96 protein-coding genes and 5 pseudogenes (2 of these 101 cut by a window edge) are annotated in these 115343 nt (G+C 62.7%); 47 read left to right on the top strand and 54 right to left on the bottom strand.

The genetic code is table 11. The annotated features are described in order from the left end of the window. Positions 1-91: the 5' portion of a glycoside hydrolase family protein gene (locus ACVMIM_RS27665; RefSeq protein WP_476115768.1), read on the bottom strand. It extends 827 nt beyond the left edge of the window; only the first 91 of its 918 coding nucleotides appear in the window; its start codon is at positions 89-91; its stop codon lies off the left edge, out of view. 306 nt (positions 92-397) lie between these two features. Here ACVMIM_RS27665 and ACVMIM_RS27670 point away from each other — a divergent pair, with 306 nt between their 5' ends. Together ACVMIM_RS27670 and glf are read left to right on the top strand one after the other, a co-directional pair. Further along, positions 398-1570: a glycosyltransferase gene (locus tag ACVMIM_RS27670; protein WP_476115770.1), complete on the top strand. Its 1173-nt coding sequence runs from the start codon at positions 398-400 to the stop codon at positions 1568-1570. Between the two features lie 2 nt (positions 1571-1572). After that, positions 1573-2709, top strand: a complete 1137-nt coding sequence (glf, locus tag ACVMIM_RS27675) for a UDP-galactopyranose mutase (protein WP_476115772.1) — start codon at positions 1573-1575, stop codon at positions 2707-2709. On the opposite strand, the gene ACVMIM_RS27680 is transcribed toward glf, so the two are convergent. Continuing rightward, positions 2706-3872, bottom strand: coding sequence for a glycoside hydrolase family 1 protein (locus ACVMIM_RS27680; RefSeq protein ID WP_476115773.1), 1167 nt, complete (start codon positions 3870-3872; stop codon positions 2706-2708). The two genes, glf and ACVMIM_RS27680, sit on opposite strands and share 4 nt — an antisense overlap. Positions 3873-4580: 708 nt before the next feature. Between ACVMIM_RS27680 and ACVMIM_RS27685 the strand changes: the two genes are divergently transcribed. After that, positions 4581-4976: a DUF982 domain-containing protein gene (locus ACVMIM_RS27685; protein WP_476115775.1), complete on the top strand. Its 396-nt coding sequence runs from the start codon at positions 4581-4583 to the stop codon at positions 4974-4976. Here the strand turns inward: ACVMIM_RS27685 and ACVMIM_RS27690 are convergent. After that, positions 4950-8113: pseudogene (locus ACVMIM_RS27690) on the bottom strand (GAF domain-containing protein). The gene ACVMIM_RS27685 and the pseudogene ACVMIM_RS27690 overlap by 27 nt on opposite strands. 617 nt (positions 8114-8730) lie before the next feature. Between ACVMIM_RS27690 and ACVMIM_RS27695 the strand changes: the two are divergent. Continuing rightward, positions 8731-9561, top strand: coding sequence for a class I SAM-dependent methyltransferase (locus ACVMIM_RS27695; protein ID WP_476115776.1), 831 nt, complete (start codon positions 8731-8733; stop codon positions 9559-9561). Between the two features lie 40 nt (positions 9562-9601). On the opposite strand, the gene ACVMIM_RS27700 is transcribed toward ACVMIM_RS27695, so the two are convergent. Next, positions 9602-10939 (bottom strand): aspartate aminotransferase family protein, encoded by a 1338-nt coding sequence (locus ACVMIM_RS27700; protein ID WP_476115778.1) that lies wholly within the window; start codon positions 10937-10939, stop codon positions 9602-9604. A gap of 137 nt (positions 10940-11076) precedes the next feature. Beyond that, complete coding sequence (locus ACVMIM_RS27705; protein ID WP_052458773.1) at positions 11077-12054, bottom strand: LysR family transcriptional regulator; 978 nt, start codon at positions 12052-12054, stop codon at positions 11077-11079. A 70-nt stretch (positions 12055-12124) separates the two neighbouring features. Here ACVMIM_RS27705 and ACVMIM_RS27710 point away from each other — a divergent pair, with 70 nt between their 5' ends. From ACVMIM_RS27710 to ACVMIM_RS27720, 3 genes are read left to right on the top strand one after another with little or no spacing between them, the layout of a single operon-like run. After that, positions 12125-14623, top strand: coding sequence for a GcvT family protein (locus ACVMIM_RS27710; protein WP_476115779.1), 2499 nt, complete (start codon positions 12125-12127; stop codon positions 14621-14623). Further along, positions 14620-17070 (top strand): GcvT family protein, encoded by a 2451-nt coding sequence (locus ACVMIM_RS27715; RefSeq protein WP_476115781.1) that lies wholly within the window; start codon positions 14620-14622, stop codon positions 17068-17070. The genes ACVMIM_RS27710 and ACVMIM_RS27715 overlap by 4 nt, the downstream gene beginning before the upstream one ends. 16 nt (positions 17071-17086) lie before the next feature. Beyond that, positions 17087-18646 (top strand): trimethylamine methyltransferase family protein, encoded by a 1560-nt coding sequence (locus ACVMIM_RS27720; RefSeq protein WP_476115783.1) that lies wholly within the window; start codon positions 17087-17089, stop codon positions 18644-18646. A 101-nt stretch (positions 18647-18747) separates the two neighbouring features. Here ACVMIM_RS27720 and ACVMIM_RS27725 read toward each other — a convergent pair whose 3' ends face one another. The 5 genes from ACVMIM_RS27725 to ACVMIM_RS27745 all read right to left on the bottom strand — a co-directional run bounded on the left by ACVMIM_RS27725 (position 18748) and on the right by ACVMIM_RS27745 (position 24067). After that, complete coding sequence (locus ACVMIM_RS27725; protein ID WP_476115784.1) at positions 18748-20274, bottom strand: ABC transporter permease; 1527 nt, start codon at positions 20272-20274, stop codon at positions 18748-18750. Beyond that, on the bottom strand, positions 20261-21307 hold the full coding sequence (locus tag ACVMIM_RS27730) for a quaternary amine ABC transporter ATP-binding protein (RefSeq protein ID WP_476117391.1): 1047 nt from the start codon (positions 21305-21307) through the stop codon (positions 20261-20263). The genes ACVMIM_RS27725 and ACVMIM_RS27730 overlap by 14 nt, the downstream gene beginning before the upstream one ends. A 169-nt stretch (positions 21308-21476) precedes the next feature. Then, the gene (locus ACVMIM_RS27735) at positions 21477-22511 is read right to left on the bottom strand and encodes an ABC transporter substrate-binding protein (RefSeq protein ID WP_476115786.1); all 1035 of its coding nucleotides are present in this window, start codon (positions 22509-22511) and stop codon (positions 21477-21479) included. Positions 22512-22619: 108 nt separating this feature from the next. Next, positions 22620-22973 (bottom strand): Rieske (2Fe-2S) protein, encoded by a 354-nt coding sequence (locus tag ACVMIM_RS27740; RefSeq protein WP_278050299.1) that lies wholly within the window; start codon positions 22971-22973, stop codon positions 22620-22622. Between the two features lie 11 nt (positions 22974-22984). Then, positions 22985-24067, bottom strand: a complete 1083-nt coding sequence (locus ACVMIM_RS27745; protein WP_476115787.1) for an amidohydrolase family protein — start codon at positions 24065-24067, stop codon at positions 22985-22987. Positions 24068-24196: 129 nt separating this feature from the next. On the opposite strand from ACVMIM_RS27745, the gene ACVMIM_RS27750 reads away from it, so the two are divergent. Beyond that, positions 24197-25054 carry a LysR family transcriptional regulator gene (locus ACVMIM_RS27750; protein WP_476115789.1) on the top strand — a complete coding sequence of 286 codons (858 nt, stop codon included), beginning with the start codon at positions 24197-24199 and terminating at the stop codon, positions 25052-25054. Between the two features lie 1059 nt (positions 25055-26113). Here ACVMIM_RS27750 and ACVMIM_RS27755 read toward each other — a convergent pair. Both ACVMIM_RS27755 and ACVMIM_RS27760 read right to left on the bottom strand, forming a co-directional pair. Then, positions 26114-27100, bottom strand: a complete 987-nt coding sequence (locus tag ACVMIM_RS27755) for a GTP pyrophosphokinase (RefSeq protein WP_040988223.1) — start codon at positions 27098-27100, stop codon at positions 26114-26116. Next, complete coding sequence (locus ACVMIM_RS27760) at positions 27097-28143, bottom strand: nucleoid-associated protein (protein WP_476115790.1); 1047 nt, start codon at positions 28141-28143, stop codon at positions 27097-27099. Before ACVMIM_RS27760 ends, ACVMIM_RS27755 begins: the two co-directional genes overlap by 4 nt. 307 nt (positions 28144-28450) lie before the next feature. Between ACVMIM_RS27760 and ACVMIM_RS27765 the strand changes: the two are divergent. After that, positions 28451-28896, top strand: a pseudogene (locus ACVMIM_RS27765) (Ros/MucR family transcriptional regulator). 252 nt (positions 28897-29148) lie between these two features. Next, positions 29149-29670 carry a thermonuclease family protein gene (locus tag ACVMIM_RS27770; RefSeq protein WP_476115792.1) on the top strand — a complete coding sequence of 174 codons (522 nt, stop codon included), beginning with the start codon at positions 29149-29151 and terminating at the stop codon, positions 29668-29670. Between the two features lie 108 nt (positions 29671-29778). On the opposite strand, the gene ACVMIM_RS27775 is transcribed toward ACVMIM_RS27770, so the two are convergent. From ACVMIM_RS27775 to ACVMIM_RS27795, 5 genes are all read right to left on the bottom strand, one after another. Beyond that, positions 29779-30933, bottom strand: a complete 1155-nt coding sequence (locus ACVMIM_RS27775) for a DUF4236 domain-containing protein (RefSeq protein ID WP_476115794.1) — start codon at positions 30931-30933, stop codon at positions 29779-29781. A gap of 53 nt (positions 30934-30986) precedes the next feature. Next, the gene (locus ACVMIM_RS27780) at positions 30987-32033 is read right to left on the bottom strand and encodes a hypothetical protein (RefSeq protein ID WP_157895957.1); all 1047 of its coding nucleotides are present in this window, start codon (positions 32031-32033) and stop codon (positions 30987-30989) included. Continuing rightward, positions 32030-33337 (bottom strand): hypothetical protein, encoded by a 1308-nt coding sequence (locus ACVMIM_RS27785; protein ID WP_052458288.1) that lies wholly within the window; start codon positions 33335-33337, stop codon positions 32030-32032. The genes ACVMIM_RS27780 and ACVMIM_RS27785 overlap by 4 nt, the downstream gene beginning before the upstream one ends. After that, positions 33337-33999, bottom strand: a complete 663-nt coding sequence (locus tag ACVMIM_RS27790) for a hypothetical protein (protein WP_476115795.1) — start codon at positions 33997-33999, stop codon at positions 33337-33339. The genes ACVMIM_RS27785 and ACVMIM_RS27790 overlap by 1 nt, the downstream gene beginning before the upstream one ends. A gap of 149 nt (positions 34000-34148) precedes the next feature. After that, the gene (locus ACVMIM_RS27795; protein WP_040990730.1) at positions 34149-35588 is read right to left on the bottom strand and encodes a coiled-coil domain-containing protein; all 1440 of its coding nucleotides are present in this window, start codon (positions 35586-35588) and stop codon (positions 34149-34151) included. Positions 35589-35857: 269 nt separating this feature from the next. Between ACVMIM_RS27795 and ACVMIM_RS27800 the strand changes: the two genes are divergently transcribed. After that, complete coding sequence (locus ACVMIM_RS27800) at positions 35858-36238, top strand: hypothetical protein (protein ID WP_071097798.1); 381 nt, start codon at positions 35858-35860, stop codon at positions 36236-36238. Positions 36239-36373: 135 nt separating this feature from the next. Here the strand turns inward: ACVMIM_RS27800 and ACVMIM_RS27805 are convergent, their stop codons facing one another. The 5 genes from ACVMIM_RS27805 to ACVMIM_RS27825 all read right to left on the bottom strand — a co-directional run bounded on the left by ACVMIM_RS27805 (position 36374) and on the right by ACVMIM_RS27825 (position 39051). Further along, positions 36374-37207: a thermonuclease family protein gene (locus ACVMIM_RS27805; RefSeq protein ID WP_082037402.1), complete on the bottom strand. Its 834-nt coding sequence runs from the start codon at positions 37205-37207 to the stop codon at positions 36374-36376. A 3-nt stretch (positions 37208-37210) separates the two neighbouring features. Beyond that, the gene (locus ACVMIM_RS27810; RefSeq protein ID WP_040990726.1) at positions 37211-37681 is read right to left on the bottom strand and encodes a hypothetical protein; all 471 of its coding nucleotides are present in this window, start codon (positions 37679-37681) and stop codon (positions 37211-37213) included. 481 nt (positions 37682-38162) lie between these two features. Beyond that, positions 38163-38468 carry a hypothetical protein gene (locus tag ACVMIM_RS27815; protein ID WP_476115798.1) on the bottom strand — a complete coding sequence of 102 codons (306 nt, stop codon included), beginning with the start codon at positions 38466-38468 and terminating at the stop codon, positions 38163-38165. 41 nt (positions 38469-38509) lie between these two features. After that, positions 38510-38755, bottom strand: a complete 246-nt coding sequence (locus ACVMIM_RS27820) for a hypothetical protein (protein WP_040990722.1) — start codon at positions 38753-38755, stop codon at positions 38510-38512. Continuing rightward, positions 38752-39051 carry a hypothetical protein gene (locus tag ACVMIM_RS27825; RefSeq protein WP_040990720.1) on the bottom strand — a complete coding sequence of 100 codons (300 nt, stop codon included), beginning with the start codon at positions 39049-39051 and terminating at the stop codon, positions 38752-38754. The genes ACVMIM_RS27820 and ACVMIM_RS27825 overlap by 4 nt, the downstream gene beginning before the upstream one ends. 502 nt (positions 39052-39553) lie before the next feature. On the opposite strand from ACVMIM_RS27825, the gene ACVMIM_RS27830 reads away from it, so the two are divergent. Further along, a complete protein-coding gene (locus tag ACVMIM_RS27830) occupies positions 39554-41278 on the top strand; it encodes a DNA methyltransferase (RefSeq protein WP_052458295.1) in 1725 nt (574 codons plus the stop codon). 304 nt (positions 41279-41582) lie between these two features. On the opposite strand, the gene ACVMIM_RS27835 is transcribed toward ACVMIM_RS27830, so the two are convergent. Then, on the bottom strand, positions 41583-41786 hold the full coding sequence (locus ACVMIM_RS27835) for a hypothetical protein (RefSeq protein WP_040990716.1): 204 nt from the start codon (positions 41784-41786) through the stop codon (positions 41583-41585). Between the two features lie 224 nt (positions 41787-42010). Between ACVMIM_RS27835 and ACVMIM_RS27840 the strand changes: the two genes are divergently transcribed. Both ACVMIM_RS27840 and ACVMIM_RS27845 read left to right on the top strand, forming a co-directional pair. After that, positions 42011-42223 carry a hypothetical protein gene (locus ACVMIM_RS27840; RefSeq protein WP_476117483.1) on the top strand — a complete coding sequence of 71 codons (213 nt, stop codon included), beginning with the start codon at positions 42011-42013 and terminating at the stop codon, positions 42221-42223. Beyond that, complete coding sequence (locus tag ACVMIM_RS27845; RefSeq protein WP_476115800.1) at positions 42181-42537, top strand: helix-turn-helix transcriptional regulator; 357 nt, start codon at positions 42181-42183, stop codon at positions 42535-42537. Before ACVMIM_RS27840 ends, ACVMIM_RS27845 begins: the two co-directional genes overlap by 43 nt. Here the strand turns inward: ACVMIM_RS27845 and ACVMIM_RS27850 are convergent. From ACVMIM_RS27850 to ACVMIM_RS27870, 5 genes and pseudogenes are all read right to left on the bottom strand, one after another. After that, positions 42518-43771 (bottom strand): tyrosine-type recombinase/integrase, encoded by a 1254-nt coding sequence (locus ACVMIM_RS27850; RefSeq protein WP_040990714.1) that lies wholly within the window; start codon positions 43769-43771, stop codon positions 42518-42520. The genes ACVMIM_RS27845 and ACVMIM_RS27850 overlap by 20 nt on opposite strands. Positions 43772-44086: 315 nt before the next feature. Next, positions 44087-45653: pseudogene (guaA, locus tag ACVMIM_RS27855) on the bottom strand (glutamine-hydrolyzing GMP synthase). 70 nt (positions 45654-45723) lie between these two features. Continuing rightward, a complete protein-coding gene (locus ACVMIM_RS27860) occupies positions 45724-46365 on the bottom strand; it encodes a 5'-methylthioadenosine/S-adenosylhomocysteine nucleosidase (protein WP_476115802.1) in 642 nt (213 codons plus the stop codon). 141 nt (positions 46366-46506) lie between these two features. Continuing rightward, complete coding sequence (locus ACVMIM_RS27865) at positions 46507-46965, bottom strand: PaaI family thioesterase (RefSeq protein ID WP_476115804.1); 459 nt, start codon at positions 46963-46965, stop codon at positions 46507-46509. 95 nt (positions 46966-47060) lie between these two features. Then, positions 47061-48350: an RsmB/NOP family class I SAM-dependent RNA methyltransferase gene (locus ACVMIM_RS27870; protein WP_476115805.1), complete on the bottom strand. Its 1290-nt coding sequence runs from the start codon at positions 48348-48350 to the stop codon at positions 47061-47063. Positions 48351-48681: 331 nt separating this feature from the next. Here ACVMIM_RS27870 and ACVMIM_RS27875 point away from each other — a divergent pair, with 331 nt between their 5' ends. Further along, on the top strand, positions 48682-49359 hold the full coding sequence (locus tag ACVMIM_RS27875; RefSeq protein WP_040997556.1) for an MIP family channel protein: 678 nt from the start codon (positions 48682-48684) through the stop codon (positions 49357-49359). Between the two features lie 126 nt (positions 49360-49485). Here the strand turns inward: ACVMIM_RS27875 and katG are convergent, their stop codons facing one another. Further along, complete coding sequence (katG, locus tag ACVMIM_RS27880; RefSeq protein WP_476115807.1) at positions 49486-51693, bottom strand: catalase/peroxidase HPI; 2208 nt, start codon at positions 51691-51693, stop codon at positions 49486-49488. Positions 51694-51851: 158 nt separating this feature from the next. Between katG and ACVMIM_RS27885 the strand changes: the two genes are divergently transcribed. Beyond that, positions 51852-52760 (top strand): hydrogen peroxide-inducible genes activator, encoded by a 909-nt coding sequence (locus ACVMIM_RS27885; RefSeq protein WP_476115809.1) that lies wholly within the window; start codon positions 51852-51854, stop codon positions 52758-52760. Between the two features lie 14 nt (positions 52761-52774). Here the strand turns inward: ACVMIM_RS27885 and ACVMIM_RS27890 are convergent, their stop codons facing one another. The 4 genes from ACVMIM_RS27890 to ACVMIM_RS27905 all read right to left on the bottom strand — a co-directional run bounded on the left by ACVMIM_RS27890 (position 52775) and on the right by ACVMIM_RS27905 (position 56637). After that, entirely contained in the window at positions 52775-53581 is an 807-nt protein-coding gene (locus ACVMIM_RS27890) for an amino acid ABC transporter ATP-binding protein (RefSeq protein ID WP_476115810.1), read from the bottom strand. Continuing rightward, a complete protein-coding gene (locus ACVMIM_RS27895) occupies positions 53578-54519 on the bottom strand; it encodes an amino acid ABC transporter permease (RefSeq protein WP_476115812.1) in 942 nt (313 codons plus the stop codon). Before ACVMIM_RS27895 ends, ACVMIM_RS27890 begins: the two co-directional genes overlap by 4 nt. A 155-nt stretch (positions 54520-54674) precedes the next feature. Then, positions 54675-55532: an ABC transporter substrate-binding protein gene (locus ACVMIM_RS27900; RefSeq protein WP_476115814.1), complete on the bottom strand. Its 858-nt coding sequence runs from the start codon at positions 55530-55532 to the stop codon at positions 54675-54677. Between the two features lie 94 nt (positions 55533-55626). Continuing rightward, positions 55627-56637, bottom strand: coding sequence for an isopenicillin N synthase family dioxygenase (locus ACVMIM_RS27905; RefSeq protein ID WP_476115815.1), 1011 nt, complete (start codon positions 56635-56637; stop codon positions 55627-55629). Positions 56638-56730: 93 nt separating this feature from the next. Between ACVMIM_RS27905 and ACVMIM_RS27910 the strand changes: the two genes are divergently transcribed. Both ACVMIM_RS27910 and ACVMIM_RS27915 read left to right on the top strand, forming a co-directional pair. Then, entirely contained in the window at positions 56731-57675 is a 945-nt protein-coding gene (locus ACVMIM_RS27910) for a nucleoside hydrolase (protein WP_476115817.1), read from the top strand. Positions 57676-57790: 115 nt separating this feature from the next. Beyond that, positions 57791-58465 (top strand): TetR/AcrR family transcriptional regulator, encoded by a 675-nt coding sequence (locus ACVMIM_RS27915; RefSeq protein ID WP_476117393.1) that lies wholly within the window; start codon positions 57791-57793, stop codon positions 58463-58465. Between the two features lie 104 nt (positions 58466-58569). Here the strand turns inward: ACVMIM_RS27915 and ACVMIM_RS27920 are convergent, their stop codons facing one another. From ACVMIM_RS27920 to ACVMIM_RS27950, 7 genes and pseudogenes are all read right to left on the bottom strand, one after another. Next, positions 58570-59673, bottom strand: a complete 1104-nt coding sequence (locus ACVMIM_RS27920) for a calcium:cation antiporter (protein WP_476115819.1) — start codon at positions 59671-59673, stop codon at positions 58570-58572. Between the two features lie 85 nt (positions 59674-59758). Further along, positions 59759-60382, bottom strand: a complete 624-nt coding sequence (locus ACVMIM_RS27925) for a poly-gamma-glutamate hydrolase family protein (protein WP_476115821.1) — start codon at positions 60380-60382, stop codon at positions 59759-59761. Positions 60383-60392: 10 nt separating this feature from the next. Beyond that, positions 60393-62159 carry an AMP-binding protein gene (locus ACVMIM_RS27930; protein ID WP_476115823.1) on the bottom strand — a complete coding sequence of 589 codons (1767 nt, stop codon included), beginning with the start codon at positions 62157-62159 and terminating at the stop codon, positions 60393-60395. A gap of 175 nt (positions 62160-62334) precedes the next feature. Next, complete coding sequence (hisG, locus tag ACVMIM_RS27935; RefSeq protein WP_476115825.1) at positions 62335-63033, bottom strand: ATP phosphoribosyltransferase; 699 nt, start codon at positions 63031-63033, stop codon at positions 62335-62337. Further along, entirely contained in the window at positions 63030-64148 is a 1119-nt protein-coding gene (locus tag ACVMIM_RS27940; protein WP_476115827.1) for an ATP phosphoribosyltransferase regulatory subunit, read from the bottom strand. The genes hisG and ACVMIM_RS27940 overlap by 4 nt, the downstream gene beginning before the upstream one ends. A 174-nt stretch (positions 64149-64322) precedes the next feature. Then, positions 64323-65825: a histidine--tRNA ligase gene (gene hisS, locus ACVMIM_RS27945; protein ID WP_476115829.1), complete on the bottom strand. Its 1503-nt coding sequence runs from the start codon at positions 65823-65825 to the stop codon at positions 64323-64325. A gap of 111 nt (positions 65826-65936) precedes the next feature. Continuing rightward, positions 65937-66874 (bottom strand): annotated as a pseudogene (locus tag ACVMIM_RS27950) (IS110 family RNA-guided transposase). 391 nt (positions 66875-67265) lie between these two features. Here ACVMIM_RS27950 and ACVMIM_RS27955 point away from each other — a divergent pair. Then, positions 67266-67502, top strand: coding sequence for a hypothetical protein (locus tag ACVMIM_RS27955; protein WP_476115830.1), 237 nt, complete (start codon positions 67266-67268; stop codon positions 67500-67502). Between the two features lie 28 nt (positions 67503-67530). Next, complete coding sequence (locus ACVMIM_RS27960) at positions 67531-67914, top strand: hypothetical protein (RefSeq protein WP_476115832.1); 384 nt, start codon at positions 67531-67533, stop codon at positions 67912-67914. A 5-nt stretch (positions 67915-67919) separates the two neighbouring features. Here ACVMIM_RS27960 and ACVMIM_RS27965 read toward each other — a convergent pair whose 3' ends face one another. Continuing rightward, positions 67920-68558, bottom strand: a complete 639-nt coding sequence (locus ACVMIM_RS27965) for a DNA-3-methyladenine glycosylase I (RefSeq protein WP_040997766.1) — start codon at positions 68556-68558, stop codon at positions 67920-67922. Between the two features lie 214 nt (positions 68559-68772). Here ACVMIM_RS27965 and ACVMIM_RS27970 point away from each other — a divergent pair, with 214 nt between their 5' ends. Together ACVMIM_RS27970 and ACVMIM_RS27975 are read left to right on the top strand one after the other, a co-directional pair. Next, positions 68773-69513 carry a L,D-transpeptidase gene (locus tag ACVMIM_RS27970; RefSeq protein ID WP_476115834.1) on the top strand — a complete coding sequence of 247 codons (741 nt, stop codon included), beginning with the start codon at positions 68773-68775 and terminating at the stop codon, positions 69511-69513. A 367-nt stretch (positions 69514-69880) separates the two neighbouring features. After that, positions 69881-70801 carry a bifunctional 5,10-methylenetetrahydrofolate dehydrogenase/5,10-methenyltetrahydrofolate cyclohydrolase gene (locus ACVMIM_RS27975; protein WP_476115836.1) on the top strand — a complete coding sequence of 307 codons (921 nt, stop codon included), beginning with the start codon at positions 69881-69883 and terminating at the stop codon, positions 70799-70801. On the opposite strand, the gene glcF is transcribed toward ACVMIM_RS27975, so the two are convergent. From glcF to ACVMIM_RS28000, 5 genes are all read right to left on the bottom strand, one after another. Beyond that, positions 70768-72129 (bottom strand): glycolate oxidase subunit GlcF, encoded by a 1362-nt coding sequence (gene glcF, locus ACVMIM_RS27980; protein WP_476115837.1) that lies wholly within the window; start codon positions 72127-72129, stop codon positions 70768-70770. The two genes, ACVMIM_RS27975 and glcF, sit on opposite strands and share 34 nt — an antisense overlap. A 10-nt stretch (positions 72130-72139) precedes the next feature. Further along, positions 72140-73357: an FAD-binding protein gene (locus ACVMIM_RS27985; RefSeq protein WP_476115839.1), complete on the bottom strand. Its 1218-nt coding sequence runs from the start codon at positions 73355-73357 to the stop codon at positions 72140-72142. A 76-nt stretch (positions 73358-73433) separates the two neighbouring features. Then, positions 73434-73898 carry an endonuclease domain-containing protein gene (locus ACVMIM_RS27990; protein WP_476115841.1) on the bottom strand — a complete coding sequence of 155 codons (465 nt, stop codon included), beginning with the start codon at positions 73896-73898 and terminating at the stop codon, positions 73434-73436. 47 nt (positions 73899-73945) lie between these two features. Then, entirely contained in the window at positions 73946-75442 is a 1497-nt protein-coding gene (locus ACVMIM_RS27995; protein ID WP_476115843.1) for an FAD-linked oxidase C-terminal domain-containing protein, read from the bottom strand. Between the two features lie 267 nt (positions 75443-75709). After that, positions 75710-77032: a DUF3422 family protein gene (locus ACVMIM_RS28000; protein ID WP_476115845.1), complete on the bottom strand. Its 1323-nt coding sequence runs from the start codon at positions 77030-77032 to the stop codon at positions 75710-75712. A gap of 207 nt (positions 77033-77239) precedes the next feature. Between ACVMIM_RS28000 and ACVMIM_RS28005 the strand changes: the two genes are divergently transcribed. The 3 genes from ACVMIM_RS28005 to ACVMIM_RS28015 are packed head-to-tail and all read left to right on the top strand — an operon-like array spanning position 77240 to position 80028. Continuing rightward, positions 77240-78043: an FCD domain-containing protein gene (locus ACVMIM_RS28005; RefSeq protein ID WP_476115847.1), complete on the top strand. Its 804-nt coding sequence runs from the start codon at positions 77240-77242 to the stop codon at positions 78041-78043. 21 nt (positions 78044-78064) lie between these two features. Continuing rightward, positions 78065-79201 carry an alpha-hydroxy acid oxidase gene (locus tag ACVMIM_RS28010; protein WP_041003469.1) on the top strand — a complete coding sequence of 379 codons (1137 nt, stop codon included), beginning with the start codon at positions 78065-78067 and terminating at the stop codon, positions 79199-79201. Positions 79202-79260: 59 nt separating this feature from the next. Next, the gene (locus ACVMIM_RS28015) at positions 79261-80028 is read left to right on the top strand and encodes a metallophosphoesterase (protein ID WP_476115849.1); all 768 of its coding nucleotides are present in this window, start codon (positions 79261-79263) and stop codon (positions 80026-80028) included. A gap of 44 nt (positions 80029-80072) precedes the next feature. Here the strand turns inward: ACVMIM_RS28015 and ACVMIM_RS28020 are convergent, their stop codons facing one another. Continuing rightward, on the bottom strand, positions 80073-80204 hold the full coding sequence (locus ACVMIM_RS28020) for a hypothetical protein (protein ID WP_263481599.1): 132 nt from the start codon (positions 80202-80204) through the stop codon (positions 80073-80075). A 354-nt stretch (positions 80205-80558) separates the two neighbouring features. After that, complete coding sequence (locus tag ACVMIM_RS28025) at positions 80559-81257, bottom strand: type 1 glutamine amidotransferase (RefSeq protein ID WP_476117395.1); 699 nt, start codon at positions 81255-81257, stop codon at positions 80559-80561. A gap of 86 nt (positions 81258-81343) precedes the next feature. Here ACVMIM_RS28025 and ACVMIM_RS28030 point away from each other — a divergent pair, with 86 nt between their 5' ends. The 4 genes from ACVMIM_RS28030 to ACVMIM_RS28045 all read left to right on the top strand — a co-directional run bounded on the left by ACVMIM_RS28030 (position 81344) and on the right by ACVMIM_RS28045 (position 85439). Next, on the top strand, positions 81344-81991 hold the full coding sequence (locus ACVMIM_RS28030; protein ID WP_476115851.1) for a hypothetical protein: 648 nt from the start codon (positions 81344-81346) through the stop codon (positions 81989-81991). Positions 81992-82022: 31 nt separating this feature from the next. After that, positions 82023-82757, top strand: coding sequence for a 16S rRNA (uracil(1498)-N(3))-methyltransferase (locus tag ACVMIM_RS28035; RefSeq protein WP_476115853.1), 735 nt, complete (start codon positions 82023-82025; stop codon positions 82755-82757). Positions 82758-82965: 208 nt separating this feature from the next. Beyond that, a complete protein-coding gene (locus ACVMIM_RS28040; RefSeq protein WP_041003537.1) occupies positions 82966-84339 on the top strand; it encodes a glutamate--cysteine ligase in 1374 nt (457 codons plus the stop codon). Positions 84340-84440: 101 nt separating this feature from the next. Continuing rightward, positions 84441-85439, top strand: a complete 999-nt coding sequence (locus ACVMIM_RS28045; protein WP_476115855.1) for a DUF937 domain-containing protein — start codon at positions 84441-84443, stop codon at positions 85437-85439. 306 nt (positions 85440-85745) lie between these two features. On the opposite strand, the gene ACVMIM_RS28050 is transcribed toward ACVMIM_RS28045, so the two are convergent. Next, entirely contained in the window at positions 85746-86036 is a 291-nt protein-coding gene (locus ACVMIM_RS28050; protein ID WP_041003456.1) for a DUF1127 domain-containing protein, read from the bottom strand. Positions 86037-86216: 180 nt separating this feature from the next. On the opposite strand from ACVMIM_RS28050, the gene ACVMIM_RS28055 reads away from it, so the two are divergent. Beyond that, complete coding sequence (locus tag ACVMIM_RS28055) at positions 86217-87173, top strand: LysR substrate-binding domain-containing protein (protein ID WP_476115858.1); 957 nt, start codon at positions 86217-86219, stop codon at positions 87171-87173. Position 87174: 1 nt separating this feature from the next. On the opposite strand, the gene ACVMIM_RS28060 is transcribed toward ACVMIM_RS28055, so the two are convergent. Together ACVMIM_RS28060 and ACVMIM_RS28065 are read right to left on the bottom strand one after the other, a co-directional pair. Next, positions 87175-87825, bottom strand: coding sequence for an EAL domain-containing protein (locus ACVMIM_RS28060; protein WP_476115860.1), 651 nt, complete (start codon positions 87823-87825; stop codon positions 87175-87177). Position 87826: 1 nt separating this feature from the next. Further along, positions 87827-89386 carry a diguanylate cyclase domain-containing protein gene (locus tag ACVMIM_RS28065; protein ID WP_476115862.1) on the bottom strand — a complete coding sequence of 520 codons (1560 nt, stop codon included), beginning with the start codon at positions 89384-89386 and terminating at the stop codon, positions 87827-87829. 120 nt (positions 89387-89506) lie between these two features. Here ACVMIM_RS28065 and xseA point away from each other — a divergent pair. Then, a pseudogene (xseA, locus tag ACVMIM_RS28070) lies at positions 89507-91065 on the top strand (exodeoxyribonuclease VII large subunit). A gap of 7 nt (positions 91066-91072) precedes the next feature. Beyond that, on the top strand, positions 91073-92191 hold the full coding sequence (locus ACVMIM_RS28075) for a DmpA family aminopeptidase (RefSeq protein WP_476115864.1): 1119 nt from the start codon (positions 91073-91075) through the stop codon (positions 92189-92191). A 33-nt stretch (positions 92192-92224) separates the two neighbouring features. On the opposite strand, the gene ACVMIM_RS28080 is transcribed toward ACVMIM_RS28075, so the two are convergent. Both ACVMIM_RS28080 and ACVMIM_RS28085 read right to left on the bottom strand, forming a co-directional pair. After that, entirely contained in the window at positions 92225-92479 is a 255-nt protein-coding gene (locus ACVMIM_RS28080) for a hypothetical protein (protein WP_476115866.1), read from the bottom strand. Between the two features lie 408 nt (positions 92480-92887). After that, positions 92888-93559: a FadR/GntR family transcriptional regulator gene (locus ACVMIM_RS28085; protein WP_476115868.1), complete on the bottom strand. Its 672-nt coding sequence runs from the start codon at positions 93557-93559 to the stop codon at positions 92888-92890. 225 nt (positions 93560-93784) lie between these two features. Between ACVMIM_RS28085 and ACVMIM_RS28090 the strand changes: the two genes are divergently transcribed. The 11 genes from ACVMIM_RS28090 to ACVMIM_RS28140 all read left to right on the top strand — a co-directional run bounded on the left by ACVMIM_RS28090 (position 93785) and on the right by ACVMIM_RS28140 (position 107745). Further along, positions 93785-94663, top strand: coding sequence for a fumarylacetoacetate hydrolase family protein (locus tag ACVMIM_RS28090; protein ID WP_476115870.1), 879 nt, complete (start codon positions 93785-93787; stop codon positions 94661-94663). After that, a complete protein-coding gene (locus tag ACVMIM_RS28095; protein ID WP_476115872.1) occupies positions 94660-95439 on the top strand; it encodes an alpha/beta fold hydrolase in 780 nt (259 codons plus the stop codon). The genes ACVMIM_RS28090 and ACVMIM_RS28095 overlap by 4 nt, the downstream gene beginning before the upstream one ends. Positions 95440-95489: 50 nt before the next feature. Beyond that, positions 95490-96830, top strand: a complete 1341-nt coding sequence (locus ACVMIM_RS28100) for a metal-dependent hydrolase family protein (RefSeq protein ID WP_476115874.1) — start codon at positions 95490-95492, stop codon at positions 96828-96830. Further along, positions 96827-97876 carry a branched-chain amino acid ABC transporter permease gene (locus ACVMIM_RS28105; protein WP_476115876.1) on the top strand — a complete coding sequence of 350 codons (1050 nt, stop codon included), beginning with the start codon at positions 96827-96829 and terminating at the stop codon, positions 97874-97876. The genes ACVMIM_RS28100 and ACVMIM_RS28105 overlap by 4 nt, the downstream gene beginning before the upstream one ends. Next, the gene (locus ACVMIM_RS28110; protein WP_476115878.1) at positions 97873-98901 is read left to right on the top strand and encodes a branched-chain amino acid ABC transporter permease; all 1029 of its coding nucleotides are present in this window, start codon (positions 97873-97875) and stop codon (positions 98899-98901) included. Before ACVMIM_RS28105 ends, ACVMIM_RS28110 begins: the two co-directional genes overlap by 4 nt. Before the next feature lie 56 nt (positions 98902-98957). Continuing rightward, on the top strand, positions 98958-100199 hold the full coding sequence (locus ACVMIM_RS28115) for an ABC transporter substrate-binding protein (protein ID WP_476115880.1): 1242 nt from the start codon (positions 98958-98960) through the stop codon (positions 100197-100199). Between the two features lie 24 nt (positions 100200-100223). Then, on the top strand, positions 100224-101009 hold the full coding sequence (locus ACVMIM_RS28120; RefSeq protein ID WP_476115882.1) for an ABC transporter ATP-binding protein: 786 nt from the start codon (positions 100224-100226) through the stop codon (positions 101007-101009). Then, on the top strand, positions 101002-103221 hold the full coding sequence (locus tag ACVMIM_RS28125; protein WP_476115884.1) for a Tm-1-like ATP-binding domain-containing protein: 2220 nt from the start codon (positions 101002-101004) through the stop codon (positions 103219-103221). Before ACVMIM_RS28120 ends, ACVMIM_RS28125 begins: the two co-directional genes overlap by 8 nt. Before the next feature lie 81 nt (positions 103222-103302). Continuing rightward, positions 103303-105507, top strand: a complete 2205-nt coding sequence (locus ACVMIM_RS28130; protein WP_476115886.1) for a flotillin domain-containing protein — start codon at positions 103303-103305, stop codon at positions 105505-105507. A 255-nt stretch (positions 105508-105762) separates the two neighbouring features. Next, positions 105763-106200 carry an SRPBCC family protein gene (locus ACVMIM_RS28135; protein WP_476115888.1) on the top strand — a complete coding sequence of 146 codons (438 nt, stop codon included), beginning with the start codon at positions 105763-105765 and terminating at the stop codon, positions 106198-106200. Positions 106201-106209: 9 nt separating this feature from the next. Further along, positions 106210-107745, top strand: coding sequence for an SRPBCC family protein (locus ACVMIM_RS28140; RefSeq protein WP_476115890.1), 1536 nt, complete (start codon positions 106210-106212; stop codon positions 107743-107745). A 207-nt stretch (positions 107746-107952) separates the two neighbouring features. On the opposite strand, the gene ACVMIM_RS28145 is transcribed toward ACVMIM_RS28140, so the two are convergent. Then, on the bottom strand, positions 107953-108972 hold the full coding sequence (locus ACVMIM_RS28145) for an NAD-dependent epimerase (RefSeq protein WP_476115892.1): 1020 nt from the start codon (positions 108970-108972) through the stop codon (positions 107953-107955). A gap of 234 nt (positions 108973-109206) precedes the next feature. On the opposite strand from ACVMIM_RS28145, the gene ACVMIM_RS28150 reads away from it, so the two are divergent. The 4 genes in view from ACVMIM_RS28150 to ACVMIM_RS28165 are tightly spaced (at most 5 nt apart) and all read left to right on the top strand, a layout consistent with a single transcriptional unit that may run on beyond the window. Next, the gene (locus ACVMIM_RS28150) at positions 109207-111855 is read left to right on the top strand and encodes an AMP-binding protein (protein ID WP_476115894.1); all 2649 of its coding nucleotides are present in this window, start codon (positions 109207-109209) and stop codon (positions 111853-111855) included. After that, positions 111852-112835 carry an NAD(+) synthase gene (gene nadE / locus ACVMIM_RS28155; RefSeq protein WP_476115895.1) on the top strand — a complete coding sequence of 328 codons (984 nt, stop codon included), beginning with the start codon at positions 111852-111854 and terminating at the stop codon, positions 112833-112835. The genes ACVMIM_RS28150 and nadE overlap by 4 nt, the downstream gene beginning before the upstream one ends. A 5-nt stretch (positions 112836-112840) precedes the next feature. After that, entirely contained in the window at positions 112841-114862 is a 2022-nt protein-coding gene (asnB, locus tag ACVMIM_RS28160; RefSeq protein ID WP_476115897.1) for an asparagine synthase (glutamine-hydrolyzing), read from the top strand. Next, positions 114859-115343, top strand: partial view of a class I adenylate-forming enzyme family protein gene (locus tag ACVMIM_RS28165; RefSeq protein ID WP_476115899.1) — the 5' portion only. Its footprint extends 1069 nt past the window's final position; only the first 485 of its 1554 coding nucleotides appear in the window; the start codon lies at positions 114859-114861; its stop codon lies beyond the right edge, outside the window. The genes asnB and ACVMIM_RS28165 overlap by 4 nt, the downstream gene beginning before the upstream one ends.

The following is a 115343-nucleotide window of genomic DNA, read 5'->3' on the forward strand; positions in this document are numbered from 1 at the left end:
GGCCGTCGTAGACCGGGCATGGGTCCTTCAGATCATCCACCGTCTGAGGGTGAAACAATGGGAACACATTCGTCTCAAAAGCGATCTTCATCTTTCTGCCCTAGCGATTGCCGGTCGTTAAAACGCCGCTCGCGCTTCGGTCCGACGAATCAATTCAGCCATCGAATATTTTAGCTGCTCATTCAACGGAAATGCGGCATCCGAGCGGCCGTCCCCAGAAAGCTGCTGGCAGACATGCCGGACACTCTGGCCCAGCACGCCAGCCTGCATATCGCTCGCGGGCTGGAACAAGTTAATCAGCGGACAGTTAGACATGTGGCAGGAATAGGTTCCTGCATCTCGCGCTTAACAAATGTTAATCGCAGTCTAGCGGCAATGTCTCCAGGGAAAAGCTTATATGGACGCGGCAATAAGAATACCTGTCACCCTCAAGGTCAGAAAAGAACAAGCTTTACTGATATGCTTTTCCCATCTGCGATGGAATTTCGTTTATCAACGCCCGCAGCACATTCTCACGCTTGCCTCGCAAGAGCATCAGATCGTCTACTTCGAGGAACCGATCTTCGAAGAATGCTCGCACTCGTCCATTCGGTTTTGCGATGCGGCGGCGGGCGTTCGGGTCGCGACCCCCTTGCTGCCGATCGGCACCAGCCCCGCCAGGGCCGACGCGATCCAGCGCAGATATCTTGACCGGATCATCGCGTCGACGCCGCACGCTCAGTTGACCGCCTGGTATTATACCCCAATGGCCTTGCGGTTCAGCGCGCATGTCGACTTCGACGTATGCGTCTATGACTGCATGGACGAGCTTTCGGCATTCAAGAATGCGCCGGCCCAACTTGCGCTGATGGAACGGGCGCTCTTCGAGCGCGCCGATCTAGTCTTCACCGGCGGCCTAAGCCTGTTCGAAGCGAAGCGCTGCCAGCATCGGGCAATCTATCCCTTCCCCAGCAGCATCGACGTCAGCCACTTTCACAAGGCGAGGACGCCCGGCGAGGAGCCGGCGGATCAACAGGGCATCCCGCACCCTCGGGTAGGTTTCTTCGGCGTCATCGACGAGCGCCTCGATATCGATCTCGTTGCGCAGGCTTCCAGGACGATGCCGGACGTGCACTTCGTGATGCTTGGTCCGGTCGTCAAGATCGATCCTGATAGCCTGCCCAGAGCGGACAACCTGCATTGGCTCGGCAGCAAAGCCTACAAGGATCTGCCGGACTACCTTCGGCATTGGGACGCCGGTTGGATGCCGTTCGCGCTCAACGAAGCGACACGCTTCATCAGCCCGACAAAAACTCCCGAGTTCCTCGCCGCGGGCCTGCCCGTGGTCTCGACGGCAATCGTCGATGTCGTGCGAAGCTACGGCGCTGCGGGCCTCGTCGATATCGCGGATGCCGAAGATATCGAACCGAAGCTGCGCTCGGTGCTGGCGCAACCGCGTAACATGCGGCTGGCAGCGGTCGATGCCTATCTGGCCAACATGTCCTGGCAGCGAACATGGGAAGCCATGGCCGCCCACATCAAGAAAGCCAGTGCAGGCAAGAAGGTCGTGCCCTTCCGCAGGAGCGCATGATCATGTTCGACTGGCTGATCGTCGGGGCAGGCTTTGCCGGCAGTGTTCTCGCGGAACGGATCGCCTCGCAAAGAGGGGAAAGCGTTCTCCTCATCGACCGCCGTAGCCACATCGGCGGCAACGCCTATGACTGCTACAACGAAGCTGGCATCCTCATTCATCGTTACGGACCGCATATATTCCACACCAACGCCCAGTCGATCGCCGACTATCTGTCGCAGTTCACGACCTGGCGCCCTTACGAACACCGCGTGCTCGCTGCGGTGGACGACAAGCTTCTGCCGATTCCGATAAACCTCGACACGATCAACCGTCTTTATGGTCTCGAGCTAAGCTCGGCAGAGCTGGAAGATTTCTTCGCATCGCGTCGTGAAACCGTTGACGAAATCAATACTGCCGAGGATGTGGTTGTCAGCACCGTGGGCAGAGAACTCTATGAGAAATTCTTCCGCGGCTACACCAGAAAGCAGTGGGGAGTCGATCCCAGCCAGTTGAGCAAGTCCGTGACGGCCCGCGTTCCGACCAGAACGAACCGCGACGATCGCTATTTCGGCGATAGTTTCCAGCAGATGCCGGCGGACGGTTACACGCGCATGTTCGAACGGATGTTGGATAATCCCAACATCAAGATCATGCTGCAGACCGACTATCGCGAGGTCCGAGATCGAATTCCCTTCCGGCGGCTGATCTATACCGGACCGATCGATGAATTCTTTGACTGGAAGCTTGGCCGTTTGCCCTATCGTTCATTGCGCTTCGAGCATGTCACCCTCGACTGCGAGCAGTTTCAGCCGGTGGCCGTGGTCAATTATCCCCAAACGGAAGCCTATACGCGCATCACCGAGTACAAGCATTTGACTGGCCAGAAGAATGTCCGGACGAGCCTCACCTACGAGTACCCGACAGACATTGGCGACCCGTATTACCCGGTGCCGCGTTCGGAAAACGAAGCACTCTACAAACAATATGAAGCGCTTTCTGCAAATTGCCCCGACGTGTGGTTCGTCGGCCGTCTGGCAACGTATCGCTACTACAATATGGATCAGGTCGTAGGGCAGGCCTTGGCCACTTTCGCGCGCATTCAGAAGACGGTACCAATTGCGGATGATGTGCAGACGGCCATCGCGACGCCCGCTTAGCCGTCCCTCCGCTTGTCCGGCACCGCCAGGTCGCGCGGCTCAAGTATGTCAGCGAATAGCTTCTGCTGCCTTGCGAGTTCATCGGCCATCGGTTGACGAACGCGGCGCAAACCATCCGCATGGATGACGGAAAAAAGGCCAACCTCGGCGTGGCGGGAATTGTCCCATCCAGGATAAGCCGTGATCGGATAGAGGCAAATTCCTTGGACCGGGGCTCCTTGACTGATCGCAGTCCGAACTTCATCGCATACGTAGTGAAGCCATGCGGGGCCGGCGGATCCCTCGGAGCCGGTCTCTGCAATATACAAAGGCTTGGTGTAGCGTCGGGCGACCTCGACAAGCATCTCTGATAGAGCCCGGTATTCATGATGGCCCATCGGGATTGTCGGCCCATGCAGGTACCATTGATTGTGCGGATAGAAGTTTAGGCCAATCACATCGATCAGATCCTCGGCTCCTCCGAGCTCTGGCTCGATACGGCCCATCAGCATGTCATATGCTTCGAACTGCCCTTGGCGGGCCTGCTCCGCACGACGGACCTCCTGACGAGTGCGGTCGCGCGGCGCGATGTGAATGAGCGGTTCAGCCCACACGAAACGGCATTCGGGGTCAGCTTCACGCATTGCGCGGATACCCTGTACGGCCGCCTTGACCAGATGCCGCTTGAACCACCCCTTCTTTTTAGGTCCGGCGGGAGGAAAATATCCGACTTCGACCGCCCATGCGAAGAACGATATTTCGTTAATGGGACAGACCACTGCGGCTTTCCCGGTCACCGCTCGGTGCAGTCGGATCGCTTCGGCTGCGAAGGAAGCATAGCTCTGGATCATCTGTTCGCTACCCTGGTCGAGGTGATCGGGGGAGCCGTAGTGAAAGATATCCCAAATGACCTGAACGCCGGCGGCACTCGCGGCATCCAGCATGGACTTCCAATTCGACCAGTTGTAGACGCCCGGCGCCGTTTCGATCAGATGCCACCGCAGTCCATCACGAATGGTTCTCAATCCCAAGTCCGAGCATCGACGGTAGTCGTTCTCCGCGTGGATGTCGTGGCTAGTGGCCCGGACAAGGTCCAGACGTAGGCCATCTTTGCGATGATGCGAAGAACACTCGAACCCCGCCATGAAGAAGCTGTCGAAACTGAGTGGAAGAAGATCGGGCATCAAACTTGTCTTGCTCCGCCGTGCGCCGCCGCATGTTGCGGACCGAAATTGATATTGAAATTCCTTACGGCGCTCTCGGCGATGAAACATTTGCTCCCACGCGACAGGCGCCGAACCCAGAACAGCGCAGGATGTTCCAGGCTTCGACCGCGGCGAAACTCCACGATGCCCTGAGTGACACGGGCTTGCGAGCTGGCCAGACCGGTCTTCGCTCTCGTTCAACGCTGCCCATCGAGCAGCACCGCGGTTTGCGATGCACACGCCATGGCAACTGCTCCGCTATCGGGGTTACCTTTGTCGCTCCTTTCAACAAATGAGATTTCCGCTCTCTTCCCGTCCCGCTAACTTCCGGTCTGACAACAACGTCAGACTGAGTTGAAATGAAGCCGATCGAAAATTGGGCCGATGCCTACGAACCGTCTGAATTCGCAGCCAAGCACGGCCTCACGCTCGATCAGGCAAAGGCGGTCATAAGCTCCAATGGGCCCCCCAGGCACAGCTGCGACATGGGCGCCAGGGCGTTTCTGAGAGCACTCGAAATCAAGCGCTATCGGCAGTCCGCCGCAGGGAAATAGAAGCGGCGGAGTATCCCTCGGCCATCCTTGACGCCGAAACAGCCCCTTCCAATATTTTAGACAAGCCGCGCCCCAGAGCCCTCACGATATTGTGGCCTGTGGCGCCGCACCGGATCACGACGGGAGTAAGCACATGGGAACCGAAGTCTCCCCCAGCCCTGACTTTGCTTCCGAAGAGTATGCGTACGCCTGCGGAGCAGCGGACGAGCGTCCGGAGGCCTTCGCACGTCCCGTTCTCGTCGCTGACGAGTTCCTCGGCTCCCGAAGCATATGCTGCGTCATGGACGCTATTGAATGTCTTGAGGAATGGCCGATTGAGCAGCGTGGGCGCCTGCACTCACGCGCCAGCGATTTCTGCTGTGCCGCCTATGATGGACGCAGCCCAGCCGATCTCGCCCGACAAATGTTCGTCGCTTGGGCTCGGGATGTCGGGATCGCTGTCGGCCTATCAATCGACGCGGAGGCCGTCACCAACACCGGCCACACTGGTTGCGATCTGGGATCAGCCTCCTGTTCCTCGACCGAGTGACTGCCGGATTTTCTCGCCCAGTTCGTCAAGCGTGTAGGGTTTGGTAAGAAGCGCGGTCCCGTGGTCGAGCGTGCCGTTGTGGACGATGGCATTGCGGGTGTAGCCGGTCGTGTAAAGCACTTTCACCGACGGGTGTATCTTCTTGATGCGGTCGACGAGCTCGCGTCCGGACATTTCGGGCATAACGACATCCGTAAACAGGAGGGTCGGCAATTGGCCCGCCTGGACGGCCTCCAGCGCCTCTCGGGGGCTCCTCATCTCAAGGACCGAATACCCCAGTTCCCGAAGGGTTTCGACAGCCATCAGCCGCACGCGGTCCTCGTCCTCGACCACCATAATGACGTCTTCAGCGCGCCCTCGGGGCTGAGCCGGGACGGACACGATCTCGGTATCGGCGGGTGCACCATGCGCCCGGGGCAGGTAGATTCTCACGGTAGTGCCTACCCCTTGCTCCGAATAGATTTTCACGCTGCCGCCGGACTGGCGCACGAATCCATACACTTGGCTGAGACCCAGGCCGGTTCCCTTGCCGACACTCTTGGTGGTGAAGAAAGGATCGAAAGCCTTCGCCAGCACATCGGCTGTCATTCCGGTTCCCGTGTCGGTGACGGCTATCATGACGTACTGCCCGGATACGATGCCGTTTTCCCGGCCGTAACGATCGTCCAAGTGGGCATTTGCCGTTTCGATCGTCAGTTTGCCTCCGCCCGGCATGGCGTCGCGCGCGTTGACGCATAGGTTGAGCAGCGCGCTTTCGAGTTGTCCGGCATCGACCTCGACCTGCCAAAGCCCGGCAGCGAGCACGGTTTCGATCAGGATCGTTTCTCCCAGCGTTCGGTTGAGCAGTTCGCTCATGCCGCGGCGACAAGGCGGTTGGCCTTCAGCCGTTTCGGCGCCAGCGGCTGTTGGCGGGAGAAGGCCAGCAGGCGTTTGGTCAGCTCGGCCGCACGCTGCGCGCCTTCGATTGCACCGTCTACGAAGCTGTGCACATTCGTGTCGCCGTTTCGGAGCTTGCGCTGGACAAGGTTCAATCCTCCGATGATCACGGCGAGCATATTGTTGAAATCATGGGCGATGCCTCCGGTCAATTGACCGATCGCCTCCATCTTCTGCGCCTGCCGAAGATGCTGCTCGGCTTTGGCGCGTTCGGCGACCTCCTCCACGACGCGTTGTTCGAGGGTGGCGTTCAGTGCCTGCAGTTCCTTGAACAGCCGGGAATTGTCGATGGCGGTCGCGGCGTGGCCGGCGAGGCCCAGCAGTGCCGTCTCATGCTCCTTACCGAACACACCGGTTTCAGCATGGCCGAAAAAGAGTCCGCCGAGGACTTCACCGGACCGGGATACAACCGGTACAGCGAGATAAGAGCGCACCGGCAGATGGCCTTCAGGCATTCCTCTCCGCGGCGCATTTTTGCCGTATCGCGGGTCCTGCAGGATGTCGTCGGAGCGAACCACACCCGTTCCGCGAAAGGTGGGCTCGAACACGGCCGTGTTGCGCGGCATCGGGAAGTTCTCGAACGCCGAACGCGGTGCGCCGGACAAGGTGTAGAGCATGTATCTGTCGCCCTTGTCGTCGACGACATTGTAAAAGAACGCGCCAAACTGGGCGCCCGCCAATTCAACGCCGGCGTCGGTGACGGTCTGAACGATGCGACCGACATCGAGCTCAGCGGCGACCAGGGCGGCGGTCGCGTTCATCATCTGAAGATGATGCTCGACGCGCTTGCGTTGGCTGATATCGATCACGGTGCCGATGAAGCGGATCGCGCGTCCATTTTCGAAATAGGCCTGGCCGGTGGCCGAAATCCAGCGCTCCTTCCCATCGCGCAGCCCCACGGTCCGGTATTCGATGTCGTAGCGGGCGCGTTTGTCGGGCGCGATCGCCTCGCGTACAGCCTGATCGGCGCGGTCCCTGTCCTGCGGATGCAGCCCCGCTAGAAAGGCGTCTTCATAGGTCACGTCAGCGTCGGGCGGCAGACCGAACAGGGCCTTGCAGCGATGGTCCCAGCGCAGCATCCCATTGATTAGATCGTAGTCCCATATGCCGATCTCGGCCGCATCCGTCGCCAGTCGTAACCGCTCTTCACTGGCGCGTGCCGCCTGCTCGGCACGGACACGCTCGATATGCGCCCAGGAGCGCTCGGCCACTTCGGTCAGCAGGTTCAATTCGCGCTCGGACCAGACGCGGGGTTGTCTGTCGTGGATCGCCATGAGCGCGGTCAATCGCCCCTGCTTGACGAGAGGCATGCAAATGGTCGCGGTTATGCCGATCTGCTGAAAGGTCCTCGCCTCCTCGGGCGCGATCTCGACCTGATTGTTGTTGATGACCAGAGGAAGATTGGCGCGGAGGTTCTTCACCGCCAAGCGGCCAAAGTCCGCCAGGCTGTAATAGCCTTTGATGCTCGCTGAGCCGGGAGCGCTCCAGTCGCCGCGGATAGTGAAATGGTCCTGGTCCGGCTCCATGTCGGCGTAGGCGCAAATGGACACGCCGAGATGCTCGCCCAGAAGCTGCGTGGTAATCGCCATGATCGCGTCGGCGTCCGTGGCGATCGCCGTTTCTCGTCCGAGCCGATCAAGGAATGCCAGGCGTTCCGCGCTGTCGCGCAACGCGCGCTCGGCCCGCAGGCGCTCGGTGGCCGTGCGGGTTCGCTCGGCTACCTCGGAGATGAGTGACACCTCCTCCACCGCCCAACGTCGCGGCGCCTGATGATTGAGGTATAGTAGCGCCACCAGGCCGCCATGCTCGGTCACCGGCATATTGATCAGCGATTGCGCATTGATGGCTTTGAGGGCGTCGGCATGCCGCCGCGTGCGAGGGTCGGTTTCCGCATTCTCGATGACCACGGTCTCGCCACGCTTGAGGTCCTCGACGTAGGAGCCGTAGTCTCTGAATTGCAACAGACCGGCCAGGCTGTTGACGCCAGGGGCATTCCAGTCGCGTTCGATGGTGATGGTCTCTCGCTTGAGATCCACGGTCCCGTAACCCGCGCGGCTCACGCCGAAATGCGTGCCGAGCAGTTCTGCGGCCGCATAGGCCAGCACCGCAGGGTCTTCGATTTCACGAATCCGGTCGCCCAGCGCAGCCAACAGTTCGAAGCGCTTCTGTTCTGCTCCGCGATCGCGTGAGATATCCCCCATGCCGTCCCCAAATGACCGAAGCCGATAAATGCGCAGGAGCGTAAAGAGTTCCCTTAGGGATGCCATGTTGCCTGGGCTATGCCTCTTGTCAGCCGCTCCGTCGGCGCGGAGCTTGTCGTCACCTGTCGCTTTGCCGACCTTGTCCTTGACCTTGCCCCGGAGTTTCTTGGCAGATCCTTATACTTGGTCCTTGTGCATCATCGTGCTCCTCTGTCCTGGACGACCGAACGTTGGTTTGAGCTGGAATGTTTCTGGTGCAACGGGACGGTGTCTCCGGACGGGAGCGCAGATCCGGCGCCCCGCCTTTTGTTCGGCGCGAAGGCATGGCAGCCGAAGGCTGCCATGCCTTCGCGCTTGCCAAACTGCCGTCTATGGGGTCTGCGCTCCCCAGATTGTGAAACGCTTCAGAATGGCCGGGGAAGTTGCGTGCCAGATGTCGCGCTTACCCTGGCGGACTGAGCAGCAAGGCGGTGGATTTTTTGCCGAATAACCTCGCGATGAGCTGCCCAAATTATGGCTCGAAATTGGATAGAATGCTTGTCAGGTCGGCCGACCTCGGGGAATGTCCTGATGGGCGGAGATGATCCGCGAGACTTGCACCAAAAAAGGCGATGATCATGGAAGCGGCGCCGGGGTCACAGGTTGCTAAACACTACGCGCGAGACAGCCTGATCGCAGATATCCGTGATGGTCTTGCCGCCATGGGCAAGACCGAGAGCACGGTAACCGCCGAGGACCTCTCGCCGGTAGACGAGTTTCACATTGGCGGCCGCGCCGCCACGGGAGAGTTGGCAGAGCAACTTGCGCTGACCGCCGAGGATCGAGTGCTCGACATCGGCTGCGGCCTGGGTGGCCCGGCCAGACAGATCGCTGCGCATTACGGCTGCCAGGTGACCGGCATCGATCTCACTCGCGACTACGTCGAAGCCGGCAACGTCCTCTCCGGCTGGCTGCATCTCGAGGACCGCGTCTCGTTGCAGCAGGGCGATGCTTTAGCGCTGCCCTTCGCAGATGGATCGTTCACTGCCGCATATATGTTGCACGTCGGAATGAACATTGCCGACAAGAGCGCACTGTTTTCGGAGATTGCGCGGGTGCTTCGCGTGGGTTCGCGTTTCGGCGTCTTCGACGTCATGCGCACCGGAGCCGGCGAGCTGTCTTATCCGCTGCCATGGGCGAGTACGGCAGATACGAACGCGATCGCCCAGCCAGAGCAGTACCGCGACGCGCTTTCGGCAGCCGGGTTCGAGATTGTTTCGGAACGCCAGCGGCGCGATGCAGCGCTTGACTATTTCGCGCGGCAGCGCGCGCAGGCGGCTAAAGGGCGGGCAGTACTGGGCGTCCAGACACTCATGGGAGCACGCCGCCCCCAGATGGTCCAAAACATGACCGAAAGCATTTCAGCCAGCCTGATTGCGCCGGTGGAGATTATTGCCCGAAGGCGGTGATGCCTAAGCCGATCTTCAGCTTGCCCCGTAAGCGGATTTGTCAGACGTTCCGGCCGCTTACCGCTGCGAAACTTCTTTCAAATCGATCCGCGACATCATCGACGTCGGACATCGCGAGGCAAAGCGGCGGGCACATCCTGATGACGTTCCGGTAGGGTCCGGAGCGGCTGGCGACGAGCCCGTTGCGGCGGGTTTCTTCGAAGACCGCTAGCGTTTCCTCGGGGGCCGGCTCTTTCGTCGTTCTGTCCCTGACGAGCTCGATCGCCAGCATCAAGCCGCGTCCTCTGACGTCGCCGATGATCGGAAAACGTTGCTTCATGTCCTCAAGACGAACCTTGAGCGCCGCGCCCACATCGCGGGCGTTCTCTTGAAGCCGTTCTTCTTGGATGACTTTGAGGACAGCGCGGCCGGCGGCGCATGCAACCGGGTTGGCGCCATAGGTGTGGAACAGGAACTTGTCGGCCATCGACTCGGCGACCTGCCGTTTAGCGATCACCGCCCCCAGCGGGATTCCGTTGCCCACGCCCTTCGCCACCACCACGATGTCGGGCACCACGCCGTGCGATTCAAATGACCAGAAAGCGTCGCCCGTGCGTCCGACGCCGGCCTGCACCTCGTCAATGATGCAGACACCGCCCGCGTCGCGCACGCGTTCGTATGCACCGGCAATATAGCCTTCGGGGATGGGGACGATACCGCCATAGCCCTGCACGGGTTCGATGATCATACCCGCAAGCTTGCCGCTCGTCGACGTCGCGATCGCCCGGTCAATCTCCTTCAGGTATGGCTCAACGCCTGCGCCGTGAACGCCACGATACTGGTTCGGCTCGGGCACGAAGGTCACGCCGCCAAGCTGTGGGACGCAGTGGCGGAAGCCGGCTATCCCTGTCACCGACTGCGCGCCGAATGTGGCGCCGTGATAGCTGGAGGCAAGCGCCAGCATGTCGATGTTGCCGGTATGCGAGCGCGCCATCAGAAGCGCGAGGTCGATCGCTTCCGCACCGGAGTTGGTGAAATGGACGACCCAGTCATGGCCGGCCGGCATTGTGCCCGCCAGTTCTTCGGCATATTGGGCCGGCACCGGATGGTAGAACATGGTGGTGCAGTGGGTGAGTTCCGCGACCTGTTCGCTCGCCGCCTTGACCACCTGCGGGTGGGCGTGTCCCACCGAAATGCAAAGGTTCATTCCAAGCAGGTCGATGTATTTCCTGTCCTGCTCATCCCATACATATTGTCCCCGGCCACGCTTGATGATCAGCGGATCTTTGTAGGGGACGAATTTGCGTTGGGAGGCGGAGTAGAAGCGGTTCCTGCGGTCTACGATAGCTTGCGTCGACCAGTCGGTCGCGAGCGATGAGTGGGTATGAGGAGCGTTCATATCGTGGCCTCCCGGATTGGATGGCAACAGGATAGAACATGGACGCGCGCCGAAGGCATCCGGCAAAATCCTCCATCAGGATAACTGATGCCGCCGATTAGCAGCTTGCAAATCTGACGAGCACAATGCGCTCTGCCTCATGTTGAAGCGACGGATGGGTCCAAAGCGTAATGGTCCGGAGGCAGATCGGGCAGGCGCTCGTTTATCGTCTCTTTCAGCACCTCCGCCGTGCGCGCGGCAAAGGCCTCGGGCAGATCTCCCAGCTCGCGTTCACGCGCAACCAGGAGGATGTTGCGTGACAGGCTCGTAAACGGCAGCGGATGGATGTCGATTTCCATCCCCTCCGCAAGGCCGTCGATGAGCAGGGTCGGCGTCAGGATGGCAAAGCCCATACCCGCCGCCACGGGCGCCATCACGACGCTGGAACGGTCGCCCTCCATTGCCCGCGGCAATTCTATGCGCAGCCGGCTGAGATGCTGGTCGACGCGCAAGCCGACCGGCGTCTCCCTCGAGAAGCGGACGAATGCGAGTTTTTTAGAAAGCTTGGCGATGTCGCCGACATCGCCGGAAAAGCCCTTCGGCGTCACAAGCAGGAATTTTTCGGTCATGACCGGGTAGCGCGTCAGTCCCTCGATCTCGAACAACTCGCCCGAGGTTACCGCAAGATCGGCGCGGCGGGCGCGAAGCAGCGCCACGTGGTCGGTGGCGAGTCCGGCAAAAAGGCTGAGTTCGGGAATGCCGAAATTCTTGCGCGCCAGCACGGAAAGCGCCGGTGCCAGCGTGGTGGCGATGGACGCCAGCAACGCCACCCTGAGCAGCGGCAGTGGCGCGGCGTTGATGCGGCGGGCGTCGGTGCGCAGCCCCTCGACTTCGGCCAGGATCGCGGTGGCCCGGCGGTGCAGCGCAATCCCCGCCTTGGTGAGTTCGATGGGCCTCAGATTGCGGTCGATCAGGCTAACACCGAGGGCTGTTTCCAGGTTCTTGAGATGCTGCGAGGCGGCGGATTGGGTCATGCCGAGCATCTGCGCCGCCTGCGTCACATGCCGCGTTTCAACGACGGCAGCAAAAACCTCGATCGATCGGAAAAGGTTGAAGTCAAAGCTTCCGCTCTTCACCAGAGTTCCTTCTTGGGACCGTACATAAGTTTTCCTAATGTTGCAGAAATCCCATTGAGCGCAAGCCTGCTTGGCGGGAAAGATCGCCCGTCTCGACCGCAAGGATGTCGTATCGGTGCAGGAAAACGCTCGGATCGTAATCATAGGCGGCGGCGTGATCGGCTTGAGCGTCGCCTATCATCTGGCCGAGCTCGGCGCCACCGATGTCGTTCTCATCGAGCGCAACCAGTTGACGAGCGGCACCTCCTGGCACGCGGCCGGGATCGTGGGGCCGCTCAGGGCAACGCTCAACCTGACGCGCCTGGCGCAATACGCGACCGAACTGTTCCCGAAGCTCGAAGCGTTGACTGGCCAGACCTCAGGTTACCGGCAAACCGGAGGCGTCTGGCTGGCGCGCCGGGAAGAGCGGATGAGCGAGCTCAGACGGATCGCGCATATGGGGGACGTCTGCGGCCTTCGGGTGGAGATCGTCGGAGCGGATGTCGTCGGGGCACGGGTTCCAGGAATCGCGCTGGACGGGCTCGCGGAGGCGCTCTGGGTCGAGGAAGACGGGCAGGCCAATCCCGTCGATATCTGCGCGGCCTACGCCAAGCGGGCACGCGCCGCCGGCATCCGGATCCTGGAAGGAACGGCCTGCCGCGGCTTCGTGATCGAGAAAGGCCGCGTCGCCGGCGTCAAGCTCGCCTCGGGCTTGGCGATCCGCTGCGAGGTCGCGGTGAACTGCGCCGGCGCCTGGGCAAGGCAGATCGGCGCCATGGCTGGCGTGCCGGTGCCGCTGCAGGCGGCCGAGCACATGTATGTGGTGACAGAACCGGTCGCCGGGCTGCCCAATCCTTTCCCGATCGTGCGCGACCTGGACGAGGGCATCTACGTCAAGGGCGATTCCGGCAAGCTGGTGCTCGGCGGCTTCGAGCCGAATGCCAAGGCCCTCGACGTCACCGGCCCGGTCGGCGACAGGCCTTTTCTCGAATTGCCGGAAGACTGGGACCAGTTCGAACCCTTCATGTCGGCCGGGCTGCGGCTCTTTCCGGCGCTTGCCGAAACAGGCATCCGCCACTTCATGAACGGACCGGAGAGTTTCACCCCGGACACCCAGCCGCTGATGGGCGAATCGCCTTACCTCCGCGGCTTCTTCGTCGCCGCCGGTTTCAACTCGACGGGCATGATGTCGTCGGCCGGCGCCGGCAAGGCGATGGCCGAATGGATCGTCGACGGTGAGCCGGGTCTCGATCTGTGGCCGCTCGATATCGCGCGTTTCGACCGCAGCGCCGCGTCGCGCGGCTTCGTGCAGGCGCGCATGGAGGAATCGGTAGCCGACCTCTTCCGCATGCATTGGCCGTATAAACAGTCCGAAGCCGGCCGTGGCCTGCGCCGTTCAGTGTGGCACGACATGCTCGGCGAAGCAGGGGCGGTGTTCGGTGCTCCGACCGGCTGGGAGCGGCCGCTCTGGTATGCCCGCAATGAAGCCGAGCGTGAGCCGCGATATACGTTCGGCAGGCAGCATTGGTGGCCGGCGGCTGAACGCGAGGCGGTCGCCATGGCAAACGGCATCGGACTGTTCGAGCTTTCCCCGTTCACCAAGCTCGATGTCAGCGGACGCGACGCGGTGAAATTGCTGCAACAGCTCGCGGCCAACGATGTCGACGTCGCGGAGGGCAGAGCGGTCTACACGCAAATGCTCAACCGGCATGGCGGGATCGAGGCCGATGTCACGATCACGCGCTGCGGAGAGGCGGCTTTCCGGATCGTCTCCGGCGCGGCGACCCGCCAGAAGGATTTCGCGTGGGTCGCCAGGCATGCCAGCGATCTCGGGCTCGACGCCTCGGTGTTCGACGCCACCTCGGCCGAAGCGGTCCTCGGCGTCATGGGGCCGCGTTCCCGCGAATTGCTGCAGCAACTGACGGACGCGGACTTGTCGGAAGCGGCCTTTCCCTTCTCGACCTCACGACGCATCGACGTCGGCATGGTCGATGTGCGGGCCACACGGGTCAGCTTCGTCGGCGAGCTTGGCTACGAGCTTTATGTTCCCGCCGAATGCGCTGAAAACCTGCTGTCGACCATCCGGGAAGCCGGCAAGGCGCATGACGCGGTCTTTTGCGGCCACTACGCGCTGGATGGTTGCCGGTTGGAAAAAGGCTATCGGCATTGGGGCCATGATGTCGGGCCGAAGGAGACGCCGATCGAGGCGGGATTGGGTTTTGCTGTCTCGTGGACGAAGGGCGGGTTCATCGGCCGTGAAGCCCTCGAAACGCGCAGGGCGAGGGGCTTTGGACGCCGCCTGCTGCATTTCGCCGTCGATGCCGCCAATCCGCTTCTGCTGCATGACGAGCCCATCTATCGGGACGGCAAGTTTGCCGGGCTCACCACTTCGGGCGGCTTCGGTTTTCGCACCGGATTGAGCCTCTGCCTCGGCTACGTCGCCTGCGATCCGGGCGAAACGAAACAGCAGCTCGCCGCTTCTGCTTATGAGATCGCGGTCGCCGGACAGCGCTTCGGCCTCAGGCTTCTCGAAAAACCACCCTACGATCCAACCGGCGGCAGAATGCGCGGCCAACAGGAGACATTATGAGACAGCATGCCCGCGTCGTCGTGATCGGCGGCGGCGCCATGGGGGTTTCCCTTCTCTATCATCTCGCCAAGCGCGGCTGGAACGACGCGATGCTTGTCGAGCGGCAGGAACTCACCGCGGGCTCGACCTGGCACGCCGCCGGGCTTTGCACACACTTCGCCCACAACGCTACGATCATGGAGATGCGCGCTCATTCCGTGCGGCTCTACCGCGAGGTCCTGACGGCCGAAACCGGCCTGCCGACCGGCTTCCATGCAAGCGGCGCGCTGCGCGTGACACGCTCCCCGGAGCGGATGGCCGAGTTTCGTCATGTGCAGGGCCTTGGCCGGTTCGTCGGCCACGACTTCAACATCCTGACGCCGGGCGAGCTGAAGAACATATACCCGCTCTGCGAAACCGACGGCATACTGGGGGCCTTACATGAGCCGCATGACGGCCATGTCGATCCGACGTTGGCCACCAACGCGATGGCTGCGGGCGCGCGTTCGCGCGGCGCCGAGATCGTCCGGCACAATCCTGTGCTGTCGATGGAGCGCACCGGTTCGGGCGAATGGCTGGTCCGCACCGCGCAAGGCGATATCCGGGCGGAGCATCTGGTGAACGCCGCCGGCACCTGGTGCCGCGAGGTCGGCACGATGATGGGCATCGACCTGCCGGTGGTGCCGATGCTGCATCAATATGTCGTCACCGATACCGTGCCCGAAATTGCCGCGCGCGTCGCGGCCGGCGAGAAGGAACTGCCCATCATCCGCGATCCGGAGGAAAGCTGGTACCTGCGGCAGGAGCGGGATGGCTATATCGTCGGGCCCTACGAAAAGGCGGCGCATCCCTGGGCGATCGACGGCGTGCCGCCTGAATTCGGCATGGAACTGCTGCCGCCGGATCTCGATCGCGTCGAGCATATCATCGCGTTAGCGATGGAGCGTGTGCCGGCACTCGCCAGTGCCGGCATCAAGACCGTGGTCAATGGCCCGATCACCTTCACGCCGGACGCCAATCCGCTCGTAGGCCCCGCGTTCGGCCTCAAGAACGGCTGGCTTCTCACAGGATCCAGCATGGGCGTTATGGAAGGCGGCGGCACCGGTGCCTTCCTCGCCGATTGGATCGTCGACGGCGAGCCGCCGCGCGATGCCCTGGCCATCGATCCCCGGCGCTTCGGCAACTATGCCGATCGTGATTACCGTGTCGACAAGGCGGTGGAATGTTTCGGCCTGCAATTCGGCGTCCATTACCCTTACGAGGAACGTGAGGCGGGGCGCCCGCGCCGCACCACGCCGGCGCTCGATATCCAGTTGTCGCAAGGTGCGGTGCTCGGCGCCGCCTACGGCTGGGAGCGGCCCAACTGGTTCGCGACAGCGGGCATTGATCGCGATCCGCCGCTGACCTTCAAACGCCCGGGCTGGCTGGGTGCCGTAAAGGGGGAATGCCTTGCCGTCCGTGACAGCGCGGGCGTCATCGATCTTTCGGCCCTCTCGAAATTCGAGGTCAGCGGGCCGGGCGCCGAAGCCTTCATGGCCTCATTGGGCGCCAACACGCCGCCATCGCGCCTCGGCCGCATCGGTCTCATCCACGTTCTGACGGAGAAAGGCGGTGTCGCGTCCGAGTTCACGGTCACGCGGCTCGAGCAACACCGTTTCTATCTGACCAGCGCGGCTCTGGCCGAACGGCATGACGAAGACCTGCTTCGCGCCCGGTCGGCGTCTTTTCCCGGTGTCGTTGTCGAGAACATCACCGAGAGGCGCGGTGTGCTGGGCATCATGGGCCCGAAAGCGGCCGAGATTCTGCAGGCGATCAGCGAGATCGATCTCTCGAACGCGGCTTTCCCTTGGCTATCGGGGCAGACGATCAGGATCGCGGGCATCAAGGTGACGGCGCTTCGGGTGTCCTACGCAGGCGAGCCGGGATGGGAAGTGCATGTCCAGCTCGCGCAGTTCCGGCGGCTCTACGAGATGATCGTCAAGGCGGGCGCGAAGCATGGCCTGCGTCCCTTCGGCGTGTATGCCTTGAATTTCATGCGGCTGGAGAAGGGCTATCGCGGCTGGGGCGCGGACCTCACGACCGAGCGCACGCCGCTCGAGTCCGGACTGAGCGCCCTGGTCAAGGCGGACGGTCGTTTCTTCATCGGCCGCGAGGCGATGCTCGAACGCCAGAAGGCACGCCCCTGGCGCATGGCGCTGCTGCAGATCGAGGACGATGGCGAACGGCTCCCGTTCTACAGTCACGCCGTCCTGCATGAGGGGCGGCCGGTCGGCGTCGTCACCAGCGGCGGTTACGGCTTCCGTACCAACAAGGTGCTGGCGCTCGCCTATCTCAGGCCGGGGATCTCTGAACGCGAGTTCGGCATCTCTATCCTGGGCAAGGAGCTCGCGGCGCGCGAACTGCAGGAAGCCCCATACGATCCGCGAAATCTGCGGTTGCGCGGGCTGCAGCCCGCCGCATCCGCCTGAACGTCTGGAGGCACACATGCAAGATGTCGTCACACCTGCCGAAGCCGCATCCCCAGCGCGCTCCCGTGGCCGCGCCGCGCGCCTCGTGCAACGCGGCGCGCAGGAACCGCGCCGCCCGTATCTCTGCCGCAGGATCGGCACGTTCAACATCCTCGATGAGGAGGGGCTCAGCCTGATCGAGGCCAATGCCGACCGCCTGCTCAAGGAGGTCGGCATGGAGTTCCATGACGACCCGGAAATCCTCGATCTCTTCCGCGTCGCCGGAGCCGATGTGAAGGGAACGCGCGTGCGCTTTGAGCCCGGCATGTGCCGCAAGCTTATCCAGGCGACGGCGCCCAAGCAATTCAAGCAGCATGCCCGCAACCCGGCCAACACCGTCGTGATCGGCGCCGACAACACGGTGCTTTGCCCATCGTGGGGCCCGCCTTTCGTGCATGATCTCGACCGCGGCCGTCGCTATGCGACGCTGAACGACTTCCGCGACCTGGTGCGGATCCATCAAATGATCCCCTACCTGCATCATTCCGGCGGCGTGGTCTGTGAACCGGTCGATCTTCCGGCGAACAAGCGCCATCTCGACATGCTCTACACGCATGTGCGCTATTCCGACCGGCCTTTCATGGGAGCGTTCATCGGCTCCATGCGGGCGCAGGACGCGGTCGACATCGCCAAGATCGTTTTCGGCGAGGCGTTCGTTGCAAACAATGCCGTGCTCTACAACGTCAGCAACACCAACGCGCCGCTGGTGTTAGATGCCAACATGTCGGGGTCGCTCAAGGTCTATGCGCGCAACAACCAGCCGGTCGCCTGCACGCCATGGACGCTGGCCGGCGCTATGAGCCCCTGCACCGTCGCCGGCACGCTGGCGCAAGTGCTGGCCGAGGCGCTTGCGTGTCTTGCTCTTGTCCAGCTCATCAATCCGGGAGCGCCCTGCCTGATGGGGAGCTTCGCCAGCACCATCTCCATGCAGAGCGGCGCACCGACCTTCGGCACGCCGGAGGCGGCAAAGATGGTTCTGGCGGCCGGCCAGCTGGCGCGGAGGGTTGGTGTTCCGTTCCATACCGTCGGCACGCTCTCGGCATCCAAGCTGCCCGACGCGCAGGCGGAGCAGGAAGGGACCTGGGGCCTGCTGATGTCGCTTCTCGCCGGCGCCAACGTCATCAACCACGCGACGGGATGGCTGGAGGGAGGGCTCGTCACCGGCTTCGAAAAGACCATCATCGACGCCGACCTGTGCGGCAAGGTGATGAGCCTGTTCGAGGGCATCGACCTGTCGGTGAATGCGCAGGCGATGGATGCCATCGAGGAAGTCGGGCCGGGGTCGCATTTCCTCGGCAGCGCCCACACGCAGTCGAATTTCCTGTCGGCCTTCTACCGCTCGACGATCAGCGACAACAATTCGTTCGAGCAGTGGAGTTCCGAAGGCGGACTGGACGCCGCTCAGCGCGCCAATCGCCAGTGGAAGAAGCTTTTGAGCGATTATGCGGACCCCGGCCTCGATCCCGCGATCGACGAAGAATTGCGGGCCTTCATTGCCAGGCGCAAGGAGAGCATGCCCGACCAGGATTATTTCTGAGCGGCAGGCAATCGCTATTTAACATTCGGGCCGGCCGGCGGCGCCTGGTTCCGGGTTTGGTCGGCGCAAACTCCCTGAGAGCATCGGCCCAAACCGGGCATCTACTTAGTTCTTCCCTGCACGATACGGTCGATTATCATGGCGCAGAGAAGAATAGCGAAGCCCGCGAGCAGTCCCTGCCCGACGGCGGCATATTGAAGGGCGTTGAGGACATCTTCTCCTAGTCCCTTGGCGCCGATCAGGGAAGCGATGACCACCATCGAAAGGCACATGAGAATCGTCTGGTTTATGCCGGCCATGATAGAAGGCATTGCAAGCGGGAGGTCGACCCGCGTCAAGAGGAACCATCTCGTAGCGCCGTAGGCTTGCGCGGCCTCTCTTATGGCCGGCGAGACGCCCTGCAGGCCGAGCGCGGTCAAGCGCACGACCGGCGGCGTGCCGAAAATCAGCGTCGCGATGACGCCCGGCGGCTTGCCGATGCCGAACAGCGCGATCACCGGGATCAGATAGACGAATGCCGGCATGGTTTGCATGAAGTCGAGCACCGGCCGCACGGCGGCGTAGACGCGCGGCCGGCGTCCGCACCATATCCCAAGCGGGATTCCGATCGCGAGGCAGAGAATGGCCGATGTTCCCAGCAGGGCGACCGTTTCCAGGCTCTTTTCCCAAAACCCGAGCACGGCAAGATAGGCGAGCGCAGCGGCGGTGAAGATGGCGACGCGTGGCCCGGCCAGTTGCCAGGCAAGGGCGAGAATGATCGCCATAGTCACTGGCCAGGGCATACCCGTCAGCCCATAGGCCAAGCCGTCGAGCACCAACGATATTGCGCCCGTGGTGCCGCCAAAGAAGCCGTCACCGAGATGCGATATCGCCCCCATCAGGCTGTCCAGCCACGATGACAAGGCGGCCTGCCACTCGCGGTTCGAGGGCGCAGCGGTCAGCCAGACGGCTGGTGTCGGTGCGGCGAAGCGATAAGCCGAAAGCCCGTAAGCCGCGACACAGAAGGCAAGAGCGCATAGCGCCAGCGGGTAGTTGAGCCCGCGCTGAAGCGTCGGCTTCGAACGCCAGCGCGCGAAGCGTCGCTCGAGCATCCGATTGGCCAGGAAACCAGCGATCAGCCTGGCGAGGAGCAAAGTGACGACGCCGGACACAATCACACGCGGCGCCTTTGCCTTTGCCGCCTCAGCCTGCAGCCTGGCGTTGTTGGCAGCTTTCTCCAGAGCGGCCGCTGATGATTTCAGTCCTGTCGCATTGTCCGCCCCCGCCGCCTCGGCGGCCCTCGCCTGTTCGGCGCGCGCCTGTGCCTGCTTGGTGACGCGCTCGGCTCGTGCTTGCTCGGCCGCGCCGAGGTTACCCGCCGCACCGACGCCGATCTGAACCACCGCAAGCGTCTCCAGGAAGAAGGTGAGCCAGAACAGCAACGTGAGGCCTCGGGCCGCGGCCCACACCGGCCCAAGCAGCGCGGCCGCCAGGTTGAACGGCCAGACGGGACCGGAAGCCCGCCGAATGCGGGCGAACACCTGGGCGTAATAAGCAGGGTTGCGGACGACGAATTCCCGGACGAGCCCGTCCTCTACCGGTTGAGCGTATTCTATCGACCGCATGGCGACCGAATCATGGGCGTTCACGGGCCTCGCCCTTTCGCAAACCGTCGAGCAGGATCTGCCTGTCAATGACACCGACGACAGACCCACCGGTATCCGTCACAGCGAGCGGTGCGGCATCCTGTGCCGCGAGTTCGACGAGTTCGGCGAGCGGTTCTCGGGAACCGACCCTGCGCAACCGCTCGACATCCAGCTCTGGACGATGACGGCTTCTGAAATTCTCGACCGGCTCCATGATGCGCCCGGCGGTGATCACCTTCAGGCGCGAAATGTCGGCGACGAATTTCGCAACATAGTCATGCTTCGGCGATGTGACGATCTCCTCCGGCGTGTCTGTCTGGACGATGACGCCGTCTTTCATGATCGCGATGCGATCGCCGATCCGGATCGCCTCGTCCAGATCATGGGTTATGAAGATCACCGTCTTGCCCATCGAGCGCGAAAGGGCCAGGAACTCGTCCTGCAGCTGCCGCCTGATCAGCGGATCGAGCGCGCTGAACGGCTCATCCATCAGCAGGATCGCCGGATCGGCAGCCAAGGCGCGGGCGAGTCCGACGCGCTGCTGCATGCCGCCCGATAGTTCGTGACAGTAGCGGTCCCCCCAGCCCGACAGGTTCACCTTGGAAAGCGCCGCCTCGGCGGCATCGAATCTCCGCTGTTTGTTTGCAGCTTGGATCTCCAGCGGAAGCGCGACGTTGTCGCGCACGGTCCGATGCGGAAGCAGACCGAAGCTCTGGAACACCATGGCTATCTTGCGGGACCGCAATGCCCTCAACTCATCGGGCGACTTGGCCATGACGTTTTCGCCATCGACGAAAATCTCGCCGGCGGACGGCTCGAGCAGGCGGTTTATATGGCGGATCAATGTCGATTTGCCACTGCCCGACAGGCCCATGACGCAGAAGATTTCGCCCGGCCGAACCGCGATGTTGACATCGGCCACGCCCACGACACAGCCGAAGCGCCTGGCGGCTTCGTCCTTGTCGAGGCCGTCGCGCAGAATCGCCGCCATCGCCTCCGGCGCGCTGGCGCCAAAGATTTTCCAGACGCCCTTCATGATGATGGCGGCAGCGTCGGTTGCCGCGTCTGCGCGGGCCGGCAAGCCGGCTCCGCCCGATGCGCTGACCGAGGCCGCGTCCACCGCTACAGCTCCCGCCCGATCACGGACTTGAGCGGCCGGACGACGATGCAGGCCCGTTCAGAGCCTGCAATCACAGTTCTGAACCTCAATGACCGAACCACTTCGCCACCTCATCGGGGTGGGCTTTGATCCAATCCTTCGCCACATCGTCCGCCGGCTTCTTATCGACGATGATTGCGTAGGCCCATTTGCTGATGTCGTCCGGATTGAATGTAATCCGATCCAGAGCGGCGGTCAGCTCCGGTTGCCGCTGCGCCAGCGAAGCAGCATAGGCAATGTGCACGGTGGTGTCAGCATAAGCGGACGACACTTTCGATTTCTCGAACCATTGAGGATCCTCGCTCGGCTGCAGCATCACGAACTTGGCTGGGTCGTGTTTCGGTTCGGAAAGAAAGGCAAGTTTGTATCGGGCGAAATTCTGGTGCGGACCGTAGCAGTATCCGACCCATGGCTTGTCGGCCTTCGCGGCGCGGTCAAGCGAGGCGGCAGCCACCGCTTCGTCGGTCACCTGCAGATCGAAGAAATCGGCGAAGCCATAGTCGCGGGCCCGCACCTTTTCGATGTTGGTCGACTGCCAGCCTGACGCGCCGATCCATATCTCGCCTTTGCCGTCGCCATTGGTATCGAAGATCTTGGCGTTGTCCGGGTTGGCGAGATCCGCGACGTCCTTGATCCCGTATTTGTCGACCGTGACCTGCGTTACGCAGTAGCCTTGCTTGGCTTCGTAGCCATTCTGCGCGAGTTTTACCGTGCCCGCGCCCTTGACGTATTTGTCGACGAGGCCCTGCTGGTTCGGGAGCCAGACGTCCGGCCAGATATCGACCTCCCCCTTGTTACGGTCCATCGCTTCCCAAATGACCGGGACGGCGGTGGTAGTGACGGTGGAAACATCGAGCCCGAGCTCCTGCTCGGCGGCGTTCTTGATCACGTTCATGACCGCCGTCGCAGTGGCGTAATTCGGGTCCGGCATGGTGACGTCCGCAGCCGACGCCGATGCGATCGGCGCAAGCAGCAGCATGCCAAGAGCCGGTGCAAGAAGATGATGTTTCATGGTGTTCCCCAGTCGAGTTGCGCTGATTTTTTTCAGTCTATTCGTCACGTTAGCGGAACGTGCAGGCAATCCATCCCAAATTGTGCCGCATTAGCAAAAACGATGAAGCACATAAGGCGGCTGTTTTGAGCAACGGCGCCTAACCGGTTGCCAAGGCGCGCCGTCGGCTCTGGATGTTCAGGCGGTGACATAGATGTCTCCGGCCTCGACAGTGACTGGAAATGTGCGCGCTCGAACGGACGGGTTAACCAGAGCCGCACCCGACTTGATGTCGAATTCCCACCCATGCCAGGCACAGCGGACGATTTCATTCTCGCGGTGGTAGATGAATTCGGGTCCCTCGACGGGAGCGGTCGTTCCGCATTGCGGCCCTTCGCAAAGCGGAGCGCCGCGGTGGGGGCAAACATTCAGCAGCGCATGGAAACTATCGCCGATCCGGAACACGCCGATCGACAGGCTGCGCACCTTGGCGATGAATGGCGTCCCGACCTGGATCTCGTCGGCGCGGCAAATATACGTCTTCTGAGCCATTTTGGTTCTCGTCACGCTGCCGCCGCGGCTTGCGGGCGGGGGATGCGCTTATAGACATCCAACGCATTCTGGCCGAGCACCTTGCCGCGCCATTCCGGCGGGATGTGCAATGTGTTGACGTCATCGTAATCCCAATGCGGGTAGTCGGACGCAAACAGCAGCGTGTTCTCTCCGTCCATCGCCTCCAGAATTGCCCAGAGATGATTGACGTTCGACGGTTGCTCCAGCGGTTGGGTCGAGAAGCGTATGTTGCGCCGGCAATATTCCGACGGCAGCATCTTCAGCCATGGCGTCTCCTTGCGGAGCGCTTTGTAGTCGGCGTCAAGTCGCCAGAGCACCGACGGCACCCAAGCGATGCCGCACTCGATGATGACAAAGTAGAGATCCGGCCATTTCTCGAACACACCATGCGCGATCATGCTCGCGACATGCGACATGGCCGACATGTGCAGGATCGCATGGGTCTCCCAGAAGAAAGTGGTGGGCGCCGGCGCGACGGCATTCCAGTTGATGCCGCCATGCCCGCCAAGATGTATGGCGAACGGCAAGCCGACCTCGGCGCAGGCTTCGAAGATCGGGTGATAGAACGGATCGCCATAAGGCCGCACCGAGCCTTGGGAGGCCAGAACTTGCGCCATCCGGGGATGCGCGCCGAGGCGCCGGATCTCCGCCGCCGCGAGGCGTGGATCCTGCGGCGCGATGACGATGGACCCCATGAAGCGGCTGTCTTTCGGCAGCCATTCATTGATCTGATAGTCATTATAGGCGCTTACCAGCGCGCTGGCGTAATAGGGATTTGCCAGGGTCGAAGCTTCAATGGGCTCGTCGCCCGTCAGGATTGCCACTCCGATATTGTATTTGTCGAGGTGCTTCTCCTTCATGATCAGATAATTGTCCGCCTCGACCTTCGGCCGCACATCCTTGCGGGAGAAATCCTGCGGATGAAACCAGGGGCGATGCCCGTGCGGGAAGGCGCCGACAGGCCCGGTCTTCTCGCCTTCGATGAACATGTCTTTCCAGACGCCGGACAGGTAGGGCTCCAGCACCGTCGCGCTGGACCAGTAGTTGTGGCAATCGCAATCGACTATGAACACTTGTTCCTCTTTTGATGATGCGGGCGCTGCTGGACGCCACTGGGTCCTGAATCGAACTTCCGCCTTGTCAGTGTTTGGATCAAGCGTATGATCGGGCGGATACGATCGTAAAAATCGATTGGCTGCCTCATGCAACTGGAACAGGTAGAAACCTTTCTGGACATCATCGAATCGCGGAACTTCAACCGCTCCGCGGAGCGCCTCGGACTGACGCAGTCGACAGTCAGCACCCGTATCAAGAATCTGGAAACCGCCGTTGGATCGGAGCTTTTCCACCGCGGCCGCGCCGGTGCTGAGCCGACCGCGGCAGGACGGCGGTTCGAGGCTTACGCGCGCTCGATGCTGTCGACCTGGTCCCAGGCGCGTCACGACGTGCGCGCCTTCAACAGGTTCGAGGGCAGCCTACGGGTCGCTGCCCAGGTCGGGATGACCCGCTCGATCCTGCCAGGGTGGCTCGAAATGCTGCTGCAAGTCTTGCCCCGATCCTCGATCCACGTCGAATCCGATTATTCGCCGCAGATGATATCGGATCTGAGTCTGGGAAACCTCGATATTGCCGTGGTTTATGCTCCGCGCTACCTGCCCGAGATCACGTATGACCAGCTGATGGTCGAGGAATATGTGATGGTCTCGACCATTGCGCGCCGACTTTGCGACGTAAGCCCCGACAGTTACATCCGTCCGGGTTATACCGTGGCGCTCGAGAAGGCTCATGCGGAGGCGCTGCCAAACCTGACCGCGTGCCGGCTTTCGATGGGTTCGGAAACGCTGGCGGACAATATGCTCAGGCGGGCCGGCGGTACATGCTATATGCGCGCCGACGATGCGCGTCGCTTCGCCGCCGAACGGCCCTCCTACATCGTCGAAGAAGCTCCAACTCTGCATCAGCCCGTCTACACGGCGGTCCTCGCGCAACGTCGACATGAACCGATCATAAAGAAAGGCGTTCGCGCGCTTCACCTCGCCGTCATGTCGCTGGAAGGTTGATCGATATCATCGATCGTAAAGGCCTGTGGTACCTTCTGTATCGAACGCAGCCCTGCTAGCGATCTCGGCTCGTTAAACGCGGGCCAGTTGATGAACGCCTTCAATTTCTTCTCCTCTTCCTGCCTACCCGACCCATCATGGGGGCGCCTGACGCTGATCTGCCGCCGCATCGCACGACGTAAAGACAGTCGTCTTCTCCCCAAAGAGCGCGCAGGTAGGCCCGTTCAAAGGCTGGCCAATTCATCATGCTGCATCTGGTGATCGACGACGCTCCGGTCGTGCGGAATTACTCGATCTCCTCACCGCCGACGCGACCGGATGACCTGTCGGTGCTATTTTGAAACGGCCGAGAAAGCCTCGAACTAGAAGCGGCGCGATGACGTCCGCATCAAACTCGAACAGCCATCGGAAAGCGAAAACTAAGTCGCGGAAATGTCGAAGCTAATTCGGCCTTTTAGGAAAGCCTCGGACAGAGGCGTTTTGGGCGAAAACGGAGTAACGATTCCTGCTGCATCAAGTTGCATCACCGCGATCGTTAGGCGATCCAAACTGCAATTAATCTCCGCTAAGGACCTGATATTAGAGGTTTAATGGTGGGCCCGGAGGATGTGTGCAAGCTATTGATTTTATTGATTTTTTCGCGGGCACAAATCGAGAATCTTCCCGTATTGTCCCGTATGGTTCCGCCGCTTATGTAGCCTGAAGCCCGAACCGCCAGGGGATTTCACAACGTCCATCCCATTGTTAGCTCTGTCGACCACCTACGTCTCGCCGGTGCCAACCGCAAAATGGGGCCGTTGCCGGCCTGGCGGTTTCGGCTGACATTTGCGATAAGCTGCGGTTCGCAGGCGATCTCACAGCCCTCATTCGCAGTCAAATTCGAGAACCAAGATAGCGGCCACTCGTCAGCGTCACGCTCGGCGAACTTGTGTTAGAAAACTCCTTAGGGCGGAGCGCCTCTCAGGGGGAAATGCACGACTTATCAGCCGCTTCTCCAGCGCAAATTCCCCTGCTGAGCGACGAGTTTTCACAAGTCAACCTCTTTTCGTGCTTTGTTGTCTACTGCGGGAGGGCCAAGCCAAGATCGGAGTATATCGGCCCGAGTTCCTCATCGGTCAGTAAACCGGGCGAGGCGGCGATGCTCGGAAAATTGCCCACCACGAAGTAGAGCAACAAGATCGTAGGCAACGCGAATAGCGTCTGGTCCTCTAGCCGATCCTTGATGCGCCCCATGATGAAATCCTTGGTGTTCAGCCAAAGAAGGATGTCTTCGATTGAACTCTCGCCGGCCAGTGGGAGGTACGCGTCGATCAGCTCGCCGTCGAAAGTGGTGACAGTCGCGTCTACGCCGATCTTGTGTCGGTAGTACATGGATAAGGCGTCGATCAATGCTTTGACGCTCTTGACCGATGCGTCGATGAGGTTGCCAACTTGACGGAAGTAGTCGTCAGTCGCTTCGATCAACGCCATCGCCTTAGCCGCAGCCCGCATCATCTCAGGCGTCGATTTGACGCTCGGCTTATAGATCGTATCGTGGGTGACTTCGCTGAAGGCGTGTTGCAGCAGCGTGCGGACCTGGATCTCGCACGGAATGTCCAGCGGTATAGGAACGCCCTCGAAGACTACCCCCGCTTTGGCCCGAACCACGTAGTGGACCGACTGATAGCCGAACTCCCAAGGCTTGCGGGCCCGCTCCTCGGCGAAGTCCCGGGCCTTTTGCCAAAACCAGTATCTGTCGCCGAATTCGGTGATCGCCTTCTCGACGATGGGTATTTCGTCTGAGGTGAGCACGACGAACCGGATTCCCACCTTGTCCTCGATATCATCATACGGGCTTGCATAGCCCTTGCCGCGATAGAGTGCCTTCTGGATAAGCGACTTGTTCTCCTTCAGCCTGTGCTTAACCGGAAGGCGCAAGAACAGATCCGGCGCCTCCACCTGGGTCGAGAGCCCGTCGATGACCGCGTGGACGATGAACCTGCCCCAGGCGTCGTAGTACTGCTGCTCCGCCTCCCAGCGCCGCAGGATCTCGAGCTCGGTCGTCATAGCTGTTCGGTGACTGGCCTGCGGACCGTGATCCTGGTCCAACTTGCAGCCTCGCTATCGGAAACATCGCCAGGCGGGACATCCTCGATTGTCACGGTGCCATTGCGTATCGCGTCCGGGGACGCCGAGAACTCGATGTCTGGACCAAACTTGTACTTCCGGCGCCGCAGCCTACCACCCATCTCGCTAATATCCCGAACCACGGCTCTATCGGTCGGGAATTTCTTGGCCTCGAGGAACCTGTTGAATGGGTCGCGCAATTCGGGTGGCAGATACGCTTCGCCGAACTGTTGCGAGGTGAACGTTGGTGCTTGATCTACCTTAACGAAGGCGAACAGCGCGTCGCCCAGATCCCTTCGGAGATCTCGGTCATTTATCGATGTGCGAACGAATTCCTTGGTGAGGTCGAAGAACTTCGCGGTTTCATATTTTCCGTTCTCAGGAAAGGCGCAGCCAAGAAAGCCGTCGTAGAAATATACGGCCGCGTTCTCTCGGCGGGCGGCAGTGATATTGCTGTCAAATACGAAGCATCGCCAACTTGTGCTTGCCGTGACGGCGACATCTTCAGAAATGAACAGGGCAAGCTTGTAAAGTCTCGTGGCTGGCGTCAGGAAGATGTTCTCGAGAAATTCGGTCACAATTTTTGCGGCATCTAATCGGCGTTGAAAGCCGGACTGCATCTCCGCTTTGATCACCCCTACGAAGGGCTTTCCATCGGCACCGACTTTCCCATCGAAGACTAGAAGCATTCCCCCGGGAATCCCTCGTGATTTCTGTGCGTCAGCGAGAGCATCTGCCATGTGCTTGGAGATATCGGGAAAATCGGTGTCGGCTGCGAGAACAAGACGTCGAGCCGTTCCAACAACGCTTGCGTCGTCGGTCTTCACTATCCGCATCTCTATGCTCTTGGACTGTGCAGAGAGCGCTTCGGTGATACGCATCCCAAAATGACTAAGAGCCTTGGAGTCTAGAACTTCAAGTTCCTTCCCGTAGGATGGTGGCACTACATTAGGCCCGTCTTTCCTCTGGAATACCTCATGCATGACAACTCGGCCGATTGAAAGATTCTCAACAAGCAAAACTCGATCCCCTCCGAAAATACCGAGGAACATTATTCGGAACGGGTTAAGAAAGGATATCAGAACAGATCAAGAACGCAAGGGCCACGCGTGCAGGAAAAATGGCGGCCGTTCCTAAACGCAACCAGCCAGTATCGCTGACCTTCTCGACCCCAACCACGGTGTCTGAATTTTTCACCCAGACGAAAAAGTGCATGCGTTCAAAGCTGCAAGGCCTGGAATTGTCTGTTGGAACGGCTATCAACAGAGCCATTGCAGTCAGTAGAAGGATATACCATGTCCCGAGAATGAGGTGGCCCATCTGATCGACTTTACCGCCGATATCGTCTCCGACTACGTCAGTAAGAACGCTGTGCCAGTTACCTGCCTGCCCGAGCTTATTGAGAGCGTAAACTTGTCGCTTTCCAGAGTTAAGTAACCTGTCGAACCAAAAGCCCCAGCCCAAAACGATGTGGTCAATCCGAAGCGGTCGGTGTTTCCCGACTACATCATCTGCCTTGAGGACGGAAGAAATTCAAATCGCTCAAGCGGCATTTGGCTACGCATTTCGGTCTAACGCCCGATGAATATCGGGAAAAATGGGGACTGCCTCCGGACTACCCGATGGTCGCTCCCACCTATTCAGAAAGCCGCTCCAGTCTTGCCAAAGCGCTCGGTCTTGGCCGCAAGACAGCTACGAAGAAGAAAGCGCCGGTCAAGAGAGGACGAGGACGCTAGTCCGTCGTTTCAAGTGGGGAGAGCCAGCAATTGAGGAACGATCGGCAATCCCGCCGGCACCGGTCGCGCTTACGGCCTGGACGCCGAAGCTCTGTTGCCCGCGCTTCCCGCGGCCGGACGTTTGCAGTCGCATCACTAGCAGTCGCTGGCCTGGCGGCTTCAGCATATGCCGTTTTTCCCCTCGCTGCGGACAGCCATGGCGATCTTGGAGCGACAGTAGCCAACTGGACTGCCGCCAACCCACAGACCATTATGGGGACGGCATCGGTTGTGGACGGTGACACGATCGAAGTCCACGGTCAGCGCATCCGCTTTAACGGAATCGACGCGCCTGAGAGCCGCCAGCTCTGCAAAGATGCAAATAGACTGGATTATCCATGTGGAAGTCGATCCACCGAGGCCCTCGACACCTTTTTTGCCGCATCTCGCCCGGTACAATGCAACTTCGTCGCATGGGATAGGTACCACCGTTTCGTGCGCGACTGTCGTCGCGCGGACGGCGCTAGCGTGGCGTCTTGGATGGTTGAGCACGGTCAGGCTCTTGATTGGCCCCGATACAGCCACGGCGCGTATGCGGAGCAGCAATTACAAGCGAAGACTGCCAGAAATTGGTTGTGGACTGGCGAATTCGAGGCGCCGTGGGATTGGCGCGCCGGTCACTCCGATGATCCAAAGCCTCCAACAAATCGTAAGTTGGACCTAATTACGCACCGGCAGGTCGCGCAGAGCTACTCCTGCCAGCCTCGACGCTTGCTCGCAAATCTCCTCATGTGAGGAAGCGCGTTGGTGCTCATGGGGCGGCAAACTCGACCGAGACGGCGATGGAAACCTTGCGAGGGCCTCCGCTAGTTCGCTGCAGTGGACCTTCCTACGTGCGCAGGTTCACGATCTGGACGTTAGGCTGCGCTGCACATGCGGTGTCGATCGGTGCGAGCCGTGCACTTGGGCCAGCGCTGAGATTGCCTGACAGAACGGCTGACTGATATTCGTTTTCGAGAACTCGAGGAGTTCATTCAGTCCGCTACCGCTCGACAGTCGCAACGCCTCATATCGACAGATGGGAATCTGCCGATTGTTTTTGAACCGCCGGTCGGGTCCGCCGCTCTTGTTGGGGTGTGTCCAGGTGTAACCAATGACTTGGGCGTCGGATGGAACTCGGCCAGTCTCAATGAAATTGCTGGGAGCAAATTGGGTCCGAAGATCAGCATAGCCGACGGCACCGTACCGATTGCCATCTTTCACCAGGACAAGGTCCGGCATGAAATAGAGAACCTGCCGGCCGACGTGGATCGACGGCGGAGTAACGTTGCTGCGAACAACCTGGGGTAACGTGCTTGCTAGTGTCGTCGGCTTCTTGTCGACCAGCATGCTGGCGCCAGCGTTCCGCTTCCAAGTCGTCAGATCCTCAATCTTGCCCCCTGCCGCAACATGCCACCTTCCCGCGCAACCAGTGAGCGTCTCGAATGCAGCCACCAGCCTGCCGTAGGCAGCCTCGGCGTCCTGTTCCAGATCATAGTAAAGCACGCTCACCCGGCGATAGCCGTCGAACCAACCCCCAATCAACATGCCAGATAAGAAGGCGGCTACCCCAACCACCGGCCCTACCCCGCCGATTGCTTTTCCGACAAAGAAACCCACGATGCCGAACAGAACAGCCAGGATCACCGAGAGCCGCGTTTGCGACTGTTTGGCGTTGATTTCGTCCAGCACCTCAGCCGAGGTTTCATCGCGCATATCAATCACGTCGCCGGACTCGATCTCCCTCATCACGACCCCATCGGCGATATATTCTGGGGCTGATGGTTGCGGCGTCATTTGCAGCCCTTGAGGTGCTGGCTGCCGGGCGGTGTTTTTCGCACCAGCCTTCCCGAGCGTCCCTCGGTAGTAGAGACCGCCAAAGCCTGCATGGATGTAATGGCCCCGTGGACCCGTTCCGATCCGAAGCCCCTTCACGCCCACAGAGACACCGACGCCGCCCGATGAAAAATTGAACCGGAACGGTCCCGCGCTGATCGATTTGCGAACGTAAAACCCCATCCCTTCCCCCCGACACAATGCAGTGAACGCTAAGTCACGGCATTGTCCCTCAGTCATGACTTCGATCCCTGTGAAGGCGCGAGGTCCTTTTCACGGGAGCGCTGCCTTACCCTGATTTCAATTCGCCTTCTGGCCTTCACGTCGCCAGCCTGTGCTCCATCGGTCAGACGATCGCCAGGAAGGATCAGCTGCCCGCCGGACATCGGCAAGATGGTGAACCCTCCCAGGTCAGGCATCTCTCGGAGGATGCTCGTGACGGAGATCGCTCGAGCCAAACCGAGGCCAGCGTTGTCGGCAGGATGAAGCGCACCTACCTCAACCTTGCCTGCTAGGACCGGTTGGAGGCCCTTGTCCATGTTCGACGACACGCCCGACATCGCCTGCTCGTCCGTGTGGCCAATCACTTCGATGACGTCGACGCCGTATGAGGTTGCAATACCCGCAATCGTCTTCGACAGGTCGCGTAGCTTGGTCTTGAAGCCATCGGAAAGCTCGGCGCTACCAGATTCGAAATTGTAGCCGTCAAGTTCGCTGAGACTAATGATCGGTGGCCAATCGTGAGGTTTGGCTGCGACTGTGAATTCGTTGGCCTTCTTCAGGACATCGGAGAGGTCCTTCGGAGTCTTGCCTCCGCCGACATAGCCATTCTGCTTCAGAACTTTCATATGCTCGATCATGACCTTGCCTTGGTCGACGTCGACGTCGTTCTCAGCAAGCACTTTGGTGACCGGCGCCCTTTTCACCACCTCTTCGACCGTCAGCCCCGCCTTCTTAAGTGTTTCGACGGCCTCTTTCGCCAGGACGAGTTCGCGCCATTCTTGATCGGAGACATTGCGTCCCGTCGCGGGCTTAAACGCATTTAGTTGAGCAAGCAGGCGCTTGTTTTCTTCGCCGAGTTTGCGAGCGGTCTCCTCGGCAGATTGCGCAATCCTCTGCGCCTCCGCCGCCTCCTTTTCCTTCTTGGCGATGATGGCACCTGCTGCCAAGAGGAGGCAGAAAACGAGAAGTAGCATTGTCTCAGCCATCGTTAGGCCAAGGATCAGGCCGCGGCCATAGCCTTTGCGCTCGAAAGCGACCGACGTTCCGCTGACGTCGCTCACCTGCCCCACCAACTAGATCTTCTCGGCGCTTCAACCTTCTCTGCCTGCGGTGTTCCACTCAAAGTTTGGAAGGAATCGCCTTGCGAGCTCTCGGATATCTTTATTGCTGCGCCCTCGCCGACACCCGGAGTTCCAAAAGGTGCCGGATCGATTGCGATGGGGCCGTTGGCGGAGGGTGTCGGGCGCGAGACCTGAAGGCTCTTTTCAGCAAGAGTCGCGATGAGTTCGCTCGTGTCCTTGCTTTGCTTTTGCACCACGGCTGCGAGCGCCTCGGTCAATCGCTGCTGAGCTTGCACGCTCTCAGCGGTCTTCTCTGCAGCCGCGGCCGCTCGCTCCACACCACTAGCGACCTTTGATACCACCTCTGAAATGCCGGTCATCCGAGCTTGCTGCTCCTGCGAGGCGGTTTCGGTCTTAACGGCATACTGGGCGACAGCGCTGCCAAGCAGCTTCACCATCGGCGCCAAATCGTTCTTCAGCACCTCGTCAGGAACAACAACCTTCTCCAGCTTCGTGGCGACGGTGTCAGCTTGCGTACCGAGCTTGCTTACCGACGAGGACATCGAACCATTAGCTTTATCGAGCAAATCGGCAGCGGCCTCGACTCGCTGCGCAATCGAAGAGAACTGACTTTCGACCTGACCGAAATTATCTTTCAATGCGTCGCTTAGTTTGCCCGACGCCTCCTGGACCGGCTTGATCGCTTCCATAGCGATCTTGTCCAGAGCGGATCTAATATGCTCACCGTTCCGTTCTGCCTGGGCTGCAATCTCGCCAAAGCCCTCCTCAAGCATTTGATGGCTGACGCGACGGAAATCGGCGAACTCTCTGGTCACGCTCTCCATCTCTGCTCTCACTCGCCGAGTCATGTCTGCGAGCTCGTGTCTCGCTGTCCGCTCGATGTCGGCAGGGTCGCGGCGCATCTGATTGTAGAAAATCCTGAGCGCGATACCGGTGATCGTGGAGGTAACGGCGATACCGAAATTCCTCACGATCGTCTCAGTCGAACCCTCCGATCCGAACTGAAATAGCGAGACGCCGAGGCTCGTTAGGGTGAAAAGGAAGCCCATGTAGTAGAGGTTGTCACCAGTTTGCTCGTCGTGCAGCCGAAGCTTCCCCGTGAAGATCGATACACCCAGATAGAAAAACATCAGGCAAACCGGTATGCCCGCCGCTACAATGGGATTCACACCGGACAACTTGGCGACAGCGATAAAGGCGCAGCCGCCTAGAGTTAGGACCGCAAAGACAACCAGCGGAAAACCTGGGTGACCCAACAGGGCCCGGTCGTCTTTCCTAGCCATCAGTTTAACCCTTCCAAGCCAACAAGCTTGTCGAACTCGCCATGATGGCTCTGAACCCACTCCGCCCAGAACTCTGCGTGGTCGAGCGACTGAAAGGGCTTCTTTGCCCTATCGATGTAGAGAATTGTGACGTTCACCCCATCGAGCGAGGTGCCATAGGTTCGGTCGGCAGCACTGGTTAGGTACTTCTGGTAATCGAGTCCCGATCTGTACTGCGAATACAGAGCAGTGTGCTCAATCATATCCGATGCGACAACCAACCGCTTTGCGCTACCTTGTTTCGCCAAGCTGCTATCGAACAGCGACAGTTTGATTTTCTGGATACCAGCCATGATCGGGGACTGGCTTACCGAGTCACCATTTGGAATTTCATCCGGAAGCTTGCTCAGAGGATCGCCAAAAGCGTCTTCCCATTTCTTTTGACGGCGTGCTGGGTTGTTCGTCCAACTATCCACCGTCGACCCATCGCCCGGATTACAGGCATCGAACATCACGGTTAGGTCGCCAGGATCGGAATTCAGCATATAGATTCTCACATAACCGCCTGGCTCGACTCGCGCGATCGCTTTACGGAACTCGTTCTTCAGGTCGGACATCGTCGCCCCCGAAATAGGATCCGTAGCGTCGATCAGCACGGCCGTCAGACTTGTCGGGCCGTCCAAGGGGCAATTCGTGTTCGCGTCGATCTGTCCCTTCCCAGATCGCGACCACATCCAAGCAAAGCCGGTCAACATCGCGACCGACAGGACCCCCGAGAGCGGCGGCCGCTACGATCGTGCCCGCCTGACGCTTCTTGCGCCTACGAGTCCGCTTAGACATTCACGCCGTCCGGATGGAGCTTGTCGAGATCCCGGTACTGCTCAATTCCCCGCTCGCATTCTTGGCCAATCAAGCGAACCTGACCATTGAGCTCGTCCTGCGCTTCGCGGATCGACGCACCGATATCGCTCTCGCTCCATTCCCCGTCGCCCGAAACATAAGGCTTTATTCGATCGAGCTTGTAAGGCGCGCCGAAATGTTTGGGCGCTGGTTCCGTTCTGGCCTGGATGTTGGCTTCCCTGTACTTCGAAAGCAGTTGGTTGCAGGCTCGCTCTAATTGATCCTGGTGCTGTCCAAAAAGCGCCAGGAGCCGCGAGCGGTGATCGATGATAGCGCGATGCTCCCTGCGGCGGCTTCCCAGCTCCTTGACGATTTCCTCGACCTTCTCGCTGTGGTCGTCACGAACGTCTCGCAGTTCTTCAATCAGTTCCTTCTTGCGATCGATGTAGTCCTCACGCTTAGCGACCAGGCGATTTTCCACGCCGGCGTAACCTGGATAAGGGTCGAACACGAACCAGCCGTCAATAAACGCAAATATCGAGAACATGAGTCCGATTGCGAACAGCAGCCACGACTTCACGTCCATGGGGCCCGCCGGATTTGCTAGCATGTTGTGGATGACTTCCGTGCCGGCGCCGTCGGCGAGTGATCCACTCACCTCGCGATAATGCGCCAGTGCCAGATTTATGGTTACGGCTAGGGCCACGTAGAAAAGGATCGATATGGCCCCAACTAGCTTCACGAAAAGCGACCGGTGGGTGACCAGCCGAGCGCAAAAGACGGCGAGAAGCAGCGCTGCGCCAATGTTGATGAACGAGAACGCCGCTGCCTCGAGGATGCCGCCAAAAAAGCCCTGCTCGTTTCCCTTGGCGAGGAAATTACCGTTCATCGCGGTCTCGATGAGAAACAGGAACAGGAGAAGCGACAGCCGAAAAATGTGTGCCGCGCCATGCTGAACGCGTGCAGCCCGGATCAAGCCGTGCTTTTCCTTGAACCAGACGTGCTCTTTCTCCGCATCATTAAGAGCCCTTCTCAAGCCGTGGAGTTCGTCTAAACCGACGGCAACCGAAGCCTTGAAATCCGATACGCTCGCTGCGTTCGCCTGGCGGATTAGGCCGAATTGTTCTTCGAAATCCAGACCAGCGAGACGCCCTCCGAGAAGCTGCAAGCTGTCCTCAAGCGTGTGATACGAGGCCTTCTTCTCGTCCTCGACGCGTTCGATGATGGCGTGTTCGACATCGTCGAGGTTCTTGGCGCTTTTGGGGGGCTGGTTCGCCTCCCCACGTTCCCTCCCGCGGCCAGCGAGATCCATATCGCGATCAATCTTAGCGACGTCCAAGCTGCTAAACAGCTGAGTGCTGGCGCGGAAATCATGATTAGTCTCGCGCAGAGACTCGCGCAGCTTAGTTAGCTTTTCGAATTTGGAACCCACGCCCTGCTACCCAACCCTATAGACCCAGCATAGTGCTTCTATGCACAGTAGAGCCAAAGGGCAACTGAACATTCACAACTGTCCACTTGGAAGTGTCCTGAAGCCTAACTCGGATCAGGATTTGGCAATGTCCGATCAGTCACGCCGGCTCCCGTCGGCCATTTAATTGTTACGATCGAGGCTCAGGCGCGAAAGCGGACGCAGATTGGCTCCGGAATCGACGCCAAATCCTCTGGCGTGGCGCCCCAAACAGGACAGGGTGCGCTGACATGACGACAAGAGTGAAGAAGCATATTCCGATTGTTTCGCTGGGGTGGTGGTCTGAAACCGACAGTCCGAGATGGGTCTCGGCCGGCAGTGCGGTGCTGACGATTTTGGGGAGCGGGTGGATCAGCTACCAGGCTGGTGAGCATTCAGGTCACAACGCTGAGCGTAGTGCGCAGATTCAGGCACTGTTGGATTCGACCCGCGAATTTCAAGTTTATGCGGCTGCGTTTTCCACGGAGATGTTTGCCGACAGAACAGTGAGCACGCCCACCCGTAGCAAGCTGATCAAGAATCTCAACGACCAGTTCTCCAGCATTCGTGCGACCGAACCACTTATCCCCGCCGATGCAAAGAAGGACGTGGAAGCCTTCAGAAAATTTTGACTATGACCGATGCTGTAAACAATGCGGTTGATCTCATGTCGATGAAGAATTTTTGGACGGCAGCGGGTGACCTGACGGACGCCCGGAAAAGCTGAACACCAAGCTAAACTCTGCCATCTAACGAAAGACGTGGACCTAGCACAGCGTCTCGCATGCCACGCCGTCGCTGTCCCGGTCCAGCTTGCCGCCCCATGAGCAGTTCTGCAGATACCATTGGGCCTCGTCGCAGGAACTGATCTGTTTGCATGTCCGTCTCGGTTCGCAGGAAAGGCCGCCGCTCTGCGCGACAAGCTTGCGGCTGACGATGCCGAGCGGCTGGCTCGCCGGCGCCGCGCTGTCGGCATGCGATGCGCGCCAGTCCCAAGGCGCGTCGAATTTGCCGACCCATAGGCCTAGCTTCGCCGCTTTTGCTTTCGCCTGCTCCGCCGCATAGGCGCCGTTGCTGTAGCGCGGCCAATCGAGCGCCTGGCCGTGCTCGACCATCCATGCCGCCGCGCTGGCGCCGTCGGCGCGGCGGCAATCGCCAACGAAGCGGTGATAGCGATCCCAGGTCACGAACGTGCATTGCACCGGCCTCGAGGCGGCCAGGAAGCTATCCAGCGCTTCGGCCGATCGCCGGCCGCAGGGATATTCGAAGCCCTCGGCGTCTTCGCAGTATTGCTTGCTCTCCGGCGCATCAATGCCGTTGAAGCGGATCCGCTGCCCGTGAACTTCGATCGTGTCGCCGTCGATGACAAAGGCGACGCCGGTTATCTGGTCCGGCTTGGCGCCGGCGAAGTTTTGCAAATTGATCTCGTGCAGGAGGTCCGCGTGCTGCATGGTAGTCAGCGCGGCAAGAACGCCGGCCGCGACGACGGTAGCGAAGATCAGCCGTCGCGGCACGCTCGCCCATCGCAACGCGCGTGAGCGCTTGGCGCCGGTACGCTTGCGCCTTTGATTAGATCGATTGTCGTGCCGTAATTTGTCCATCGCCTAAGCCGACCAACCCGGCCACGTGGTGTCGATCATGGGCATGCCAGCGCAATAGTAGTCGTAGACAAACCGGCCGGTCGCCATATCTCGGCACCGCCAAATCACGCTGTAGTTGGCGCCGTAGAACTGGTCCCAGGCGACGCCGTAAGCCTGCGGCCGCGGAACATAGTAGCCGCCACCGCCATTATTGGCAGCCGCCGCGGCCGCTGCGCCACCTACTGCCGCCAGAGCGATTCCAGTCGCGACAGCATTGTCCGTCTGTATCAGCCTCGTGCACTTCTCGGCCGTTGCACCGCGCCGAACTAGAAGCGTTGCCACTCGATTTCGATATTGCTCATCGGTGCTGGTGGCGAGCGAGCGGCAAAGCGTTATGGTGTTTTGAGCCGTAAGCTGGCTGTCGGAAACATTTGTGTTTGTTGAGCACCCGCCGATGAACACGGCCGTGCCCGCAAGAAATGCCTTCGCCTTCATTGATTGATCCCCCACCCCGGCCAATATTGCGGGCAATTCAGGGGGCGTGTCTACAACTTTGTTTTGAGATGACCCGCGTTCCACCGCTTCCGGTGGGGCTGGGCGCAGTGCTGGTGTGGTGCATTTCACATGCGTATCCCAGTTCTGGGCTATGCTCTGGCGGTCGGAATTGCCCGACGCTCAGCTTTGGAGACGACGACATGTCTGGTGGTACGCCCGAAAATGAAGAGATGAAGGACGCCTATGGGAAGGACTCGGAGCCCTTCAGCCAACACAGCATGGCGCATGCTTGGAAGGGCGGCGGACCTGTTTTAGATAGCACTGACGCTGCAGCAGGAGCTATCTACGTTGCGTGGTGCCAAGATTGCCCGTTTGAGGGAGGCTGGAAGGGAACACCCCGACCAACGCGAGAACAGGCTCAGACTGACGCGGATGCTCACGTTGCGAGTTATCCCGATCATAGGGTGACAGTGATCTGACGTCATGTCGCCTTGTCGACGAGCGGCGTCTTTCTCGTCGGCGGCTTATAAGCTGTCACCAGCTTGAGCGTGTCCACGTTCACTGTCACCTGCACGCCAAGATTCACCGTCACCCACTCGCCATCGATATGGGCGACGTCGCCTACCAGTTCTATCGGCCGGCCCTTCTTCACCTTCGACGTTCGGTCGACGATCGAATGCGGAAACCCGTAGGCGGGGATCGAGACGCTGATCCTTTCGTCTGTCACTCGCCGGCGCACGGTCGCGGTGATCGCGACCTCGTCGCCAATGTTGATGCCCCTGGCCATGCCATGACTCTGGCGCGGCCACCGGCCTCGTCAAGGGGTTGCTAATATGCCTTGCCAGCGCGAAGCATCGCCCTCGCTATCGCCAGTTGAGCTTCGACCCTGGCGTTTTCCTTCTGGGTCATGTTGTCGGCGGCGATCAGGCGCCGCACTGCGCGCATCACCTCGCCGCGCTGCCAGCCGGCCTCGATCATGCAATCCACGATCGCCTGAAAGCCTGGCTCCATAGCTTCCTGACAGTCGATCTCCCGATCGGCGTTATCGCCTTCGCGCCTTGATCTGCTGATCATCCGTTGCCGTCCACCGTGCTCTCTTCGTCAACCGCATGAGGCACCGGCAGATACGAGTTGGCGACGAGCCATTCGCCGACGATCGTTTCCACCAGATCTGGCCTAGCCGTGCCAATCTCAGCCGCCAAGCTGGTCAGCGCGTCGTCGGTGCGCGGATCGAGGCTGATCCCGCCGACATTTCGAAGCAGCAAAGCGGCCCGCCGCAACAGCACCTGCAAATCCGCCCGTGAAGCGTCAGCGATGTGGTCGGCCGTGCTTTCCAGTTCATGCACGAATTGATGACGACATCCGGTCATGCTCCTACAGGAATTGCTCGCGTTCGGCCCTGTGCTCGTAGCAGAAACAGTGCGGCGGCTCCATTGGGCGCCAGACTCTCGACCGTCACCTTCTGGTTGGGCAGCGCGCCATCGGCGCGACGTATGTCGGCGAGCGCGTCGATCGTGTCGCCAATGCTGTCAGCGATGTTTGCCAGGTCATTGTCCAGAGCGGCGCCGCTCTCGGCCCAATCCTGACGAGCCTTGTAGCTGTATTGGATGACGGGCCTCTCGGGATTCGGCAGCTTGCATCACTTGCAACTGCACTTTCCCAATCGCGCCGCCGTGGCGCCTGCTCTTAAGATGAGATCGACAGAGGCAAAGTGGTTGACCTTTGCCCCGGAGGCCGGGGCGGTGATGCAGCTGCCCGAGACTGCGGCTGTTCCGGCGCAAAAAATATAGCGCGTTTGACCGGTCAACTCCATAGCAGTATTCGTTAATAATCCTCGTCGATACTCCGCCTATGGCGGACGGGGCTACATCGATGAACAAGCTTTTCTATGGCGACAATCTCGACATATTGCGTAACAAGATTCGGGACGAGAGTGCCGACCTGATCTATCTGGATCCTCCCTTCAAATCAGACGCAAACTACAACGTTTTCTTCCAATCGAATTCGACAAACAGCGAAGCCGACGCGCAGGTTGAAGCATTCAAGGACACCTGGAAATGGGGCGATGCTGCTGAGACCGCATACGACGACGTTCGCAACCACGGCAAACTGGGGCTGGCGCTCTCCGGCATCCGTCGGTGGCTGGGAGATCAAAACGCAATGATGGCGTATCTCGCCATGATGGCTGTGCGCTTCGTTGAACTCCAACGCGTCTTGAAGCCCACCGGCTCGATCTACCTCCACTGCGACCCCACCGCTTCGCACTATCTCAAGATCCTGCTGGACGCGACGTTCGGCCACGACTGGTTCCGCAACGAGATTATCTGGAAGCGAACAAACTCGCGCAGCACGGTTGGCCAGTGGCCTCGCCTGCACGACACGCTGTTGATGTATTCCAGCCCGGAGTCGGCGACTTTTAGCGCGCAGCGGATTCTTGGTGAGGCCGCCAAACTTCCTCATACCCTGATAACCGGTTCGGATGGCATGAAATATCAGACCTATGAGTTGACCGGCGCCGGGATCACCAAGCAGGGCGAGAGCGGGCAACCCTGGCGCGGGTTCAACCCGACGAAGATGGGGCGTCATTGGGGATACAGTTCCATCCAAATGGAGGCGTGGGACTTAGCGGGCTTGATACACTGGCCGAAGAATGGCGGCTGGCCGCGACGTCGCGCCGAAAAGCCGTTCGATGCCTCGCAACGACAAGTCGTCGTCGGCGATGTTTGGACCGATATCGATCGGTTGAACCAAACGGCAAAGGAACGGCTAGGCTATCCTACGCAAAAGCCCTTAGCGCTGCTCGAGCGAGTGCTCGTTGCGTCATCGCGCGAAGGAGATGTCGTGTTGGATCCGTTCTGTGGCTGCGGAACCGCGGTTGATGCAGCCGAAAAGCTTCATCGGCAATGGATTGGAATCGACGTCGCGCACTATGCCGTCACGCTGATCGAGGAGCGCTTAGCGCGTTGGCGAGCGGGCGCCGTGTACGAGGTTTATGGAAGGCCAACCACTCTGGATGGCGCCAGGGAATTGGCGCATCGCGACAAGCATCAATTCCAATGGTGGGCTGCTTGGCTTCTTGGAGCACAGAGCTATCAACGCGACGAGAAGAAGGGGGCAGACCAGGGCATCGACGGTCGAGTAGCCTACAAAAACGGGCCATACGGCGATGGCCAAATCATCATTTCGGTGAAAGGTGGCGAACATATCGGCGTGCAGATGGTTCGGGATCTTCGGGGCGTTGTTGAGCGCGAAGAAGCCGAAATGGGTATCCTGGTTTGCTTAGCGACTCCAACAGGGCCGATGTTGACGGAGGCCGCCCGAGCGGGTTTCGTACCGAGGTCAGCTCACGGACGACTGCCCCGCCTCCAAGTCATCACGATCGAAGACATCCTGGATGGACGACCTCCCAGGATGCCCCCTATTCCCCAACCGGAGCGACATACCCCAGTTCGCCGAAAAACCTCGCGCGATCAACTCGAATTGCTTCTGCCGCACACGGGTGACGCCCAAGTTCAAATACGGGGAGAATTTATCGATCCTCGCTTCATGAAGTTCGGACGCGACAAAAAGCAGAGTTTAGTATCCTCCGATCGCTAGGTTGTTTAGCATCGCATCTACACGCTCATGTTCTGGACGATCGTCGCCACGCTAATTGTCGTGTCCATCGTAGGCCACATTTTACAAGCTAGGGCCGACATGCGGAGCGAAATGCGTTTCGGCCCACGTAGCGAGAATCGATGGATCATCGAGAACGAGCGCATTAACGTTGCCCGGCACGCTCGTAAAGAGTCCCGCCGCTCTCCAACGCCGTGCGAGCCGTCGCGTCCGAAGTGATCGCGCCGCCGGCGCGCATGGCCCCTGCGCCGCAGTATGCGCCGTGGACTTCCTGGCGGGTTCCATCTTATCGGCAATAGAGCGTACTGCCTGCTTCGGCCGCCGAGCGTCCCAATGCATCAGCGATGCCGATCCTGGCGCCGCGGTTGTTCGCGTTGCGAATGAGCTCGACCGACTGCGGATGGATGAACATGTCGGCCAGCGCGCGGAGGTTGCTGCGCAGGGCAGCGCGCTTGACCGCATCGCCCGCCCCGTTGACCGACGTGCTCAAAGACCGCACGAGGTATCACCAAGCCGGTGGGCGAGGCAGCGCCGCCCAGGTCGGCGTTCAGCGACCGGTTGAACTCCGTCGCACTGCCGATCTCGACGCGGTACACGTAATGTTATGACCGAGCCAATTTGAACCTATAGTGAGACCAATACAAGAATCCGCGCTTGACGGTGTCAGGGGCAGGGTATGTGATGCGCAGTTTCCACCTATATGATGTTCACTGCTTGAAACTGTTCAAAATCGCCTACTGGCGTGCCGTTGCCGCCAGTCAGCTCACGCATCAAATGAGTCTTCTCATTCGCGAGTGGGGATATGTCATCGCAATTGAAGGCGGTAGAATACTTCCAAAAGTTGCGCGACGGTTTGAGCGAGAAGGCAACCTGTCGGGTACGAAATGGCCAAACAGCAGCAGTGTTCAGGGCTGGAACGATTCGTGAGTGCTGAAATTGGGCGGTCGGCCCCACTTCCGCTTCCCCATATTGGGTCACGTCGAGTGCTGCGAACTATTCGCCGTTCGCAGCTGCGAGCAATCGTCCCGCTGTCGGACACTACGATCTATGAGATGGAGCAGCGTGGCGAATTCCCAAGACGCTTCAATCTCACACCCCGCTGTGTTGTCTGGGACTTGGCAGAGGTCGAAGCTTGGATCGAGGAGCGGCGGACTGCATCATCTGCTGGAAGAATCGAGCGCGGGCCAGCTCCCAACGTGAGGCTACGAAAGACTCGACCCGTCAAATCGGATCGAGAGTAATCACTCCTCCTGTAGGCGGCTGAAGTGCAGGCGTATGCTTCTTGCCTGCTGTCCAGGAGTCGACCATGTCAGCCCACTCCTGCAGCATATGACGACGCTGCAACTCATATTCAGCCCTGTTGTAGACACCGCGCGATGAGCGGCCGTCTTCGTGGGCAAGACATTTTTCAATCCAGTCGCGATTGAACCCGATTTCGTTCAAAAGTGTAGACCCGGTGCGCCGGAGATCGTGCACCGTGAAAGGCGCAAGTGGAAGATCTTGCTTCCTTGCGCGCTCGACAATCGCTGCAGTTACGCGATTGAAGGTCGCGCGTGATATGGTTTCATCGGCATCGTAGCGAGACGGCAGCACATACCGCGAATTAGCCGCGCAAGTCTTAAGCGCTATCATGATATCGAGCGATTGCCGTGAAAGGTACACATTATGCGGCTTCTTCCGCTTCATGCGTTCCTTTGGGATATTCCAGACGGCGTTCTCGAAATCGACCTCAGCCCACGTTGCGTCGAGCAGTTCACCCTTGCGGACCATCGTGAGCAAGATAAGCTTTAGGCCAAGCCGAATGGTCGGCAACGTCGGCACATTCTCCAACTCTTTCAGCATGATCCGGATCTCTGCGGGCGACAGTGCTCGATCTTTCGCCTCGAAGGTGGCTATCGACGCCGGCCCCACTTCGTCCGCAGGATTGCTAATCTTTTTGCCATGCAGAATGGCGTGAGCATAGATCTGCTTAACAATATCCCTGATATGAATGGCTGTTGCAGGCGCGCCGCGGTCCTTCACTCTCACGCAAAGTGCCCGCAAGTCGTCAGGTGAGATCTCGGTTAGGAGCCTTTTCTGCCAAATCGGCGAAATGTCTCGATCGAAAATCGCCTTCCGCATCGAACGGGTGCTCTCCGCCATCTTTGCGTCCTTGAACCAGCGTCTACTTGCATCGCCGAAGGTCGCCGCGGCTGACAGCCGATGCTTTTCGCGCTGCTTTTCCTGCGCGGGAGACTTTCCGGCTGCCACCATCTTCCGCGCTGCGATGCAGCGGTCGCGCGCCTCCGCCAGCGTGATACCTCCCTCACCGTAGCGGCCCAGCGTCAGAGTCTCCCGCCGGCCGTTCATCCGGTAGTCATACCGAAATGCAATCTGCCCCGTTGGAGAAACCGTCGCGTACATACCGTCACGATCGGAAACCTTGTACATTTTCTCCTTTGGTTTCAACTTCTTAAGCGCAATGTCGGTTAACATGGCTCCATAACCATCGGGAAAAAAAGGACGAGTCAGAAATCGATTTTACCGTCAATGATTTTACCGTCAACCTTTAAGGATAACGATTGCATTTCAAATGGTTAATGGGAAAAGCAGGGTGATCTATAGACCGGCGTCATGTCGGTATTGGGCGGCAAGACAGGGGGCGGGGAAACCTTTACCGTCAGATTTACCGTCAAATGCCATCGCTTAGGGGCGATAGTTAGCGATAGCCTGAGAAAGGAAAAACATTTTTCTTCAGACATTTACGGATTCAGTTTTGACAATTACCAAAAGTCAGCGAGCGAAGCTGCCTCATTCCCACTCGATCGTGCCGGGCGGCTTCGACGTCACGTCGTAGACGACACGGTTGATGCCTTTGACCTCATTGATGATGCGCGTGGCGGCGGCGCCGAGGAAGGCCATGTCGTAGTGGTAGAAGTCGGCCGTCATGCCGTCGACGGAAGTCACGGCGCGCAGCGCGCAGACGAATTCATAGGTGCGGCCATCGCCCATCACGCCCACCGTCTGCACCGGAAGCAGCACCGCGAAGGCCTGCCAGATTGGCGTCGTAGAGGCCGGCCTTGCGGATTTCGTCGAGATAAATGGCATCGGCCTCGCGCAGGATCTCCAGCTTTTCGCGCGTGATGCCGCCCGGGCAGCGAATGGCAAGGCCGGGACCAGGGAAGGGATGGCGGCCGATGAAGCTTTCGGGCAGGCCGAGCTCTCGACCCAGCGCCCTCACCTCGTCCTTGAACAATTCGCGCAGCGGCTCGACCAGCTTCATGTTCATGCGCTCGGGCAGACCGCCGACATTGTGGTGCGACTTGATCGTCACCGACGGACCGCCGGAGAAGGAGACGCTTTCGATGACGTCGGGATAGAGTGTGCCCTGGGCCAGGAAATCGGCGCCGCCGAGTTTCTTCGCCTCTTCCTCGAAAACCTCGATGAACAGCCGGCCGATGGTCTTGCGCTTCTTTTCAGGATCAGCCTCGCCTTCCAGCGCCGAGATGAAGCGGTCGGAGGCGTCGACCAAGATCAGCGGCAGGTTGTAGTGCTGGCGGAACATCTCCACCACGCTCTTGGCCTCGTCCTTACGCATCAGACCATGGTCGACGAGGATACAGGTCAGCTGGTCGCCGACCGCCTCATGGATGAGAAGCGCCGCGACGGAGGAGTCGACGCCGCCCGAGAGCGCGCAGATGACCTTGCCCTTGCCGACCTGCTTGCGGATCGTCTCCACCGCGTGCTCGCGATAGGCCCGCATCGTCCAGTCGCCCTCGATGCCGGCGATGTTGTGGACGAAGTTCCGGAGCAGCCTGGCACCGTCCGGCGTATGCACCACTTCCGGATGGAACATGATGCCGTACATCTTGCGCTCGATATCGCCGAAGATGGCGAAGGGAGAGCTTTCCGACTTGCCAAGCACCTTGAAGCCTGGCGGCAATTCGATGACGCGGTCGCCATGGCTCATCCATACCTGGTGGCGCTGGCCGGGCGCCCACAGGCCTTCGAACAGCGGGCTCTCCTTTTCGATCTCGACGAAGGCGCGGCCGAACTCGCGATGGTTGGAGCTTTCGGCGAGGCCGCCCATCTGCACGCAGAGCGCCATCTGGCCATAGCAGATGCCAAGCACGGGCACGCCAGCGTCGAAGACGACCTGCGGCGCGCGCGGGCTGCCGATGTCGGTGGTCGAGGCCGGGCCGCCCGACAGGATCACCGCTTTCGGCTTGATGCGCTTGAAGGCAGCTTCCGCCGATTGGAACGGCACGATCTCGGAAAAGACGCCGGCCTCGCGGATGCGGCGGGCGATGAGCTGCGTGAACTGGCTGCCGAAATCGACAATCAGGACGGTGTCGGGATGATTGGCTGTCGTCGTCATGGCGAGCCTTTAGAGAAAGAAACGAGTCGACGCAATGGGCTCCGCGCTGCGGCTTTCGGTCCCTTCGGGCCTAATCCAGGCGGATCGCGCCGGATTCGATCGCCTGCTCCAGCAAGCCGACGGCCGCAGCCAGCTTCTCATCGATCACATGCAAATATTCCGTCCAGTCGCTGACGTGCCTGAGATCGGCCGCGCCGTCGGAAATGCCGCGCAGCCCGATCAGCGGCACGCCGAACAGTTGGCAGGCGCGCAGGCAGGCGAAGGTCTCCATGTCGACCATGTCGGCGTCGACGGCATCATAGGCGGCACCGGAGATGATCGCGCCGCCGGTCGAGAGCGAGGCTGTCTTGATGCCCGGGATGAGGAGAGGCAGCGGCACCGCCACCGGCAGGTCGAGGAAAGGCGTCGCCCCCTTCTCGAAGCCGAGCGGCGAAGCGTCCATGTCGCGATAGCTCACCGACACGGCCTGATAGATTTCGGCCTGTTCCAGTTTGCGGCTGCCGGCCGAGCCCAACGAGACGATCAGGTCCGGCAGCGCTCCCTCGGCCTTCAACGCGGCCAGCTCGGCGCCCAGCCTGACACCGGCCTCGACCGGACCGACGCCGGTCATCAACGGCGTGAACAGGTTTTTGAGGTGCGGGCCATATTCGGCCTCCACCGCCATGACGAAGAGAACGGATTTGTCCGACAGGTGTGACACTTCCACAGTCATGAAGCTTTACCCCTATTTGCTACGACGAAGGGAAAGGGACAACGTGCCGCTTGCCGCCTGCCGGCCCTTCCCCATGGCTCCGGGCGTTCGTCGCTCGAAAAGCCCGTTCGGGGGCTTTTCGCCTGTTGTGCTGACCGCTCCTCATCCCTCAATACCGTCGCGGCCAACCACCGTCATCATGGTGCCGGTCATGGTGGCAATCAGCTTGGCCTCGCCGTCGGCTGCGAAGGCATAGGCCTGGCCGTCGGCGACGATGATGGTGCGGCCGGGCTTCGTCACGGAGCCGCGGAACAGGAAGCGCTCGCCCCTGCCCGGCGCGAGCAGGTTCACCTTGAACTCGATGGTCAGAACGCCGGAATTCTCCGGCATCAGCGAGAAAGCCGCGTAGCCGCAGGCGGAGTCCAGCGCTGTGGAGATAACGCCGGCATGCAGGAAGCCGTGCTGCTGGGTAAGCGAGGTGGAATAAGGCATCTCGATCTCGATGATGCCTGGCGTCACCAAGGTCAGCTCGGCACCGATCGTCGCCATTGCTTTCTGCCGGGCAAAGGAGGTCCTGACGCGTTCCTCGAAGTCGGGAGCGGGTACGATCTTAGCTGCCATGGAGCTTCGCCTCCTATTTGCTGGCGAAGCTTATTGCAGAGGCAGGCAAGACAGGCAATCTCCTATGTTGCAGCGCAGCAAAAGGACGGCCGTCCTCAAGCAGCCCTGCGCAAGGCGTGGAAATAGAATCCGTCGGTGCCGCTCAGCGCCGGCGACAGCGAGATGCCGCCGCCTGCGCCGATACGCGCGGCCGCCTGGTGGCCGGGGAAGCGGCTGTCCCAGAGCTGGCGATGGTCGACCGGCGCAAAACCTTCATGGCGTTCGCAGAAGGCCGCGACCTGCTCGCCGTTCTCTGCATCGAACACCGAACAGGTGATGTAGACCAGCAGGCCGCCCGGCTTGACGAAGGCCTGCGCGGTATCGAGGATTGCCTGCTGCTCTCCTTTTCGGGCATCGAGCTGTCGCTCGGTCAGCCGCCATTTGGCGTCGGGCCGTCGCCGCCAGGTGCCGCTGCCGGTGCAGGGCGCGTCGATCAGCACGAGGTCCATATGCCCGGTGAGCGGCGCAAGCTCCGCCGGCTTGCTGACGACCTGGACGTTGCGGTTGTGCGAGCGGCGGATGCGCTCGAAGATCGGCGCCAGCCGCACCTTTTCCGCGTCATGGGCGAAGAGCTGGCCCCGATTGTCCATCTCGGCCGACAGCGCCAGCGTCTTGCCGCCGGCGCCCGCACAATAGTCTAGCACCTGCATGCCGGGCGCAGCACCGGCGAGCGCCGCGGCAAGCTGCGAGCCCTCGTCCTGCACCTCGAACCAGCCTTTCTGGAAGGCGGGCTCGGCCTGCACGTTCGGATGCCTGCCGTCGCCGTCGATCGGCGGGATGCGGATGCCGTTCGGCGCGATTCTCGCGGGCGCGGCACCCGTGCCCTGGAGCTCGGCCAGCACCTTGGCGCGATCGGCCTGGAGCGTGTTGACCCTGAGATCCAGCGGCGGGCGCTGGGCGAGCGCCGCGCCTTCCTCGACCCAGGCGTCGCCATAGGTTTGCTCGAGCAGCGGTGCGCACCAGTCCGGAACATCCGCCCGCACGGCATCGGGGGCCTTACCAAGCCTGCGCTCGGCCGCCGCCTTCAACTCGGATGCGCTGAGCAGCGGCGGCGCGAATCTGTCGCCGTCCAGCGCGTCGTTGAGCGACTGCGCCGTCTGCCCCCACTCCAAGAGAAGCGCGCCGAAGCCGATGGCGCGCGGCGTGTCCTCGCCGAACAGCCAGCCGGCCGAGCGTTTGCGGCGCAGCGCGTCATAGACGATGTTGCCGATCGCCGCGCGATCGCCGCCGCCGGCGAAGCGATGCGACAGGCCCCAGTCGCGCAAAGCGTCGGCCACCGGCCGGTGGCGCCGGCCGATGTCTTCAAGAACCTCTATCGCCGCCGCCAGCCTTCCGCCCAGTCGCATCCCGTTTTCCGTAGCTGTTACAAATCGGTTTCAGCCCGCTCATAAAGCCTTTCAGGCCAGGATTGAAACAGTTCCGTTCGGTTTGCCGATGAAACGACGTTTCAAGACCGGAGGATTTGGTCGAACGCTTTTTCCATGGTGAGCGGCTGAGCCGGGAAACAAGAACAATCGATCAGAACATGAAAGACTTCTAATGTTTTTGATCGACCCCTGCAAGAAAGCTCACCGGCTTAACCTCTCAGCTTTCCAAGTGTTTCCTGCAGGAATACTCTTCCGGAAGTGATTCGCGACGTGGGAAATGCAGTTCGACGGATCCTATGAGGAGAGGGCAATGAAGACTTATCTGGCAGAAGTTCTCGGCACGTTTTTGTTGGTGTTCATCGGTACGGCCTCCGTGGTCACGGGCGGTTTCGGCGGCGCGCTGCCGCTCGGACAGGAAGGCATTGGCCTGGCGTTCGGCATCGGCCTGATCGCCGCGGCCTATGCGATCGGCCCGATCTCGGGCGCGCATCTCAACCCGGCGGTAACGCTCGGCGTGTTCCTGGCAGGGCGGATGCCGGCCAAGGACGTCGTCCCCTACTGGATCGCGCAGATCATCGGCGCCATCATCGCCTCGCTGGCGCTGTGGATCATCGTTTCCGGCCAGGCCGGCGGCCACACCGGCGGCTTCGGCGCCAATGGCTGGGACGAAACGAAATGGGGCATGAGCTCGGCCTTCCTGTGGGAGCTGATCGGCACCTTCACCTTCGTCACGGTGATCCTCGGCGTCACCAACGCCAAGCACACGACCGCCTTCGCCGGCCTGGTCATCGGCCTGACGCTGGCAGGCATCCACTTCGCCATGATCCCGGTGACCGGCACCTCGGTCAATCCGGCCCGCTCGATCGGCCCGGCGCTGTTTTCGGGAGGTGCTGCGCTTAGCCAGCTCTGGCTGTTCATCGTCGCGCCGCTGATCGGCGGGGCGATTGCCGGTGTCGTCGCCAAGGCCGGCATCTTCGAAAAAGACTGATCCGTCTTTTTCGTTGAAGCAATTCCGGACGGAAAACCGCAGAACACTTTTCCTGGAATTGCTTCGGCCGAACAAGCAAAAAGGCGCGGGCATGACCCGCGCCTTTTTTTCTTGGGAGGTACGACCTTATTTCGCGATGTCGAAGCGGTCGGCGTTCATCACCTTCGTCCATGCCTTGACGAAATCCTTGACGAATTTCGCCTTGGCGTCAGCCGAGCCGTAGACCTCGGACAGCGCGCGCAGCTGCGCGTGCGAGCCGAAGATCAGGTCGGCGCGGGTGCCGGTCCACTTCACCTCTTTGGTCTTGCGGTCACGTGCTTCATAAACTTCATCGGAACCCGGCTCGGAGCCGGCCGCCGGCTCCCAGATAGTGGCCATCGAGAGCAGGTTGACGAAAAAGTCGTTGGTGAGCTGGCCCGGCCTGTCGGTGAAGACGCCGTGCTTCGAGCCGCCGACATTGGCGCCGAGCACGCGCAAACCGCCGACAAGCACCGTCATCTCCGGCGCCGTCAGCGTCAGCAACTGGGCGCGATCGACCAGCATCGCTTCGACCGACATCGGCAGCCTGCCGCGGGCATAGTTGCGGAAGCCGTCGACCTTCGGTTCCAGCGGCGCGAAAGAGGCGACATCCGTCTGCTCCTGCGAAGCATCCATGCGGCCCGGCGTGAACGGCACCTTGACCTCATTGCCGCCATCCTTCGCTGCCTTCTCGACCGCGGCGACGCCCCCAAGCACGATGAGGTCGGCAAGCGAGACCTTCTTGTCGCCGGTCTGGGCCGCGTTGAACTCCTTCTGGATGGCTTCCAGCTTGCTGAGCACCTTGGCGAGCTGAGCCGGCTGGTTGACGTCCCAGTTCTTCTGCGGCGCCAGCCGGATGCGGCCGCCATTGGCGCCACCGCGCTTGTCCGAGCCGCGGAAGGTCGAGGCCGAGGCCCAGGCGGTCGAAACCAGTTCGGAGACGGACAGGCCCGAAGCCAGGATCTTCGCCTTGAGCGCAGCGATGTCGGCCTCGCTCACCAGCTCGTGGTCGATGGCCGGGATCGGATCCTGCCAGATCAGCTCTTCCTTCGGCACGAGCGGGCCGAGATAGCGCACGACCGGGCCCATGTCGCGGTGGGTGAGCTTGAACCAGGCGCGGGCGAAGGCGTCGGCGAACTGGTCCGGGTTCTGGTGGAACCGGCGCGAGATCTTCTCATAGGCCGGATCGAAACGCAGCGCGAGGTCGGTGGTGAGCATGGCCGGCGCGTGACGCTTGGAGGGATTGTGCGCATCCGGAACCGTGCCGGCGCCGGCGCCGCCCTTCGGCGTCCACTGATGGGCGCCGGCCGGGCTCTTCGTCAGCTCCCATTCGAAGTTGAAGAGGTTGTCGAAGAAGTTGTTGCTCCATTTGGTCGGCGTCGTTGTCCAGGTGACCTCGAGGCCCGAGGTGATGGCGTCGCCGGCAATGCCGGAGGCGTATTTGCTCGACCAGCCGAGGCCCTGCGCCTCGATGCCGGCGCCTTCCGGCTCGGCGCCCACCAGCGAGGCGTCGCCGGCGCCATGCGTCTTGCCGAAAGTGTGGCCGCCGGCGATCAGCGCCACGGTCTCCTCGTCGTTCATGGCCATGCGGCCGAAGGTCTCGCGGATGTCGCGCGCGGCGGCGACCGGGTCCGGCTTGCCGTTCGGGCCTTCCGGGTTGACATAGATCAGGCCCATCTGCACGGCGCCGAGATGGCCGCGAAGCTCACGGTCGCCCGAATAGCGCTCGTCGCCGAGCCACTTGGTTTCGGAGCCCCAGTCCACATCCTGCTCCGGCTCCCACACATCGGCGCGGCCGCCGGCGAAGCCGAAGGTCTTGAAGCCCATCGATTCCAGCGCGACGTTGCCGGTGAGGATCAGAAGGTCGGCCCAGGAGATCTTGCGGCCGTATTTCTGCTTGACCGGCCACAGCAGCCGGCGCGCCTTGTCGAGATTGGCATTGTCCGGCCAGCTGTTCAGCGGTGCGAAACGCTGCTGACCGGCGCCGGCGCCGCCGCGGCCGTCGCCGATGCGATAGGTGCCGGCGCTGTGCCAGGCCATGCGGATGAAGAGCGGCCCGTAATGACCGAAGTCGGCCGGCCACCAGTCCTGCGAATCCGTCATCACCTTATGCAGGTCTGCGATCACCCCATCGAGGTCGAGCGTTGCGAACTCCTTGGCGTAGTCGAAGTCTTCGTCCATCGGATCCGACAGGTTCGACTGCTGGTGGAGAACGGAAAGGTCGAGCTGGTTCGGCCACCAGTCGCGGTTGGTCCGCGCGGATCCATGCGCCACAGGGCATTTGCCCGCGCTGTTGTCTTCGGTTTTCGCGTCCATCTTAATCTCCCGTTCTGCCGAGGTTTTTTGCCGAGGTTGATTTTGCCGAAATTTCCGGGGGCAGCCATTGGCCGCGCCAAGCTGGAATGATTCCAGACTAGGCCGGCCAGCCGATAAAGACAAATTGCCTTTCCTGTTTCATTTGATAGGATTTTCTTATGATTGGCCTCACCGTTCGGCAGATGCAATATTTCGACGCGCTGGCGCAGACGCTGCATTTCGGCCGCGCGGCGAAGCTTGCCGGCGTCAGCCAGCCGGCCCTTTCCGCGCAGATCGCCGAGATGGAAGAGCGGCTGAACTGCCTGTTGTTCGAGCGCGGCGGCAAGACCGTGCGCATGACCGACGAGGCGCTTGCCTTGCGGCCGCGTATCGAGCGCATTCTGGCCGATATACGTGACGTCGAGACGACTGCCCGGCGCGGCCGCCCGACCATGGAAGGGCGCTTCCGGCTGGGCATCATCCCGACGGTCGCGCCCTACCTCCTGCCGCATGTGCTGCCGGAGCTGAAAAAGCACTATCCTTCCCTCCAGCTCGAGCTGCGCGAGGCGGTGACCGCGTCGCTCGTCGAGGATGCGACGTCAGGCCGGCTCGATGCCTTCATCGCGGCCTTGCCGCTCGATCAGCCGGCGATCGTCACCGAACGGCTTTTTCCAGACCGCTTCTTCCTTGCCGTTCCCGCCGGCGATCCGGCCTTCGCCTCGCCGCCGGTGCCCCCGGAAAGTCCGGCACTGGAGCGGCTGATGCTTCTGGAGGAAGGCCACTGCCTGCGCGAGCAGGCACTGGCCGTCTGCGGCAATGTCAGGCCCGTGGCGATGGCAAGCTACGGCGCGACCAGCCTGACGACGCTCCTGCAGATGGTGGCGCATGGGCTCGGCGTCACGTTGGTGCCGGAAATGGCGGCAAGTGCGGCCGGCGTCATGCCGGATTTGAGAATCGTGCCGTTCCAGGAGCCGATGCCGCAACGCATGATCTGCATGGCCTGGCGGAAGAACAAGGTGCGCCAGGACGAGTGCGTGGAACTGGCGAAAATCATCCGCGGATTGGATCGGGCGGTGCTTGCGGCGTGAGGGGCCGTCAAACCTTAAAGAACCCGCGACAGGAATTCGCGCGTGCGCGGCGACTGCGGCTCGGCGATCATTTCGCGCGGCGCGCCGCGCTCGACGATCACGCCGCCATCCATGAAGACGAGCTGGTCGCCGATCTCGCGGGCAAATCCGATCTCGTGGGTGACGACGACCATGGACATGCCGCTCTCGGCGAGATCGCGCATCACCTGCAGCACCTCGCCGACGAGCTCGGGATCGAGCGCCGAGGTCGGTTCGTCGAAGAGCAGCACCTTCGGCTTCATCGCCATGGCGCGTGCGATCGCCACGCGCTGCTGCTGACCGCCGGACAGCTCGCGCGGATAGCGGTCGATCTTGTCGAGGAGACCGACACGCTTGAGCAGGATTTCGGCTTCAGCCTTTGCCTGGTCGGGCGGAATGCGCCGCACCTGCGTCGGCGCCTCGATAAGGTTCTCCATCACGGTCATGTGCGAGAACAGGTTGAAGGATTGGAACAGCATGCCGATCTCGGCCCGCCGCCGGCACAGCAGATCGTCCTTCACCTCGTAGAGCTTGTCGTCGCGGAGGTCGTAGCCGACGAACTGGCTGTCGACGAGCAGGAGCCCGCCGCTGATCTTCTCCAGATGGTTGATGCAGCGCAGGAACGTGCTCTTGCCCGAGCCCGAAGGGCCGATGATGCAGGCAACGGAGCCAGCCGGGACATCGAGATCGATCCCCTTGAGCACTTCCAGCTGGCCGTAGGATTTGCGCACGCCGCGCGCGAACACCATGGAATCGGCGGGCACGCCGAATCGGGCCCGGTTCTCGGATCTCACGTCGCTCATCGGGCGATGCCGCGCAGGCTGATGGCGTTGCGCAGCGCGCGCATGGTCAGCGGATCGCGGCGTGTGTCGCTGCGGCCGAAATGGCGCTCGAGGAAATGCTGCCCGACCGACATGATGCTGACCACCGTGAGATACCAGAACGCCACGACGATCAGGAGCGGGATCGTCTCGAAGGTGCGGGCGTAGATGCTCTGGGCCGAATAGAACAGATCGTCGACCGCGATGAAGGTCACCAGCGATGTCATCTTCAAGAGATTGATGGCCTCGTTGCCGGTCGGCGGCAGCACGAAGCGCATGGCCTGCGGCAGTGTGATGCGTTTGAGGATCATACGGTAGGGCATGCCGAGCGCGCTCGCCGCCTCCGCCTGGCCGGACGGCACCGACTTGATGCCGGCGCGGATGATCTCGGCCATGTAGCCCGCCTCGCAGAGCGAAAGGGCCACGACGGCCGAGAAGAACGGCGTCATGAAATCATTGGTGCGGGCGGAGAAGATCGTGCCCAGGAATGGCAGGGTCAGCGAGACCTCGCGCACCAGAAGCGACAGGTTGAACCAGAAGATGAGCTGGATCAGCGCCGGCACGCCGCGGAAGAACCAGACATAGACGCCGGCGAAGCCGCGCAGCACCGGGCTCGGCGACACGCGCATGATGGCGATGACGGTGCCGATGATGATCGCCAGCACCATGATCACCACAGTGAGGATCAAAGTGTTGGCGAGGCCGCGCATGATCGAGGGATGGAAGAGATAACCCGCGGCCGTGCCCCAGGCAAAGGCTGGGTTGCTGGCGAAGGCCCGGACGACGAGGAAGGCCAGCAGGAGGGCGAACGCCGTGCCGATCCAGATGCCGTAGCGACGCTGCGGCACCACGGTGAGCCGCGCCGCCGCTGCGGCGGCGCCCTGATCGAGGCTCAACTCTCTCGGGTGGGCCACGCCCATCGCAGAACTCCTGATCTCTCTGTCGGGCGTCCAGTCTACCGGACGCCGGTGTCCCCGCTCAAAACGCCCGCGCGCCCTGTCGGGCGCGCAAACATGTCGTACTGAATTTGCGCATGATCAGCCGCGAAAATCGATGCCGATTTCAGGTTGATGCCTCAGTCGGCACGCAGCGCATCCATGCTGTTGACGAAATAGGGTTCCTTGATCGCGTAGGCGCCCATTCCGTATTTCTCGAGGATGGTCTTGTAAGTGCCGTTCTTGAACAGCTCCGACAGTGCGGCGACCATCATGTCGGCGGTCCCCTTGTCGTCCTTGGCGATGGCAAGGCCCAGGGGCGCCACGTCATAGAGGGTTGGCAGGACGACGAGCTGGCCCTTGCTGGTCACCTCGAAATAGCTCGACGCGGTCGCATCGTCCATGCGGGCGTCGACGCGGTCGGAGAGGACAGCCTGGACGATGTCGGTCGAGGAGTTGAAGACCGATTTCTCGATCGCCTTCTGGCCCTTGTCGGTGCAGTCCTTGCTGAGCTTGTCGACCAGGAAGTCGGACGCGCTGCCGGCAGAGACGCCGATCCGCTTGCCGCAGAGCGGCGTGTCGCCACTGAAGCTCGCCTTCTTGTCCGGCGATGTCGAGACGGCGAGGCCGGCCTTGAGGAACATGACGAAGTCGACTTGCTTCAGCCGCTCCGGAGTGGCCGAGAAGGTCTCCCAGGCGATCTTGAAGCGACCGGCCGCAAGGCCCGGAATCATTGACGGAAACGGCGTGCGCTGGACGTCCAGCTTGGCGCCGACCAGCTTGGCGACCTCGCCGGCCAGTTCGATAATGATGCCGGTCTGCTTGCCGTCGGCATCGAGATATTCGAACGGCGCGTAGTCCAGCGTGTTGGCGACGGCGAGCGTGCCTGTCTGCTGGACCTCCGCCGATTTCGGAACCTCGGCAGCAGTCGAAAACCCGCTCCAGGAAGTGGCAAATGCGGCCAACGCCAGGCTGGCCATGCACAGATACGTTCTCATGTTCGTTCCCCTTTTGCTCATTGCATTGGCTGCAAATCTGTTCAGCACCTCCGCGCCGCGCGGATGACCGGCGCGGAGGCGGAAGTTCGATCGCTTACGCGCTCGCCGCTTCGGCCTTCTTCTTGCGGTAGTGGTAGTTCTTGTCGATGCGCTCCATCAGGTAGTCGCCATAGAGCACCGGCTCGTATTTCGGCTTGGCGCCGGCCGGCACGCAGACGGGGAGCGCCTCGATGGTCTCGTCCATCGACGGGTCGAAAAAGAAGGGCTGGGAATAGCGCTCACGCCCCGATCGGTTGATGACGCGGTGCGGCGTCGAGACGAACTGGTCGTTCGACCAGCGCGCCAGTATGTCGCCGACATTCATCACGAAGGAGTCTGGAATCGGCGGCGCGGGCACCCAGTCGCCCGCCTTGTTCTTGACTTCGAGGCCTCCGACGTCGTCCTGCGCGAGCAAGGTGATGAAGCCGTAGTCGGTGTGCGGCGCCGAGCCGAACAGCCCCTCTTCCTGTGGCTGCGTCGGATAATGCAGCAACCTGAGGAAGGTGGTCGGCTGTTCGAAATATCGGTCGAGACTGTCGGCCGGCAAACCGAGCGACAGCGCGATGGCGCCGACCATTTTGCGGGCGAGCGTGCCCATCTCCTCGACATAGCGTTCGATCGTTTCCCTGAAGCCGTTCAGCATCGCCTCCTCCGGCCATTGGTTCGGACCCTGCAGTGGCTTTTCGGCGAGCGCACGCGGATCGTCTTCGTCGACTTCATGCATGAAGAAGATCGACTCGCTCTGGTTCGGCTTGCTGACGGTCGCAACCGATGAAGTCACAATAGTCGAGCCGGCAAAGGGCAGGTAGCCACGGAAGTTCCTGTCGATCTTCAGCTTGAGCTTCTCTTCTTCCGGCAAGGCGAAGAAGCGCTTGCTCGCCTCGCGGACCGCCTCGACATCGGCGCGCGGGATCGGATGGCCGACGACATAGAGGAAGCCGATCGTCTCGAGATAGCGGCGCAGCGTTGCCGCCGTCGCCCGGATCGCGTCCTGGTCGGCGCCGTAGAGAGCCGACACGTCGAGGATCGGAATTTCGGAAAAGTCGCCGCGTTCTCGTTCGTCCATTGTCGAAGACCCTGTCTTGAACATAAGATACAGTACTGTATTTCTACACATCCGAACGGGCTCATCAATAGGCATTCGCAAGGCAGGCACGACATGGCACCACGCAAGATCATCATCGACACCGATCCCGGCCAGGACGACGCCTTCGCGATCCTGTTTGCGCTCGGCTCGCCAGCCGAACTCGAAGTGGTAGGCATCACCACGGTCGGCGGCAACGTGCCGCTGCCGCTGACCTCGAAGAACGCGCTGAAGGTGGTCGAGCTCGCCGGGCGGCCCGACGTGCCGGTGTATGCCGGCTGCCCGGGCCCGATGGTGAAAAAGCTGATGACGGCCGAATATGTGCACGGCAAGACCGGGCTCGACGGCGCCGATCTTCCCGAGCCGGTGACGCCGCTGCAGAGCGAGCATGGGGTCAACTATCTCGTGCGGGCGATCATGGACGCGCCGGAGGGCGAGCTCACCGTCTGCACGCTCGGACCGATGACCAATCTGGCGATGGCCATGACCATGGAGCCGAGGATCATTCCGCGGCTGCGCGAGGTGGTGCTGATGGGCGGCGGCTTCTTCGAGGGCGGCAACGCGACGCCCGCCGCAGAGTTCAACATCTTCGTCGACCCGCATGCGGCGCACAAAGTGTTCGACAGCGGCGTGCCGCTGACCATGGCGGGCATCGACTGCACCTACACCGCGATGATGACGCTGGAATGGCTGGACCGCCTGCGCGCCACCGGCAGCAGGGCCGCGATCGAGGCCGCCAACCTCGCCGATTTCTACCGCCAGTATGGCAGCCATAAATTCGGCACGCCGGGGCGGCCGATCCATGACGCCTGCGTCACCGGTTACCTGCTGGCGCCGGAGATCTACGAAAAGCGCCAATGCGCGGTGACGGTGGATATAGTCTCGCCCGAGACGATCGGCATGACCGTTGTCGACTGGTGGCATGTCACCGGCCGCCGCAAAAATTGCAACGTGCTGCGCCGCATCGAATCGGCGCCGTTCTTCGAGCTTATGCTGCAGCGGATCAGCGCCCTACCTTAAGCCTTATGTTCCGTAGTGGACGAGCACGGTTGCGGGTTGCGAAGCGGGCAAACATCGGCTTGATCGAGAACGGCTCGGCGAATTGCCGCCTGGCACCATGGAGGCCTGGAAGCAATTGAAAGCGGATGTCGCCTCGGCAAAGACGAAACGACCGGCCAGGACGCGGGCCCGGTTGACGACGGCCCGGCAGACGCTGAGCCGCGATGCCTGGATCGCAGCGGCCCGCAAGGTGCTGGAAAAGCGCGGCATCGCCGAGGTCAAGATCGACCGCCTGGCCAAGCAGCTGAAGGTGACGCGCGGCAGCTTCTATTTCCATTTCACCAGCCTCGCCGACCTCCGTGATGGCCTCTTGCAGGAATGGCGCAACATCAACTGCGCTCCGTTTTGGGCAATGCGCGAGATGCACGACATAGACGGCCTGCAGTTCTTCACCGACATCGTGCACGTCTGGGTCGACGAAAACCCGTTCAGCCCGTTGCTGGACCTTGCCGTGCGCGACTGGGCGCGGACATCGAAGAAGCTGACGCAGGAAGTGAAGGACATGGACGATCTCAGGATTGCGCTGCTCGTCCGCTCGTTTCGCGCCATGGGCTATTCGCCGGACGAAAGCCTGGTCAGGGCGCGCATCACCTACTTCCATCAGATCGGCCAGTACGCGCTGTCCTTTAAGGAAGACCCTGCCGTGCGCCGCAGCTATCAGCCGCTGTTCGGCGAAGTACTGCTCGGCCCGCTTGTCCAGAAGCCAGGTTCGGCGCCGAGGCCGTCGGAGATACGGACAGGGCGGCGGTAGAGGAAGGCTTGCACGGCGAGCGCAACTCTTGACCGTACTCCTGGCAAGGTATGGCGCCTCTAAGCTCGCGGCTTTACCCCGGTTGCCAGCTTTCACCCGAGGCTTCACGGCACAAAGATCAGAAATACATAAGTAAAGAACAACACGACATGAACCATGCCGGTCAGGAATGTCGTTCGTTCGGTGCTGAAGCTGACGCTGCATATGAAAAGGGCCAGCACCAGGAGCACGGCATCGGAGGCCGTAAGCCCAAGCGTCAATCCCCTCCCCGTCAGCAGGCTGGCGGCCGCGACCGCCGGTATCGTCAAACCGATCGTGGCGCAGGCCGAACCCATCGCGACGTTCAGGCTGCGCTGCAGCTCGTTCTTGAACGAGGCGCGGATCGCCGAGACCGCCTCCGGCATCAAAACCAGCGCCGCGATCAACGCCCCCACGATGCTGTCGGCCTGGGTCACCTTATAGGCGGCGAGCGCATCCTCCACACTTGCGGCGACCTGCTCGGCGAGCAGGACTATTCCGATCAGCCCGCTCAACAGCAGCAGGGCACTGACGGAAACGCTATCGTGGGAGGCAGTTCGCATCGGAGCGTCATGCGCCTGTCCTTGGACGAAGTCCTCCCGGTGCCGGACGGTCTGGGCGAACACGAAGCTCGCATAGAGCAGCACCGAAAGGACACTGACGAAACCGAGCTGAGCCGCCGAAAACGTGCCGGGATCCGTAGCCTGGGTGTAGGTCGGAAGAATAAGCGTCATCACGGCCAGCGCGATGAGAACCGACAGGTAAGCGTTGGTTCCTTGCCGGAGGATCGCCTGCTTGCGATAGCGCCAGCCGCCGAGCGTGAGACATATGCCGACAACACCGGTGGAGGTGATCATCACCGTCGAGAAAACGGACTCTCGCGCCAGCGTCGGGTTGTTTTCTCCATGCAGCATCATGGAGACGATGATCGACACCTCGATTGCGGTCACGGCAAAAGTCAGCACCAAAGTTCCATACGGCTCCCCCACGCGCCGGGCGACTGCCTCGGCGTGGTCGAGTACCACGAAAATGGTGGTGAACATGATGGCGCTGGACAGCGCCCCGACGAGGATCCTGGCATTCAGCGACCCTTCGTCCGCCGAAAGACCGCTGGCCTTGACCGCGACAGCCATCGCCAGCGCGGCCAGCGGCATCGCGTAGGACGTCACCGACCGGACATAACCAGTCATTCAAGCCCCCCCGAACGCCCATGCGTTTTCGTGACTTTAGCGGAAAAGCGCGCGGAGAACACCTCTCACCGGCATCTTAAAGCATTCAAAAGATGATTGAGGATTGGGCACCATTTCTAGCGTCGAATGCCTCAATGGCCCTGCGAACCGCCCCACAGAATTTTTCCAGAAGTTCCGGTTCGTTCCCCAGCCGGCGGCGCAACGAGAGGGGCACTTCCAGTTGCGCTCCTTTCCCAGTCAGTCCCCGGTTGACGATGTTCGAATCCTGGATGCCGGGAAACGGATGGTTGTCTCTTTTCGTCTGGAAGCCGGCCTCCTGAAGACGCCAGGCTATTTCTGAAACCAACGCGGCGTCCTTGCCGCCCAGATAGACTGTCGTGAGATCATCCCGATCCTGGCGGCCGTGGATCGCAACGACAGTGGATTTCGTCCGCAACAGTTCCAGCGCGGATTCCTCGTCGAAGTTCCTGGAGGTTATGTGCAACTCGCGGTTGCTTTCCGGCATAAGCCCTTCGAAGCAATACATATCGAGATCGCCCCCGGCTATCGTCTCTGCGATAAGGGAGGTGCGGGGTTCGATCTTGCCGCCATGCGGGGCCATGACGATCGCACTGCCGGTTCGCGCGCCGCGCCGGATGACTATGCGATAGTCCAAGTTTTCGATCTTGGCGGCTTTCAGCGCCGCGAAATTTGGAAACTCGTTGTCCATAAATGCCGTTTCACGCCGTCTTCTGCGCCACCAGCCCCAATTCCTCGACCATCGCCTCGCGCATCAGAAATTTCTGCGGCTTGCCGGTCACCGTCATCGGCAGTTCCGTGCGGAAGCGGATGTAGCGCGGCACCTTGTAATGCGCGATCTGGCCGGCGCAAAAGGCCTTGATCTCCTCGGCGGTGGCGATCTGGCCGGGCTTCAGCACGATCCAGGCGCAGAGCTCCTCGCCATATTTGTCGTCGGGAATGCCGAAAACCTGCACCTCCTTGACCTTGGGATGGCGATAGAGGAATTCCTCGACCTCGCGCGGATAGACGTTCTCGCCGCCGCGGATCACCATATCCTTCACCCGGCCGACGATGTTGCAATAGCCCTCGGCATCGATGGTGGCGAGGTCGCCGGTGTGCATCCAGCCGTCGGCATCGATTGCCTCGCGGGTCTTTTCGGCGTCGTCCCAATAGCCCTTCATCACCGAATAGCCGCGCGTGCAGAGCTCGCCCGGCGCGCCGACTGCGACAGTGGCGCCATCCGCGCCGATCGCCTTCACCTCGACATGCGGGTGGATGCGGCCGACGGTGGAGACGCGCTTTTCCAGCGGATCGTCGACGCTGCTCTGGAAGGAGACGGGACTGGTCTCCGTCATGCCATAGGCGATCGTCACTTGGCTCATATGCATCAGCGACACGACCTTCTTCATCACCTCGATCGGGCAAGGCGAGCCGGCCATGATGCCGGTGCGCAGGCTGGAGAGATCGAAGCTCGCAAAATCCGCGTGGTCGAGCATGGCGACGAACATGGTCGGCACGCCGTAGAGGCCGGTGCAGCGTTCCTGCGCGACCGCTTTCAGCGTCGCGCCGGCGTCAAAACCTTCGCCGGGAAAGACCATGGTCGCGCCTTTCGACACGCAGCCCATCGTGCCCATCGACATGCCGAAGCAATGATAGAGCGGCACCGGGATGCAGAGCCGGTCGTCGACGGTGAGTTTTATGGCCGAGGTGACGAAATTGCCGTTGTTGACGATGTTGGAATGCGTCAGCGTCGCGCCCTTCGGCGCGCCGGTGGTGCCGCTGGTGAACTGGATGTTGATGGCCTCGCCCGGCTTCAGGCCTTCGGAGATGCGGTCGAGGCTGTCATGCTCGTCGCGGCCGGCCATAGCCAGCACGTCGCCAAAATTGTACATGCCGGGCGAGTTGTCGTCGCCCATGCGGATGACGATTTCCAGCGAAGGCAGCTTTTTCGCCTTCAGCTTGCCGGGTTCTGCCGTGGCAAGCTCCGGAGCCAGCGTCTGTATCATGCCGAGATAGTCGGAGGTCTTGAACTGGGCGGCCGTGACGAGCGCCTTGCAGCCGACCTTGTTGAGGGCGTATTCCAGCTCGGTCAGCCGGTAGGCCGGGTTGATGTTGACGAGGATCAGGCCGATGCGCGCGGTGGCGAACTGGGTTACCAGCCATTCCCAGCGATTCGGTGACCAGATGCCGACCCGGTCGCCCTTTTCCAGCCCGAGCGCCAGGAACCCGGCAGCCAAGGCGTCGACCGCGTCCGACAGCTCGCTCCAGGTGAAGCGCTTGTCCTGACCGACGAAGATAGCGGCATCGAGTGTGGCGTATTTGCCCACCGTTTCAGAAAACAATTCAGGAATGGTCTTGTCGAGCAGGGGCACCGAGCGGTCGCCCGACACATGCGCCTTGCCGCCCAGCGGAGCGATGAAGGTGCCGCTTGCGCCACGCCCGCGCAGATTGGTGGCGTTCATGAGCTCGTCGAGTTTGATCGCCATCGCCGTCTCCTCCCGGGATGATTGAGCCTATCAGCCTGCAAAGGCGGTGGAAACCCGCCGAAGGTAGAGGTGGTGAAAGCGTTTCACCGTTCATGAAGCGGGTGAAACGCTTGAGCCCTCTGGTTTGACGCAATTCCCGACGGAAAACCGCGTCACACTTTTCCTGGAAGTGCTTTCAGGCGACCAGCGCGGCCATTTTGGCGGCAATATCGCGCACCTGCGCCTCGTCCGCCGTATCACGCCGCTTCCTCGAAGCGACCAGACAGGCCTGCGACTTCAGGATCGTGCCGTCGCCCAGCACCTTGAGATGGTTGGCGCGCAGCGTCGAGCCGGTGGTGGTGATGTCGACGATGATGTCCGCCAGACCGGCGGCCGGGGCGCCTTCGGTGGCGCCGAGGCTTTCGACGATGCGATAGACCTGGATGCCGTGCTTCAGCGAAAAGAACTGCTGCGTCAGCCGCCAGTATTTGGTGGCTATCCTGAGCCTGCGGCCATGGCGCTGGCGGAAATCGGCGGCGACGTCGTCAAGGTCGGCCATCGTGTCGACATCGAGCCAGATGTCGGGCACCGCCACCACGACATCGGCGTGGCCGAAACCGAGGCGGGCGACGATCTCGGCGCGCGCTTCCCAATCGGCAAGATTCTCGCGCAAAAGGTCCTCGCCGGTGATGCCGAGATCGACCGCGCCCTGGCCGATTTCGCCGGCGATCTCGGATGCGGAGAGAAAGGCCACCTCGACATTGTCGAGACCGTCGATGTGAGCACGATATTTGCGGTCGTCCTCGGGCAAGGTGACGGCCAGGCCGGCCTTGGCCAGCACGCCGAGGGACTGCTCCTTGAGACGGCCCTTGGAGGGGATCGCCAACGTGATCATTCGGCGTTCTCCCGCAAGGCTTCGATGCGGTCGAGCCAGACCGAGAAGCCGACGCCGGGGATCGGCTTTTTTGCTCCCAGCAGCGTCAGCAGCCTGTCGTAGCGACCGCCGCCGACCAGCGGGCGGTCGCCATCCGCCGCCGCGATCTCGAAGACGACACCGGTATAGTAATCGAGCGGGCGGCCGAAGGCGGCGTCGTAATGGATTTGCGCCGCGGACAGGCCATGCGCCTCGATCGCCTTGGCGCGGGCGGCGAAATTCTCCAGCGCCGGCCCCAGCGACAGGCCGGCGTCGGCGGCGAATTCTTCCAGCGCCGCGGTCGCGCCGTCGAGTGCGACGTCGATCTCGAGAAAACTCTTCAGCGCGGAGAAGGCCTCGTCTGACAGACGCACGCTGCGCAGCTGCGCTTTCTCGATCAGCCTGCGCGCAATGTCGGCCGGCGCGCGGCCGGACGATGCCGACAGCCCCGCCTCCTCCATGCCTTCGGCAATGTGCGCGGCAAGGCCTTCCGCATCGCCGTCGAGCGCCAGCAGGGCGACCGGGCCAGAGAGCTGGCTGTTGCGCGGCGGGTTGGCAAGATCGGCAAGGGCGGCCTCCAACATAGGCGCCGAGCCGAAGGCGCGGGCGAGGCGCATGCGCCAGCCGCGCGGCAGGCCTAGCGCTGCCAGCACGGCCTCGAACACGGTCTGGTCGCCGAGCGTGACGGCGAGCTTCCGTCCAGGCAGCGCCAGTGACAGCAGCGCATGCGCGTCGGCGAGCGAACGGGCATCGGCGGCGGCCGTGTCGCTGTCGCCGAGATCCTCGATGCCGGCCTGAAAGAACTCGTTGCCGCCGTCGCGGCGCTGGCGGAACACTTCGCCGAGATAGGAGTAGCGGCGCGGCGTGCCGGCCTGGCTGGCAATGTGGTCGAGGCAGACCGGAATGGTGAATTCGGGCCTGAGACACAGCGTCTTGCCGGTCTCGCTTTCGGTCAGGAAGATGCGGCGGCGCAAATCCTCGCCCGCCATGTCGAGGAACGGATCGGCTGGCTGCAGCACCGCGACCTCGACCGCGTGGGTGTCGCTGGTGGCGAAGAGGTTGACGATGTCGGCGGCGATAGCGGGACGGGAGGTCATAAAGCGCCACCTCCCCTTCTCCCCTTGTGGGAGAAGGTGGATCGGCGCGCAGCGCCGAGACGGATGAGGGGTGGGTGACGGAGTGAGACGCTGGCGTTCGCTGGAACACCCCTCATCCGACCGAGCTTCGCTCGGCCACCTTCCCCCACAAGGGGAGAAGGGGAGGTCGGCGCTCTACTTGCCACGTGCTCGCTCCTCGGCCTGCGCGGCGAGTATCTTCTTCACCTCGGCAACCAGCTCACCTTCCGCGACCGTCACCTGCGCCGGCCGCGCGGCCCGCCATTCGGCATTGTCGGTGATCTCGGCTGACAGCCGCGCGCCTTCGATCAGGTCCTTGATCTGCACCTCGCCCTTGGCGCGCTCGTCGCCGCCCTGGATGATGGCGGCCGGGCTGCCCCGGCGGTCGGCATATTTCAGCTGCGCCTTCATGCCGGCGCCGCCCAAATACATTTCGGAGCGGATGCCGGCGGCACGCAGGCCGGCGACCATCTTCTGGTAGCGGCCGAGGCTTTCCGTGTCCTTGTCCATGACGAGCACCACGACCGGCGCGACGACATCGGATGTGTCGAGCTTGCCAAGGTTCTTCAGCGCAGTCATCAGCCGGGAGACGCCGATCGAGAAGCCGGTCGCCGGCACCGGCTCGCCGCGGAAGCGCGAGACCAGCCCGTCATAGCGCCCGCCGCCGCCGACCGAGCCGAAGCGAACGATCTGGCCTTCGTCATTGGGGATCTCGGCCAGGAGCTCGGCCTCGAAGACAGGGCCGGTGTAATATTCGAGGCCGCGCACGACGGAGCGGTCCATCACGATGCGGTCTTCGCCGTAGCCTGCGGCTCTAACCAGCGCCTCGATAGTTGCCAGTTCGCCGACGCCTTCCTGATAGACAGCGTTGGCATTGACGCTTGCATCCTGGGCGGCCTGCCCATTCCTTGCCGTTGCCAGAAGAACCGCCTCGGCTTGCGTGTCGTTCAATCCGGCGCCCTTGGCGAAGTCGCCCTCCCCTTCCTTGCCGCCATCCCAACGTCCGGGACCAAGCAGGAGCCTGACGCCTTCGGGTCCGAGCTTGTCGAGCTTGTCGATGGCGCGCAGCACGGTCAGCCGGCGGCCGGCATTCTGGTCGCCGCCGAGCCCGATCGCCTCCAATACCCCATCCAGCACCTTGCGGTTGTTGACGCGGATGACATAGTCGCCGCGCTTGATGCCGAGCGCCTCCATCACGTCGGCCATCATCATCGCCATCTCGGCGTCGGCGGCGACGCCCGGCGTGCCGATCGTGTCGGCGTCGAACTGCATGAACTGGCGGAAGCGGCCGGGACCGGGCTTCTCGTTGCGGAACACCCAGCCGGAGCGGTAGCTGCGATAAGGTTTCGGCAGCCTGTCGTAATTCTCGGCGACGAAGCGGGCCGTCGGCGCGGTGAGATCATAGCGTAGCGACAGCCACTGGTCGTCGTCATCCTGGAAGGAGAAGACGCCTTCGTTCGGACGATCCTGGTCGGGCAGGAATTTGCCGAGAGCATCGGTGTATTCGATCATCGGCTGGTCGACCGGCTCGAAACCATAGAGCTCATAGACCGAACGGATGGTCGCCATCATCTTCTCGACGGCGCGGACGTCTTCGGCGCTGCGGTCGGCAAAACCGCGCGGCAACCGCGCTTTCGTCTTTTCGGATTTGTCGGCCATGAGTTGATCTTTTCTGGTAATGGGCGCGCGTTTCCTAAACGATGCCGCTTGGAGCGGCAAGGGTTAGCGCCTTTCCTTCTCCCCATGCGGGGAGAGCGACTATCTGGGCTGTCAAGTTGCATTTGCGAACTCGGTTCTCGCGTCGCGTGCTTTTGCGTTGAGGATGACGAGAAGTTTTCTGGCGAGTGCGATGCGGATAAGCATTTTGGGCTTTCCTGCCTGCTGCAAGCGTTGAGCGAACGCTTTGAGATGCGGATCGAACTTGGCCACGATGGCCGCGACGACAAAGAGGATGCCACGCGGCCCGGCGCGTCCGCCGCGCACATGCCTGTTGCCGCTGCGCCTGCCGCTGTCGTTGGCGATGGGGGCGAGGCCGGCCAGTTTGGCGATGGCTTTGTTGGAGATAAGGCCGATCTCGGGCAGTTCGGCCATCAGGCGGGCAACGGTGCGGCCAGCCACACCCTTGAGCGAACGAAAGGCCGACCCCAGCTTGGCCCACAGCGGATCGTCATCGATCATCGAGGCGATCTCGCCTTCCAGACGCCGCTCCTCGCGCTTGAGGAAGGCCAGCATGGCCTCGATACTGGCGCATACCTCGGCATCGCGTGCGGCGCTTTTGCGCTGCTTGTTGATGGTGGCATCGCCGACTACCTGGCAAAGCCGCCCGACAGCGCAGTAAGGCGTTGCTGGGAGTTGCTCGGCGGTGCCGTCGGGACCGTCTTCTTGACTGCGCCATAATGGGCAATGACAGCCGCATCGATCCGATCGGTCTTCTCCAGATAGCCCATCGCCTCGGCGAAGCGGCGCACGCTTCTGGCATTGACCAGGGCGCATGGCATGCCGTGCGCCCACAAAAGCATGAAGCCAAGCCGCTCATAGCCGCCCGAGGCCTCCATCACCGCAAGAGCTGCGCCGTGGCTGCGGCAGAACAGCCAAAGAGCTGCGATCCCCGTTACATCGTTGGCGAAGCGCTCTATCGCCCCACTCGGCCAGACATGCGCGTCCAGCCAATCCTTAGAAACATCAACTCCACAAATGATCCTGTTCACGGTAACCTGCCTTGTACGTACGGTTGGAACCAAGCGACTGTTCGGTCGTGCGTGACGAAGGCGAAGATCCCAAGCTCTCCCGCGGCTGTAACCTCAGGTGGTACGGGCGTCTTCGCCAAGCCAAGATCCGGCTGCCCAGCCGGATCTTGGCTCAATCGCTTCAATCCCACGAAATCTCTCTCGTGGAGATACAAGGTGGATCGGCGCGATAGCGCTGCCTTTCCCTGGCGCACCCCCTCATCCGTCGCCTTCGGCGAAACCTTCTCCCACAAGAGAAGGAGGAAAAGCTGAAACAAAACCACACCAAAGCGAAACAATTCCGCCATCGGTGCGGCATGCTGCCGACACAATCCGCGACCATAAAGCGCGCCGAAACAAGGGGTTCGGAACCATGGCGACGGCTGGAGACATCATCGAGAGCGGCACATCGGCCAGGCTGCGGCCTGCCGGCGGCTTTGCGCTCAAATCGGCGCAGCAACCGGCTGGGCCGTTCGAGGTCGCGGCCGGGGCGCGCAAGCCGACCATGCGCGACGCGCTGGTGACCGGGCTGCTGGTGATCTATCCGGCCTTCGCGGCCGTGGCGGCGATCATTGCCGGGCTGTTCCTGGCCGGCGCCGGCAGCGTCTGACTTTCATTCAACGATCGGGGGGATCATCATGGGGTTGCGATTTGCTGGCGCGCTTGCCAGCGCGCTTTTCTTTAGCATGCCCGTTGCCGCCAACGCGTGCCAGCCGGGCGATGCCCGTCTTGCCGGCCATTATTATCTGAACGGCGTCATGGAAGTCGGTTCCGAGCTGCTTTTGAAGAAAGACGGCAGCTTCGAATTCGCGCTCGCCTATGGCGCCAACGACCAGTACGGCAAGGGCTGCTGGGTGAGGAAAGGCGCGACCCTCGAGGTCATCCCGGCGGGCCGCAGCTCCGCGTCCACGCATCACACGCCCGACGATCGCGGCTTCAGCGGACTGGTGCTGACGGTGTCCGGCTCCAGCCTGGTCTGGGACATCAACGGCAGCGGCCATAAGGGCAGGTTCGAGAAGTAGCCGCGCTATTTCGGCCGCTTGAGCTTCTTGCGCTCTTTTTCCACCTCCGCCCTGCAGTAGCAGCCTTCGAGATGGTCGTTGACCAGGCCCATCGCTTGCATGAAGGCATAGACCGTCGTCGGGCCGACAAAGCTCCAGCCGCGCTTCTTCAATTCCTTCGATATCCTGACCGACACCGCCGTCGTCGGATTGGCGCGCAGATGCGCCAGGTCGACGATTTCGGGCCGCTCGTCCGGACCCGGCTCGAACTTCCAAAACCAGGCGGCTAAAGAGCCGAACTCGTCCACCATCTCGCGGGCGCGTTTGGCGTTGTTGATGGTCGAGACGATCTTGCCGCGATGGCGGATGATGCCGGCATTGCCGAGCAGGCGCTCGACATCCTCATCGGTGAACGCCGCCACCGTGTCGAAGTCGAAACCGGCGAAGGCCTCGCGGAAATTTTCGCGCTTGCGCAGGATGGTCAGCCAAGACAGCCCCGACTGGAAGCCTTCCAGGCAGATCTTTTCGAACAGCCGGCGATCATCCGTTACCGGCCGGCCCCACTCATGATCGTGGTAATGAAGATAGTCCGGCAGGTTGCCGTGCCAGAAGCAGCGCGCCTTGCCATCAGGGCCGTCGAGAATACCGGCATTTTCAGTCGCCATCGTCAGCAAATCCATGCGTTAATGCGCTTCAGCGCAGCTTTTACCGTGGCTTTACCAGATTCCTGAACCGGCCGGTAACCACACCAAAAGGTTTACTGACAGTTCCGCATTTTACGCATTCCGATTCATGTTTTGCTTGCCGCTCCGCGCCAAGGATCGCGAAACCGAGGGCGCCCTCTCCGCCCCGGATGAGTTCGATCAAGGTGCGTTCCCGATGAAGACAGCGTTTTGTTCCCTGCTCGGCGCGGTGGCCATTCTTGCCGCCGGCGCCACGACCTCCCTTGCCAACGACCGCTATGCCGACGTGCCGCCGGTCATGGTGAGCCCCGACCTTTCGGCGCCCTGGGTGCTGCAGCTCGGCCACGCGCCGGGCATCGTGCGCCCGACGCGCCAGGCGACGCAGCAGCCATTGCGGCGCCTGTTCCAGGCGCAGCCCGAGCGGCAGAAGACGGCGGCCGTGCAGCAGCCGGCCAGACGCATGGTGATGCGGCCGCAGATCAACCCGATCTACCTGCCGCAGGAAGTCGCCTATGACGGCCCGCAGAAGCCGGGCACAATCGTCATCGATACGCACCAGAACTTCCTCTATCTGGTCGAGAAGAACGGCAAGGCGCGCCGCTACGGCGTCGGCACCGGCAAGCCGGGCTTCGAATGGTCGGGCACCCACAAGATCACCGACAAGAAGGTTTGGCCGGATTGGCGTCCGCCGAAGGAAATGATCGCCCGCGAAGCCGCCAAGGGCCGCTACCTGCCGACCTATCTGGCCGGCGGCATCGAGAACCCGCTCGGCGCGCGCGCGCTCTATCTCGGCACCACCGAATACCGCATCCACGGCACCAACCAGCCTTGGACGATCGGCGGTGCGGTGTCTTCGGGCTGCATCCGCATGCGCAACGAAGATGTCGTCGACCTCTACGAGCGCGTGAATGTCGGAACCACGGTCGAGGTGATATAGTCACAGCGAATCAGCCGGTTAGACGGCGCATCAGTTTTTGTTCGACGCTGTTGCCGCTAAGTCATAGTGCGATCCCGCGGGATGTGCTTAAACCGGTGTCAGGGGTTTACGGGGGACGGGCCGTGTGGGGATACGGCCGGTCACGAAAAGGCAGCGCGGCCAACCGCGCTGCCTTTTTCGTTTTTGAGTTTCCCTTTGATGCATGGCGCGGCAAGTCGCCCCGAAAGCAGGCGGTTTCGCTTTCGGGGCTGATTTCCCGGCGCGCCTCTGCTATTGCAGCGCAAAATCCCGATCGTTACGCAATTCCGGACGCAACGCCGCTTACGCGCTTCTCCCTGAATTGCTTCAGAAGGCAGAGGTGCCAGCCATGACCCGAACCGACGACAGCCGCTATCTGAAAGGCGGCCCGGTGGCCCAGCGCATCATCGCTTCGGTGCGCGAAGACGCGGCGATCGCCACGGCCGAAGGTTTCCCGCCGAAGCTGGTGTCGATCACCGTCGGCGATACCGCAGCGGTCGATGTCTATGTGCGCAACCAGCGTGCCAAGGCCGCCCTTGCCGGCATCGGCTTCGAGGAACGCCGCTTCGCCGCCGACATCACCGCCGGTGAACTGGAAGCCGCCATTCATGGCCTCAACGCCGACCCGCGCGTCACCGGCATCATCATCCAGCGGCCGGTGCCGGCGCATATCCCGATCAAGACGCTGCAGGCGGCGGTGCATCCGCTGAAGGACGTCGAGGGCATGCACCCGGCCTCGATCGGCAACATCGTCTACAACCAGCTCGACCTGGCGCCCTGCACGGCGGCGGCCTCGGTCGAGCTGCTCAAGGAAACCGGCCTCGACCTCAAGGGGCTCGAAGTGGTGGTCGTCGGTCATTCCGAGATCGTCGGCAAGCCGATCGCCTTCCTGTTGATGAGCGAAGGCGCGACGGTGACGGTCTGCCACCACATGACGCGCTCGCTGGCGGCGCATGCGCGGCGCGCCGACGCGCTGTTCGTCGCCGTCGGCAAGCCCCGGCTGATCAAGGCCGACATGGTGAAGCCGGGCGCTGCCGTCATCGATATCGGCATCAATTCCGAGGTCGGGCCGGACGGCGAAACCCGTATCGTCGGCGATGCCGACACCGACAGCGTCAAGGAAGTGGCGTCCTGGATCACGCCGGTGCCGGGCGGCGTCGGCCCGCTCACGGTGGCGATCCTCTTGCGCAACACCATGGTGGCGCTCAACCGCCAGCGCGCGCTCTACCGGGCGACCTATGGCGTACCGGACCAGCTCGCCGCGGAGTAGTATTCGGCCGCTATCAAGCCGCTGTCGGAAACACCCTCAGGCTTCGGGCCGCCATAGGCCCAGTCGAGCAATTTGACCGTGTGCACGACGGGCAGCTTGGCCGCGGACGCGATCTGCGTGATGCAGCCGATATTGCCGGTGGCGACGATTTCGGCGCCGGTCGCCTCGATGTTTTTCACCTTGCGGTCGCGCAGCTTGGCTGAAATCTCAGGTTGCAGGATGTTGTAGGTGCCGGCCGAGCCACAGCACAGATGCCCCTCGCGCGGCTCGCGCACGACGAAGCCCGCCTTGGCCAGAAGCTCCTTCGGCTGGCGCGTGATCTTCTGGCCATGCTGCATCGAGCAGGCGGAATGATAGGCGACGACCGTGCCCGGCCTGCGCACCGGCTCGGGCAGGTCGAGGGCGGCGAGATATTCCGTGACGTCTTTTGCGAGAGCCGAGACGCGCGCGGCCTTTTCCGCATAGGCAGGATCGAGGCGCAGCATGAAGCCGTAATCCTTGATCGTCGTGCCGCAGCCGGATGCGGTGATGACGATGGCATCGAGCCCGCCCTTCTCGATCGCGCGCGTCCAGGCGTCGACATTCCGCCTTGCCGAGGCAAGGGCCTGATCCTCGCGACCCATATGATGAACGAGCGCGCCGCAACAGCCCTCGCCTTCCGGAACGACGACTTCGACGCCGAGGCGGGTCAGCAACGAGATGGTCGTTTCGTTGATGGCGGGGTCCAGCACGGACTGTGCGCAACCAGTGAGGATGGCGACGCGGCCGCGTTTCTTGGTCCCCTGCCCGGCATGTGTGCCCGGCTTGGCCATCGGCGATGCCGAGTGGATCGACGTGGGGGCGAGCTTCAGCATGGCGGCGACCGGCTTCAGCGCCGGCAGCTTTTCGAACAGGCCGATGAACGGACGTCCGAGACCGGCGAGCTTCAACGCGGCGCGGAAACGGCTTGGGTAAGGCAGCACGAAAGCCAGCATGGCGCGCGTCAGCCGGTCGAGCAGCGGGCGCTTGTAGGTCGCCTGGATATGGGCGCGGGCATGGTCGACCAGATGCATGTAGTTCACGCCAGAGGGGCAGGTCGTCATGCAGGCGAGGCAGGACAGGCAGCGATCGATATGAGTGACGATCTCCTTGTCCGCCGGCCGGCCGTTCTCCAGCATGTCCTTGATGAGGTAGATGCGGCCGCGCGGCGAATCCAGCTCGTTGCCCAATGTCACATAGGTCGGGCAGGTGGCGGTGCAGAAGCCGCAATGCACGCATTTGCGCAGGATCTTTTCCGATTCCGCGACATGCGGGTCGGCAAGCTGCGCGGCGGAGAAATTGGTTTGCATCGCGTTTGCTCTAAGCCATGCGGCCAGGATTGAGAATCTGCTTGGGATCGAACTCGGCCTTGAGCCGCGCCGACAGCGCCGCCAGATGCGGCGGCTGCGGTTCGAATACCGGCAGGGCCGCACGATGCGGGGCAGAGGCGCGCACCAGCGTCGCGTGGCCGCCGCCGTGCTTGCGGATCAGCGCGCGCAGCAGCTCGGCCTCGGGATCATCCTCGCGCATCGACAGCCAGACAAGGCCGCCTTGCCAGTCATAGAAGGCATCGACCGCCGCCTGCATGCGCAGCGACATCACCATGTGATGCGCCTCGGACGGTGCCATCGAAACGCGCCACACCGGCCGCGTGCCGCCATCGGCGAAAGGCCGGCAATCGCGGACATCGCGCCAGATCGTCTTCGATGCCTCGCCGGCAATGTCTTCCAGCGGCCCCGCCTTGCCGAGCAGTTGCTTGAGCGTCTCGATGCGATAGACAACCGAAGGGCCAAACCCCTCGACGCGCAGCAGCGTGGCGGCATCGCTGCCATGCCTGCCTCCGGCGACCTTCGCGGCGATGCGCTCCGGCAGATGCGCCGCGCTCGACACTTCCGCGCTGGAGCCCAGCGCGAGCGCCATGGCAGCCACGGCGGCATCGTCGAGCAGGCCGCGAATGGCCAAGGTCACTTCGGTTTCCGCGGCCGGCAGCACCTTGAAGGTGACGTCGGTGAGAACGGCCAGCGTGCCCCAGCTGTTGGCCATCAGCTTGGAAAGATCATAGCCGGTGACGTTCTTGACCACGCGGCCGCCCGACTTGAAGGCTTCGCCACGGCCGGAGACGGCGGCCACGCCGAGGATATGGTCGCGCGCCGCGCCCGCCTTGAGACGGCGCGGGCCGGACAGGTTGGAAGCCAGCGCGCCGCCGATCGTGCCGTTCTTGCTCCCTTGGCCCGGTTCGCCGCCGAGCAATGGGCCGTAGTCCATCGGCTCGAAGGCGAATTGCTGGCCGTTCTCAGCCAGCAGTTGCTCGATTTCGCCGAGCGGTGTGCCGGCGCGTGCGGACAGAACGAGCTCGGCCGGCTCGTAGAGGGTTACGCCGGAAAGCTTGGAGAGGTCGAGCGTGTGTTCGGTTTGCAATGGACGGCCGATGCCGCGCTTGGAGCCATGGCCGAGGATTTCCAGCGGCGCTTCCTCCGCTGCTGCCCATTGGATGGTGGAGAGGACTTCGGCTGGGGAGGAGGGGGTGAAGGTGGTCATGGATGCGCACCTTTCCTCGCCCCCGCAAAGCGGGGGAGAGGTGGCTCGGGCGAAGCCCGAGACGGAGAGGGGGCCATCATAGAGCACTGTCTCCGATCTTCTTGGCCGCAAATACAAACCTGAGGTCCAGCGCAACGGCATCTTCAGCAAGCCGCCCTTCAAGGGCTGCGAGGATCGTCTCGCAAACACTCCTCGTGTTTTTCAAAACATCGAAGCTCCAGAACCGCAAAACCGAGAAGCCTTCACCACGCATGAAATCGTCGCGTTGCGTGTCATATGGACTGTCCGCATGATGGCTGCCATCCAGTTCCACGATCAGTTTTTTGCTCCTGCAGGCGAAATCCGCGAAGTATGGACCGATAGGCATCTGGCGAACGAATTTGTATCCGCCCAGCCTTCTTGCCTTCAGTTCGTTCCAGAGGGTCGCTTCCGCTTGATTGTCACCGTGGCGCAGCTCGCGCGCCCGGGCGATGCTTTCGGGCGAGCGGCGGCTTGGCTGAGAGGGCGTCCCCCTCTCCGTCTCGGGCTTCACCCGAGCCACCTCTCCCCCGCTTTGCGGGGGCGAGGAATTTTGATCCCAAGCCCCCATCAAAACCTCGGAATGTCCGGAAACGCCATCTGCCCGCGATGCACATGCATCCGTCCCAGCTCCGCGCAGCGGCGCAGCTGCGGAAACACCTTGCCGGGGTTGAGCAGATGGTTGGGATCGAAGGCGCATTTGACGCGCATCTGCTGGTCGAGGTCGATCTGGTTGAACATTTCCGGCATCAGGTCGCGCTTCTCGACGCCGACGCCGTGCTCGCCGGTCAAGACGCCGCCGACCTCAACGCAAAGCCGCAAGATGTCGGCGCCGAAGCTTTCGGCCTTGTCGAGCTCGCCCGGCACGTTGGCGTCGTATAGGATCAGCGGGTGCAGATTGCCGTCGCCGGCATGGAAGACATTGGCGACACCGAGGCCGTATTTCTGCGAGAGATCGCGCATGCCGGCCAGCACGCGGGGCAGTTCCTTGCGCGGGATGGTGCCGTCCATGCAGTAATAATCCGGCGAGATGCGGCCGACGGCCGGGAAAGCCGCCTTGCGGCCGGCCCAGAAGCTCAGCCGCTCCTGTTCGGATTGCGAGATGCGGCAAATGCTCGAGCCGTTCCTGTAGGCGATCGCCTCGACAAGACCGATCAGGTGGTCGACCTCGACGCTCGGGCCGTCGAGCTCGACGATCAAGAGCGCTTCGACATCAAGCGGGTAGCCGGCATGGACGAAATCCTCTGCCGCGTGGATCGCCGGGCGATCCATCATCTCCATGCCGCCCGGGATGATGCCGGCGCCGATGATGTCGGCGACGCATTGGCCGCCCTGTTCGCTGGTCGGAAAGCCGATCAGCAGCGCACGCGCCGTTTCCGGCTTCTTCAGGATGCGGACGGTCACCTCGGTGACGACGCCAAGCAGGCCTTCCGAGCCGGTCATGACGCCGAGTAGGTCGTAACCTTCCTGGTCGAGATGGCTGCCGCCGAGCCGCACCACCTCGCCATTCATCAGCACCATCTCGATGCCCAGCACATTGTTGGCGGTGAGGCCGTATTTCAGGCAATGCACGCCGCCCGAATTCTCCGCGACGTTGCCGCCGATCGAGCAGGCGATTTGGGAGGATGGATCGGGGGCGTAGTAAAAGCCCTCCTGCTCGACGGCGGTGGTGATGCCGAGATTGGTGACGCCGGGTTGGGCGACGACCACACGGTTCGGGTAATCGATCGCGAGGATGCGGTTGAAGCGGCTCATCACCAGCAGCACCGCGTCCTCGAGCGGCAGCGCGCCTCCGGACAGCGAAGTGCCGGAGCCGCGCGGCACGACGCGAATGTTGCGCTCGTTGCAGTATTTCAGCACGCGGGAAACCTGGGCGACCGTTTCCGGCAACACCACCACCAGTGGCAATTGCCGGTAGGCGGTGAGGCCGTCGCTTTCGAAGGCGCGCATTTCGTTTGCCGCGTCGACCACACCCTCGCCCGGCACGATGATGCGCATGTCGGCGACGATCTCGGCGCGCCGGCGCATCGTCTCGGCATCTGGCTTGGGCATGGCTAGGCCGGACATCGGTCTCTCGCTTAACTGGTCAAAATCTTTTACCAGCCTGACCGTTTTGTTGCAAACGCTGCTTTGGTCGCATCGGGCGGCGAGCGTGACGCCAGGCTTCCGCAGCGGCAATCTGCCGCTGGCGCCCTACCCTCCCCCTTATGGGAAGGGTGGCGAACGAAGCGACCGGGCTGGGCCGCGTCGGCGAGGCGCTTTACGAGCCCCTTCCCGATCCGCTCCGCAGATCGACCCTCCCCACAAAGGGGAGGGTAAAAGAGCTGCCCTACCCTACTCGCCCGGATGCTTCGCCGGCTCGGAATGCATTTTCCGCACACGGCGCACGCCCCACCAGACCAGCAGGACGGCGACCGGGACGGAGGCCGCGGTGACGACCTCGGGCGCGAAGGCGTGACCGAAGATCGAGGCGCCCTTGGCGACATAACCGATGAGACCGACGACATAATAGGACACGGCGGCGACCGACAGGCCTTCGACGGTCTGCTGCAGGCGCAGTTGCAGCCGGGCGCGGTTGTTCATCGAGGCCAGCAAGTCGCGGTTCTGCTTCTCGACGTCGACATCGACCCAGGTCCGTAAGAGCGTCGTCGCGCGGGTGAGTTTTCGCGATAGATTGGCCTGGCGCTCCTCGACCGAGCGGCAGGTGCGCATGGCCGGCGCCATGCGGCGCTGCAAGAAGCCCGCCCATGTGTCGTAACCCTGCACCGATTCCTCATCGAGCGCCTCAAGGCGTTCGGTGACTATGCCGTCATAGGCGCGGCTGGCGCCGAAGCGGTAAAGGCTGGACGCAGCATCGGCCTCGAGCTCGGCGGCGAGTTCGGTGAGATCCGCGAGCAGCGTCTGGCTGTCGCGGGTCTCAACCGCCTTCATCTCCAACGTGGTCTGCGCCAGGCGATCCTCAATGCGGCGGGCGCGGCCGGACAGCGTCAGCGCCAGCGGCAGGCCGAGCATGGCCAGCGTCCGGTAGGTCTCGATATCGATCAGCCGCTGCGACAAGGCGCCGGTGCTGGCGGGCGTCAAGCCGCGATCAAGCACCAGCATGCGGGTCAGGCCGTCGCCGTCCTGGCGGAAATCGGTGATGATGGCGGCGGCACCCCGCTCGACCAGCGAGTAGCACAGGCTCGTCGGGTCGAAGCCGGCGATCAGCCTTTCGCTTGCCTGCGTCCATTTACGAATTTCGAGGCGGATGCCGGAAATCACGGTGCCGGGCGGCGAGAAGCCATTGCCGAAGGGCGAATCCTCCTGCCCGCGGCCGTTTTCGGCCAGCGGCCCTTCCCAGAGATAGGTCGAGAATTCCGTATGCCGCTCCCAGCGCAGCGTGCCCTTGCCCCATTTCATGGCATGATGGCGCGCGTTGCGCTCGGGCGCGGCGATGCCCAGCCGCCGCGACAATTCCGAGAGCACGGCATGGTCGACCGCGGCGCCACCCTCGGTCATGAAGGAAAGCTGGATGAGCACGCGCGGTTTTTCGATCAGCGGATGCGGACGCGCATGGACCTCGCCCAGCGCGCCAGGTCGACCCTGATGCGCCGGGAAGCCCATCACGCTGCCTTGCGCGCGCGGCTGGAATTCGAGCTTGGACGTCTCGTCCGACACGGCTGGTCCCCCTGATTTCGACCCATCGTGCAATCCGGTCGTCTTGCTGCAATCGGCCGGACGCGTAAACAGCAAATATTGGCGTCCGGGGACAGCGACGCGCGGCAGGCAATGCAACCGGGCTGGACAAATTGGATAAATAATTTGACCAGTTGGCGACGGACGCTTTAATCTGAGTGACCTCCGTCCCGTTCTCCAGGCGTCCCTTTGAGCGACATTTTCTCCAGGATCGAGCATTCGCGCACCGCCGACGAGGTGGTGCAGCAGATCGAGAGCCTGATCCTCGAAGGCGTGCTGCGCACCGGCGACCGGCTGCCCGGCGAGCGCGAGCTGGCGCGCCAGTTCGACGTGTCGCGACCGATCCTGCGCGATGCGCTGAAAGCGCTGGAGAGCCGCGGGCTGCTGACGACCAAGGCCGGCGGCGGCACGCATGTCGCCGACGTCATCGGCCAGCTCTTCACCAAGCCGGTGACGGACCTGATCTCCACGCACCGCAAGGCGGTGACCGACTACCTGGAATACCGGCGTGAGATCGAGGCGGTGGCGGCCGAGTACGCGGCGCGCCGGGCGACGCCGGAGGATCTGGCGCTGCTCGATCGCATCATGGCGCGCATGGACGAGGCGCACCGGACCGGCGATTTCGACGACGAGGCGGAAATCGACGTCGAGTTCCATCATGCGGTGTGCGAATGCGCGCACAACATCATCCTGCTGCATACGCTGCGCTCCTGCTACCGGCTGCTGTCGGAGGGCGTTTTCCAGAACCGCCTTCTGGTGTTCGGGGTGCCCGGCGCGCGCGAGGCGCTGCTCGAGCAGCACCGGGCGATCCATGCCGCGATCAAAGCCTGCGATCCAATCGCGGCGCGCAGGGCGGCGATGGACCACATCACCTATGTCGAGCGCTCGATGGCGGAAGCCGAGCGCAGCGGCGACTGGCAGCGGGTGTCCAGGTTGCGCCTCAGGCAACGCTCGGAGCCCGGCGACATCGAACCCACACGAAAACGCTCCTAAGCAAATTTAGCGGGGACCACCATGAGCGACATCCTCACCATCGCCGACCTCAAGGACTTGGCACGCCGCAGGGTGCCGAAGATGTTCTTCGATTATGCCGATTCAGGCGCCTGGACGGAGAGCACCTATCGGGCCAACGAAGAAGACTTCGGCAAGATAAAATTCCGCCAGCGCGTGCTGGTCGACATGAGCAACCGTTCGCTGGAATCGACCATGATCGGTGAGAAGGTGGCGATGCCGGTGGCGCTGGCGCCGACTGGGCTGACGGGCATGCAGCATGCCGACGGCGAGATGCTGGCGGCGCAGGCAGCGGAAGAATTCGGCGTGCCGTTCACGCTTTCCACCATGAGCATCTGCTCGATCGAGGATGTTGCCTCGGCGACCAAAAAACCGTTCTGGTTCCAGCTCTATGTGCTGCGCGACAAGGATTTCGTGCTCAACCTGATCGACAGGGCCAAGGCGGCGAAATGCTCAGCGCTGGTGCTGACGCTCGACCTGCAGATCCTGGGGCAGCGCCACAAGGACGTCCGCAACGGGCTCTCGGCGCCGCCCAAGATGACGCTTGCCAATATCCTCGACCTGGCGCTGAAGCCTCGCTGGTGCCTGGGGATCGCCGGCACGCCGCGCCGCACCTTCCGTAACATCGTCGGCCACGCCAAGGGTGTCGGAGACGTCTCCTCGCTGTCCTCCTGGACGACGGAGCAGTTCGATCCGCACTTGTCGTGGAAGGACGTCGCCTGGATCAAGGAGCGCTGGGGCGGCAAGCTGATCCTGAAGGGTATCCTCGACAAGGAGGACGCGCTGATGGCGGCCGAGACCGGAGCGGACGCGATCGTGGTCTCGAACCATGGCGGGCGTCAGCTCGACGGCGCCGCCTCCTCAATCTCGGTGCTGGAAGAAATCGCCGATGCGGTCGGCGACCGGATCGAAGTGCATATGGACGGCGGCATCCGCTCCGGCCAGGACGTGCTTAAGGCGCTCTGCCTCGGCGCCAAGGGCACCTATATCGGCAGGCCGTTCCTCTACGGCCTCGGCGCGATGGGCAAGGACGGCGTCACCAAGGCGCTGGAGATCATCCGCAAGGAGATGGACATCACGCTGGCGCTCTGCGGTAAGCGTCTGGTAACCGACATGGGCAAGGACCAGTTGCGGCGCTAGTCCTTATTCACCGATCCGCCCTAGTTTCCCGTGATGAACGAAACGGGAAGACGCTCGCCTTGACCGAAACCGGCATCCATTATCTCGACGCGCGCGGGCCGGACGGCATGCGGCTCTACGCCATCGGCGATGTGCATGGACGCCACGACCTTCTCGCCGCCATGCACCGGCGTATCGAAAGCCAGCTGGAATATGCTCCCGCATCCGACTGGCGTATCATCCATCTCGGCGACTATGTCGACCGCGGGCCGGACTCGAAAAGCGTCATCGACTTCCTGATCGAGGCGCGAAAGCGCGATCCGCGCAACATCATGCTCGCCGGCAACCACGATATCGGCATGCTCGAATTCCTGGCCGATGCCGAGCCGGACGGCCTGTTCATGAATTATGGCGGCATCCAGACGGCGCAGTCCTATGGCGTGGATTTCACGCGGGACATGCATTGGGTCGGCAAGGCGGAGGCCATCGCGAGAGGACACGCCGCGCTGGTGAAAGCGGTGCCGCGCAGCCATATCGATTTCCTGCAATCGCTGACGTTTTCGGCCAGTTTCGGCGACTTCTTCTTCTGCCATGCCGGGATAAGGCCGGGCGCGCCGCTCGACCGTCAGAACCAGCAGGACCTGATCTGGATCCGCGATGCCTTCCACGACCACCAGGAGCTTTTTTCAAAGGTGATCGTGCACGGGCACACGCCAGTCCCGGAAGCCGAGGTGAAGGCCAACCGCGTCAATGTCGACACGCTCGCCTGGAAATCGGGGACGCTGAGCGCGCTCGCCATCAACGGTGGCGACAAGCAGATCATCGACGTGCAAGGCAAAGCGCTCTAAGCGCGATCCCCGGCGCGGGCGTGCTTGCGATTTTTTGTCGAGGCTTAGTTCAGCGAGGCGGTGACGCCATAGCCGTCGACGGCCCGGTGATTGGTCGCTGCATCGGCGGCATAAATGCCCAGGCCGCAGAGCACGATGGCAGACAGCATGACAAAAGACAGGAGGGCTGCTTTCACGGACGTCATCTCTGGTTAAGCTTTCTGCATCTGGGCACGAGGCGGTTACCAATGCGTTGAAACGATAAAATGCGTCTCAATGTTTCGACGATTTCGCGCTTCTAAGCAGATTCTGTATCGCCGGTGTGTCGGCTGGATCACACAAAAGGTTCATAGCGGTTGCACCGGCGATACAAAGCGCGCCCGCTTTCTTCTGTCCCGGCGCAATTCCGGACGGAAAACCGCTTCGCACTTTTCCTGGAATTGCTCTAGGCGAGCGGCCGGACACAAACCAAGGAAGAAGAATGTTGTCCCCAGGCGGAAGCGTGCGGGCGTGCCAATTATGCCACGCTTCGCCCGATCGGGGTTGGATGCTCAGATAGTAGCCACCCAGGCGCGGGCTATCGCGAGCCCGGCCGCGTCGGCGTCGGCGCCATTGCGGGCCAGTTCGTCGCCGAGGCGGTCGTCCCAGTCGGGATGGCGCTCGGCGATCGTTGCCGCGAAGGACGTGCTCCAGTCGCGCACCATCGGCGTGTCCGCCTCGAAGTGGAACTGGAAACCATAGAGGGCGCGGCCGAGGCGGAAGGCCTGGTTTTCGGCGACCGCGCTGCCGGCGAGCCGCACGGCGTTTTCCGGTAGGCCGAACGTGTCGTCATGCCATTCGAAGATCGGAAATTTCTCGGGCAGCGCCGCCAGCACCGGATCAGACTTGGCGGCCGGCGTCAGCGAGACTTTGTGCCAGCCGAACTCGGTGGCGCCGCCGATGTGGTTGTCGCCGCCGAACGCGCGGGCAAGGAGTTGGCTGCCGAGGCAGATGCCGAGCACCGAGCGGTCCTTGTCGGCGAAATCACGCGTCAGCTCGAGGAGCGCCGGGAAATAGGGATAGTCTTCGTCGGCCAGCGCATTCTGCCCGCCGCCCAGCAAGACCATCGCATCATACCCGCCTGCATCCTGTGGCAACGGATCGCCCTGGTAGGGGCGCCGCAGGTCGAGATCGGCGCCCGCTTCGGCCAGAGCGGCACCGACCTGACCGAGGCCGGTGTTGTCGTAGTTCTGGACCACCAGCACGCGCATCGAGAATCCTGCTGACATGAAAATGCTGGGGCGAGCGATATCATGCGGCCCGCGTTTCAGCCAAGATGCGTGCCGGAGAGAAAGCTATGCCACTGCAGAACCGGGTCGATCCTTTCGGCGTCATCCATGCCGTGCCGGAACGCGGCCTGTTCACCGGCAATCGCGGCATCATCCATGATCCGGAGACCAGGACGCTGCTCAAGAAGCGCTGGGCCTTGCAGGCTTGGATCATCTGCGTTTGCCGGTTCCGCGACGTGCGGCGCGAGCCGATGGGCCGCAACAGGCCGGGTGGCAAGGCAGGCTGGACGGAACTGTTCTTCCTCGACGAGGTGACGGCTTTGGCTGCCGGCCACCGGCCCTGTTTCTTCTGCCGGCGCGAGCGGGCGACCGATTTCGTCCACCGCTTCGGCGAGGCCTTCGGGATTGATGAGCCGCGCGCCCCGATGGTCGATAAAAGGCTACACAAGGAACGGCTGGCTTCGGGGGGACGCCCGCCTGGTGTGCTCGTGGAAGACCTCAACAGCTTGCCTGATGGCTCCATGATTGCCAGTGGCGATACTGCCTATGCGATCCGCGCCGGCAAGGCACTCGAATGGTCATTCGCGGGCTATGCTGCTCCCCTCCCCTTCGAGCGCCTGGCAGGACAGAAGCTGCGGATGCTGACACCGGCGACCAGCGTTTCCGTGTTGAAACATGGTTTCACGCCGGTCTGGCATCCCAGCGGCGATACTTGACGACAGTCAATGCCTCGCCCATTCCTCAGCCATGCGCGCCAACTATAAAATGCAGCGGCTGTTCGTGCCGGATGATCTTGGGCCCGGCCTCGAATTCGACGCCGGCCAGCAGCAGAGCCATTATCTCGCCCATGTGCTGCGGCTGGGCGAAGGCGCCGAGGTGCTGCTTTTCAACGGCCGCGACGGCGAATGGTCGGCGTCGATCGCCGCGAAGTCCAAGAAGGCGGTCCGGCTGAAGGTGCTGGACCTGCAGCGGCCGCAGCCGCCGCTGCCCGATCTCGTCTACTGTTTCGCACCGCTGAAGCAGGGCCGGCTCGACTATTTGGTGCAAAAAGCCGTCGAGATGGGCGCCGGCGCGCTGCAGCCGGTCATCACCCAGCACACGCAGGTGAAGAAGCCCGGCATCGAGCGGCTGCGCGCCAATGTCGTCGAGGCTGCCGAGCAATGCGGCATCCTGGCAGTGCCGGAAGTTCGTGAGGCGGAAAGGCTGGAGCGGCTTCTTGCCAATTGGGACAAGGAACGGCGGCTGATCTTCTGTGACGAGGATGCCGCGACCAACAATCCGCTGCCGGCCTTGCAAGCGGTCAAAGAGCAGAAACTTGCGCTTGTGGTCGGGCCGGAAGGCGGATTTTCCGACGAGGAGCGCAAGATGCTGCGGGCCTTGCCTTTCGTCACCGCCATCCCGCTCGGGCCTCGCATCCTGCGTGCCGACACCGCGGCGGTGGCGGCATTGGCGGTAATGCAGGCGACGATCGGCGACTGGTAATCAAATCCAGTTGAGCCGTGGCTCAGGATTTTTCGCTTGATCGGCTGCTGACATTTCGTCCATCTAGCGCCCGGCGGCCAGCTGACCGCCTACAGCGCCGCGCGTCCTTTCGGACGCGCAAAGGACGCTGTAGCACTTTGTTTGGCCGCATGATCCGTTCCGAAAATCGAAGCCGATTTTCGGGGTCATGCGGTGGGAGGGCTTCCTTATGGCGCGCGACACAACCGATACCCAGCCCATCGAAGGCATCGACGAACTGGTCGGCTATCTGGCCGCCGGCAACAAGCCGCGCGACAAATGGCGCATCGGCACCGAACACGAAAAATTCCCCTTCTATGTCGACGGCAACGCGCCTGTGCCCTATGGCGGCGAGCGCGGCATCCGCGCCATCCTGGAAGGCATGCAGGAAAAGCTCGGCTGGGATCCGATCATGGATGCCGGCCGCATCATCGGCCTTGTCGAGCCGACCGGCCAAGGCGCGATCTCGCTGGAGCCCGGCGGCCAGTTCGAGCTTTCCGGCGCGCCGCTGGAGTCGATCCACCAGACCTGCCGCGAGGGCAACGCGCATCTGGCGCAGGTGCGCGAGATCGCCGAGCCGCTCGGCATCCGCTTTCTCGGCCTCGGCGGCAGCCCGAAATGGTCGCTGGCCGACACGCCGAAAATGCCGAAATCGCGCTACGAGATCATGACGCGCTACATGCCGAAGGTCGGCACCAAGGGCCTCGACATGATGTACCGCACCTGCACGATCCAGGTGAATCTCGACTTCGAGAGCGAAGCCGACATGCGCCGCAAGATGCAGGTGTCGCTCAAGCTGCAGCCGCTGTCGACGGCGCTGTTTGCCAACTCGCCTTTTACCGAGAGCCGGCCGAATGGCCTCCAGAGCTGGCGCGGCGACATCTGGCGCGATACCGACAACCAGCGTTCCGGCATGCTCGAATTCTGCTTCGCCCCGGATTTCGGCTTTGCCGATTATGTCGAATGGGCGCTCGACGTGCCGATGTATTTCGTCATCCGCGACGGCCACTATCACGACATGACGCGCTACACGTTCCGCCAGTTCATGGCGGGTGCGGCGCGCAGCGAAGTGCCCGATGGCCTGCCGACGATGGGCGACTGGGCGAACCATCTCTCCACTTTGTTCCCCGACGTGCGGCTGAAGCGCTTCCTGGAAATGCGCGGCGCCGATGGCGGCCCGTGGCGGCGCATCTGCGCCCTGCCCGCCTTCTGGGTCGGGCTGCTCTATGACGAGCAGGCGCTGGATGCCGCCGAGGCGCTGACGTCGAGCTGGACTTATGCGGAAGCGCTGGCGATGCGCAATGCCGTGCCGGAACTGGGCATTGCCGCGCCGTTCCGCAACGCCACCTTGCGCGACGTCGCCCGCGACGTGCTCGCCATTTCCCGCATGGGACTGAAGAATCGGGCTAAGAAGAACCGCGACGGCTATGACGAGACGTCATTCCTCAACACGCTGGACGAGGTCGTGGCGCGCGGCACCACCAGCGCCGAGGAGATGCTGTCGGCCTACCACACGCGCTGGGGTGGCTCGATCGAGCCGGTGTTCATGGAATATGCCTATTAAACCGTCCGGCCTGCGCCGAGCGGTTGGGCAGCAAAAGCCGCTTCAATCGGTGATGGAAACGAACTAGGCTCGCCACGAGGATATTCTCGGAGGAGAAACCGATGCCTTCCCTGTTCGACATTTTTACCCAGGCCCAGAACGGTGCCGGCATGCAGGCGCTGGCGCAGCAATACGGGCTTTCGATGCAGCAGACCCAGGCCGCGGTTCAGGCGCTGCTGCCCGCGTTCTCGCAAGGGTTGCAGCGCAACACCGCCGATCCTTACGGTCTCGGCGCCTTCATGACGGCGATGGCTAGCGGCCAGCACGCGAAATATTTCGAGGACGCCACGAGGGCCTTTTCGCCGCAAGGCATCGATGAGGGCAACGGCATTCTCGGCCATCTGTTCGGCTCGAAGGATCTGTCGCGCGCCGTGGCAGCCCAAGCCGCGCAAGCGACGGGGCTCAGCCAGCAGGTGCTGCAGCAGATGCTGCCGGCCATGGCCTCGATGATGATGGGTGGCCTCTTCAAGCAGACCAACAATCAATTGAGTGGGGGGCAGATGCAGGCCGCCGGCGGTTTGGGCGGCAGCGGCAACCCGCTCGGCGAGATCATCGAGGAGATGATGCGGCAAAGCGGCGTCGCGCCTGCGCCGCAGCCGGCGCCCAACCCTTATGGCGAGAACCCGCTCGGCAAAGTGCTGCAGGATATGTTCGGCGGCGGTGCGTCCCAGTCCCAACCGCAACCATCGCCTAACCCTTACGGCGAAAACCCGCTGGGCAAGGTGCTGCAGGACATGTTCGGCGGCGGCGTGGCGCAGCAGCCGCAGCAAACTCGACCAGAGACGCAAAGCCCCTATGGCGACAACCCGCTCGGCAAGATCTTCGAAGAGATGCTGCGCCAGGGCGGCGGCGGCTTCGGTCTGCCCGGCGGGCAACCGGCGCCGCAACCGCAACAGAGCGCGCCGCAACAGCCGCAGACCAACCCGAGCGGCCGGCCGCGAAACCCGTTCGACGACATCTTCGGCAAGATGTTCGAGACCGGCGCTCAGCAGCGCGACGAATATGAGAAGAGCGTCGGCACGATCTTCGACCAGTTCAAGCGCGACATGGATCGGGGGTAGATCCGCGCAGCCCCAAAGGTGTGCCGAGATTCAGGTCAGGCCGAGCCGAAAACGGTGGTTTCCGAGAACCGGAGCGGAGCGTACTTAAGTACGTGAGCACCGGAAGCGCAGGAAGCCGCCGTTTGCAGGCCGGCCTCACCTGAAGGTCGGTACATCTTAAAAAAATGCCCGGTCCTGGAGGGGAACCGGGCAATGTGCAGGCTGGCCGGCGGGGAACCGGCAGGGAGTGTGGGAGCCTGCATGAAATTTGGTCGCGCCGGGCCGTGAAAAGGTTCAACGCGACCGGAATCCAGGCAACGCGGCCGTTCAGGCCACCTGACGAGCGAGATCCTCGATCGTGTCGGCGCGCTCGCTGGCAATGGCGCGCAGCTTCACGGTCGGATCGCGGCCGAACGGCACGGCGACGGCGACATGGAGGTCCGCGCGCGTCAGGCCGATATCGGCAAGCTCGGCATCTGTCATCTCGCCCAGGCGATAGAAGGCGCGGCGGTTTTTCCAGGCGACATAGGCGTTGGCGAGAGCATTGAGCACGCGCGTCGCAACGGCCGGACGCGTGGTGATGCGCGGGGTCTCGGAAGCGAATTCAATCGTGGTCATGTCAGTCTCTCCTGCGGAGCCGAGCGGACGAAACCAGGCAATCGGCGCCTTGGGAGAAGCGCCGTTCCGGTTTCCATTCACATGCTGTCATGTGGACGATGCCAATTTGCCATCGCGCGATTGATTAATCCAACGAATGTTTTTAATCTCTAGCATCAACATCAATGATAGGTTGGACCGATGAAAGCGCCGCTCGACCTCGATCAGTTGCAAACCTTCATCTCGATTGCAGACACGGGAAGCTTCACCCGCGCCGCCGAAGAGGTGCACCGGACACAGTCGGCCGTGTCGATGCAGATGCGGCGGCTGGAGGAGCGGATCGGCAAGCCGCTGTTCGAAAAGGACGGCCGCACCAACAAGCTGACCGAGGAAGGCGACCGGCTGCTTTCCTATGCGCGGCGGCTGATCTACCTCAACCGCGAGACGCTCGCCGCCTTCGACGACCAGCGGCTCGAAGGCACGATCCGCATCGGCACCCCGGACGACTATGCCGACCGCTTCCTGCCCGAGATCATGGCGCGCTTCTCGCGCTCCAACCCGCGCGTCGAACTGACGGTGGTCTGCGAGCCCACGCCGGGGCTGGTCGAGCATATCAAGCGCGGCAATCTCGATCTTGCGCTGGTGACGCATAATGACACGCGCGGCCAGTCGGAAGTGGTGCGGCGCGAGCCGCTTTTGTGGGTCACCTCGGCCAACCACGCCACGCATGAGCAGGAAATCCTGCCGATGGCGTTCGGCCGGCCGAACTGCATCTGGCGGCGCGCCGCCGTCGACGTGCTCGACCGGCAGAACCGCGACTACCGTGTGCTGTTCTCCAGCTTCTCGGCCACGGTGATCACCGCCGCCGTGCTTTCCGGCCTGGCGGTCTCGGTGCTGCCGGAATGCGCGCTTCGGCCCGGCATGCGCGTGCTCGGCGAGGCCGACGGGTTTGGCCAGTTGCCGGATTGCCGCATCGGCATCATGCGCGGCCAGACCTCGCAGCCGGAGATCGTCGACGCTTTGGCCCGCCACATCGCCGAAAGCCTCGACAATATTTCCGTGCCGGTGAGCGAAGAGGCTGGAAGCTTCGACTTCGCTGCGCTCGCCTTCGCGAAGATGAAGCGGGTCAAGCCGAGCCAAATCATGCCTGGATGGTAGATCAAGCTCGAGCGGCGGAACGCTCCTGATCGGCTGACGAGATACCCGGCAGCGCAAGCAGCCGGCCGGGCTCCAGCGGCGGCGACAGCAGATAGCCCTGCAATTGCCGGCAGCCCATGCCGACCAGCAGGTTTTTTTGCGCGTCGGTCTCGACGCCCTCGGCGGTCACCTCAACCTTAAGCGCCAGCGCCAGCTCGATCAGCGTCTTGGCGATCGCGCGGGCGCTTTCGTCCTCGTCGAGCAGACGCACGAAGGAGCGGTCGATCTTCAACTTGTCGATCGCCTGGCGCCGCAGATAGCTCAGCGAGGAATAGCCGGTGCCGAAATCGTCGAGCACGATGCGCACGCCGGACTGGCGCAGCGCGGCAATCACCGTGCCGATCGTGTCATTGTGCTCGAGCAGAACGCTTTCGGTGGTTTCGAGCTGCAGGCGGGACGGATCGAGCCCGGTTTCCTCCAAGATTGCGGCGACCTGTCCGGCAAAACCGATATCGCGCAACTGCATCGGCGAGATGTTGACCGCGATCCAGGGCAGTTCGGTCCCGGCGGCAAAGCGGCAGGCCTCGCTCAGCGCCCATTTGCCCAAATCGCCGATGAGACCGCGCTCCTCGGCGATGGCGATGAACTGCGCCGCGGGCAGGGCGCCATGCACCTCATGCCACCCAGCGGATCAGCGCCTCGGCCCCGAGAATCCGGTGGCCGTCGGCCGCGAAAACCGGCTGATAGGCGAGCTTTATGCCGCCGTCGCCCTCAAGCGCCCTGCGGAGTTCGGATTCGACCTTGCGCTTGCGCAGCAACAGATCGTCCATGTCGCCGGCGAACACCTCGCAGCGTCCACGACCGTTCTTCTTGGCCTCGTAAAGCGCGATGTCGGCCTTGCGCAGCAGGTCATCCGCATCCGTCTCCGATCCGGACGACAGCGCGATGCCGACGCTCGCGCTGACGAACACCTGGTCGTCGATCAGCCGGAACGGCTCGCGCAGCTTCATGAGCAGCCTCTCGGCGATGTCCTCGGCGCTTCCGACATCGGGAACTTCGAGCAGGATGATGGCGAACTCGTCGCCGCCGAGCCGCGCGACGGTGTCGACTTCGCGGATCGTGTGCCTGAGCCGCGCCGCCGTCTGGCGCACGAGCTCGTCACCGGCCGGATGGCCCAGCGTGTCGTTGATATGCTTGAATCGATCGAGATCGAGGTAAAGCAGCGCCACGCGCGTTCCGTCCTTGCTGGCGAAGAGCAGCGTGCGCCGCAAGCGGTCCTCAAACAGCGCCCGGTTGGGCAGGCCGGTGAGCGTGTCGTGGAAGGCAAGATATTGCGCCTGGTCCTGGCTGGTCTGCAACGCCGCCGAGGCGCGACGCAACCTGCTCAAAAGGAACACCAGCACGCCGCCCGCCAGGAGCAGCGCGATCGCCAGGGCAGGAGCGATCTTACGCACCAAAGCGAGGCCAGGCCGCAATTGGTCCCAGCCGATATAACCGAGGATCACGCCGCGCGAATCGACCAGCGGCACGGCGGCCGGGCCAACCGGCTCCGACAACGGCACCAGACGCGCTCCCTCGAGCAGATATTTCCCGGCGATCTTGTGCACCACGGCGTCGCTGATGAATTCGACCGATACATGCAGATATTCGGTGCCTTGCGCCTGGCTAACCCTGTCCGAGCTCGGCACGAGCGGCGCGACGCTGACGATCGCCAGCGCGCCGTCGAGCGACACCAGATCCTCGGCCACCATCTTCATAGGCTGGCCGTGCGCATCGGTTTGCGGCGGCCCAGCCAGCATGCGACGCAGTTTTTCGATGATGGGAAGAAGCGTGGGCTGGTCCTCGCCATAGGCGGAAACTTCTACCAGCTTGCCCTCACGCATGGCGTGGATCGGATGGTTGGCGCTGTCGAGAACGTAGACCCGGTTATGGCCGTAATAAGTGTACATCCAGACGCTGAGGTTCTCGGCCATCCAAAGCTGGTTGCCGGCCTTTGCATTGATGACGGAATGGTCCCAGACCGAGATGCTTTCCTGCTCCCGCTCAACGGCCGCGATCTTGTCCTGCAGGCCGTCGGCAATAAACATCTTCTGCCGTTCGAGCGAGGCATCGTCGGCCTGGCCGGCGGCGTAGAAGCCGAAGCCGACGACGATGGCCAAAGCGAAAGCCGCGAGCGTCAGCACGGTCAGCGTGACCTGACGCGTCAAAGGGCTGCTGTTGTGGCGTGCGCTCATCGCGTCCCTGGCCGGCTCTCCTGCCGCCAGTCAAAGCAAACCGGGCTTAAGATCGCGTTATAATATTAGCGAGGTTTCTCCGCGCTTGACGCGGGCCGATAAGCGCTCCCCAATCGCCAAATGAGTGAAACAGCAACCGAATCACGCAGCAACGCCACCGAATACACGGTGAGCGAGATTTCCGGCGCGCTGAAGCGCACGGTCGAGGACGCCTTCGGCAATGTGCGGGTGCGCGGCGAAATTTCCGGCTATCGCGGCCCGCATTCGTCCGGCCACGCCTACTTCGCACTGAAGGACGACCGCGCGCGGATCGATGCCGTGGTCTGGAAGACCACCATGGCGCGGCTGAAATTCCGCCCAGAGGAAGGCATGGAGGTGATCGCCAGCGGCAGGCTGACGACCTACCCCGGCAAATCCAATTACCAGATCGTCATCGACAATCTGGAGCCCGCGGGCGCCGGTGCGCTGATGGCGCTGCTCGAAGAACGCAAGCGCCGGCTGCAGGCCGAAGGCCTGTTCGACGCCGGTCGCAAGCGGCGGCTGCCGTTCATGCCACGGGTCATCGGCGTCGTCACCTCGCCGACCGGCTCGGTGATCCGCGACATCATCCATCGCATCAAGGACCGGTTCCCGCTCCATGTGCTGGTCTGGCCGGTGCGGGTCCAGGGCGAGACGACCGCCAAGGAAGTGACGGCAGCCGTCAACGGTTTCAACGCGCTGACATGGGACGGGTCCATCCGCCAGCCCGATCTTCTGATCGTGGCGCGCGGCGGCGGCAGCCTTGAGGACCTCTGGGGCTTCAACGACGAAGGGCTGGCGCGCGCCGTTGCGGCCTCAGGTATCCCGGTAATCTCCGCCGTCGGGCACGAGACCGACACGACCCTGATCGACTTCGTGGCCGACATGCGCGCACCGACGCCCACGGGCGCGGCCGAGATCGCCGTGCCGGTCAGGGCGGATCTGGAGGCAACCTTGGCCAGCCTCGGCGCGCGGCTCAACGCCTGCGCCTCGCGGCATCTGGAGCGCAAGCGCCAGGCGGTGCGCGCGGCGGGGCGCGCACTCCCCTCGCCCGACCAGTTGCTGGCGCTGCCGCGCCGCCGTTTCGACGACGCGACCAGCCGCCTCGGGCGGGGGCTGACGGTGAATATCGAGCGCAAGCGGGCGACGCTGGAGCGGCAAAGGCTGACACCCGCGACCCTGTCGCGGCGCTTGAACGAAGCCCGCCTGCTGACCGGCCGCGACATCGCGCGTGCCCGCGCGGCGTTCTTCGCCATCGTGCGCGAGCGGCGCGCGCGCTTCCAGCGCAATTCGACGCGCCTGTCGCCGGCGCCGATCGCCCGGCGGCAAAAGCTGCAGGCCGACGCATTGGCCGGACTGTCGCGCAGGCAGGACCAGGCCTTGGCACGGCGGCTCGACCGGCTGCGCGCGGCGCTGACCCAGGCCGACCGGCTCTTGTCGACGCTGTCGCACAAGGCCGTGCTGGCGCGCGGCTTCGCGCTGGTCAAGGATGCTGACGGCGCCGTCATCAAACGGGTCGCGGAACTGGCGCCGGGCGCGGCGCTGCAGCTGGAATTCGCAGACGGCGCTGCCGAGGCTATCGCGACCTCCGGCGGGGCGCGGCCGAAGCTGGCGGCGAAGTCGCCAGCCAAGGAACCGGGCATCAGGGCTCGTTGTTCTGAGGTTTCCATGAGCAACCACGACCCGCATCTTCGCACCCCGTCCGGCAAGCCGCGCCTGCGCGCCATCGGCATCGCGCTCGACGGGACGCCCGGCCGTTTCAATGCCATCACCGACGTTTCGGGCGTGTCGGTGGGCTATACGACGCTGATTTCCGGCGAGGGTCCGCTGCGGGTCGGCGCCGGACCGGTGCGCACCGGCGTCACCGCGATCCTGCCAAGGCCGGTTCAAGAACTCGCGACACCGGTATTCGCCGGCGTGTTCAGCCAGAACGGCAATGGCGAGCTGACAGGCACGCACATCATCGAGGAGACCGGCGCGTTCAACTTCCCGGTCACCATCACCAACACGCATTCCTGCGGCGTCACCCGCGACGCCACGCTGCGCTGGATGCACAAGGTGTTGCCGGCCGCGCTCGACAGCGGCTGGGGCCTGCCGGTGGCGGCCGAGACCTATGACGGCTTCCTCAACGACATCAACGGCCATCATGTGAGCGTCGACCACGTGGCCGCGGCACTCGACAGCGCCAGCGGCGGGGCCATCGAGGAAGGTAGCGTCGGCGGCGGCACCGGCATGATCAGCTTCGGCTTCAAGGCCGGATCCGGCACCGCCTCGCGCGTCGTCCAATGGCAGGACAAACGCTACATGCTCGGCGTGTTCGTTCAGGCGAATTTCGGCAAAAGGCACAATTTTACCATTCGCGGCCAGCGTGTCGGCCCGGAATTGGCCCAGCCGGCAATCCGCGAGGCGACGGCGCGCGCCGAAAAGGGTTCGATCATCGCCGTCGTCGCCACCGACGCGCCGTTCCTGCCGCATCAGATGAAGCGGCTCGCCCGGCGCGTGCCGCTCGGCATCGCCCTGACCGGCGGCTATGGCTACCACAGCTCGGGCGACATCTTCCTAGCGTTCTCGACTGCCAATCCGCAGGCAGCGCTTGGCGCTTCGGGAAGCGTCGGACAGGCTGAGTTCATCCCGGATGCCGACATCGACCCGTTCTTCGACGCGGTCGTGCAAGGCGTCGAGGAGGCGATCCTCAACGCCTTGGTCGCCAATGAGGACATGACGGGACGCGACGGCAATTTCGTGCCGGCGCTGCCGAAGGATTGGCTGAAGGAGATGTTCGGCTAAGAGATACCGCTGCTGGCCTGTGCCAGGCGGGGATTATTCCGCCGGCTTGTCGGGCATTGCTTCGCTGCTGCCCTCTTCGGCGGCTTCCTCGAGGCGCGACGCGATCAGCTCCTGGATGTCGCCGACCTCTTCCTGAATGTCCTCGAGCAGAATGCCTGCCTCGGCGGCTTTGGCGCAGCACTCCCTGGCGAGGGTCTCCGCCTGCTTGTCGATCTTGATCGGCGAATGCTGGCATTGGACTTTCTCGCCAATCCATCCGCGCAAAAACTCGATCGCATGTTCACTCATACTGCTTCTTTCCTAGCGGCAAAGCCGGTTGGTAGCCATGAACGTCCGCACTCCTGCAGAGGATGCCTGCCCATTCGAGCCGAGTCGGCCTCGACCGGCAAGACATCTTGTCCGTGGGACAAGACAACTTGCCCATGGGACAAGGTATATTGCCCATGGTCCGCGGAGCCGAAGGAATGGAGGGGGTGGAGGTGCACGTTCAGATCATTGAGAATGATGGGTCGTTGGCCGGGATCGATAGAAAGCCGCTTTGTTGTTTTTGCTTGCTTTTTTCTAACTTTGACAGCGCATTCGTATCACAAACCGTATCGCGGTTTCCCGGTCGGTGCTGGCCCGGCCTCAGCCGGAGCAGGCGCTATATAGTGGCATCTTCATGCAATGTCGACTCGGGCTCCGTCGTCCGAGCGACTACCTCCCCAGAAGATTGCGCTCGACGGTCCTCAGATGCGTCAGCATAGCATTGCTGGCGCCTTCGGAATCGCGTGCCAGCAACGCATCCAGGACGAGTTGGTGCTCGCTGCAATAGGTGGCGCGGCGTTCCTCCGAGAAGGAACGCTTCTTCATCTCGAACCACGGCCGCTGATTGCGCAGGATGCGCATGAGATTGTGGATCTCCTTGAGGAAGTCGTTGCGCGAGCACGCGAAGATGCGGTGGTGGAATTCCGCGTCCCAGTGCTCGAAAGTGGGCATGTCCTGGGATGCACAGGCGATCTTGTGCGCCTCGCGCACGGCGTTCAATTCGCCGGCGCTTGCATTGGTCGCGGCAAAGGACGCCGCCGCCGGCTCCAGCAGTTGCCTGATCTCCATCATGTCGGCGGGGCTGGTTCCTTCCATGCGGGCGACGGTCGCGGCCATGGAATCGGGGTTGCCCGCCGTCAAAAAGGTCCCGCGCCCTACGTGCCGTACGACCGTGCCGTCACCCTCGAGCATGCTGACGGCACGCCGCACCGTGTTGCGCGCCACGCCGAACTCGCTGGCGAGGTCGCGCTCCGGCGGCATGCGGCCGTTCTCCAGCCACTCGCCCAGCGAAATCCGCTTCTTCAGGGCGATGGCGATATCGTTGGCAACCAGTTTGGGCATGTTTGGGAGCGTTTATCTGATCCAATAATGAACCATTTATAGCAGCTTTTCATGTGCCCGTCCATCAGGCAAGCCCACGAACACTTCTGCATTCGTGCGCCGTAGGGGTACCGGGATTATTTGATGAAGCCAATCAGAATCCGGCTTGCGGCCTAAGCCAATTGGGGCTAGCGTGTTTCAAAAGAGCAGAAAATTGGCTCAAAATTGGTTCACGGGAGGAACTTCATGCGGGTCGCGACTTTCTCGCTCGCCGGCGAACGGCGCGTCGGCCTGGTCGATCTTGCCGCCCAGACCGTCGCCCCCTTCGATTTGCCCATCGAGCGCGCCGAGGCCGGGTTGCTCGCGCTGATCGAACGCGACGGAGCCGGGCTGCCGCGCACCCTCTCCCCGGTTCCGCTGGCAGGGGTAGAGATCGAAGCTCCGATTCCACAGCCGCGCCGCAATATCTTCTGCGTGGGCAAGAACTACCACGAGCACGCGCACGAGTTTGCCCGCTCAGGCTTCGATTCCAGCGCCGGCGCCGGCGCGGTGCCGAAGCATCCGATCATCTTCTCCAAAGTGCCGGAATCGGTCGTCCCCAACCACGCCAGCGTGCTGATCGATTCCGCCGTATCGACGGCGATCGACTATGAGGCGGAGCTTGCCGTCATCATCGGCAAGGGCGGGCGCGGCATCTCGAAGGAGGATGCCCTCGACCACGTTTGGGGCTATACGATCGTCAACGACGTCACGGCGCGCGACCTGCAAGGCAAATACAGCCAGTGGCTGATCGGCAAGTCGCAGGACACGTTCTGTCCGATGGGTCCGTGGGCCGTCACCAGGGACGAGTTCGATCTCGCCAGCGCCGGCATCCGCTGTTTCGTCAATGAGGACCTGCGCCAGGACTCCCGTATATCGCTGCTCATTTTCGATATCCCGACCATTATCGCAACGCTGTCGCAAGGCATCACACTCAAGCCCGGCGACATCATCGCCACCGGCACGCCGGTCGGGGTCGGCATCGGTTTCGACCCGCCCAAATATCTCAAGCCCGGTGACGTCGTGCGCATCGAGATCGACGGCATCGGCACGCTGGAGAACCGTTTCGTGGAGAGGCCGCAATGACGACCGTGACTGTCGGCCAGGTCGTTGCGGAGGTCGTCGGCGAAGGCGCGGCCGTAGTGATGATCCATGGCCTCGGCGGGACCTCGAACATGTTCCAGCCGCAGATGGGCGCGCTCTCCGGCTATCGCGTCATCCGGCTCGACCTGCCGGGGTCGGGCCGCTCGCCGCGGCCGATCGAGCCGCTCACCATCGAAGGGATGAGCGAAGCCGTCATCCGCGCCATGACCGGCATGGGCGTTCCATCGGCGCATTTCGTCGGCCATTCGATGGGCACCATCGTGTGTCAGCAGATCGCCGCGATGCAGCCCGCGCTGGTAAGATCGCTGACGCTGTTCGGCGCCCTGGCCGAACCGGGCGAGGCAACCCGGCAGGGGCTCGGCAACCGGGCGCGCCTGGCGCGCTCCGGCGGCATTGCCGACATCGCCGATCAGATCGTCGCCAACGCGATCTCGGCGCATACGAGGGAGACGTCGCCCGCGGTGGCGGCCTTCGTGCGGGAATCCATCACCCGCCAGGACCCCGAATCCTATGCCCGCACCTGTGAGGCGCTGGCGAAAGCCGTCGCCGTCGATGCGCGGAGGATTTCGGCGCCGACCCTGCTCGTCACCGGCGATGCCGACACGGTCAATCCGCCTGGCGTCGCCCAGGCGCTTGCCGACAAGATCAAGGGAGCCGTATTCTCCTCGCTCGATCGGTGCGGACACTGGGCCACTGTGGAAAGTCCGCGCGAGAGCAGCTCGAAGCTCGCCGATTTTTTGAGACGGGTTGATAGGTGAGGATTTCGCATCGGGCGTAGAATTACGCTCGGCAAGTTGGGAGGCTTGTTATGGCAGACGAAAGCTGGGCCGGAAACGGATCGGGAAGCACGCTCTTCACCAATGTGCGCGTGCTCGACGCCACCGGCGAATACCCTTACACCGGCGAGGTGCTGGTGCAGGGCAACCGCATCAAGCAGATCACCAGGGGCTCGTCCCGCTTCGGCGCCTCCTCGTCGCCTTCCTACAGCGGCGGCGCGCCAGGGGGCGCCACCGTGATCGACGGCATGGGCGCGATGCTGATGCCCGGCATGATCGATGCGCATCTGCATCTGTCCTGGAACAACGCGCCTGGCATCGATCCCATCCAGATGATGGAGATCGAGGAGCACATGCTGGTCACCATGGAGATGGCCAAGCTGGTGCTCGATGCCGGCTTCACCGCAGGCCGCGGCGCGGCCGCCGCCAAGCCGCGGCTCGACGTCGTCGCCAAGAAATTCATCAACCAGGGCCGGTTTCCCGGCCCGCGTTACCTCGCGGCCGGGCCTGAGATCACGACGGTCGGCGGCCTCGGCGATTCCGCGCCCTCGCATATCCCGCATGAGGGCCTCAATCTCGGCATCGTCGTCTCGGGTCCGGAGGAAATCCGCCGCACGGTGCGCCAGCTGATCAAGTACGGCGTCGATTCCATCAAGCTCAACCTCTCCGGCGAGAGCATCACCGGCATGGGCGCGGAGGAAACCCCGATGTCCGAGGAAGAGGTCGCCATGGCCGCTTCCGAGGCGCGCTGCCGCAACAAGGTGCTGTCGGCGCATGCGCGCTCTTCCGGCTCGGTCAAGCAATGCGTCCGCCACGGGATCCAGAACATCTACCACGCTTCCTTCGCCGACGAGGAAGCGCTCGACATGCTGGAGGCGGTCAAGGACAAGCACTTCGTCGCACCAGGCATCGCCTGGCTGATCAATACCGCGCGCCATGCCGAGCAATGGGGCATCAAGCCCGGCTCGCCGCTGTCGCTCGAATATGAGCGTGAGCTGGAAATGTGCATCGAGACGATGAAGAAGATGCACCGGCGCGGCATTCGCGTATGCATCGGAGGCGACTATGGATTCGCCTGGACGCCGCAAGGCACCAACGCCAAGGACATCCAGACCTTCGTCGAGATGCTCGGCTTCTCGCCGATGGAGGCGATCCAGGCCGGCACCAAATATGGCGGCCAGATCATGGGCATGGGCGACGAGCTCGGCCTGATCAAGGAAGGCTATCTGGCAGACATCCTTTTGATCGACGGCGATCCGATTTCCGACGTGCGCATCCTGCAGGACAAGAACCGCATCCTTGCCATCATGAAGGACGGCAAGTTCCACAAGGCGCCGCGCATGAACGAGCAGCGCCGACGGCTGACCGCATGAGCACACTCGACCAGCCATCGTCTTCGTCGCTGTCGGGCGGCGGCATGACGCGCCGCCAGATTTGGGGCCTCGTCGGCCTGCTGGCCGCGGCGATCGTCGCCTGGCTGGTCTTCGCCGTCTGGCCCGCCTGGCTGAACGCGATCCTCATTTCCAAGAAGGCGTTCGTCAGCGCCATCCTCAACGGCCTGACGCTGGCCGGCCTCTATTTCCTGGTCGCCAGCGGGTTCACGCTGATCTTCGGCCTAATGCGTAACATCAACCTGGCGCATGGTTCGCTCTACCTGCTTGGCGCCTATATCGGCTACGAGGTCACCAGCCGCACCGGCTACTGGCTGCTCGGCGTCGCAGCCGGCTTCGCGGTGCTCGCCATCATCGGTGTCGTCATGCAGGTTTTCGTCTTTCGCCGCCTCGAGGGCGATGATCTCAGGCAGACCCTGGTCACCATCGGCATCTCGACCGTCGCCGCCGACCTGATGCTGGCGGTCTGGGCCGGCGGCACCTACCAGATCGCCACGCCGGAATGGCTCGACGGCGCCCTGACCTTGCCCGTCATCACGGCGGTACGCTCGAACGGCGCCTCGGTTTTTCTCACCTATCCGCTTTACCGCGTGGTCGTGCTGGCGGCAGCGATCGTCATCGGGGTCGGGCTCTGGCTGATGCTCAACAAGACGCGCGTCGGCATGATGATCCGCGCCGGCGTCGACGACCGCGCCATGCTGTCGGCTTCGGGCGTCAATGTGCATGCGGTGTTCGCCATCGTCTTCGCGGTCGGCGCCGGACTTGCCGGTTTCGCCGGGGTCGTCGGCGGATCGGCGCTCTCGGTCGCGCCGGGCGAAGACGTGCGCTATCTGCTTGCCTCGCTGGTCGTGGTCATCGTCGGCGGCATGGGCTCCATCACCGGCGCGGCGATCGGGGCGCTGCTCATCGGGCTGGCCGAGCAGATCGGCCTCGTCTATTTCCCGACCTATGGCGTGGTGCTCACCTTCGTCATCATGGTGGTGACACTGGCGGTGCGGCCGCAAGGCATCATGGGGAAGGCGCGATGAGCCTGGCCACAGCCGCAGAGGGCGCGGCGCCGCAGGAGAACTGGCTGGACAAGATCGGCGCGGGTCATGTCATCCTTGCCGTCGCGCTCCTTCTCTATCCGCTGGTGGCCTCGGATTTCTTCCTGACGCAGATCGCCGGCTATTCGATGATCTTCGGCGTGCTCTCGCTGTCGCTGATGCTGCTTGCCGGCTATGGCGGAATGCTCAGCCTGGCGCAGATCACGGTCGCCGGCATCGCCGCCTATGCCGTCGCCATCCTCGGCAGCAACAATTCCAACGTGCTGGGGTTCGGCTGGCCGTGGTGGATCGTCGTCCCCTTCGCGGTTGCCGCGGCGGCGGTGTCGTCGGCGCTGATCGGCTGGATCTCGGTGCGGACGGAAGGCATCTACACGCTCATGATCACGCTGGCGATCGCGACCGCGACCTTCTATTTCGCCCAGCAGAACTATGCGATCTTCAACGGCCATTCCGGCTATGCCGGCATCCACGCGCCGGTGTTCTGGGGTGTCAACTGGCGGGACCCGAAACCCTTCTATTATCTCTGTCTCGGCCTTGCGATGCTGTCCTACGCGGCGGTGCTCTACGGCTCACGCTCCACCTTCGGCATGACCTTGCAGGCGATTCGCGACAACCCGCGAAGGATGCGGGCGCTGGGCTACCACGTCACCGCGCACAAGGTCTTCGCCTGGTTCCTGGCCGGCATCCTCGCCGGGCTCGCCGGCGTGCTGCTGGTGTGGTTCAACGGACGCGTCTCGCCCGGCACGATCGGTGTCGACGTGGCGATCGACATCCTGATCATCGCCGTCATCGGCGGCCTGCGGCATCCGATCGGGCCGTTCGTGGGCGCGATCGTCGTCATACTGATGCAGACCTTCGCCATCGACATCGTCGGCGCCGAGCGTTTCAACACGCTGATCGGCCTGGTGTTCCTGGTGATCGTCTTCGTCTCGCCGGATGGAATTCTTGGGTTGTGGGGGAGGATCAAGCCACATCTTGCCCAGGAGTCCTTGCGCGCCGGCCCCTAGCGGCCGACGCGGATGAAGCACTGCAGATCAATGCAATTCAATGGGAGGAACCGAGGATGCATAGACGTACACTGCTGGCCCTGGCACTGTTCACCGGGCTGATCGCGCCTTCGATGGCGCTCGCCGCCGACGACACGATCAAGATCGGCCTGCTCGCCACCTTCGAGGGACCGTTCACGGTGCTCGGCGAGGACGGCGAGCGCGGCGCCATGACGGCGGTCGCCGAGACGAACGGCACCGTCGCCGGCAAGAAGATCGAGATCGTCAAGGGCTCGTCCGACGCCTCGCCCGACAGCGCCGTGCGCGCGGCGCGCAAGCTGGTCGAGCAGGACGGCGTGAAGGTGCTGGTCGGCCCGCTTTCGGGCGATGAGGGCCTTGCCGTCAAGGACTACGCGAAGACGAAGCCCGACGTGACATTCATCAACGGCACCTCGGCCGCGCAGGACACGACGCTGCGCAATCCGGCCGAGAACTTTTTCCGCTTCTCCACCGACGGCGCGCAATGGATGGCGGGCCTCGGCACCTATGCCTTCAACGACAAGGGCTACAAGAAGGTCGCGACCGTCGCGGAGGATTACTCCTTCCCCTACACGCAGGTATTCGGCTTCATGGCCGAGTTCTGCAAGGCCGGCGGGCACGTGCCGTCGAAATCCTGGGTGCCGATCGGCAACAAGGACTTTTCCTCCGTCATCGCGGCGATCCCCGAGGATGTCGACGCCATCTATGTCGCGCTTGGCGGCGCCGACGCCGTCAACTTCCTGACCCAATACCAGCAGGCCGGCGGCACGGCTCCGCTGATCGGCGGCTCGATCACCGTCGACCAGACCGTGCTGACCTCCAAAGGCAAGCTGCGCGCCGTGCTCAAGGGCACACCCTCGGCTGGACCGACCGCCGACACCAATGACGCGCCGGCCTGGAAGGCGTTCGTCGACGCCTACAAGGAGCAGCCGGGCGCCTTCCCCTCGCCCTCGCTCTTCGCTCATGGCTACTATGTGAACATGAAGGCGGCGCTGCTGGCGCTCGACCAGGTCGGCGGCGACGTCTCCGACGGCGGCAAGAAACTCCGCGAGGCCTTGTCGAAACTGTCCTTCGACACGCCAACCGGTAAAGTGTCGCTCGATAAGAACCGCAACGCCGTCGCCGACATCTTCCTCACCGAGGTCACCGAAGGTTCGGACGGCAATCTCCTGAACAAGCTGGTCAAGGTGGTGCCGCAGGTCAACCAGACGCTCGGCATCCCCGAGGACGAGTTCATGAAGCTCGGGGCGGTCAACCGCGACAATCCGAGCTGCCCGTAACGGCACGCGCCAAGAGTATCGTCAGTGACCGAAAACCTGGCCGCGAACCGTCTGCAGAGCACCAGCGCCTACGCGCTGGAGCTCGATGGCGTTGCGCGGCATTTCGGAGCATTGGTGGCTCTCTCGGGCATCGACATGAGGATCGCGGCCGGCGAGCGGCGCGCGGTCCTCGGCTCCAACGGCGCCGGCAAGACCACGCTCTTCAACGCCGTGACCGGCGACTTCCTGCCGACCGCCGGACGCATCCGCTTCTTTGGCGAGGACATCACCGAGCTGCCGCCGCACGAGCGCATCCGCCGCGGGCTGCGCCGCACCTATCAGATCTCTCAGCTGTTCAAGGGGCTGTCGGTTCTCGATTCCATCTTTCTCGCCTGCCGTGGCGTCTCGCGCCGGCGGTTTTCCCTGCGGAGGCCGCCCGCCGCCGACGTCAACATGGTGCAGGCGCGATCGATCCTCGAGGCGGTCCATCTCGAAGCCTATCGCAACGCCCTGGTGGCGACGCTCAGCCACGGCCAGCAGCGGCAGCTGGAGATCGCGCTGGCGCTCGCCGGCGCGCCGCGCTTCATCCTGTTCGACGAGCCGGCGGCGGGTCTTTCACCGACCGAGCGGCGCGACCTCGTCGCCATCCTCAACGCCCTGCCGAAGCATATCGGCTTCATCATCATCGAGCACGATCTCGATGTCGCGCTGCGCGTGGCCGACTATGTGTCGATGATGCATAACGGGCATCTGTTCAAGGAAGGCACGCCGCAGGAAATCGAGGCCGATCCGGAGGTCCAGCAGATCTATCTCGGAGGCAAGCATGGCTGACCGCTCCGCCGGCAAAAGCGCCAGGGCGGTGCTGAAGATAGAAGACCTGCAGGTCTTCTATGGCGAGAGCCATGCGCTGCAGGGAATTTCGCTGACGCTGGAGAGCGGCGTGCTTTCGGTCGTCGGCCGCAACGGCATGGGCAAGTCGACGCTGTGCAACACCGTCGTCGGGCTCAAGCGCGCGCGCTCCGGCTCGATCCGCTTCGATGGTCGCGAGATCACCGCGCTGGAACCGCACGAGATCCATCGCCTCGGCATCGGCTATGTGCCGCAAGGGCGCCGCCTTTGGCCGAGCCTAACGGTCGACGAGCATCTGCGGCTTGCCGCCGGCAACCGGCGCGACGCGAGCTGGACGGTCGAGCGCGTCTACCAGACCTTCCCGCGCCTGGCGGAGCGCCGTCATAATGGCGGATCGCAGCTGTCGGGCGGCGAGCAGCAGATGCTCGCCATCTCGCGCGCCCTGCTCAGCGACCCGAAGCTTCTGGTGATGGACGAGCCGACCGAGGGCCTGGCGCCGATCATCGTCGAGCAGGTCGAAAAGATGCTGGTCGAGCTCGCCGCTGAAGGCGAGATGGCCGTGCTCGTGATCGAGCAGAATATCGGGGTGGCGACGGCCGTGTCCAGCCAGGTCGCGATCATGGTCAATGGCCGCATCAACCGGCTGATGGATGCGGCCGCGCTTGCCGCCGACCGCGACCTGCAGCAACGGCTGCTCGGCGTCGGACGCCATGCCGAGGAAGCGCCTTTCACGCCAGCGGAAGCGGCGCAGGCAAAGGAGCAGTTGGCGGCCGTCTATCGCGTCGACCGCGGGGCGGTCGGATCGGTCGAAGCGGCGGGGGGCGACAGCGTCTACCGGCCTGTCACCGAATTGCCCAACCGCTGGAACCTGCCGGTCGCCGAACTGCGGCAGGCGGCCGTCTCGAAGAAGCTGCCGCAGGAAGACCCCAAGAAGGTCTTTGCCATGCCGTTCGCCGAGCGCATCGGCAGGACGGTGCTGGTCGCGGGCACGTTCGACACCAAGGGCAAGGAACTGCGCTTCATCGCCGAGCGCCTGAGGTCGCTCGGCGTTCCGGTCCGCACGGTCGACCTGTCGACATCGGGCAAACCAGCGAGCACGGACGTGCCGGCCATGCAGGTGGCCGGCATGCATATTCGCGGGTCCTCGGCGGTGTTCACCGACGATCGCGGCGGCTCGGTCAGCGCCATGGCTGAGGCCTTCGCGCACTGGATCGAGCGAGAGCCGCGCATCGGCGGCATCATCTCGGCCGGCGGCTCCGGCGGCACAACGCTGGCGACGGCCGGCATGCGGGTCCTGCCGGTCGGCATTCCCAAGCTGATGGTCTCGACGGTGGCGGCAGGCGATGTCGCCAAATATGTCGGCGGCGCCGACATCATGATGTTCCATTCGGTCGCCGATGTTCAGGGGCTGAACTCCATCACCGAGCGGGTGCTTGCCAATGCGGCGCATGCCATGGCCGGCATGGTCGCGCAACTACCCAATGCCGAGGCCTGGGAAGCAAAGCGCAAGCTGGCGCGGCCAGCCGTCGGCATCACCATGTTCGGCGTCACCACACCCGCCGTGCAGGCGGTGACGAAGCGGCTCGAAGCCGATTATGACTGCCTCGTCTTCCACGCCACCGGCATCGGTGGGCGCGCCATGGAGAATCTGGGCGACTCGCGCCTGCTGTCGGCTTTCCTTGACCTTACCACAACCGAGGTGGCCGACATGATCGTCGGCGGCGTTTTTCCCGCGACGGAGGATCGCTTCGGCGCCGCCATCCGCAGCGGACTTCCCTATGTCGGATCGACGGGGGCGCTGGACATGGTCAATTTCGGTCCGCGCGAGACCGTGCCGGAGAAGTTCCGCGGCCGCAAATTCGTCATCCATAATCCCAATGTCACGCTGATGCGCACGACGCGCGACGAGAACCGCGCTTTCGGCGAATGGATCGGCGCGCGGCTCAACGCCATGAATGGCCCGGTACGCTTCCTGCTGCCCGAAGGCGGCGTCTCGATGCTCGACGCGCCCGGCCAGCCCTTTCATGACCCGGAAGCCGACAACGCCTTGTTCGAGGCAATCGAAAAGACGGTTCGCCAGACGCCGCTGCGCCATGTCGAGCGGGTGCGCGCCAACATCAACGATACGCCTTTCGTCGATGCGGTGATCGGCGCTTTCCACGCGATCGGCCCAAAGCTGCAGAGGCGGGCATGACGAATTGGGCTTTACCTGACGGCGGACGGATCTTTGAATTGGCGCCTGGCGCTGACCGGATTGTGTAGGGGAGAATAAATCATGGACGCGCAGAGCTTTGGCGCTTTCCTGTTGTGGCTGATCGTCGCCGCGGTCGTCGTGGTGATCGCCGTCTATATCCTGCGGTGGCTCTATCGCCGTTCGACGAAGGAGACGGCGTTCGTGCGCACCGGCTTCCTGGGCGAGAAGGTGGTGGTGAACGGCGGCGCGTTCGTCATCCCCGTGCTGCACGAGATCACCCCCGTCAACATGAACGTTCTGCGCATCGAGGTGCGCCGCGAGGACGCGCTGGCGCTGATCACCAGGAACCGCATGCGCGTCGACCTCATCGCCGAGTTCTTCGTCCGCGTCGGCGCGAGCCGCGAGTTCGTCGCCGCCGCGGCGCAGACCCTCGGCCGCCGCACGCTGCAGCCCGACAGCCTGCGTGAATTGCTGGAAGGCAAGTTCGCGGGCGCCATGCGCACCGTCGCGGCGCAGATGACGCTGGAAGAGATGCATGAGCTGCGCGGCGACTATGCCGAGAAGGTCCGGGCGCTTGCCTCGGATTCGCTGGCCGCCAACGGGCTGGAGCTGGAGAGTGTCGCCATCGTCGATCTCGACCAAACCAGCCTCGAATATTTCGATCCGTCCAACGCTTTCGATGCCGAAGGCCTGACGCAGCTGACGGAATCCATCGAGACCAGGCGCCGCATGCGCAATGAGATCGAGCAGCGCACCTTGGTCGACATCCGCAACCAGAACCTCGACACGCAGCGCAAGGTGCTGGAGATCGAGCGCGACACGGAATACGCCCGCCTCGAACAGGAGCGCGAAGTGGAGATCCGGCGCGCCGCGCAGCGCTCCGAGCTCGCCAGGGAGCGCGCCGTGCGCGACCAGGAGGCCGAGCAGGCACAGCTTTCCGCGCGCGAGGCGGTCGAGAAATCGCGCCTCGCCCAGGAGCGCAGCATCACCGAGGAACGCATCCGCAGCGAGGAAGACACGCAGCGCCGCGAGATCGCGCGCCGCCGGGCACTTGACGAGGCCGAGATGAAGATGCGCGAACTGACCGAGCGCGAGCAGATCGCTCTCGGACTTTCGCTGGAGAAGGCGCGCATCGAGCGGGAAGGCGCGCAGAGCGGACTCGAGATCGAGCGCAGGAAGTCGCTCGAAATCGCCGAGCTCGAACGCCAGATCGCGCTCGCCGAAAAGGCGCTCGAAGTGACACGGGCGGAGGCGGAGAAGCGCCGCGCCGAGATCGTCGAGAACCAGGCGACCGAGACCGCGCGGATCGAGCAGGAACGTGCGCTGGACGAGGTGCGGATCGCCAGGGAGCGCCACCTCGAGGCCCTGCAGATCGCCAAGCGCCAGGCGTTCGAGGAAGCCGAGATCGCAGCGGCCGAGGAGGTGGAGCGGGCGCGCATCACCACCGAGCGCGGCATCGAGGAAGCCAAGCTCGTCAAGGAACGCGAGCTGCGCCAGCTCGCTGTCGACCGCGACCAGAAGGTCGAGATCGCCGAAATCCAGAAGGCTATCGACGTCGCCAAGAAGACGCAGGAACGTTCCTCGGCGATCGCCGCTTCGGAAGCCGTCCGCGCCAAGGCCATCCAGGCCGAGGAACAGGCCCTGACCGCCCGCGAGCGCGAGATCGCCGAGCGCCGCAAGCTGACCGATCTGATCGCCGCCAGCCGCGAGGCGGAGCGCGAGGCCCTTCGCGTCACCGCCGCCGCCGAGGCCGAGATGAAGGCCGCGAAGAGCCTGGCGGAGGCGCAGAAGATCGCGGCCGTCGCCGCCGCGGAATCGGAAAAGATCCACGCGCTTGCCGCCGCTCAGCGTTACGAAGTCGACGCGGCCGGCCATCGGCAGATCAACGAAGCGGAGAACCTTCTCTCCAGCGAGGCGCGCGCCGGCCGCCTGCGCGGCAAGTTGCTCGATCACATGGAAGGCATCATCCGCGAGAGCGTCAAGCCGATGGAGAAGATCGACGGCATCAAGATCCTGCATGTCGACGGTATCAATGGCGGGCCGGGCGGCAACCGCAATGTCACCGACGAGGTGATCGATTCAGCGCTGCGTTACCGGGTGCAGGCGCCGATGATCGACAATCTCATGAAGGAGATCGGCATCGAGGGCGGCTCGCTCGGACGGATGACCGACGTGCTGCGCGACGCCAAGGACATTTCCAACCTCGCCCGCGACAAGCGACAAGAAGTGCAAGGCAAAGGCAAGGCCAAGACCGCCAAGGACGATGATGACGACCGCGACCATTGATGGGAACGTCTGCGCTGCCCCTCACCTGCCTGCCGGCACCCTCTCCCCGTATAGTCACGGGGAGAGGGACGCGGTCATTGATAGCTTCGCACATCACCAACGTCGCAATGTCGGCACCGAGGTTGCGGCCAGCCCCTTTCTCCGCGGCACTTTACGAGGAAAAATGTCCGGCAGGACAATGAGGGGCGGCGCCGGCGTCAACAAGGGAGGTACACCCAAGCGCGACCTCCATAGTTCGATCTCCGGCTCTCAAGCATGACCAAGGTCTATGTCTCCTCGGTCATCCCGGCCCCGGCCGCGGACGTCTGGAAGGTCGTGCGCGACTTCAACGGCTTGCCGGGCTGGGCGCCTTTCGTGGCGGAGAGCCGCATCGAGCAGAACGCGCATGCCGACCGGATAGGCTGCATCCGTAATTTCACGCTCAAGGACGGCGGACGAATCCGCGAAAAACTGCTGGCGCTGTCGGATTACGACCTCTCCTGCAGCTATGCGATCCTGGAAAGCCCGATGCAGGTGGAGAACTATGTCGCCACCCTGTCGCTGACGCCGATTACCGACGGCAATTTGACGCTGGCCGAATGGCAGGCCGAGTTCGATTGTGCCCCGGGGCGCGAGGCGGCGCTGACGCAGCAGATCGGCATGGGCGTATTCCAGGCCGCGTTCACCGCGCTGAAGCAGCGCTTCGGGCGCTGACCGCCGCGAATGGTCGAGGTCCGCCAGAGCACGATCATCGATGCCCCGATCGAGGAGGTCTGGGCGATCCTGCGCGATTTCAACGGCCATGACCGCTGGCATCCGGCGATCGCGTCGAGCGAGATCGATGGCGGCGAGCCTGCCGATGCGGTCGGCGCCGTGCGCCATTTCCGTCTGGCCGCCGGAGGCGAGCTGCGCGAGCAGCTTCTGGCGCTCTCCGACAAGGACCGCCGGCTGAGCTACTGCCTGCTCGAGGCGCCGCTGCCGTTGATGGGCTATGTCGCCTCGATACGGCTGAAGCCGGTGACCGACGGCAACGCCACCTTCTGGGAATGGCGTTCCGAATTCCATCCGCCGGCGCATCGCCGCGACGAGTTGGTGAAGCTGGTCGCTGAGGACATCTACCGTGCCGGCTTTGCCGCGATCCGCGATTTGCTCCGGCGCCGGGACTTCGCCATGCCGGTCGAGGCAAGACCATCGCCGTCGGTCATGCCACCCACGCCATCCGGCGTTGTGTCCCGCTCGATCGTAGCACCGTCGATCCTCGCATCATCCTTGACCAGGGAAGAAACAACGCGGGCGATCCTCGTCGAGCGCTATGGCGGACCGGACGTGCTGCAGCTGAAGGAGATCGCGTTGCCGCCGCCGGCACCCGACGAGGTGCGCATCCGCCATACGGTTATCGGCGTCAACTTCATCGACGTCTATTGCCGGACCGGCTTCTTCGATCTGCTGGGGCTGCCTGGCGTGCCCGGCATGGAGGCGGCAGGTGTCATCGAGGCCGTCGGCTCGGCGATCTCAGGCCTGTCGGTCGGCGATCGTGTCGCCTATGCCTGCCCGCCGGTCGGCGCCTATGCCGAGCGCCGCAACATGACAGCCGACCTCCTGGTGCGCTTGTCGGATGACATATCGGACGAAACCGCCGCCGCGGGCCTGCTCAAGGGCGTGACGGCCAGCTTCCTGCTGCATGACATCCATACCGTCCGGCCAGGCGAGGTTGTGCTCATCCATGCCGGCGCCGGCGGTATCGGCCAGTTGCTGGTGCAATGGGCGCGCCATCTCGGCGCCACCGTGATCGCAACCGTGTCGAGCGACGACAAGGCGCGCATCGTCGAGCGTCTTGGCGCGCACCATGTCATCGTCTATTCCCGCGAGGATTTCAGCGAGGCGGTCATGCGGCTGACCGGCGGCGCGGGCGCCAACGTCATCTACGATGCCGTCGGCGTCGACACATTCGCCGGTTCGCTTGCGGCCCTTGCCGTGCGCGGTCATCTCGTCAGCTTCGGCCAGGCATCGGGGCCGGTCGGCAGCTGGGACGTCGGCCGGTTCGCCTCCCGGTCGATCACCCTTTCGCGGCCCAACTACGCACATTACACCGACACGCCCGAAAAGCTCGCGCCGCATGTCGACCGCTTTTTCGCGGCGTTGCGTCAGCGCGCCGTCAGGATCGAGCAGCCCGTGGCTTATGACCTGGCCAGAGCCGCGGACGCTCACCGGGATCTGGAAGCCCGCAGGACCAGCGGGGCGCTCGTTTTGTTGCCCTAGCCACGGGCCGGGCCGCTCGTGCGCTTGTCGGAACAATGGGAAGCTGTTGACGCCGATGCGCGCGAGGTTTTCCGATTTCCTGCTTCTAGACTAGAGAGCCGCTAACCGCGGCGCTGGCGTTCACCTTCGCCAGCGGTGAAGCTGCGAAAAGGCATATCTTTTGGGGTCGCCAACTGCGGCTGCGTGGAGATACAGGAGCAGTCCGGATCAGGCTCGATAAAATTCCCGATACCATTCCACGAAACGCCGGACGCCGATCTCGATCGGAATTCTCGGCCTGAAGCCAGTCGCTTGCTCAAGTGAGCTGACATCGGCACAGGTGGCAGGCACGTCACCCGGCTGGAGCGGCATGGAGTTGCGTTTCGCTTTCTTGCCCAGCGCGTCTTCCAGCAGTTCGATCAAATGATTCAGCTCAACTGGCGAGCTGCCGCCGATGTTGTGGATCCTGAACGGCGCGCTGCTCGTCGCGGGGTCAGGCGCCGCACTGCTCCATTCCTTGTTGGGCGTTGCAGGCAGTTGCATGATGCGGATCAAACCCTCGATGACGTCATCGATATAGGTGAAGTCTCGCTGCATGTTGCCGTGGTTGAAGACGTCGATGGGCTCACCCGCAAGTATGGCCTTGGTGAAGATGAACAGGGCCATATCCGGGCGGCCCCACGGCCCGTAGACTGTAAAGAACCGCAAACCAGTCGTCGGCAGTCGGAGAAGGTGACTGTAGGTATGGGCCATCAACTCGTTGGCCCTCTTGGTGGCGGCGTAGAGACTGAGCGGGTGATCGGCAGAATCGTGAACGGAGAACGGCATTCGCGTGCTGCCGCCATAGATCGAGCTCGAGGACGCATAGACCAGGTGGCCGACCGAGGCGTGGCGGCATCCTTCCAGGATATTGAGGAATCCGCTCAGATTGCTTTCGCCGTAGGCGTAGGGATTGGTGAGCGAATGACGAACGCCGGCCTGGGCTGCGAGATTGACGACGATTTCCGGATCAACCGAGGCAAATAGCGCCGAAACGCGGTCACGATCGGCGAGATCGACATGCTCGAACCGGAAATGCGGAAATTCCTCCAACTGATCGAGCCGGGCTCGCTTCAGATTGACGTCGTAGTATTCATTCATGGAATCGAAACCGAGAACTTGCCAACCGTCGCTAAGCAGTCTCCGGCATAGATGAAAGCCGATGAAACCCGCTGCCCCGGTGACAAGAACAGGCCTATTTGATGTCACGGCATATCCCTAACGTTAAGCTGTGACCCGATTCACACCCGTTTCCACCCTCGCCTCTCTTTATCCCCGGAAGCATCATCAGAATGATCGATGAAAGATCTCTTGAGCAGAGCCATAACCGAACTTCATCTCTAGCTCAGGCACGCCATGCTCCCGGCATATGTGAAGGCACAAGCAGCGGATCGGGACTTTGATGAGGTTCCTCTTCCGCAAAGCCCGCCCGGATGGGTAGAGGTGCGCAATTATGCGCTGGACCAGGGCGGACCTGCCCTGCGGTCCTATCCGCCTTTGCCCGCCGATTTTGCGGATATAGGGATCGGTCCCCGTCTGCAAATGATCGTAGGGCAACATCCGCATAGGATCGCCATCAATGACGGCGCGGACGAACTCTCCTATTCGGCGCTCGGCGTCGCCGTCGATATCCTATCGCGCCGCGTTGCGAATGCCGTCCCCGAAGGCAGGCCGGTCGGAATCTGCCAGCCAAGCTCTGTCTGGAGCGTCGTCGCCATGCTCGCGACCATGGCAGCCGGACGGATTTCGATTCCGCTCAATGCGAGAGATCCCGGTCCCCGGATCAGGGAGATTGTGGCGGCGTCCCAGCTTTCGGCCATGCTGGGCATCGGCGACAGGCCCAGCGACCTGCCTGCGGACATCCAATGGATCGACATGAGCGTAAGTTCGGCATCGGAGCGGGAGCTGTTGGCAACGCCCCTGCCGCAGCCTTCCGTCGATGCGCCGGCCATCATTCTCTATACCTCGGGCAGCACAGGGCGCCCAAAGGGCATCGTTAACAGCCAGCGCAGCTTGCTGTGGCGCGTGCAACAATATGTCGAGGCGTGTCACATCAATTCGGACGATGTTTTTCTGCCCCTGTCGGGACTGGCCACGATAGCCGGCTGCCGCGAGATTCTGGCGGCCGTCCTCAGCGGGGCCACCTTGCAGCTCGTCGAACTGGAGGCGGTGGGGCTGCGCGGCGTTCGCGCGCGGATGCAGGACCAGGGCACGACCGTCACATACATCGTGCCCACCTTGCTTCGAACGCTGATGGCGGATGCCAGCGCCGATACTTTCAGATCGCTCAGGGTCGTCCGCGTCGGCGGCGAGAAAGTGCTGTGGTCCGACATTGCCCTTCTGCGCAAAGCCGTCCCGCCGCATTGCCTGATCCAGATCGGCTATTCGTCCACGGAAACGACAGGATCGCAGTGGTTCGTACCGTCGGAACCGCCGAACGCCGAGCCCGACGTGCCGGTTGGCCGCCCTTTGCCGGGGATCGCGTTCTCGATCGTCGATGAGGAAGGGCGCGTCGTCCCGCCCGGTGAAACGGGAGAGCTCGTGATCAAGAGCCCCTATGTCCTGCTCGGGCATTGGGAAAATGGCGCCGTCGTCCCTGTCGAAGCCGACCCCGACGATCCGCATGCGCGGGTTTTTTCGACCGGCGATCTCGTGCGTCTGGACAGCGATGGTCTATTGAGGATCATCGGCCGGAAGGGGCGCCAGATAAAGATCAACGGTCGACGCATCGAGCCGGCCGAGCTCGAAAGGGTGCTGCGATCCGCCCCGTCGGTTCAGGATGCCGTCGCAATCGTAACGGAGGCAACCGAGCTTGTCGCATTCGCCATTCCAAGCGATGTCGCAGGTCCGGATTTTGTTGAGGACCTGCGCCGGCTGATTGCCGATACGCTGCCCCCAGCTCTGCGGCCCCTGCGGCTCCACCGGGTGAGCGAGATCCCCTGCCTCGATGGCGGAAAGATCGACCTCATCAAACTCGGTAAAATGGACCTCCTCGCCAAGAGGCCGATTGTCCCGGCCGACCCGTCCGGTTCGGATGCCGATTCGGCGGCGGGTAAGGTGGTGCGGAAGGCATGGAGCAAGGTCCTCAACACCAAGGCAGCCACAGGCAGGTGGGACGAGGCTGGAGGAGACTCGCTGAAGCTGCTGCACTGCGTGATGGAGATCGAGAATCTCATCGGCCAGGAACTCGGCCTTGAGGGTTTCACCGTCGGAATGAGCGCGGCCGAGATGGTGAAGGCTGTCGTCGCGGCGCAGGCAGCCGCATCCGGCAAAGCCGTCCCCGAGCACAACCCGCCGCTGCTTTTCCTGTTTCCCGGATCCGTCGGCTACGGTCCAAGTCTTGCCGCCTTTTCCTCCGCCATGGGGAAAACCGCGAAAGTGGTTCCAATCAGATATCCCGGCCTCGCGCTCATCCTGCGCGGACAGAGCGATCTCGCCAGCATGGCAGACGCCGCGGTCCAGCAAATCAACCGCGCTCAGCCGTCCGGGAATGTCAGGCTTCTGGGCCACTCGCTCGGCGGCGCGGTCGCGCTGGAGGTCGCGGTGCGCCTGCTCGAGGCCGGGCGGTCGGTCAAGTTCATCGGCATCCTCGACACAAGCCTGGAGGGCGAGCGCAGCCGCCTGTGGGACACGTTCATCCGCACGATGCGCCGGCTCCGGTCCAACCGCATCTCGTTCCAGCGCGTCGCCTGCCGCGCGCTGGCAAAGTTCGCGGTCAGATTGGGTCACGAAGTCCGTCTCGCCAGCGCGATCGACCGCTATACCGAAGGCCAGTTCAACGGAGCCTGTTTCCGCATCAAGCTGGAATTGCAGGAGGTTTTGCGGGCTCGCGCATTTTTCCGATGGCTGGAGGAACCCAAGCCAGCGCTTCCGATCCAGGGAACCCTGTTCCGCTGCGCTCGCCCGGGCATGTCCCGCGCCATCGGGTGGGATCGGGTGTTTCGCGACCTGCAGGTGGTTCCGATCGTCGGCACACATATCGATCTCGTCGTGGAGCCTTACGTCGCGACCAACCGCCCGCTGATCGAGAAGGCCGTCTTGCAAACCTATACGACGGCCGAAACCCTGCAATTGGAGGGCCAGTGGGCGTGATCTCGGGATTCACCAAGGAAGCACTGGCATTGGACGCAGCCGCGGAAGCGGACCGCATCGTGTCGTCGACGCGCGAGCAGGTTCTGGTCACGCTTCGACGGCGCGGCGTGGTGGTCGGCCTATCGGGCGGCATCGACAGTTCCGTCGTAGCCTCCTTATGCGTGCGCGCCTTCGGCAAGGATAGGGTGCTGGGTCTCTTCATGCCGGAGCGGGACTCCTCGGGAGACTCGCTGAGGCTCGGACGCGTCATCGCTGCTCAGCTCGGCATCGATACCCTGGTCGAAGATATCGCCCCGGCGCTCGACGCCATCGGCGCCTATCGCCGGCAGATCGAGGCCATCCGCTCCGTCGTTCCGGAGTATGACGAAGGATGGAAATGCAAGCTGGTGCTGACCTCGGTCCTGGAGAGCCAAGGGCTCAATATCACCCGTCTTACGGTTCAGGATCCGGAAGGCAAGGTCAACACGGTTCGGCTGCCCTTGGCAGCCTATCTCCAGATCGTCGCCGCGACCAATTACAAGCAGCGCATCCGCAAGATGACCGAATATTATCATGCGGATCGCCTCGGCTACGCCGTTGCCGGAACGCCGAACCGGCTCGAATACGACCAGGGCTTCTTCGTCAAGCAAGGCGACGGTATCGCCGACGTCATGCCGATCGTGCACCTGTACAAGACACAGGTCTACCAGTTGGCTGAATATCTCGGAGTGGACGAAGAAATCCGTCGCAGGCCGCCGACCACCGACACATTTTCTATGGCTCAAAGCCAGGAGGAATTCTACTTTGCGCTGCCTTACCAGCTGACGGATCTATGCCTCTATGGCGTCAACCATGGGTTATGCGCCGATGAGGTCGCAGCCGCTGCCGGCCTCACGGGCGGCCAGGTCGAGAAGGTCTTCAAGGACATCGAAGCCAAGCGCCGGGCAGCCCGTTATCTGCATGCGCGGCCCTTGCCGTCCGTGCCGATGGATGTGGACTGACGACGATGTGCGGGATCGCCGGGATACTGGCGCTGAACGCCACCGCCGAGCCGCCTTCGCGCGAAGCATTGTTGCGCATGGCCGGCGCGCTTGCGCATCGCGGCCCTGACGAACGGGGGCTCTACCGCGACAGACGCGCCGGGCTGGCGCATGCCCGGTTGTCGATCGTTGATCTTCAACACGGGCAGCAGCCGCTCGCCGACTCCGATGGTCCGGCGTGGATCGTCTTCAACGGCGAGATTTTCAACTATCTCGAACTGCGCGACAGGCTGTTCGCCCTCGGCCATCGGTTTCGCACCCGCAGCGATACCGAAGTCGTCCTGCACGCTTATCGGGAGTGGGGTCAGGCAGCCTTCGAGCGTATGAACGGCCAATGGGCGCTGGCGATCTGGGACCCGGCTGCAGGCCGGCTGGTGCTGTCGCGCGATCGCTACGGCATTTGCCCGCTGCATTTTTGCGAGCATGGCGGCCGCCTGTTCTTTGCGAGCGAAGTCAAAGCGATTTTCGCGGCCGAGGTCGCCATGCCGCGCGCGTTCGATCCGGCTGGTATCGATCAGACCTTCACCATGTGGACCGTCGTTGCGCCACAAACCGTGTTCCAGGGCATCCGGGAACTCCCGCCCGGACACGTGCGCCTCTATGAGAAAGGCGTGGCGCGAGAATACCCATTCTGGCAGCCGCGCTTTCCGGAAATCCAGGATCAGGACCAGGACCGATTCAGCGGCTCCCTGGACGAGGCCGTGGAGGAAGTGCGGCTGATGCTGGAAGGCGCCGCGGCGTTGCGAATCGTGCAAGCCGATGTGCCGGTTGGCTGCTATCTGTCAGGCGGGCTCGACAGCTCCCTTGTCGCCACGCTCGGAAGGCGCTTCGCCGGCGAGCGTTTCCAGACCTTTTCGCTGCGTTTTGCCGATGCCGAATATGACGAGACCGAATTCCAGCGGCTCGTCGCAGACGCGACGGGCAGCGAGCACCATGAAATAGTCGTTTCCCGCGACGCTATAGCCGCAGTCTTTCCCGAGGTGATCCGCCACACCGAGCGGCCAATCCTCAGAACCGCGCCGGCACCACTCTTCCTGCTGTCGAGGCTCGTGCGGGAACGCGGCATCAAAGTCGTGCTGACCGGCGAAGGCGCCGACGAGATGTTTGCCGGTTATGACCTGTTCCGCGAGGGCAAGGTGCGCCGCTTCTGGGGACGCCAGCCCGCTTCGACCAGGCGCGCCCGACTGCTCGAACGGCTCTATCCATATCTGTCACGCTCGCCGGTTCATCAGCAGGCACTGGCCCGGCAGTTCTTCGGCCGCAATATCGAGGCCCACGCCGCGGCCGGATTTGCGCATGACACGCGCTGGCGTACGACCAGCGCCATCAAGCGGCTGTTCTGCCCCGATATGCGGGCTGCCTCCGAACGCCGCGATGCGGTGAGCGAACTGATCTCGACGCTGCCGGCCGAATTTCCGCGCTGGAGCCCCCTCGCCCAGGATCAGTATATCGAAATCCAAACCTTGATGTCGGGCTACCTGCTCTCCTCGCAAGGCGACAGGATGCTGATGGCTCACTCCATCGAGGGCCGCTTCCCATTCTTGGATGACAATGTCGTGGCGTTGGCGAACGCACTTCCGGATGCCTACAAGCTGCGCGGCCTCGACGAGAAGCATGTGCTGAAGCGCGTCGCCGCGCCGATCCTGCCGCCGCAGGTCGTCGCCCGGAAGAAGCAGCCCTACCGGGCGCCGAATGCGATGAGTTTCTTTGCCGACGGCGCGCCGGCCTACATTGGCGAGGCGTTGTCCGAGACGGCCGTGCGGGCGGCCGGCGTCTTCGATCCCAAGTCGGTGAGCCGGCTGGTCGAGAAGTGCCGGGCTCGAACCGGCGACGGCGACATGTCGAACTCCGACAACATGGCCCTGGTCGGCGTGCTGTCGACGCAGCTTCTGCACCAGCAATTCGTCGCAAATCGTCCTGCCGGCTCGACAAGGCCGGATCTCAGCATCGATGTCGATTACGAGCACCGCGAAAGGGAGTTGGCATGATCCACGGCGCCGTACCGCTCCTGCATGATTATCTGATCCACTCGGCCGGCCGGCTCGGCGACAAGGTGGCGTTGGTCTGCAACGGACGACGTGTCACCTACGCCGAACTCGACGAGCGTTCCAACGGGGTCGCTCAATGTCTGGCAACGGCCGGCGTGCAACGCGGCGACCGGGTGATGATCTTCGCCGACAACACGGTCGAGACGGTCGTCAGCTTCTGGGCGGTGCTGAAGGCAAACGCCGTCGTGTGCATCGTCAACCCGCTCACCAAAAGCGACAAGCTCGACTACCTGCTGAATGATTGCCGGCCGGCGGCGCTGATCACCGACCAGCATCTGCGCTCTGTGTTCAGCGAGCCGGCGCGAAATTGCCGCTCGCTACGCCAGGTGATCGTGTCAGGGCCGATCGAGGACGACGAGCTTGGCCGGTTGCCGCACGCAATGCGCTGGGAAACGGCCGCCCAGAGAAATTCCCCCGCGCC

This window comes from Mesorhizobium sp. USDA 4413 (assembly GCF_056280365.1).

What these genes read in the sequence shown, in the direction of transcription:
- ACVMIM_RS27670 (WP_476115770.1), top strand. Translation starts at nt 398, where the DNA reads ATGGACGCGGCAATAAGAATACCTGTCACCCTCAAGGTCAGAAAAGAA.
- glf (WP_476115772.1), top strand. Translation starts at nt 1,573, where the DNA reads ATGTTCGACTGGCTGATCGTCGGGGCAGGCTTTGCCGGCAGTGTTCTC.
- ACVMIM_RS27680 (WP_476115773.1), bottom strand. Translation starts at nt 3,872, where the DNA reads ATGCCCGATCTTCTTCCACTCAGTTTCGACAGCTTCTTCATGGCGGGG.
- ACVMIM_RS27685 (WP_476115775.1), top strand. Translation starts at nt 4,581, where the DNA reads ATGGGAACCGAAGTCTCCCCCAGCCCTGACTTTGCTTCCGAAGAGTAT.
- ACVMIM_RS27695 (WP_476115776.1), top strand. Translation starts at nt 8,731, where the DNA reads ATGGAAGCGGCGCCGGGGTCACAGGTTGCTAAACACTACGCGCGAGAC.
- ACVMIM_RS27700 (WP_476115778.1), bottom strand. Translation starts at nt 10,939, where the DNA reads ATGAACGCTCCTCATACCCACTCATCGCTCGCGACCGACTGGTCGACG.
- ACVMIM_RS27715 (WP_476115781.1), top strand. Translation starts at nt 14,620, where the DNA reads ATGAGACAGCATGCCCGCGTCGTCGTGATCGGCGGCGGCGCCATGGGG.
- ACVMIM_RS27720 (WP_476115783.1), top strand. Translation starts at nt 17,087, where the DNA reads ATGCAAGATGTCGTCACACCTGCCGAAGCCGCATCCCCAGCGCGCTCC.
- ACVMIM_RS27730 (WP_476117391.1), bottom strand. Translation starts at nt 21,307, where the DNA reads ATGAAGGGCGTCTGGAAAATCTTTGGCGCCAGCGCGCCGGAGGCGATG.
- ACVMIM_RS27740 (WP_278050299.1), bottom strand. Translation starts at nt 22,973, where the DNA reads ATGGCTCAGAAGACGTATATTTGCCGCGCCGACGAGATCCAGGTCGGG.
- ACVMIM_RS27750 (WP_476115789.1), top strand. Translation starts at nt 24,197, where the DNA reads ATGCAACTGGAACAGGTAGAAACCTTTCTGGACATCATCGAATCGCGG.
- ACVMIM_RS27755 (WP_040988223.1), bottom strand. Translation starts at nt 27,100, where the DNA reads ATGACGACCGAGCTCGAGATCCTGCGGCGCTGGGAGGCGGAGCAGCAG.
- ACVMIM_RS27760 (WP_476115790.1), bottom strand. Translation starts at nt 28,143, where the DNA reads ATGCATGAGGTATTCCAGAGGAAAGACGGGCCTAATGTAGTGCCACCA.
- ACVMIM_RS27770 (WP_476115792.1), top strand. Translation starts at nt 29,149, where the DNA reads ATGGGGACGGCATCGGTTGTGGACGGTGACACGATCGAAGTCCACGGT.
- ACVMIM_RS27775 (WP_476115794.1), bottom strand. Translation starts at nt 30,933, where the DNA reads ATGGGGTTTTACGTTCGCAAATCGATCAGCGCGGGACCGTTCCGGTTC.
- ACVMIM_RS27785 (WP_052458288.1), bottom strand. Translation starts at nt 33,337, where the DNA reads ATGGCTAGGAAAGACGACCGGGCCCTGTTGGGTCACCCAGGTTTTCCG.
- ACVMIM_RS27800 (WP_071097798.1), top strand. Translation starts at nt 35,858, where the DNA reads ATGACGACAAGAGTGAAGAAGCATATTCCGATTGTTTCGCTGGGGTGG.
- ACVMIM_RS27805 (WP_082037402.1), bottom strand. Translation starts at nt 37,207, where the DNA reads ATGGACAAATTACGGCACGACAATCGATCTAATCAAAGGCGCAAGCGT.
- ACVMIM_RS27810 (WP_040990726.1), bottom strand. Translation starts at nt 37,681, where the DNA reads ATGAAGGCGAAGGCATTTCTTGCGGGCACGGCCGTGTTCATCGGCGGG.
- ACVMIM_RS27815 (WP_476115798.1), bottom strand. Translation starts at nt 38,468, where the DNA reads ATGGCCAGGGGCATCAACATTGGCGACGAGGTCGCGATCACCGCGACC.
- ACVMIM_RS27820 (WP_040990722.1), bottom strand. Translation starts at nt 38,755, where the DNA reads ATGATCAGCAGATCAAGGCGCGAAGGCGATAACGCCGATCGGGAGATC.
- ACVMIM_RS27825 (WP_040990720.1), bottom strand. Translation starts at nt 39,051, where the DNA reads ATGACCGGATGTCGTCATCAATTCGTGCATGAACTGGAAAGCACGGCC.
- ACVMIM_RS27830 (WP_052458295.1), top strand. Translation starts at nt 39,554, where the DNA reads ATGAACAAGCTTTTCTATGGCGACAATCTCGACATATTGCGTAACAAG.
- ACVMIM_RS27845 (WP_476115800.1), top strand. Translation starts at nt 42,181, where the DNA reads ATGGCCAAACAGCAGCAGTGTTCAGGGCTGGAACGATTCGTGAGTGCT.
- ACVMIM_RS27850 (WP_040990714.1), bottom strand. Translation starts at nt 43,771, where the DNA reads ATGTTAACCGACATTGCGCTTAAGAAGTTGAAACCAAAGGAGAAAATG.
- ACVMIM_RS27860 (WP_476115802.1), bottom strand. Translation starts at nt 46,365, where the DNA reads ATGACTGTGGAAGTGTCACACCTGTCGGACAAATCCGTTCTCTTCGTC.
- ACVMIM_RS27865 (WP_476115804.1), bottom strand. Translation starts at nt 46,965, where the DNA reads ATGGCAGCTAAGATCGTACCCGCTCCCGACTTCGAGGAACGCGTCAGG.
- ACVMIM_RS27870 (WP_476115805.1), bottom strand. Translation starts at nt 48,350, where the DNA reads ATGCGACTGGGCGGAAGGCTGGCGGCGGCGATAGAGGTTCTTGAAGAC.
- ACVMIM_RS27875 (WP_040997556.1), top strand. Translation starts at nt 48,682, where the DNA reads ATGAAGACTTATCTGGCAGAAGTTCTCGGCACGTTTTTGTTGGTGTTC.
- katG (WP_476115807.1), bottom strand. Translation starts at nt 51,693, where the DNA reads ATGGACGCGAAAACCGAAGACAACAGCGCGGGCAAATGCCCTGTGGCG.
- ACVMIM_RS27885 (WP_476115809.1), top strand. Translation starts at nt 51,852, where the DNA reads ATGATTGGCCTCACCGTTCGGCAGATGCAATATTTCGACGCGCTGGCG.
- ACVMIM_RS27890 (WP_476115810.1), bottom strand. Translation starts at nt 53,581, where the DNA reads ATGAGCGACGTGAGATCCGAGAACCGGGCCCGATTCGGCGTGCCCGCC.
- ACVMIM_RS27895 (WP_476115812.1), bottom strand. Translation starts at nt 54,519, where the DNA reads ATGGGCGTGGCCCACCCGAGAGAGTTGAGCCTCGATCAGGGCGCCGCC.
- ACVMIM_RS27900 (WP_476115814.1), bottom strand. Translation starts at nt 55,532, where the DNA reads ATGAGAACGTATCTGTGCATGGCCAGCCTGGCGTTGGCCGCATTTGCC.
- ACVMIM_RS27905 (WP_476115815.1), bottom strand. Translation starts at nt 56,637, where the DNA reads ATGGACGAACGAGAACGCGGCGACTTTTCCGAAATTCCGATCCTCGAC.
- ACVMIM_RS27910 (WP_476115817.1), top strand. Translation starts at nt 56,731, where the DNA reads ATGGCACCACGCAAGATCATCATCGACACCGATCCCGGCCAGGACGAC.
- ACVMIM_RS27920 (WP_476115819.1), bottom strand. Translation starts at nt 59,673, where the DNA reads ATGACTGGTTATGTCCGGTCGGTGACGTCCTACGCGATGCCGCTGGCC.
- ACVMIM_RS27925 (WP_476115821.1), bottom strand. Translation starts at nt 60,382, where the DNA reads ATGGACAACGAGTTTCCAAATTTCGCGGCGCTGAAAGCCGCCAAGATC.
- ACVMIM_RS27930 (WP_476115823.1), bottom strand. Translation starts at nt 62,159, where the DNA reads ATGGCGATCAAACTCGACGAGCTCATGAACGCCACCAATCTGCGCGGG.
- hisG (WP_476115825.1), bottom strand. Translation starts at nt 63,033, where the DNA reads ATGATCACGTTGGCGATCCCCTCCAAGGGCCGTCTCAAGGAGCAGTCC.
- ACVMIM_RS27940 (WP_476115827.1), bottom strand. Translation starts at nt 64,148, where the DNA reads ATGACCTCCCGTCCCGCTATCGCCGCCGACATCGTCAACCTCTTCGCC.
- hisS (WP_476115829.1), bottom strand. Translation starts at nt 65,825, where the DNA reads ATGGCCGACAAATCCGAAAAGACGAAAGCGCGGTTGCCGCGCGGTTTT.
- ACVMIM_RS27955 (WP_476115830.1), top strand. Translation starts at nt 67,266, where the DNA reads ATGGCGACGGCTGGAGACATCATCGAGAGCGGCACATCGGCCAGGCTG.
- ACVMIM_RS27960 (WP_476115832.1), top strand. Translation starts at nt 67,531, where the DNA reads ATGGGGTTGCGATTTGCTGGCGCGCTTGCCAGCGCGCTTTTCTTTAGC.
- ACVMIM_RS27965 (WP_040997766.1), bottom strand. Translation starts at nt 68,558, where the DNA reads ATGGCGACTGAAAATGCCGGTATTCTCGACGGCCCTGATGGCAAGGCG.
- ACVMIM_RS27970 (WP_476115834.1), top strand. Translation starts at nt 68,773, where the DNA reads ATGAAGACAGCGTTTTGTTCCCTGCTCGGCGCGGTGGCCATTCTTGCC.
- ACVMIM_RS27975 (WP_476115836.1), top strand. Translation starts at nt 69,881, where the DNA reads ATGACCCGAACCGACGACAGCCGCTATCTGAAAGGCGGCCCGGTGGCC.
- glcF (WP_476115837.1), bottom strand. Translation starts at nt 72,129, where the DNA reads ATGCAAACCAATTTCTCCGCCGCGCAGCTTGCCGACCCGCATGTCGCG.
- ACVMIM_RS27985 (WP_476115839.1), bottom strand. Translation starts at nt 73,357, where the DNA reads ATGACCACCTTCACCCCCTCCTCCCCAGCCGAAGTCCTCTCCACCATC.
- ACVMIM_RS27995 (WP_476115843.1), bottom strand. Translation starts at nt 75,442, where the DNA reads ATGTCCGGCCTAGCCATGCCCAAGCCAGATGCCGAGACGATGCGCCGG.
- ACVMIM_RS28010 (WP_041003469.1), top strand. Translation starts at nt 78,065, where the DNA reads ATGAGCGACATCCTCACCATCGCCGACCTCAAGGACTTGGCACGCCGC.
- ACVMIM_RS28025 (WP_476117395.1), bottom strand. Translation starts at nt 81,257, where the DNA reads ATGCGCGTGCTGGTGGTCCAGAACTACGACAACACCGGCCTCGGTCAG.
- ACVMIM_RS28030 (WP_476115851.1), top strand. Translation starts at nt 81,344, where the DNA reads ATGCCACTGCAGAACCGGGTCGATCCTTTCGGCGTCATCCATGCCGTG.
- ACVMIM_RS28035 (WP_476115853.1), top strand. Translation starts at nt 82,023, where the DNA reads ATGCGCGCCAACTATAAAATGCAGCGGCTGTTCGTGCCGGATGATCTT.
- ACVMIM_RS28040 (WP_041003537.1), top strand. Translation starts at nt 82,966, where the DNA reads ATGGCGCGCGACACAACCGATACCCAGCCCATCGAAGGCATCGACGAA.
- ACVMIM_RS28045 (WP_476115855.1), top strand. Translation starts at nt 84,441, where the DNA reads ATGCCTTCCCTGTTCGACATTTTTACCCAGGCCCAGAACGGTGCCGGC.
- ACVMIM_RS28050 (WP_041003456.1), bottom strand. Translation starts at nt 86,036, where the DNA reads ATGACCACGATTGAATTCGCTTCCGAGACCCCGCGCATCACCACGCGT.
- ACVMIM_RS28055 (WP_476115858.1), top strand. Translation starts at nt 86,217, where the DNA reads ATGAAAGCGCCGCTCGACCTCGATCAGTTGCAAACCTTCATCTCGATT.
- ACVMIM_RS28065 (WP_476115862.1), bottom strand. Translation starts at nt 89,386, where the DNA reads ATGAGCGCACGCCACAACAGCAGCCCTTTGACGCGTCAGGTCACGCTG.
- ACVMIM_RS28075 (WP_476115864.1), top strand. Translation starts at nt 91,073, where the DNA reads ATGAGCAACCACGACCCGCATCTTCGCACCCCGTCCGGCAAGCCGCGC.
- ACVMIM_RS28080 (WP_476115866.1), bottom strand. Translation starts at nt 92,479, where the DNA reads ATGAGTGAACATGCGATCGAGTTTTTGCGCGGATGGATTGGCGAGAAA.
- ACVMIM_RS28085 (WP_476115868.1), bottom strand. Translation starts at nt 93,559, where the DNA reads ATGCCCAAACTGGTTGCCAACGATATCGCCATCGCCCTGAAGAAGCGG.
- ACVMIM_RS28090 (WP_476115870.1), top strand. Translation starts at nt 93,785, where the DNA reads ATGCGGGTCGCGACTTTCTCGCTCGCCGGCGAACGGCGCGTCGGCCTG.
- ACVMIM_RS28095 (WP_476115872.1), top strand. Translation starts at nt 94,660, where the DNA reads ATGACGACCGTGACTGTCGGCCAGGTCGTTGCGGAGGTCGTCGGCGAA.
- ACVMIM_RS28100 (WP_476115874.1), top strand. Translation starts at nt 95,490, where the DNA reads ATGGCAGACGAAAGCTGGGCCGGAAACGGATCGGGAAGCACGCTCTTC.
- ACVMIM_RS28105 (WP_476115876.1), top strand. Translation starts at nt 96,827, where the DNA reads ATGAGCACACTCGACCAGCCATCGTCTTCGTCGCTGTCGGGCGGCGGC.
- ACVMIM_RS28110 (WP_476115878.1), top strand. Translation starts at nt 97,873, where the DNA reads ATGAGCCTGGCCACAGCCGCAGAGGGCGCGGCGCCGCAGGAGAACTGG.
- ACVMIM_RS28115 (WP_476115880.1), top strand. Translation starts at nt 98,958, where the DNA reads ATGCATAGACGTACACTGCTGGCCCTGGCACTGTTCACCGGGCTGATC.
- ACVMIM_RS28125 (WP_476115884.1), top strand. Translation starts at nt 101,002, where the DNA reads ATGGCTGACCGCTCCGCCGGCAAAAGCGCCAGGGCGGTGCTGAAGATA.
- ACVMIM_RS28130 (WP_476115886.1), top strand. Translation starts at nt 103,303, where the DNA reads ATGGACGCGCAGAGCTTTGGCGCTTTCCTGTTGTGGCTGATCGTCGCC.
- ACVMIM_RS28135 (WP_476115888.1), top strand. Translation starts at nt 105,763, where the DNA reads ATGACCAAGGTCTATGTCTCCTCGGTCATCCCGGCCCCGGCCGCGGAC.
- ACVMIM_RS28140 (WP_476115890.1), top strand. Translation starts at nt 106,210, where the DNA reads ATGGTCGAGGTCCGCCAGAGCACGATCATCGATGCCCCGATCGAGGAG.
- asnB (WP_476115897.1), top strand. Translation starts at nt 112,841, where the DNA reads ATGTGCGGGATCGCCGGGATACTGGCGCTGAACGCCACCGCCGAGCCG.